We start from the raw sequence: 112,892 nt of genomic DNA on the forward strand, positions 1-112,892 counted from the left end.
CGGAGCAGCCCGGCGAGGTGTTTTTCCAGAAGAACCTCGAGGATTCGGCGCCGGGCTGGCTGCCGCGCGCCGCCATCACGCACAAGGAGCGGACGATTTTCTACCCGCTGGTCAACGATCCCGCCACCCTCACGTGGTTCGGCCAGATCAACTCGCTGGAAATCCATGTGCCCCAGTGGCAGGTGGACTCGCACGGCCGCCAGCTGAATCCGGACCGCCTGGTGCTGGACCTGGACCCCGGCGTGGGCGCAGGCCTGGCCGAATGTGTGGAGGTGGCGTTCCTGGCCCGCAGCATCCTGCAGGACATCGGCCTGGAACCTGTGCCGGTGACCAGCGGCAGCAAAGGCATCCACCTCTACGCAGGCCTGGACGGGTCCCAGACCTCCGACCAGATCTCGGCGTTCGCCCACGAGCTGGCCCGCGCCCTGGAAGCTGACCACCCGGACCTCGCCGTCAGCGACATGAAGAAGACCCTGCGCAAGGGCAAGGTGCTGGTGGACTGGAGCCAGAACAGCGCTGCCAAGACAACCATCGTGCCGTATTCGCTCCGCGGCAGGCACGCCCCCACGGTGGCCGCGCCGCGGACCTGGCGGGAGCTCAGCTCCCCCAACCTCAAGCACCTCGACTACAAAGCTGTAATGCGCCGGGTGAAGGACGGCAAGGACCCTTTCGCCACCGTCGAGCACGGTGGCGGGCATCCCGGGAGCCCTGAACAGGTAACGCACGACGGCGGTGCGCACCAGCGGCTGGAGCGGTACCGCTCGATGCGCGATCCTAATGCGACGCCCGAACCGTTCTCCGGCGTCTCCGGAAGCGGGGACACGTTTGTGATCCAGGAGCACCACGCCAGCAGGCTGCACTTCGATTTCCGGCTGGAGCACGAGGGGGTGCTTGTGTCGTGGGCGCTGCCGAAAGGTGTCCCGGAATCCGGCGGCAAGAACCACCTGGCGGTCCAGACCGAGGACCATCCCCTGGACTACGCCAGGTTTGAGGGCACCATCCCCAAAGGGCAGTACGGTGCCGGCGAAGTCACCATCTGGGATCACGGCACCTACGAATTGGAAAAGTGGATCAACGGGCGCGAGGTCATCGCGACGCTGACGGGTTCCGAGGGCGGCGGCCTGGGCGGCACGAAGAAGTTCGCTCTGATCCACACCGGCCGCGGCCAGGGGAAGGATGCTGAAGGTCAGTGGCTCATCCACCTGATGGACAAGGACCACCATACTTTTCATCCACGGAGAGCTGTGCCTGAGGACGAGCCGGACGCCGACGATGCGGCAGAGGAAGAGTCAGCGCAGGATGGTGCGCCTGAGGATGGGCCAGTACAGAAAGAACAGCAAGAACCGACCATCACGAAACCGGCTGCACCCCTCCGTGCCGAGGATTTCCGCCCCATGATGGCGACCGCGGGCACCGCGGCCGACCTGCAAGGCAGCGACTGGCAGTTCGAGCTCAAGTGGGACGGGGTCCGGGCGCTCATCGTCGCCGACGGGACGAAGGTCCGCCTCATCAGCCGGAATGGGAACGATGTCACCGCGACCTACCCGGAGCTGACGGACCGCGCCTGCTGGCCGGACGGGGCGTTCATCGCAGACGGCGAGATCTTCGCCGTCGGGCCTTCCGGGAAACCCGACTTCGGCGTGCTCCAGGGACGCATGAAGCTGACCCGGGCCGGCGACGTCGCGAAGGCCCGCACTGTCATCCCGGTCCGGCTGATGCTTTTTGACCTGCTGGCCGACGCCGGCGAGGACCTTCGCCGGCTGCCATTTGGCAAGCGGCGGCAGCGTCTTGAAGAGTTCTACCGGCCCTCGGACTGCCCCGTGGAGTTGTCGCCCGTCCTGGACGAAAAGATCGAGCACATCCTGGAGAGCACGCAGGAACTGGGGCTTGAAGGCGTGATGGCCAAGCGGACGGACAGCCGGTATGTCAGCGGGCAGCGGACGCGGACCTGGATCAAGATCAAGCTGGAGCAGACCCAGGAGGTTGTGGTGGGCGGCTGGCGGCCCGGCAAGGGCGGGCGGCAGGGCTCGGTGGGTTCGCTGCTGGTGGGCATCCCCGACGGCACCAGGCTCCGGTACGTCGGCAGGGTGGGCAGCGGATTCAGCACGCGCGAGCTGGAGGAACTCCGGCAGAAAGTGGACGACCTGGCCCGCAAGACCTCACCGTTCGACGACGTGCCACGGGAGGATGCCTCGGACGCCCACTGGGTCACACCGCGGCTGGTGGGCGAAGTGACCTTCGGCGAGTGGACAGGTGCCGGGAAGCTCAGGCATCCCGTGTGGCGGGGCTGGCGGCTGGACAAGAACGCGGACGAAGTAGTGCCGGAGGCATAGCCGGGGGGTAGCACGGCCTGGCCTGGCGACGCGTCTAATCCCCTACGACACAGAAAATACCTGGCGACCCCCATACGTATACGGGTGTCGCCAGGTATTTATTGTGTCGTGGGTTCAGATGCGTCTCGTCACGATGAGTGCGGCATCTGCGGGCGGCCGGTGCGGTGCACCGCGGTGACGGCTGCCCCGTTGCCCACCTGGCTGTGGCCGGAATCCCGTTCTTTGGGGTGCCGGCGTTTGCCGTTTCCGTCCGGCCAGTGCTGTTCGCCTGCCATGGCCGTGGTCACGGCGATGGTGGCTGGCCCTGGCATGGACTGCGTATCCATAGCGGCCGCGAGATGGTCCGCTACCTCCGGTTTGATCTTTGCTCCAGCATTTTGCTTAGCCATTTTTCTTCCTTTCCGCAATGAAATGAAGTCACCAATAGATCGGTCTGGAATATCTATCCGGATGCTTGAGCCACCCGGTCGCTGGGTCCGGCGCTGTGTCTATCCGACGCTGGTATCCGACGGTTGCTGTTGTCAGCGTGCTGCGGCTACCAGCGGACCTTCTTCTCGGCCGGCCCCTGCTTGCCGCTGACATGCGTGGGCTTGTGGTTCTTGCCGACACTCTGCAGCCCGGAATCGCCGCCCCGGGACTTGCTGGCAAGCATCGCCCGCTGCGCTTCGGTCAGCCCGGCCCTGATGCCTTTGGCTTCGGAGGCTTCGGACGAAGAATCGGGTTGGTCGGAGGTGTTCTTGTCAGTCATGAGGTGGAACCTTTCTGAGGAGGGTCAGCATGTCTGAGGAGCTCGGGAAGGACGGGGCCGGATGTATCACGCAGATACCGGGCCGCAGGCGTCCCCCTACTCAAAAATCAGTGTTCCCATGGCACAACAATAGGCAGTGTGAGCCGCCGTTGTGAACCCCCTGCCGGAGGCCCGCCGCACCGCCGGACACTCGCCGGCATCCCGTAACGGCCGTCACTTTCAGGGCAGTACGGGGCGCTCAAAGACATGAGACTGGGGTCCGGAAGAAAAAGATTACGTAACGATGACCCCACGTGGCCGGGATCCCTGTGATGGCGCGGCGAAACCGGCAAAAAGAAATTATCGGGAAGCGGTCAAAAACGACCCCAAAAGCGTGATCCTACGGCATCAGGCTCTCGATTGCCACGGAATTCGCGTAAAATTGAAGGCCTGCCCAGAGCGGGGCAGCTACAAGTCGCAAGCAAATGACCTCCACAGGAGTTGCCCAAATGCCCACAGACCGAAGCACGACCGACTCTTCAGCAGGCGTGAACAACGCCAGCGGAACCAACAATGCAGTACCAACAAACGCACCATCAGCGGGTCCTTCAGCGACACGCAAACCGAAAATTCTTGCACGTCGCCGGCTCAAGGAGTCCGACGTGAATGTCGTCAACCAACCCATGCTGAAGAAAGCACTCGGCGGGACCATCGTGGGTAACACCATGGAATGGTTCGATGTCGGCGTGTTCGGCTACCTGATCACCACCATGGGGCCGGTCTTCCTTCCAGAGGCCGACAAGTCCGTCCAGACGCTGTTCCTGCTGGGGACGTTCGCCGCCACCTTCATTGCCCGTCCCTTGGGCGGCGTTGTGTTCGGCTGGCTCGGCGACAAGATCGGCCGCCAGAAGGTACTCGCCGCAACACTGATGATTATGGCTGCGAGCACGTTCGCCGTCGGGCTGCTGCCCGGCTACGCACAGATCGGCATCTGGGCCGCTGCGCTCCTGGTAGTCCTGAAGCTCGTGCAGGGCTTCTCCACCGGCGGTGAATACGCCGGCGCCACCACCTTCGTGAGCGAATACGCCCCGGATAAGCGCCGTGGATTCTTCGCAAGCTTCCTGGACATGGGCAGCTATCTTGGCTTCGCCTTGGGCGCGGCCCTGGTTTCTGTCCTGCAGTTGACCCTTGGCCAGACGGCCATGGAGGAATGGGGCTGGCGGATACCGTTCCTGATCGCTGGTCCGTTGGGCCTGGTTGCCATCTACTTCCGGAACAAGATCGAGGAATCCCCCCAGTTCCAGGCCACCCTGGATGCCCAGGAATCCATCGGGCAGGCCAACGCAGCAGCCGACGTGGACGCTGCCAAGAGTCCGGTGGGAATCGTGAAGGCCTATTGGCGCTCGCTCATCGTGGCCATGATCCTGGTGGCCGCTGCCAACACCGCGGGCTACGCACTGACGTCTTACATGCCGACGTACCTCACGGAGTCCAAGGGCTACGATCCCGTCCACGGAACGCTCCTGACCATCCCCGTGCTGGTGGTTATGGCCTTGTGCATCCCGCTGACCGGCAAGCTTTCTGACCGCATCGGCCGCCGGCCGGTCCTGTGGATCGGCGCCATCAGCACCGTGGTGCTGGCAACGCCGGCGTTCCTGCTGATCGGCATCGGATCCGTCTGGTCCACGCTGGCAGGCCTCTCGCTGATCGCCTTCCCCGTGACGTTCTACGTTGCGAACCTCGCCTCGGCGTTGCCCGCGCAGTTCCCGACGGCCAACAGGTACAGCGCCATGGGTATCGCCTACAACTTTGCCGTTGCCATCTTCGGCGGCACCACCCCGTTCATCGTTGCCGCGCTGATCACGGCGACCGGCGATGACATGATGCCGGCCTACTACCTCATGGCGACCTCAGCCATCGGAGCCGTGGCCATCTACTTCCTGAAGGAATCAGCCCAGCGTCCGCTGCCCGGCTCCATGCCCAGCGTGGACACCCAGGCTGAGGCCAAGGAACTGGTGGCCACCCAGGACGAGAATCCGCTGATCGACCTGGACGATATGCCGTTCGAAACCCAGGACATCACGGATGCTTCGGCCGCCAAGGATTCGGCCGAGAAGGTTCCGGCCGGAGTCTAAGCAACACCCCGAACAACAAACCGGCCTGTCCGGGCCGTCTTGTAGCCCGCGCTCAAAGGCCCGTCCCGCGCGTTTCCCTCTGAGGGAAGCACACGGGGCGGGCCTTAGCCGTGCCCGGCCGCACTGACGCCGGGAGATAATCTCTGAAGGCCCCGGCTCCGGGGCACCAACTAATGACAGGTGGTGTAGCCGCGTGAAGTCCGTCCTGCGCCAGGTCCGCGCCCTCCATCGGTTGGAACCCGCCAACAACGACCATCTGGCAGCCCTCCGCGTAGCCACCAGCGTGGCCGTCCCGTCGCTCATTCTCTTGCTCCTGGGCCGGGAAGACCTGATCATCTATGCGGTTTTCGGCGCGCTGACCGGGATGTACGGCCGGTCAGAACCGCACCAGCTCAGGCTCCGGCACCAGTCCCAGGCAGCCCTGGTGCTCGTGGGCGGAGTGGCCGTGGGCATCTTCCTGTCCGTGAACCACCTTCACTCCTGGTGGCTCGTTGCCGTTGAAGCGGTGTTGGCCGGAATTGGCTCCGTTTACTCGGACCGGGTAAATCTCAAACCCAACGGCCCGTTCTTTGGCATCCTGGCCCTGGGTGCCTGCGCCTCCGCGCCTGTCCCCGTCTCCTGGTACGTTGCACTTTCGATCGCAGCAGGCGCCGCAGCATTCTCCATCGCGGTGGGCTTCGGCGGCTGGGTCCGAGGCAGGTCGTGGCAGCGCGGCGCGGAACGCGATGTTGTGACGCTCAGCGGCACCGCCAGGCGCGCCGCAGCGGTTCATGCGGCCAGATACGCGCTTGCTGTGGGCCTCGCCGGCTCCATAGGGGTGCTCAGCGGCAGCGGCCATCCGCACTGGGCCATGGCAGCCGCGGCAGTCCCCCTGGCCGGGGCGGACCTCCCCAGCCGGGTGCGGCGGGGGATCCACCGGATCGTGGGGACCTTCCTCGGATTGGCGGTCACCGCCGTCGTTCTTGTTCCGGCGCCGTGGTCGCTGGCACCGTTCTTTGCCGCCCACCAGGTGGTGGTCCTGGCCATTCTGGTCATCGTTTTCCAGTTCACCACGGAGCTGTTCATGACCCGGCATTACGGGCTGGCGATGGTCTCCTTCACGCCCGTCATCCTGCTGATGACGCAGCTCGCGGCGCCGATCGACCCCTCCGTGCTGATCCTGGAACGCGGCGTGGAAACCTTCGTGGGCGCTGTGGTGGGGATCCTGGTGGTAGTGGCCGTGCGGCAACGGGTAGTCCAGCAGCGCGCGATCCGGCACTAGTCGGTTCGCGCTACTTCGGTCTGCGCGCCGGTCCGGTGAGCAGCCGGTCCGGCAGCACCCGCGCGGCAACCGCTACCGCCTTGTAGCGCTTCGAGGGGATGGAGGTGGCCCTGCCACGGAGGTTGTCCGCCAGGCATTCACGCACCACGCGCTCGGCACTCAGCCACGCCCAGGGCGGGGCCACGGCCTTGTCCATGCCCATCCTGTCGTGGAACTCGGTATGTGTCAGGCCTGGGCACACCGCCGTGACCGTCACTCCGCGCGCCGCGTAGGCCAAGTGGGCCCAACGGCTGAAGCTCAGCAGCCAGGCCTTCGCGGCAGCGTACGAGCCGCGCGGAAGGAACGCCGCAATACTCGACACGTTGATGATCCGGCCTGCACCGCGCTCCAGCATTCCGGGCACCACGGCATGGATCAGTTCCAGTGGCGCCGAGCAGTGCAGCCGAAGCTGCTCCTTCTCGTCCTCGACGCTGTTCTGTTCGAAGTCACGCAGGAGGCTGCTGCCCGCATTGTTCACCAGGATGCCTACCGGCCGCGTGGCGTCGGTGAGACGTCCGACGACGGCGGCCACTCCGGCGTCGTCCGTCAGGTCTGCGGGCAGCACCTCGGCCGTGGTTCCGTACCGCTGTTCCAGGTCCGCCGCCGTCTGTTCGAGACGGGCCCGATCACGGGCCACCAGCACCAGATGGTGGCCCCGGGCAGCCAGCTGCCGGGCGAACTCGGCACCCAGCCCTGCGCTGGCACCGGTAATGAGGGCGGTGGTGGGTGTGTTCATGCGCCCAGACTAGCCGGGTTGGCCGCGAGGTTCAGAAGCCTGGAGAAATTACGGCACAGGGGGTTGGTACAGGCCGACGGGCCAGGGCTGCGTCCAGGTCGTCCACCCGAAAGAACAGGTAAGGTACGGCCCCCTGGTCACCGCCGTGCAACCCGCCGGGGACGCCCTCTGTGCCGATCATGGATCCCCGCCTCCCATCGCGGTCCAGAGGGACGGTCTGCGCAGAAAGGGGAAGAAATTCTTCGGTTCCTGTCGATCCGGCCTCGCGCCGTTCGACCTGTGGATGAGAAGGTCGAAGGGCGACCTTCCACCACCAAGGAGATGATTGTGATGGCCAAGTACATGCTGATCATGCGGGCAACCGACGAGTCCCTCGCGAAGTTCAATGACGTCGACTTCGCCGAGGCCATGAACGCGATGGGCAAGTTCAACGACGAACTGATCCACGCAGGTGTCCTGCTGGCAGCCGAAGGCCTGGACGACCCTCAGGAGGGCGTCGTGGTGGACTTCACCGGTGAGCAGCCCGTGGTCACCGATGGCCCGTATGGGGAAACGAAGGAGCTGTTCAACGGCTTCTACCTGCTGGACGTTGCTTCGAAGGAGGAAGCCATCGAGTGGGCCAAGCGGGCACCGATGACGGCCGGCACCAAGACCGAGATCCGCCGGGTGCCCACCATCGATGAGTTCCCGCAGGACAACGAATGGATCCAGAAAGAGCGTGCCTGGCGCGAGCAAACCGGCCAGCTCTGACCGGGCAGCCCTGACCGGCTGTGGGTTCCACCGCGGCGAGGGGCGCCGTCGAGGCTGTGTGGCGGATGGAGTCTGCCCGCATCGTCGGCGCCCTGGCCCGCTACACGGGTGACTTCCCGCTGGCCGAGGATCTCGCGCAGGAGGCGCTCGCAGAGGCACTGGTCTCCTGGTCCGTCAACGGGGTCCCCGCCGAACCGGCCGGATGGCTGCTCACCACGGGCCGCCGTCGGGCAATTGACACGTTCCGGCGGCGGGCCGCCAGGGATGAAAAGTACGCCCTCCTGGCGCGCGACCTCTCGGCGGAGGAACCCGGAGCGGACTCACTGTTCAACCCCGCTGCGATCGACGACGACGTCCTGTCCCTGATGTTCATCTCCTGCCACCCGGTCTTGTCCAGGGAAGCCAGGCTCGCGTTGACGCTGCGGGTGGTCGCCGGACTGGGCAGCAACGAAATCGCCAGGGCCTTCCTGGTTCCGGTGGCCACCATCCAAGCCCGCATCACGCGCGCCAAGAAGACGCTGGCCGCCGCACAGGTGCCATTCGCGGTGCCCGAACCGGACCAGCTGGCCGAACGGCTCGGCTCGGTGCTTCAGGTCATCTACCTGATCTTCACGGAGGGCTCGTTCGCATCCGGTGGTGAGGACTGGATCCGCACGGACCTGGCCGGCGAAGCCCGCCGCCTGGCCCGGGTACTGGTCCGGATCTCGCCGGAACCTGAGGTATTCGGGCTGGTGGCACTGTTGGAACTGACCGCCGCGCGGTTCCCTGCCCGGCTCGACGCGTCCGGCCAGCCGGTGCTGCTCGAGGACCAGGACCGACGGCGGTGGGACCGGTCGGCGATCAGGCGCGGACGTGCGGCCCTCGCCCGGGCGGCGGGGTCCGGACGCGGGCTGGGGGCTTACGGGCTCCAGGCGTCCATCGCCGAGTGCCACGCGGTGGCGCCGTCCGTCGCCGGGACGGACTGGCAGCGGATTGTCATCCTGTACGAAGCCCTCGGCCGGCTGGCACCGTCCCCCATCGTCGAGCTGAACCGTGCCGTCGCGGTGGCGATGGCGTCCGGTCCGGCGCAGGGCCTGAAAGTGGTGGACGCGATCGCGGCGCGCGGTGAGCTGGCAGGCTCGCACCTGCTCCCCTCCGTCCGCGGCGAGCTGCTCGCCCGGCTGGGCCGGCGTGAAGACGCGCGGTCTGCGCTTCTTGCGGCCGTGACGCTGTGCGGAAACGCCGCCGAACGGGCTGCGCTGGAGCGGAAGGTGGACGGGCTCAGCTGACCTTGACTGAACCAGCCGCCGGAGCCCGCACGGCCCCGCCGCCGGTTTCCGACGCTAGGCGAACCTGGCGAGCGGGTTGGCCAGCCGGCCGGCCATCTGCAGCCCGCCCGACGGGTCCGTGAGGTCCAGCATCTGCTGGTTGTTCCGCAGCTGGAGCCGGTTCAGGCACGACAGCTCAAAGTCCGGCGCGAACAGGTCATGGCGGGCGAACTGCTCGGCCAGCCCGGGGTGCTCCGCCTGGTAGTCCCGGATGGCCGCGGCCGCTGTACCCCAGAACTCGTCTTCGCTGAGCTTCCCGTCCTCCACCAGCAGTGCGCCAAGGAACCGGAAGATGCAGTCGAACACGTCGGTGAAGATGGCCAGGACCTTCTCGCCATCGGGGATGTCGGCCTTGATCCGGGCAACGTCCTCGGGCAGGTCCAGCCGGTCCCCCATCACCACGATTTCCTCGGCGATGTCCTTCATGATGGCCTGGACTGGCACGCCGTCCTCCAGCACCAGGATCACGTTCTCGCCGTGCGGCATAAACGCCAGTTCGTACTGGTACAGGCAGTGGACCAGCGGGACGAGGTAGGCCTCGAAGTAGCGGTTGAGCCACTCGACAGGTTCCAGCCCGGAGCGCTCGATCAGGGCGGACACCATCGGTTTGCCTGTCGAATCGACGTGCAGCAGCGAGGCCATGGTGGCCAGCTGCTGGCCATCCCTCAGCAACGGGAGCGGACTTTCCCGCCACAGGGCGGACAGCATCTTCCGATACGGCGAACCCTTGGCGGAGGCGGCCTCGTAGTAGCCGTTGTGGTAGCCAATGGCCGCGATCTCGCTGATCATGGCCAGGCCGCGTTTCTGCAGGGCTTCGTCGCACAGGATCAGCCCCTGGAGCCAGTCATTGATGGCAGGCGTAGCCTTCATGTATTGCGGCGATAGCCCCCGCATAAAGCCCATATTGAGGACGGACATGGCGGTTTTGACATAGCTCCTGTCCGGGTCGCTTGTATTGAAGAACGTGCGGATGGACTGCTGTGCCTGGTAGCTGTCCTCGCCCGTCCCCAGGTGGACGATGTGCTGCTGCGCGATTTCAGCTGCGAAGGTCACGGTCAGCTTGTTTTCCCACTGCCAGGGATGGACGGGCATGAGAAAGTACTCATCGGGGTCCACGCCCTGGGCACTGAACTCCGCGTCGAAGGACAGCAATGCAGCGGCGCCGAGCTCGGACTCAAGGTGCGTGCGGTAGTCCAAGCCGGCGCTGGCGGTGAAGACCGCCTTGCTGCGGTGCACTCCGATCCATTCCAAGCGGACGGGTGCACCGGTCTCCGGGGCAAATGCCCGGTAGTCACTGATGCCGAAGCCCAGCCTGCCGTTGTTGGCCACAAAACACGGATGGCCCTCCGTCATGCTGCGCTCAATGGCCTGGAAATCGGCGGCAGCATCCGCGCCGCCGGTCACTCCTGCTGCGAGCTCCTGGGAGGACGGCTGCCCCAGCCACTGCTTGTAGGAGTGCCCGGCCAGGGTGCTGCTGATCTCTTCGAGATAGACGGGAAGCATCTCCTCGCGGATCCCCAGGGTGTCGCGGAATTCCGTGATGAAGAGCAGGGCGTCGGGCGCACCATCCTCGCCGTTCCGGGTGCAGCGGATGGAGGCAGCGTCCACGGACCAGTGCTCCAACTCCAGGACGCGGGCGGTGAACGAGTATGCGGTGGAGCCGTCGTCGCTGCGGACCACATAGGCTGCGGGCTCGGCTGGGTCCTCCGGGGCATGGCCTGCGCCGGAGCCCAGCCGCTGCGGGGTCAGGATGCGTTCGTGCAGGAACTCCGCGAGCGCCTTGCGGACCAGGTGGCGGTTGGCCACGGCCCAGCGTTCCGGCGCGAGGTGCGGGACGGAGTTAGTCGTGCCGGCGGTGTTGGCGGCGCCGGAGTCCAGCTCAGCGCTGGTGAGAGTCTCAACGGTGGTCACAGTGTGGCTCCCTGGTGGATCGGGTGGGAAATGTGGTGAGTCGGGAAGGAAAGGTGCTGGTGCAGCGCCGCGCGGGCTGCGTGATAGTCCGAGCGCGTGCAGAAACTGAGCAGCGCTTCCTTGTCCCGCAGGGTGATGATCCCTGCCGGCTGGAAGCCCAGCCGCTCATTGAGGACATGGATCTTGGAGTTCCTGGCGTCCGGTTCCACCACGACGCGCTCCACGCCCGGGTCCAGGAACAGCCGTTCCAGGACCGCGTCCATCACCGCGGCGGTGTACCCCGGTTTGGGGGCGCCCGGCGGCGGCGCCACCAGCAGGTGCATGCCGATATCGCCGGGATGCACCGCGTAGGCCGCGGCCAGCGGGGAGGCGGACGGCAGGTATTCCTCCATCAGGAAGGCGGGGACGCCGCCGTCGAGCCCGAAGACGGCATGGTGGTGACCCGTCGCCTGGATTTTCGAGTACTCCTCCACAACCGCCTCAACTGTGGCGGACTGCATGCCCCAGAAAGCGGCATAGGGCTGGGTCACCCAGCTGTGGAGGAGCGGTGCATCGGCCACGGCGTCAACACAGCGGAAGGTGAAGCTCACGCCGGCACCTCCGCTTTCCGCGTGGGGACAGTATCCGCCGCCGCCGGGAAAGCAGCAGGGCTACTTTCCGGCGCACCAAACTGCTGGAACGCGATGCTGCGCTCCACCGGGTAGACCTCGCGGCCGGTGATTTCGCGCAGGATGCACGAGTTGCGGTACGCCGCCATGCCCAGGTCCGGGGTGACAAAGCCATGGGTGTGCAGTTCGGCGTTCTGGACGAAGATCTCGCCGGGTTCGACGCCGGTGCTGTAGTTGCGTGCCACGGCGAACCGGCCCGCGGAGTCCCGGGCGATCCTGCCCTGGATCCCGGCCAGGAGGCCAGGCTCCCGGTACGTGTAGCCGGTGGCCAGCACCACGGCCTCGGAGTCGAGCGTGTAGTCGGCGCCCTGTTCCTCATGCCGGAGCTGCAGGGTGTGGGAGCCGGCGGCCTGATCCCAGGAAGCACCCGTCAGCGATGAGTGCGTGAGGAGCTGGGTGTCCACCATGCCGGAGAGGCTCTTGGTGTAGAGCAGATCGTAGATGGTATCGATGAGCTCGGAGTTGATGCCCTTGTAGAGGTTCTTCTGGCCCTTGATGAGTCCGTCGCGCTGGTCCTGCGGCAGTCCGTGAAAGTAGTCCACATATTCAGGCGAAGTCATTTCCAGCGTGAGCTTGGTGTACTCCAGCGGGAAGAACCGGCCGGACCGCGTGACCCAGTTCAGCTGGTACCCGTACGTGTCAATGTCCTGCAGGAGTTCGTAGTAGATTTCGGCCGCGCTCTGGCCGCTGCCCACGATGGTGATGCTGCGCCTGGACTGCAGCTCACTCTTCCTCGACAGGTAGTCGGCGTTGTGGAGGACGAGTCCCCCACGGCCGCCGGCCGCGGCCCCGACTATGCCGTCACAGGCAGCCGGGACATAGGGCGCAGTTCCGGTGCCCAGCACCAGGCGCCGCGCCAACAGTACCTCCGGCCCCTCAGGACCTTCCACCGAAAGCCGGTACACGCCGGCGTCGTACGTTACATCCTGCACGGCCGTGCTAAAACGGACGGACCGCAGTTGCCCGGCCACCCATTGGCAGTACTGGTTGTACTCGGCGCGCAGCGGATAGAAGTTTTCGCGGATATAGAAGCGGTAGAGCCGCCCGGTCTGCTTGAGGAAGTTAAGGAACGAGTACGGCGAGGTGGGATCGGCCAGTGTCACCAGGTCGGCCATAAACGGCACCTGCAAGTGGGCCGGTTCCAGCATCATGCCGGGGTGCCAGTCGAATGAATCCCGCTGTTCCAGGAAGACGCCGTCCAGCCCGTCCACCGGTTCGCTGAGCGCGGCGAGACCCAGGTTGAAGGGCCCGACGCCGATCCCGGCGAAGTCGTAGATGCGCGGTTCTGTGGGGGTGCCCAAGTCAGGGGTGCTCATGCGGACACCTCGCTGGCACTGTCGCTGGCCAGCAGCTGCGCACCGGTACGGCGCAGCAGTTCGATGATCTCGCTGATGTCTTCAAGGGTTGCCTCGGCGTTGAGGAGGGTGAACTTCAGGTAGTGCCTGCCGGCCACCTTGGTGCCCGCCACCACTGCCTTGCCGGAGGCGAAGACGGCGGCGCGGATGGCCGGGTTGAGCGTGTCGGCCGCGTCCTCGGAAAGCCGGCCGAGGGCGTCGGCGGGACCGGCATCAGCGCCGGCCACCACGCCGGAGATAACCGGCCGGTACCGGAAGACCAACGTGCTGAGCTGCGGTTCGGCGGCAAGCTCAAAGTCGCCGTCGGCCGCCAGCACGGATCCCACGCGGGCGGTGAGGTCGATCGCCTCGTCAAACAGGGCGCCGATGGCGTCCGCGCCCATGATGCGCAGGGTCAGCCAGAGCTTGAGCGCGTCGAAGCGGCGCGTGGTCTGGATGCTCTTGTCCACCTGGTTGGGGATCTCGGCCAGGGCGGCGCTTTCCGGGTTGAGGTAGTCCGCGTAGTAGGTGACGTGCTGCAGCATGGCTCGGTCCCGGACCAGCAGGGCGCTGGAGCTGACGGGCTGGAAGAAGGTCTTATGGAAGTCCACGGTGACGGAATCGGCCAGCCGCGTCCCGTCCAGCAGGTGGCGGTAGCGGTTCGACACCATGAGCCCGCCGCCGTAGGCTGCGTCGATGTGGAACCAGGCGCCATAGGCGCGGGCGAGTGCGGCGAGCTCTGCGAGGGGGTCCACCGCGCCGAAGTCGGTGGTGCCGGCGGTGGCCACCACGGCCATCGGCACCAGTCCGGCGTCGTGCGCTTCCGCCATGGCTTCCGCGAGCGCGGCAGGGTCCATCCTGTGGTCTGCCGCGCAGGGGACGGAGATGACGGCGTCGAAGCCCATCCCCAGCATGGACGCCGACTTCTGGATGCTGAAGTGGCTGTCCGCGGAGGTGAAGATGCGCAGCCGGTCCAGCAGGGCGGGCAGCCGGAGCCCGCCATTGGCCGGCTCCTGCCGCAGGCCGGCAACAGCGTGGTTGCGGGCGATCAGCAGTGCCTGCAGGTTGGACTGGCTGCCACCGGAGGTGAATACGCCGTCGGCTGCAGCCCCCAGCTGCAGCCGCCCGGCGGTCCAGTCGATGAGCCGGCGCTCGATCATGGTGGCACCCGCGCTCTGGTCCCAGGTGTCCATCGAGGAGTTCACGGCGGAGAGGATGGCCTCGCCCACCAGCGCGGGAATCACCACCGGGCAGTTCAGGTGCGCCGCATACTTGGCGTCGTGGAAGTAGATGGCATCGCGGAGGTAGACGGACTCGAGTTCTTCCAGGGCGGCAGCCGTATCCGGCAGCGGCCGGTCAAGGTCCACAGCGCCGATGCGTGCCTTCATTTCAGCAGGCCCGACGCCGGTGAACGGCTGGGTGGTCCGGTCCAGTTTGGTGGCGACGACGTTGACGCCCTGCAGCACCTGCGCCACGTAGCGGGTGGAGTTTCTGGAATTGAACAGATGGTTGGAGGCCGCGAGGGCAAGCTCCACCCGGGAACCGAAGTCCTGCCCGGGCAGGCCTTCGGTTAACCGATTTCCATCTACTTCTATCTCATCAACACGGGGCAGCAGGGGCACGTTGGTCATCCTTAGTTCGACACGGGGGATTGTCTAAAGCAAGGTAAGCCTTACTTAGGGAAGCCTTTTCGTCAAACTTTAGTGACCTATTTATCCTGAACTGCGTAAATACCCGTATTTTTGGGCTTGTCAGCGCGTCATTGACTGGCCTGCAACGGGAAACAGGTGCAGAATACCCCCTCGCCGCTGGCCAGAACTAAGCAACGCGGGGTCACTTCCGGCCCAATCCACCACGAATATTGGGCCGGAAGTGACCCCGCGTTGCGGTTAGTTGGAGGTCTACGGCGCTGCCCTAGTCTTCAGGCCAGTCGATGTGCTGCTCGTAGCCTTCGTGCTGGCGGAGGTACCCGGCAATGAACGGGCAATGCGGGATGATCCGCTTCCCCGACGCCACAACGTCGTCCAGGGCGAAGTGGGCGAGGACCTTCCCCAGCCCCTGGCCCTTGAATTCCTCGGCGGTCTCGGTGTGGCTGAAGTCCACGTGTCCGGGCCGGTCATCGAAAAAGGACTGGACGGCGATCTTGCCGCCCACCCTAAGTTCGTAGCAGTGATGCACATCATCCCGGGCCAGTGAAACGTCGGGGCTGAACTTATCCTCGGTGGAAACCATGTTCTCAGTCATGGTTCGACATTGGCACTACTCGGCCCCGCTGGCAATGGCCCGTCCGCCCCGCGCCGGCGTTCAGACGGCGCGTCGGACTGCGCATCGGACTGCGCATCGCCGGTGGCACGTTCCGGCATTCTGCCCAGCAGCAGGATGGCCAGCACAAAGCATGCCGCGCCCCCTCCGAGCAGTCCCAGCGTCAGGCCGTTGAACGCGGCGTCCGCCACCGGGATAAAGACGACGACGGCGGCCGTCACCACCGCGGCGGCGGGCCGGCCGCGCATGTGGCCAGACGCCGTCGGACGTTCCTCCAGGCGCCCGAAGGCGGCCAGCACGGGCAGCAGCAGGGTAACCACGCCGAGGAGGACCAGCGGGCGCGCCCACCACCATGCGGCGGTGCCGGCGGCGGGTTTGGGGAAGTCGGTGAGGAGCAGCAACCCGGACATGGCCGCCAGCAACGGCAGGTGCCACAAGTACACGGTCATAGAACGGCGTCCGGCCATCATTACCATCGCCCGGACCCAGCGCACCCCCGATACCCAGCCGAGCCCCGGCCGCAAAAGCTGGAGCGCGGCGGCTTGGGAGACGCCAAGGAGGAGCAGGCAGAGGTTGGGCGGGTTGAGGTTGACCAGCATGTTTCCCGAGTAGAGGCCCAGGCCTGTGACCACGCCCAGCAGCAGGTTGGCTGCCACAATCAGTCCAACCAGGCCGGAGCGGGTGAGCCTGGCGGCATGGCCGTCCGCCATCAGGAAGCCCAATTGCTGCACAGCGCACCACAGGAACACCAAATTCGCGTAGGCGAGCAGCGGCAGGGCTCCGCGGAAGCAGTCGACAGCAACCACCAAAGCAGCCAACCCGGTGACCGTCAGCCAGGGCGCGCGGGCATGGAACCGGGCAAGCAGCGGAATGTTCAACTGGGTTGCCAGGTACGCCGCGAGGAACCAGAGCGGCATGCCTGCGCCGGTGGCCAACAGCTGGATTACTTGCGGATCCACACCCACCAGGAGCGCGGCCCACAGCCCCAGGAACATCACCGCCAGGAGCGCTGCTGCCGGCCGGACAAGCCTCAGCAGCCGGGCCTGGGCGAACTCGAAACCGGTGCCGCCGTTCGCCTTGAGCCGCCGCCAGGATTGCAGGCCCGTGGTCCCGCCTGTCACGAAAAACAGCGGCATCACCATAAAGATCCAGATGACCGGCTCAAACCAGGGTTGGTCCCCCAGCGTGTTTTCCGAGGTCACGGTGCCGTCGGCGTGCAGGACAGGGCTGACCATCATGCAATGGCTCACCACCACCAGGACCAGGCAAACGAACCGGACCAGGTCGATGACCAGGTCACGGTCCTTGGCCGGCCCTTGCGGGGCAGGCACAAGCCCCGTCCCCGGACCCGGCTGCGGGTCCGGCCCGACCTCCCTCACACCACTCATATGCAGTCCCTACAACGGCGGATGCTGTTGGTTCCTACTTTTACTGCTTCCCGCCTGCCCTGTCACCTATATTGTCCGCCCGCACGGTGGCGTCGGCGAGAAAGCCGGGGGCGGCAGCCTCAGCCCGCCGTCACCGCCAGAGCGCCCAGTACGACGGCGAGCAGCGGCGTCGAGCCCTGCAGAACCGCGGCGCGGAGGTACTTCCGCCCGCTCAGCGCGAGCACGGCGGCGGCCAGCAGCATGGAGCCGCAACAGCTGAAGATCAAGGTCCAGCCCACCACGTCCTGGGCCGAACCGCTGGCCCCTGGCGCCACGCAGCCCACCCCGATGAAGGCACCAATGGCCAGGAACAGGTTGTAGAAGCCCTGGTTGTAGGCGAGAGGTTTGGTGGTTTCGGCGTCGGCCTGGGAGGCGAGGCCGAAGCGCTTCCAGGTGGCCGGCCGGGTCCAGGTGACAGACTCCATGGTGAAGATGTAGACGTGCAGGACAGCAGCCAGGAAGGCAAAAAGGAGGGAGGCCAGGATCATGTGCTGATCCTAGCCTCCCCTCTCCCCTGACCCCCGGAGTCTTGCTCAGCGGGTGAGCATCCCCAGTGCCGCGTCTGCGAATTCCCTGGCCGAGGTGTTCCAGTGGCCCAGCAGGCCCTGGAGGTTTTCGCCGTCGGCCCGGTGCGCCGGCAGCTGGTCCTGGAGGGTAGCCAGCACGCCGGTACGGAGCTCGGTATTGAAATTCACCTTGCCCACGTTCATGGCGGCGGCCTTCACCAGTTCGTCGGCGGGAATGCCGGACGCGCCGTGGAGCACCAGCGGGATGTGGGTCCGCACGGCGATGTCCTGCAAGACGTCCCAGCGCAGCTGCGGCTCACCCTTGTACTTGCCGTGCACGTTGCCCACGGCCACGGCCAGCAGTTCCGCACCGGCCCGGGCAACGAAGTCCTCCACCTGGGCGGAATCGGTCAGGCCCGCAACCGCCACACCGGCCTCATCAGCTCCGAAGGCCCGGTCCTCGTCGCCGGCCAGGCCGCCGAGTTCCGCTTCAAGCACGACGTCGGCGCCCAGCACAGCGCGCGCGTCACGGACCAGCGCAATGTTGTCCTCATACGGGAGGGAGGAGCCGTCCGCGAGGACCGAATCCGCCCCCGCGGCGACGGCGTCGATCATCACTTTCAGGTCCGCGGCGTGGTCCAGCTGGACGGCCACCGGAACGGACGCGGCGTCTGCCAGGCCGCGGAGCGCGGCGACCAGCCGGAGCCCGTTGGACGTGGCGGCCGTCTTGGGGGCCACCAGCAGGATGACGCCCCGGCCAGCGTCCTCGGCGGCACCCACCACGGCCAGGGCGGTGGTGAAGTCGTAGCAGGTGAACGCCGGCACGGCCGATCCCTGCTGCAGGGCTGTGGTGACCAGGTGGTCGAGTCGGGTCCGCATCAGACGCTCAGGCCTCCCACCAGGATCCAGGCCACGAAGGTCAGCAGGAAGCCGGCAACGCCCAGGACGGTGGTGAGGACGGTCCAGGTCTTGAGGCCATCCGAGACGGTAAGGCCGTAGTAGCGCACCACTGTCCAGAAGCCGGCGTCGGTCACGTGGGACAGGCCGAGTGAGCCGAAGCCGATGGCGATCACGATGACGGCGATCTGTGCAGGCGAGTAGCCGCCTTCCATCACGGCGGAGGTCAGCAGTCCGGTGGTGGTCACGATGGCCACGGTGGCCGAGCCCTGGGCGGCACGCAGTGCCAGGGAGATGACGAAGCCGAGCACAATGACGGGCAGGCCCAGGTGGTCGAGGGTCTGGGACAGCGCGGCGCCGATGCCGGAGGTCCGCAGGACCTCACCGAACACGCCGCCGGCGGCGACAACCATGAGGATGGACGCGATCGGAGGCAGCGCGCCTTCGAAGATCTCGCCGGTTTCCTTCAGGGACCAGTTGCGGCGGACGGCCAGCAGGAAGAAGGACAGGGCCACGGCCACCAGGAGCGCGAAGAACGGGTTGCCGATGAACGCGGCGAGGCCGTACCAGGAGTTGTCCTTGGGGATGGTCAGCGTGCCCAGGGTGCCGATCAGGATCTGGACGATCGGGGCGGCGATGAGGAAGATGATCAGGGCCGGACGCGGCGGGGCGATGCCGGCGGCGCCGGGGCCAGCGTGGCCAACCTTGACCAAGGAATCGGAACCGTATTCGTCCACCTGGGCTTTGACGCCGGGGAGCAGTTCGTATTCCTTGCGGTTCATGATGCTGGCAACCCAGTAGGACAGGAAACCGAGCGGGACGCAGATCAGCAGGGAGATCAGGGTAATGAGGCCGATGTCGGCGCCGAACACACCCGCCCCGGCTACGATGCCCGGGTGGGGCGGGACGGCGACGTGGATGGAGAGCATGATGCCGGCCATGGGCAGGCCGAACTTGACCGGGTGCACGTTGGCGATCTTCGCGAATGCGTAGACGATCGGGACGAGCACAATGATGCCCACCTCGAAGAACACCGGAATGGCTACCAGGAAGCCGACGGCGGTCAGGGCCACCGCCACGCGCTTGGCGCCAAGCTTCTCCGTGAAGTGCGCCGCCAGCGACTGCACGCCGCCGGAAACTTCGATCATCCGGCCCAGGACGGCGCCGAGCGCGATCAGCAGCGCAACCTTGCCCATGGTTCCGCCCACGCCGGTGGCGACGACGGTGAAGACGTCCTTCAGCGGGATCTGGGACGCCACGGCCACGGCGATGCTCACCGTCAGCAGGGCCACGAAGGCCTGGATCTTGAAGCGGATAATCATCACCAGCAGGACGGCAATGCCGAGGGCCGCGATGGTGAGCAGCAGCGGAGTACCCAGCTCCACTGCGGGTTTGATGGCTGGGGCGTCGGCGGCCCGCACCATCAGCGAGTTAGTCAGGGGGTTCATTGCGGGTGTCTCCTTTGACAAGCCAGTCTTCCAGAAGACGGGCAGACGGTCGCTAAATATTTCTGCTTGGGACTACTGCTTTGGGACTACGGGAGTACGACGACGGCGGAACGGGGGAACGCCGTCGTCGTACGTTTCGGGGGGCGCTTAGGCGGTGCGGCTCAGGCGGTGCGCTTGGTGGGGGCGACAACCTTGATGACCGCGGAGTCGTCGGCCGCGGCGAGGCCCTGGGCCTGGCCCAACAGGTAAAGCTGCTCGGCGGCGGCAGCAACGGGGGCCGCCAGGCCGGCGGCGCGGGTGGCTTTGCCGACGATGCCCATGTCCTTGACGAAGATGTCCAGGCGGGAGAGGACCTCGGCGCCGTCCTCGGTGTAGGCCTCGAGGATGCGCGGGCCACGGTTGGAGAGCATAAACGAACCTGCCGCGCCGGCTTCGAGGGCGGCAAGGGTCTTGGCCTGGTCCAGGCCGAGGGCGTCGGCGAGGGCCATGGCCTCGGCCGCGGCGGCGATGTGGACGCCGCAGAGGAGCTGGTTGACGGTCTTGAGGGCCTGGCCGTCACCGGGCTTGTCGCCCACGATGCTCAGGGTGGAGGCGAGCAGGTCCAGGGCCGGGCGGGCCTTTTCCCGGGCTTCGGGGGAAGCGCCCACCACGATCAGCAAGTCGCCTTCGCCGGCGCGTTTGGGACCGCCGGAGAGCGGCGCGTCCACGAGCTCAACGCCGTATTCGGCCAGTTTGGCGACAGTGTCCGGGATGGCTTCGGTGCCCACGGTGCTGCCCAGGATGACTACGGCGCCCGGCTCCAGCACGGAGGCCACGCCATTTTCACCGAAGAGGACGTCGTTGAGCTGTTCGCCGTTGCGGACTGCGAGGAGGAGGGCGTCAGCGCCCTTTGAGGCTTCGCGGGCTGTAGCGAAGGTGCGGATGCCGGCCTCTTCGGCCAGTTTCAGGCGCGGCTCGGCGATGTCGAACCCGTGGACGGTCAGCTCGCTGGCGAGGCGGGTGGCCATGGGCAGTCCCATGGCACCAAGGCCCAGGACGGTGATGGTGTAGTTGCTGGTCATGAGGTTCTCCTTTGAATTCTGGCTAGAAGGTGTTGCTGAGTTTGCGGGTGACGTCCGCGAGGGACTGGTCATCGCCCACGTTTCCGGCGAACACGATGTACGGGATGCCCTTGGCGGGGCCGTCCACCGGCTCCCAGAGCGAGACGATGCCCGGCAGCATGGGGCCGCGGACAATGGCGTGGCGGATTTCCAGGCCGTGCGCGGCGACGTCTGAGGACGTGATGCCGCCCTTGGCGATGACGAACCGCGGCGGGAAGGTTTTGAGGGTCCGGTTCACCACGGCGACGACGGCGGCGGACACCGTGCGGGCGATCCGCAGGCTTTCTGCGGCGTCGTCTGTCTTGATGAGCAGGCGGCTGGTGTGGACGATGACGTCTCCGCCACGGAGGGCCTCCACAACGGTGTCCACTGTCTGGTTCAGGTAGACGTCCGCAGCCGTTTCGGTTTCGGCGGCTAGGAGCTTCTCGACGTCGATCTCCACAATCCGAGCCGCGCTGTGCTGCTCGGTGAGGGCCTTGAGCTGGCGGGTGGTGACGCCAACATGGGAGCCCACCACAATCAGGCCGCCTGCCTCGGAGGGAGTGTTTCCGGCGTAGGCCTCGGCACCGCTGAGCTCGGTACGGATTTCCTGGCCGATGCGGGCACGTCCAAACGGCGGGCCCACGCGGTACAGCAGCTTCTTGCCGCGCCGTTCGGCCTCTTCCAGGCCCAGGGACAGGGCGCGGAGGTCATTTTCAGTGACGATGTCAGCCACGATCGGGGTGGAGTTCGTGGCAGGTTCGATGGCGTCGGCGATGGCATGGGCGCTGATGACCGCACTCACGGCAGGATCGCCGTCGGGGTTTTCAGCAGTGCCTGCGCTGGCAGCCCCGGCGCGGATGATGTTCAGGTCCAGGACGATGACGGACCCGGCGGCGAAGCGGCCCTTGGACTTCTCTTCAACGTACTTGGCCAACTCGGAGTTGGCGTAACCAAAGCTGGCGTCCTTGGCGAATTCGGTCTCCGCGGCGGGCGTGAGCTTGCCTGCGTCGTTGCCGGTTCCACGGGTGTAGTGCACGCCGCTAATGGTCACCCGGCCTGCGTCAGGGAACGCGGGAACCATCACCACGCCGTCGGTCGCTTCACCGCTGACCTCGGCCACGGTGGCGGCAATGACGTCAGGCTCGAGCGGGTAGTGGCCGCGGAGGGTGGAGTCGCTGCGGCTGACGAAGCCGAGGCGCAGGCCGGAATCGGTGCCGCTGGCGGCGGCAAGCGCGTTGCGGACCACTTCCTCGTTGCGGGCAGCAGCTTCTGCGGGGTCCAGGCTTCGGGTGTTGGTCAGCACGTAAACGGCGGGCTTGGCCTGGCCAAAAGCCCAGATGAAATCCTCCACGTCCCAGCGGGTGAGGACGGGCAGATCCGCAACGGACTGCGTGCCGGTGGGGTCGTCGTCGAGCACTACCAGCATGCGAGGGGTCTCGGCGCTGGAGGCGGCGACGGCGTCAGCCACAAGGCGGGCGGGAATCCGGACTTCGGCCGGGAAGGCGGCCAGGAGGTCTGCTTCAAGCGTCACTGTGCACTCCGTTGTGTGGGTATTTATGGTCTCGATGTAAATCTGTAAGATGTCTGACATCTAACATTTGAAATAGTGTGGCACAGGACATAGGAACGCGCAAGTAGACTTGTCAGACATCTGGCGACGGCGGCAAGGGGGAAACATGGCACGAAAGTCACTGGTGGGGGTTGTGGCAGACGATCTCCTGGACCGGATCATTGCCGGGGATTTCCCGCCCGGTTCCAGCGTTCCCGGCGAACTTGAGCTCAGTGCGGAGCACGAGGTGAGCCGCATGACCGTCCGCGAGGCCATGAAAACCCTTGAGGCGCAGCGGATCCTCAGCGTTGAACGCGGCCGCGGAACCTTCGTGAATCCGCTCAACCGCTGGGCCTCACTCGAAGCTGTGCTGCGCGCCGCATCGGAGGGACAGAACGAGGCCGCGGCCTCCGTCCAGCTCATTGAACTCCGCAGAATGCTGGAAACCGGAGCCTGCGAACTCGCTGCCACCCGGATCAGCGACGCGGACATCCAGGCGCTGTTCGGCCATGTCTCAGCGATGCGGGAAGCCCACGAGGTCAACAACGTGGCCGCATTTGTGGAAGCCGACCTCGCCTTCCACGACCTGATCCTGCGGGCGTCGGAGAATGTTTTTGTGGCCGTCCTCTTTGAGCCGCTCCACCGCGTCCTGGAAAAGCGCCGCGCGGAAACATCGGCCGTGCCCACCATTCAGGAGCACGCCATCGGCCACCATCAGAACATCGCCGAGGCGTTGGAGTCACGCAATCCCGCGATGGCCCGCGAAGCCATGGACTCACACATGCAGCAGACTTTGGACGACCTTAAGACACTGGTCCTCCAGTCGCCCTAGCTCCCCGCTTGCCCCGGAGTTTTTGTCCAGATAATGGCAAATTGGGGCCTGGAAAGCCGCGATATCTGGACAAAAACTCCAAGAGCCGGGCTCTGGCCACGTCGGCGAAGTGCTACTAGTGTTCAAGGACGGCCCGCAACCGGGAATCGAAGGCGATCACGAGGAGCGAAGTTGTCCAATCACACGTACAGCATTACTGAAATCGTCGGCACGTCCGAAGAGGGCGTCGACGCGGCAGTCCGCAACGGCATCGCCGAAGCCAGCAAGACCCTGCGCAACCTTGACTGGTTCGAAGTGAAGGAAATCCGCGGCCATCTTGAGGATGGCAAGATCGCCGACTGGCAGGTGCGGGTCAAGCTGGGTTTCCGGCACGAAAGCTCAGGCTCGTAGCCTCAACTGATGGCATCACCGATGGCCGCGCCCCAGGGCGCGGCCATCCGTGCTTGTTCAGCGGCGTTTGCTCAGTGGCGCCGGCAAAGTGGCTGACGGGAACCGGGAAAATGCATAGGCTCGTACCAAAAGCTTTTCCGAAAGCGGTTTCCGCCGCGGTGGAAACCGCCAGGAACCACCCCCTTGCAGCAACAAAGGAGTTCCCTATGACTGACATCTCGCTGAACAACGGCGTCACCATCCCCCAGCTCGGCTTTGGCGTTTTCCAGGTGCCGCCGGAAGATACGCAGCGAATCGTTGAGGACGCCCTCGAGGCCGGCTACCGCCACATCGACACCGCGGCCGCGTACCGCAATGAGGCGGGGGTGGGTGCAGCCCTTGCTGCCGCCGGCATCCCGCGCGAGGAACTCTTCATCACCACCAAGCTCCGCAACGGCGATCAGGGCCGCGCCCAGGATGCGTTCCAGGACAGCCTCAAGGCGCTGGGCCTTGATTTTCTGGACCTCTACCTCATCCATTGGCCGGTTCCGTCGCAAGGGCTCTTTGTCCAGGCGTGGAAGGAAATGGAACATCTTTATGCCGGTGAGCAGCTCCGCGCCATCGGCGTATCCAACTTCCTTTCCGACCATTTGGATACGCTGCTCGCCGCCAGCGATGTTGTTCCCGCGGTGAACCAGATTGAGTTGCACCCCAGCTACCAGCAGGCCGACCTGTCGGCGAAGAGCCGTGCGCTTGGCATCGCCGTGGAGGCGTACAGCCCGCTGGGCCAGGGTGGCGACCTGAACGGAAACGCCGTCACCGCCGTCGCACAGGCTCACCACGCCACTACCGCCCAGGTTGTCCTCGCCTGGCACTTGGCCGCCGGAACCATCGTCATCCCCAAATCGGCCGACTCGGCACGCATGCGCGAGAACTTCGCGGCGACGTCGCTGGGACTTTCGGAAGAGGAGCTCGCCTCGATCACCGCCCTCGAGCGGGGCGCGCGCATCGGCTCCGATCCCGCCGTCGCAGCCTTCTCGCAGCTCTAACATGCAGTACTCCCACCTTGGCCGCTCCGGCCTGAAGGTGTCCCGGCTGTGCCTGGGCACCATGAACTTCGGCCCGCATACAGCCGAAGCTGACGCGCACGCCATCATGGATTCCGCGCTGGACGCCGGCATTAACTTCTTCGACACGGCCAACGTCTACGGCGGAAGCGGACGCCGCGGCTGGACCGAGGAGATCATCGGCCGCTGGTTTGCCCAAGGCGGTGAACGCAGGGAACGGACCGTCCTGGCCACCAAGCTGTACGGCACCATGACGGACCGCCCCAACGAGTCCAGGCTCTCCGCCCTCAATATCCGGCGGGCCCTGGATGCGAGCCTGAAGCGCCTGCAGACGGACTACATCGACATTTACCAGTTCCACCACATCGACAGGGACACGCCTTGGGATGAGATCTGGCAGGCCATCGAAGTTGCAGTGCAGCAGGGCAAGATCCTCTATTCGGGCAGCAGCAACTTTGCAGGCTGGCACATCGCGCAGGCGCAGGAAGCTGCCCGGCGCCGGAACTACACCGGGCTGGTCAGTGAGCAGTCCATCTACAACCTGTTCCGCCGCGAAGTGGAACTTGAGGTTATCCCCGCCGCACAGCAGTACGGCCTGGGCCTGATCCCCTGGTCCCCGCTGCAGGGTGGGCTCCTGGGCGGGGTGCTGAAGAAGGAACGTGCCGGCGTCCGGCGCACTCAAAGCCGGGCGGCGGAGACTCTCAAGGAGCACCGGGACCAGATCCAGCAGTTCGAGGACTTTGCGGGCGAACTGGGCCACGAGCCCGGCGACACCGCACTCGCCTGGCTGCTGCACCAGCCTGCGGTCACCGCACCGATCGTGGGACCGCGCACGCAGGAACAGCTCGACGCCGCCATCAGGGCCCTGGACGTCAGCCTCGACGCCGCGGCACTCAAGCGACTCGACGACATCTTCCCTGGCCACCGTCCGGCACCGGAGGACTACGCGTGGTGAATCTGTTGGGTCTTGAAGCAGACACTGTGGCACCACGGAACATCCTCTTCCTTGGCGGCACCGGGGTCATCAGCGCAGCAGCGGCAGAACGCGCCGTCGCCCTCGGTCACCGTGTGGCCATCCTCAACCGCGGGCAGTCCGGCAAGCCGGTGCCGGACGGCACAGAGGTGCTGCATGCGGACATCCGTGATCCGGCGGCTGTGCGGAACGTGCTCGCGGGACGGGAGTTCGACGCCGTCGCGGACTTCATTACCTTCACACCGGATCAGGCGCGGGCCAACATAGGGCTATTCCGCGGCCGGACCGGCCAGTACGTGTTCATCAGTACCGCGTCGGCCTACCAGAAGCCGCCCGCCCGGCTGCCGATCCTCGAATCCACGCCGCTGAAGAACCCCTTCTGGCAGTATTCGCGGGACAAAATCGCCTGCGAGGACGTGCTCTTCGAGGCGTACCGGCGGGATGATTTTCCCGTCACGGTGGTGCGTCCGTCGCATACCTATGACCGCACCAGGGTGGGCCTGGTAGGCGGCTGGACAGACATTCACCGGATGCGCACGGGGCAGCCAGTCATGGTGCACGGTGATGGCACGTCGCTCTGGACCGTGACGCACGCCCGGGACTTCGCCAAGGCGTTTGTGGGCCTGCTCGGCAGGCCGCAGGCAGTGGGCGAAAGCTACACCATCACCTCGGACGAGTACCTGCCGTGGAACCACATCTACCGCCTGTTTGCCCGGGCAGCCGGGGTTTCCGAGCCCGAACTGGTCCACGTGGCCTCGGAAACCATTGCCGCTCACGGGGCCGGCTACAGCCCCCACCTCGGGCCCAGCCTCCTCGGCGACCGGGCGCACTCCGTGGTTTTCGACAACTCCAAGATCAAGTCCCTGGTGCCCGGCTATACGGCCACCATTCCGTTCGCAGAGGGAACCCGGGAGATCATCAACTGGTACGAGAGCCATCCCGAACTGCAGGTGGTGGACCAGGAGTTCATGGATCTGAGCGATCGGCTGATCAGCTGGGCACGCCGGGCGGGCTAGGCCTGTTCAACCCTGCCTCCTCAAAGCACTGCGTCCGTTTCAACCCACGGAGTCTTTTTCAACCCAGTTTGCCCGCCAATCGGGTGCCTCGAAGGCTTCGCTCCAGTAGGCGGTTTCCTTGGCGATTTTGCCGTCCCGGAATTCGAAGATGAAAACTGTCTCGTACCGCGGGCCGTTGTAGTCCAGCAGGGCTTCAGCCACCACCAGGTTCCCGCCGCTCGTCAGCCGGCGTGGCGTAATGGTGGGCAGCTGCGGGAAGGCGTTGTAGATGCCCCGCCGGTTTTCCGCGCCGTGCACCACTTCGCCGGATTGTGGCCAGTGCATCACCGCGTCGTCGTGAAACAGGTCATCCATGACCTCGATGTGACGGTCGTTGATGCACGCGATCAGCCGGTGGACCACGTCCTCATTAGCGCTGGATTCAACCACGATATTGACCTGATTCCTCGATGATTCCTACGGACTCCTAACGCTTGCATTGTCCTCCGGAAGTCGGTCCTGCACCACGGCGGACTCGCGCGCGCCCGGGGGGCTGTGCCTTCATGCCCAGTTGCACTTTGCCAACCCGCCGACACGCCGTGGCGCGGCACGGTTGACCGGAGGTTTACCTCGCCCGGAGCGAAGCAACTGGGCGGGAGCGCACGCGGCACCGCATCCCCACCGTGCAAATTGCATGACCTGTCGAATATCGATAGTCTTTCATTGTTATTCGATATCCTAGGAGACCCAATGGGAAAGCTGCTCACCCTCGCCTTGCGCGCCGTACTGGCAGTGGCGCTCGCCGGCTCGCTTTTTGTCCAGGTATGGATGGTGCCGCTGCTGTCCATCGACCTGGAGGAATCCGGCACTGATGCGGGCACTCGGATTCTTGCCCTGGTGATTGTGGTCCTGGGCATCGCCACCGTCCAGGTGACGCTGGTCTGCGTATGGCGCCTTCTGACGATGGTGCGGCGCGGAACCGTGTTCTCCCCCGCCGCGTTCCGGTACGTGGACATCATCTTCGGCGCGGTCGCAGCCGCGTCAGTGCTGGTCTTTGCCCTCGCCGTGATGCTTGCCCCGGGCGACGCCTCTCCTGGCATTGTGCTGCTCATCTGCGGGGCGTCCCTCCTGATCGCCGGCGTGGCCCTGATTGTCCTTGTGCTCAGAACACTGCTGGCCCAGGCCGTGGCCCGCGACGCTGAAGCGAATCATCTGCGCGCTGAGCTGGGCGAGGTGATCTGATGCCGATTGTTGTGGACATTGACGTCATGCTGGCCCGGCGCAAAATGCCGGTGGGCGAACTGGCGGACAGGATCGGGATCACGCCGGCCAACCTGGCGGTACTCAAAAACGGCCGCGCGAAGGCAGTGCGCTTCACTACGCTTGAGGCGCTGTGCGACGTCCTCGACTGCCAGCCGGGAGACTTGTTGCGGTGGGAACCGGGCGAATCGGAAGACGCGACGGCGTGAGTCGGGGCAGACTGGTGAAATGACACTCTCACCGCTCATCAAACTCAATGACGGCAACACCATCCCGCAGCTGGGGCTCGGCACGTGGCCACTGGACGACGATCAGGCGGCTGCCGCCGTCGTCAGCGCTGTAGACGCCGGGTACCGGCACATCGACACGGCCGTGAAATACGGCAATGAGGAAGGTGTGGGCAACGGCGTGCGGGCCAGTGGGGTGGATCGCGCCGAGCTGTTTATCACCACCAAACTGGACGGTCAGTTCCAAGGTCAAGACCGCGCAGCGGCGGGGCTGGAGGGGTCGCTGACCCGGATGGGGCTGGACTACGTGGACCTCCTGCTGATCCACTGGCCACTCCCCCAACGCGACGATTTCATCGCAACGTGGAAGACATTCGAGCGGCTCCAGGCAGAGGGAAAAGCCCGGTCCATCGGTGTTTCAAACTTCAAGCCGGCCCATCTGGAGCGGCTACTGGCTGAGACTGATGTAGTGCCGGCGGTGAACCAGATCCAGTTGAGTCCGGCCGTCACGCGTATGGTCGACCGGGAGTTCAATGCCAGGCATGGAATCGTCACGGAGTCGTACAGTCCGCTGGGCGGCTCCGGTGCCAGCCTGCTGGGCGCTCCACTCCTTGCCCAGCTGGGCGAAAAGTACGACAAATCGCCGGCTCAACTGGTGTTGCGGTGGCACATTGAGCAGGGACTCGTGGTCATTCCAAAATCGGGTGACCCCGAGCGGATGCGGGAAAACCTGGACATCTTTGACTTCGCTCTGGACCGGCAGGATCTGGCGGAACTTGCCATCCTGGACGAAGGTCCCGGCGCCGGGATCGACTCGGACACGACAGGCCACTAAAGGCCCCTGAAGTCGCCTTTCACCAGGAAGCAGACTGGCTTAAAGAAAGTAAGCATGATTAGTATTGAGGCAGAAGGATGAAGCGTCCCGGGATCCGGGTACCTCCTTTTATGTAGGAAGTAGGACAAAATGGGCTTCTTTGCTTTTCTGATTCTTGGCCTTATTGCCGGCGCGATCGCTAAGGCGATCCTTCCGGGCAGGCAGGGTGGCGGATGGATCATGACCCTCATCCTGGGCGTTGTCGGGGCATTCCTCGGCGGCTGGCTCGGCGGACTGCTGTTCAACGCACCACTGCAGGAGTTCTTCTCGCTGCAGACCTGGCTGCTCGCGATCGCAGGTTCGATCATCGTACTGCTGGTATACGGCATGGTTACGAAGCGCAGCGTCCGCGGTTAATTTCTCCACCGGCGTGAAGACCGGCCCTGGGACAACATCCCCGGGCCGGTTTTCTTTTCTCCAGCCAAGCAGCCGGGGACTGGCACCCTTTCTCTACGAGCAGGAGTTCATCATGAAATCTAAACTTCTTCTGGGCATCGGAATCGCAGCAGGCTACGTCCTGGGATCGCGGTCCGGCCGGGCAGCATACGACAAACTCAAGGCAAGGGCGGCCGACATTTGGGACAGCAAGCCTGTCCAGGACAAGGTCAGCGCCGCCACCGAGGCCATCAAGGAAAAGGCTCCTGAGGTGGCGGACCAGCTGGGCGAGGCCGCACGCCGCGCGGGCACCGTGATCGGCTCAGCTATGCACCACGACGCCGTAGGCAGTAACGGCAAGGCAAAAACGTCCGACGCCGACACGTCCGTTAGTGCTACCGGAACCACCGGGGACCACGTCCCTGCCCACAGCACCCATCCGGAAACGGTGAACCTGGGGACCTCGGATGTTGAATCCGATCCTGCGCTGAACGATGGCCAGGGCCAGGACTGGTCCGATGAGGGCGGCGCCACTCCCGCTGGCGCAGCCACGAACGTTGACCCCAGGCGGGAATGATTAATAGTTTCCCTGCGGAGACGTGACGGCCCTGCCGCTGCGTGACAAGTAGCCGCGCCTGAACTGTGCTAAAACTGATTGACATTGCCGGCCGTCGCGATCCTTGGGGGACGCGGCGGCTGGCGGCGTCTTAAGTGGTGGCAACCAACCGCGGCTTGCATGGCCAGCGGGCTAATCGGGAGAACAGATGAGCACTGCAGGCAGCATCCCCGCCGCGCCTCCGGGCTGGTATCCCGATCCGGCCGGCACTAGCCGGCTCCGCTGGTGGGACGGCTCCGGGTGGACCGACCAGTTCAGCACCCCGCACCAGCAAGGTCCGCATGCCGGGCAGTATGCGGCGAGCCTGTATGCGGCAGGCCCATATGCGAACGTCCCGGCAGCAGTTCAGCGTCCCTTCATCAGCCGGGATGCTCCGGTCTACAATCCGCTGATCTGGGCCATCACGTTGCTCCCGCTTCTGTCCACAATCCTTTTGCTGCTCTGGAATCCGGAGCTTCGGTTTATTACCGTCGGACGGCAGCAGACGCCCACCCTGGACCCGTTTTCCATCTTTAGTCCCGCGTACTTCATGCTCGTTTTCTCGGGCTTCCTGGCGTATGCGGTTTCCGTGCTGCTTGCCTACTTCGACTCCGAGCGGCTCAAACGCGTCGGCGTCGTCAGGCCGTTCCATTGGGCCTGGAGCTTCCTCAGCAGCGCGGTGTACGTCATTGGCCGCTCGGTGATCACGTCGAAGGTCGCCCGGGGTCGAGGGCTCGTGCCCATTTGGGTGCTGATCGGCGTCTTTGTCCTCAATATTGTGGTGACAAACATCAAAATGTCGGCGCTGATGTCATCGATGATCGAGACCATTCCGGCCTGACCAGGCTCGTTTGGGTGCCTTTATTTGAGCGGGCTCTGGGATCCAGGAGTTTGCTTCAGTAAAATTTGAATGGCCTCGGAGCGGACACGCCCGACGTCCTGCACGGGGTTCCGGAATGGAGCGCCATGCTCGATAGCCTGCTCTGCAAAATGAATCTGGGGCACCACTGGCTCGCGGAATCCAACCCTGACGGTACTCTCCGGAGGCACTGCACGAAGTGTGGAAAACACGACCGCCACAGTGATCGGTGGTCCGGGCGCCTCGCCCGCGGAGACCGTCCTCACGACCCGGGCGGCAGCCAGTTCTACGAGTAAACCGCCGCACGTCTTAGAATGTCAGACCCCTTTGGCAGAGTATTCCTATGGAGGTTTCTGACGGCGCAGCTTGCGGGGAACAGCAGTAGTTCGGCCGTGCCGCCGCAAATTGACTCGCCTGTTGAGGGCGCTTCCAACCGCGGAATTCCCGATGCCCGTCGAAATGTCACACCCTCACGGCAGAGTAATCCTATGGAGGCTCTGAGGGAGCGGCTTGCGGGGGACAGTGGCGATTCCACCGTGCCTGCGCCGGTGAGCCTCACGGCGGCGATCGCGGTGGTCCGAGCCGTAGTTGCTGCCGCTCCGGACCAACTGGCCAGGGCTGGCTACGTGGACGCAGCAGATTTCGCCGGCCAAACAGAAGAGCTCTCCCGGGACGTGGAATACCTCCAGATCCTGTCTGCAGGCGCCGTGGACCGCACCCGAACCCAGGCCATCACCACCGCCGCTGCCACCCGGGCCACCCGGTCCTGGACCACCGGCTGGGACAACGGAGTCGAAACCGTCAACGAAACCGACGCGGCCTGGCCCGCCACCGCGGGGGACGATACATTCGCGGCAGCAACCCCGGAGGCCGGCCCCGCCGTGCCGCGGACCGTGCCACGGTCACCGGCGGACGACGGCTGCAAGAGCACCGCCGAATTCCTGCGCCTGAGGCTCAGGATCGGGCTCGGCGAAGCCAAACGCCGCCTCCACCTGGCCCACGCCATACTGCCCGAAACCACCCTCACCGGCGACTCCATACCTCCGGCACGGGAACATCTCGCCGCAGCTTTCTCCCCCGCCACCACGACAAAACCCGGCACTGACGCCGTCGCCTCGCTCGAGTTCCCGGCAGGTGCCGGGCCAGTAGTATCGTCCCGGACCGGGACCATCATCAGCGCCACCCTGGACCGGCTCAAACACCACACCACCCCCGAGACCCTGGACCAGATCGAACACGACCTGACCCGCACCGCCGCCACCGCGGACCCGGACTTCGTCGCCCGCGTCGCCCGCCGCTGGGCCGACACCCTCGACGCCGACGGCACCGAACCCACCGAAGAAGCCCTCCGCCACACCCAAGGCGCGTTCATCCGCAAACCCCGCCACGGCCTGCACCACCTCGAAATCTTCGCCACCACCGACGAATACGAACACTTCGCCACCATCATGAACGCCGCCACCAACCCCCGCACCCACCAACCCGGCCAGACCACCGGCACCGGCAGCGGCGAACATGACAGCATCCGGGGCCCGGGCCGGGACACCGACGTGTGGCAGGGCACCGACATGGACCTGGACCGGCGCACCCGGCCCCAGAAACAACTCGACGGTATCGTCACCGCCTTCAAAGCAGCCCTCACCACCAACAAACTCCCCACCGCCGGCGGCAACCGCCCCCAAATCCTCGCAACCATCAACTACCAAGACCTCCTCCCCCACCACGGCCCCAGCATGAACGCAGCCACCGGAACGGACACCGGAGCCTGGGCACACACGCGGACCCACGCCGGCACTGGCAACTACACCTTCACAGGCCCCGTCGCCGCCGCCACCCTCCGCAAACTCGCCTGCGACGCCGACATCATCCCCGCCCTCCTCGGCACCCACGGCGAAATCCTCGACCTCGGCCGCAAAACCCGCCTCTTCACCCCCGCCCAACGCCTCGCCCTCACCGCCCGCGACCAAGGCTGCACCTTCCCCAACTGCACCATCCCCGCACCGTGGTGCGAAGCCCACCACATCACCTACTGGTCCCACAACGGCCCCACCAACACCGGGAACGGCGCCCTCCTCTGCTCCCATCACCACCACCTCATCCACAAAGAACAATGGACCATCCACACTCGCCATGGGGTCCCCTGGTTCACACCCCCGCGCCACATCGACCCCACCCAAAAACCCCAACAAAACCACTACTTCAAACCACCCCCACCACCCCAACGCGAATAAAACCGCCATGCAAAAGCTTGGGGTCCGAACAAAGGTACTTTCCGGGATTGGCCTCAATTCCGGGTCATTGGTGCAACAACTCACTAAGGTGCCCAGGGCCAGGGGTCCAAAACTCACCGGGCCGCACCATGCCGCGTCCAAGAAATAGCCGGAACCTGCCAGCGTTCCTTCGCGGCTAACTGAAAACGTGGGCGCCGCGGATTCCCGACGCTAGCGAGCCCTTCCGACGACTACAGTGCCGTCCAGCTCGTCCGACCGGACGGTCCGGACCTTGAACCCCGCAGACGCCATGATCGACGCCGTGTGCCCAGCCTGGCGCTCGCTCGTTTCGATGAGGAGATATCCGCCAGGATGAAGCCATTCGCCAGCCCCGGCGGCCACCCGGCGATGGAGATCGAGGCCATCCGCACCGCCGTCGAGCGACAACGTTGGCTCATAGTCCCGTGCCTCACGCGGCATGGTGGCAATTTCGGCCGTCGGGACATAGGGGGCGTTCGCGGTCAGTACCGAGACCTGCCCCTTGATGGCGGACGGCAGCGCATCGAACAAATCGCCTTGGAGAACCTCCCCTCCCACCCTTGCAACATTCCGGCGGGCACATGCCACGGCGGCTGGATCAATGTCCGCGGCATACAGCTCGAGCCCGGCGACCCGGGACGCGATGGCGGTGCCTGCTGCGCCGGATCCGCAGCAAAGATCAACTACGACGGCGGCGCTCACGGAACGCACAGGCTCCGGCACCGGGTCTTCGTGGACCCGGGCGCCGTCGTCGGCCTTGGTGCCTTCGTGGAGCCGGGCGCGGAGAAGCGGGGACTCTTTGGGCTGAACCTTCGCCAGCGCTGCCACGGCCTCGTTGACCAGGAGCTCGGTGCGGCGGCGCGGAACAAAGACACCGGGATCGAGCTCAATCCGCAGACCAGCAAACTCTGCCCAGCCGAGAATTTGCTCAAGCGGATAGCCGGCAATGCGCCGCTCCACAGCCGCCGCCACGTTGGCCGGACATGACGCGGCCTCCACCAGCAGCCGGGCTTCCTCCTCCGCAAAGACACACCCAGCGGAACGAAGGCGGTCGGCGATCCCGGCAATGGAATCGGCAAGGGAATCGGCAATGGAGTCAGAACCCAGTGCGGAGCGTGACAACAAAAACCCTTTCTGCTCGGCCGGTGGGAACAACAGCGGGCACTTCCGGGAACGTCGCCAGGTCCCGCAAGACACCCGCCACGAACCTTATGGTAAGCGCACAATAGCCTCTCTGCATGGCAATCAAAAGACTGGATTTATTCGGTGCAAGCGCTTACCGTTTGGCGTGGTTCACTCGGCGATCGCTGGGATCGTCCTGGACCTACCGCTGAAACTGACCGCCAATGACGCATCTAACTTCATCCACTCAGCACCCTGCACAGCACCGCCGCTACCAGGAAGGTCTCCTGACGTGAACTCACGCACCCCTAGAGGCACCACCCCACGCCTCGGCAGCCCGTTCAAAACCCGAAAGACGCCGGATCCTCACCCGCTGCTCAGAACCGCACGGCTCCGCACCGCACTGTCCCGGACCGCACTCCGATGCGTGGCATCCGTGATGTTGGCGGCAGCCTTGGCCGTCTCGGCATCGGGTTTTCCGGCACAGGCCACGCCCGGCACTAAGGACCCCGAGCCGAAGAAGCCCGCGTCGTCGTCGGCCCTTCACTCACTCCGCGCTCCGGTGGCGGACGAGAATTTTTACTTTGTGATGGCCGACCGGTTCAGTAACGGGGACACCGCCAACGACGATGGCGGGCTGGGAGGGGACCCCATGGTCTCCGGGTTCGATCCCACCAACAAGGGGTTTTACAACGGCGGAGACCTCGCCGGGCTCCTGGGCAAGATCGACTACATCCAGGGCCTGGGCACCACGTCCATCTGGCTGACCCCCAGCTTCAAGAACAAGGCGGTCCAGACCGAGGACAAGTCGGCCGGTTACCACGGCTACTGGGTTACGGACTTCACGCAGATCGACCCCCATCTTGGAACCAACAACGAGCTGAAGACCCTCATCAAAGAGGCCCATTCGCGGGGCATGAAGGTCTACTTCGACATCATCACCAACCACACCGCAGACGTGATCAGCTACAAGGAGAAAGCCCGCCAGCCCTACATTTCCAAAGACGTGGTCCCGTACCGGACGGCATCGGGCGAGGTGTTCGACGACCGGGACTTCGCCGGAACGAAGGCGTTCCCCAAGCTCGACGTCGAAAAGTCCTTCCCCTATGTCCCAGTCCTGGAAAAGGCCGAAGAAAACCTCAAAGTCCCCAAGTGGCTGAACGATCCTACGCTCTACCACAACCGCGGAGACACCACCTTTGTGGGCGAAGACTCCTACTACGGCGACTTCTTTGGCCTGGACGATCTCTTCACGGAACACCCCAAGGTCGTGGACGGAATGGAGAAGATCTACAAGACCTGGATCCGCGAGTTCGGCGTGGACGGCTTCCGGATCGACACCATGAAGCACGTGAACAACGAGTTCTGGCAGGAATTCGGCCCGGAAGTCCTCAGCTACGCCAAGGCACAGGGCAAGGACGAGTTCTTTATGTTCGGCGAGGTCTTCGACACCACCAAGAGCTTCACCTCGCAGTTCACCACGCGCAACCAGATGCAGGCGGTGCTGGACTTCCCGTTCCAGGACGCCGCCCGCAGCTTTGCTTCCAAGAGCAAGGACGCCCGCAGCCTGGAGACCTTCTTCGCAGGGGACGACTGGTACACCGACGCCGATTCCAACGTGTACCAGCTGCCCACCTTCCTGGGCAACCACGACATGGGCCGCATCGGCAGCTTCATCGCGACCGACAACCCCGGCGCCACCGACACGGAGAAGGTGGCCCGAGACCAGCTGGCCCACGAGCTGATGTACTTCTCCCGCGGCAACCCGGTGATCTATTACGGTGACGAGCAGGGCTTCACCGGGCCCGGCGGCGACCAGGACGCCCGGCAGACGCTCTTCGCCAGCCAGGTTCCGGAATACCTCGACGACGATCTGCTGGGCACAGACGCCACGCACGCGGCCGACAACTTCAACGCCGGCCATCCGCTGTACACCAAAATCAGCCAGCTCGCAGCCCTGACCAAGGAGCACCCGGCCCTTCGCGACGGCGCCCATCAGCACCGCTACGCATCCGAAGGTCCCGGGATCTACGCGTTCTCCCGCACAGCCGCGGCGGACCAGCGCGAATACGTCGTGGCCTTGAACAACAGCGAACAGCCGCAGACCGCCGAAGTCCCCACGTACATTGGCAAGCGCAACTACACGAGGATCTATGGCGACGCCGCAAACCAAGCTAAGACCTCCGCGGAGGGCAAACTGACGGTTACGGTTCCGCCGTTGTCCGCCGTGGTCTACAAGTCGTCGGGCCGAATTCCACACTCAAAGTCGGCCCCCGCCATCGAACTTCAGGAACCTGCCGCGGCACCCGCGGACAACGGCCGGATCAAGGTAACGGCCGACGTCGGCGGTACTTCGTTCTACGAGGTCACCTTCGAGGCGAAGACGGCGGGCGGTGGCTGGACCCCCATCGGCACCGATGACACAGCGCCGTACCAGGTGTTCCACGACGTGGCGGACCTGAACGCCGGCACGCCACTGGAATACCGCGCCACCGTGCTGGACAACGGCGGGCACACGGCCACCAGCGCGTCCCGGGCAGCAGCGGTACCCGCACCCGCCCTGACCATACAGAAGCCTGTAGAGGGCAGCTATGTGAAGGGGTCTGTGGAGCTCAGCGCCACCGCGGATCCTGAAAAGCCCACTCACGTGGTCTCCTTCGAGCGCAGCATCGCAGGCGGCGATTGGACTGCCATGGGCTCTGACGACACATCGCCGGCGTACTCGGTGACCGATGACCTGGCAGACCTGGAACTCCCCGGCGGCACCGTGGTCCAATACCGCGCGGCCATGACCGGCCCCGGTTTCAGTGTGGTCAGCGAACCGCGGACGGTGACAGTGGGCGACGCACCGCAGCCGGACTCAGTGACTGTCGAGGGGTCGTTCAAAACCGAGCTGGGCTGCCCGAATGATGTGGACGAAGCCTGCCCGGCGGCGTCCATGACGCTGGACCCGGAGGACAACATCTGGCGTCTGACCGTTGACCTGCCCAAAGGGCTGTACGAATATAAGGCCGCGCTCAACGGCACGGACGTCAGCTACGGCGTGGACGGGGTCCTGAACGGGAGCAACATCGTCCTTGACCACCCCGGCGGAGCGGTCACCTTCCGGTACGACAACCGGACGCACGTCACGAGTGCCGTCTACGCTTCACAGCAGCCGCAGGCCGTAGCCGTCGCCGGCAGCCTGAACGCCGCCCTCGGCTGTAGTGGCGACTGGCTGCCCGCCTGCGACCAGGCCCAGTTGACGCTGGACCAGGCAACTCTGGTGTGGAAGCTGTCCGCGAACCTCGACGCCGGAACGTACGAGTTCAAAGCCGCGCTGAACCGCACATGGGACGAGAACTACGGCGCTGACGGCGTACGCAACGGCGGCAACATCGTTTACAAGCACGACGGCGGCCCGGTCACCTTCCGGTACGACCACGTCACCCACCTGCTCACGGCGGGTTAGTCCGCTTCTGTTCTGAAGAGGAGCCCGGCCCAAGGGAACCAGATCAACTCCCCGAGGCTGGGCTCCTTGTCTGTGGCAACACAGACGGCCCTACGTCTGCAGCGACTCCGACACGGCCGCCAGCAGCGAGTTGAACCTGGCATTGCCGGGAAGATCGTCGATGTACACCGGCTTCCCGGCCGGATCCCCCAGCGGAACCTGCCAGTTCGGATACAGCGCCTCTGTGGTGCCCGGCTGGTTCTGCACGCGCCGCTCCCCCACCGCGTCAACCAGTGCGACGCCGAGCAACACCGACGGCGTCTGGGCAAGCAGGCGGTGCAGCGCCTCGATGGTGCGGCCCTCGCTCTCTTGGCTGCCGCCGGCATCGGGCAGCAGCCCGCGTTCGCGCAACAGTCCCATCATCTTCTCCAGCGTGGCCTCGTGTTCCGCGCGCTCTTCAGCTTCGGAGCGCTCCAGCAGGCCCAGCCTGCTGCGAAGTGACACGTGGTCACCCGCAAGGTAGCCGGCCGTCGGCGGCAGGTCGTGGGTGTTGACGCTGGCGAGCGCCTGCGTGCGGTACAGTTCGGGCGGCAGCGGGGAGTCGCCGTCGTTCTCGAACCACAGGATGGACGTTCCCAGGATGCCGCGGGCGGCGAGGTAGTCACGCACCCACGGCTCGAACGTTCCCAGGTCCTCGCCGATCACCACGGCGCCGGCCCGCTGGGCCTCCAGCGCCAGGATGCCGATCAGCGCATCGTGGTCGTACGTGACGTAGGCGCCGTCCCGCGGTGAGTTGCCGGCCGGTACCCACCACAGGCGGAACAGGCCCAGCACATGGTCCACCCGGATACCGCCGGCATGCCGGAGCACGGTGGACAGCATGTTCCGGAACGGCGCGAACCCGGCCTCGGCCAGGCGGGACGGATGCCACGGGGGCTGGTTCCAGTCCTGGCCCTGCTGGTTGTACATGTCCGGCGGCGCCCCCACGCTGATCCCGGGCGCCAGCACATCGCGGAGCGTCCAGGCGTCGGCGCTGCTCAGGTCAACTCCGACGGCGAGGTCGTGCACCACGCCCAGCCGCATTCCGCCGCTGCGCGCGGCCTTCTGTGCGTTCTCGAGCTGCTCGTCGCAGATCCACTGCAGCCAGCGGTGGAATCCAATCCGGTCGGCAAGCTTCCCGCGCAGGGCTTCGGCCGCGATGGATCCGAGCGCGCAGTCCGGGTCGGTCCACAACGGGTCCCCCGGCGCGAGGTCTTCCCTGATGGCGGACCACAGTGCAAAGTCATCCAGGCCGGGACCGGAGATCCGGCAGAATTCATCGAATGCCGCCTGCCGCGCCGGCGAGCGCCGCGCGTGGTAGAGCAGTTCCAGGGCCTGGAGCTTGGCCGCGAAAACAGCGTTTCGGTCCAGCCGTTCCCCATCCTTGTTCAGGCCCTGGACCTGTTCCTGCAGCCTGTCGACCGTGGCGCGCCTGCGCGGCTTCAGATAGGCGAGTTCCGGAATGGCTTCCACCCGGATGTAGAGCGGGTTGAAGAAACGGCGCGTGGACGGCGAGTACGGCGATGGCTGGACCGGCGGGACGGGCTCCGCGGCGTGCAGGGGGTTGACCAGGACATAGTCCGCACCCCGTTCACCGCTGAGCGTTGCCAGGTCCGCTAGGTCAGCAAAATCGCCGATTCCCCAGGAACGCTTTGAGCGCACTGAGTACAGCTGCGTGGCCAACCCCCACCCGCGGCGCTCCATCAAGGAGTCGGCGGTGGTGAGCCGCGCCGGGACCACCACCAGGGCACACTCCGCTGTGACGCCGTCGGAAACGGCATGCAGTGTGTGCCAGCCGAGGGGCAGCCCCTCCGGTACGGCGAACGTGGCCCGCCCTGTGGGCACTCCGTCCACGTCCTGGGGCAGAACCCAGACGTCCTGCTGGACCGCCTCCACGGGCTCGCCCGCGCCCGCTTCCAGTGCAACGGTCACACGGGCTGTGGCACCATCCCGGACGTGGACCGGAACCAGCGCGGTCTCGCCATGTTGAACCACGACGGCGGGCGGCAGCATGCGCCGCCACGGCGCCAGTTCCGACTCGGCCAGGGCGGCTTCGATCAGTTCGTTTGTGTGGGCCTGGACACCGAGTGCCGCCAGGACCTTGATCAGGGTTTGGGGGGCGACACTGTAGGGCAGCCCGTCCCAGCCGTGGAATGACGTGCCCACACCGTGGGCGTCGGCCAGGCGATGGAGGAGGTGTTGGTCCACGGACCCATGACCTGCTGTTTCACCGACGCCTGGCGGAGCCGGCGTTCCGGGGAGTTGAGCGTACTGCTGGTCTGGAGCCTTCATGGATGTCCGCCTCGTCTGGTGTGATGGGTCCGAACTTACATTGCGTCCTGTTCGACCGGGGGCTTCCTCGCTCCCGGACAACTGTCGGTTCCGATTATTGCAGGAGGACACTGATTGCCTGGCCAGCGCCGTTGCCGGGTACGTAACCTAACGGGGCACGCCGGAACTGGCGCCCACGGCGGTTCTGCCGTTGGAACAGAAACGTGTCAGCGCGAAGCCAGCGAGTTCAGTGTGTCCCGGATGCCGTTCAGCGCAGGATCACGTAGCGACATAAAGGCAGGTTTCAGGAAGGGCTGGAGGATCTTGGCCGGCCCCTTGATGCTGAACTCAGCCGTGTACTTGACCAGCGAGCCCTGGTCGGAGGGACTGACATCCACTGAATCGAATGCAGTCACCGTCTTGTTCTCGCCGCGGAGCTTGATGTGGCGGTCGGTCAGCTCAATGACCTCGTATTCCAGGGACTGGCGCTTCCCGCGGAATTCGGACTCGGCGTGATAGCGGTGGCCGACCGCAACGGGACCCGGTGTGAGCTTGTCCATCACCGGCGTGCTGGGGTCCCATTCACTCGTATTCTCGAACTCGGAGAGGAAGGCAAAGGCTTTCTCGGGAGAGAGTTTGGTTTCCACGGTGCCGCTGACTGTGATCATCCATCCAGTGTAGGAACCGGAGGCGGGCAGCACACCCCCTCCCGAGTGATGGGACCTTGTTACGTGTTGGAGAACTCTGTTGCCACGTGGCCGGCCGGCAGCTCAGTCCAAGGCTCAGCCAAACTTGCCCGCAACACCTGTGCCACGCGGCGGGCTTCGTCGTAGGCGCCGTGCGATCCTGCCGTTTCCGAGGTGTAGTCGCCCGCGAAGTGGATGTTTCCCACGCTGCGTTGCAGTGCCGGCAAGGCGTCGTTGCGCTTCGGGGACAGCACGGAGAAGCAGTGCTCCCACGTTGCTGCGGCCGCTCCCACGATCCGCCCGCGCAGTTCCGGGGCGACCGTGAGGAAATCGTCCACCCAGGCCTGGATCTGCTGTTCGTCGCCTTCGATGCCCGGGATGAAGCCTGCCGAATTCCCGTAACAGGTAAAGCGGACGATCCCGTCGGCGGCCCGGACCCCCGGCTGCGGATTGATGATGCAATCAAACTTCTTGCCAACCGTTGAGACGAAGGACCAGTCCGCGAATTCCGGCAGGCCTTCGATGTTGGCCGCGATGGTGACCGTGGTGCTGCCCGGCGTTTCCGCGTCCTTAAGCGCCTCGTGCTTCCAGCCCGGCAGCTGACGGCAAATGCCTGCCACTTGGGGAGCCGGCACGGCCATCACCACATGGCGGGCCAGCAAGACCCGCCGGCTTTCCCCATCACCGGCAGTCACCTCCAAAACGTCTTCCGACTCCCGGATGCTGTGGACGCGCAGGCCGGTGGTGATGGTGGTCCGGGAACCAACGTTGGCGGCGAGCGCACGCGGCAGGTCCTGCATGCCATTTACCGGGTAGAGGCGGTTCTCCCATTCATGAGCGATGTAGCTGGCGAGATAGCGGAGGGCATACTTGGCCGACAGTTGGGCGGCGTCGCCCACGGAGCCGCCCCGGACCGCCGCTTCGATGACGCTGCGGGCAGGTCCCGGGAGTCCTTCGAGCCGGGAGGCAACGGTTTCGTTTCCGAGTCCTGCAGCCTTGCCGGTAATGGCCCCATCCGACACATTTTCCCTGTATTCACGCTCCAGCCCGTCCATGAACGCGACCAGCGCATCCTTGGACGCCTGCGGCAACGGAAGCTTCTCCACGACGTCCGGCGTTGACCCCGCGACGGATGTCACGCCGTCGATGTGCACGCCGTACGTGGCAGGGTGGAAGGGCACGGTGTCCTGGCGCAACTCCTTGGCGAGCGTCTCGGCGCGCGTTCCGCGATAGATAAACATGGCTCCGGTGTTCACCGCGGCGCCGGCAAGTTGAACACTCCGCGTCCGTCCGCCGATGTCCGTACCGGCCTCCAGCACCTGAATGTCCAGGTCCAGGTCGCGGAGATCGTACGCGAGCGCCAATCCCGCCGGTCCGGCTCCAACCACCACAACGTCGTGAATATCAGTCATGCCTGTCCCAACTTTCTGCTTATGTTTTCCCGCGCAGCGACCTGAAGCCTGGCGAACAAATCCTCGTCAATCTCCACAACACCCTCCTCAGAAGAGGCCCGCGGCCGACGTCCCGGGATACGTACGTTGTAGTCCTCGGCGAGGCGGTCCAGATGCGTGCCCAGCCTCTCCGGGAAGCCCGCAGCGGCGAAGCTTGGATCCACCACAAAGAGCGTCATCCCGATCCCCGGGTTTGCCTCTCCTGCCGTGAAGGACGGCGCATCCACGGACCAGAGACCACCCGCCAGACCGGCGAGGACCTCGGCGACCAGCGCCATATTGGCGCCCTTGTGCCCTCCATAAGGCAGCAGGGAACCGTCGACGGCGGCCCGGGCGTCCGTGGTGGGCTCACCGCGGCAGTCAATCGCCCACCCTGCCGGTATGTCGTTTCCAGCGGCGGCCGCCTCGCGGACAGCGACGAAGGCTGTTTGACTTGATGCCTGGTCGATCAGGAACGGCTGGTGAGCGCCAGTGGGCGCGGCGAAAGACAGGGGATTTGTGCCCAGGACCGGCCGCCCGCTGGAACCCGCTGCCATCAGGGCCGGAGAGTTCGCCGCTGCGAAGCAGACCAGCCCGGCCTCGGCGAGGCGGTCGGTGAAGAAGCCAAGCTCGCCGCAGGTGTAGGAATTGTGCTGCATAAAGACGGCGCAGCCCAGGTTGCCTGCCACCCTGTGGATCGTGGGTAAGGCCTGGCGGAAGCCGGTGTGCGGGATGCCGCCATCGGCGTCGCAACTGATGACTGCTCCACGCAGCGACAGGCGCGGAGTTGCCGTGCGGTTGATGGCACCGGCCTCCAGCGCCGCGAGGTAGTCAAAGAGGTGGGAGACTCCGACGGAACCTTTCCCGCGCAGCTCTGCCTGCACAATCGCATCCGCCAAGGCCTCCGCGGCGGCTTCATCGCCGCCGGCGGCCAGCACCGCCTGCAGGCATAAGCGTTCGACGACGGCGGCTGGCTGGATCATTGACGTCCTCATTGGTTCGGGAAGCGTCCGCCGCCCCGGCGAGGGAACGGACGTGGAAGTCCACTCAGGCTACCTGTGAGATATGTGATCACACAATAGTCTGATCCAAACTCTCGCCTTTGAGGCAGAGAATGAACTCATCGACGGCAGGCGACTCGCCAAAAGGCCGGGCAACATGGAGTTCCGTCTGCGGCCTGCCTGTAAAGCGGCGTGTGGTGACTCCCGGCATCTGGAACCGCTGCACGGACTCCGGGAGCACGGAGATTCCCAACCCCGCGGCCACGAGTCCAAGGACGGTCTCCTGGTGAATGGCCTGCTGCACCACCACTGGCGGGGTTGGCAGCGGATCGAAGAGCCGGAGGACGCGCGCCACGAACCCCGGCATCAGGCGGTAGGGAAAGAGGATCATGGGTTCGCCTTCGAGGTCCCGGGGACGGACGACTGCCCCGGCCGCCAGGTGGTGGGATTCGGGCAGGACCGCCACCAGGTCTTCGGTACTGAGCAGCTCAAGGTTCAGCCCGGGGACGTCTCCCGGATCCCGGATCAGGCCGAGATCCAGGTTCCCATCCAGCAGCTGCTCAATCTGCTCCGCGCTGGTCAGCGGGTTCAGCACCAGGTCTATGCGCGGGCGCTGCTGCCGGAAAGAGCGGATTGCTTCGGGAACGGCGGTGTAGCTCGCCGAACTGACGAAACCCACCCTGATCTTGCCGCTCCTGCCGGCGGCTACATCGGCAACGTCCCCTGCAGCGTCGTCGAGGTCCGCTACGGCAGCCTGGACCCGGTCCTTGAACGCGTGGCCGGCAGCAGTCAGTGCCACCCGGCGGGTGGTGCGGTCGAACAGCTGGACTCCCAGCTCACGCTCCAGCCTTCTGACGGCAACGGTCAGCGGCGGCTGGGTGATGTGCAGGCGTTCCGCCGCCCGGCCGAAGTGAAGCTCGTCGGCGACAACGAGGAAGTATCGAAGCTGCCGGAGTTCCATCGCGATTCTTTCGATTGACGCTAATAATTACAAGCTAAATGATATTGGACGGACGGCATTTGTGGATGAGTTACTGGATGTAGACCCCGGGCAGCACCGCGATGCCCGTCCCGCACCAAGGAGCCACTCATGGAATCGACCGAATACGCCGTCGTCGGCGCCGGGCTGTCCGGAGCCGCCGCTGCCTGGCATCTCGCCGCCCGCGGCCACGACGTTGCCCTGCTCGAGCGCTCAACACCCGCAAACGATGCGGGCAGCTCCCATGGCTCCGCCCGGATTTTCCGCTACGCCTACCCGGAGGACTTCTACACCGGCCTCGTCCAGGAAGCGAAAGCCGGATGGGACGAGCTGACTCGCCTCAGCGGCAAACAACTCATCACCGCCACCGGCGCAGTGGACTACGGTGCCATCCGTGGGCCGGAACGCCTGGCCGCTGTACTGGCGGCGCGCGGCATCGACCACGAACTCCTCAGCCCCGAAGAGGCCAACCGCCGATGGCCCCAGATTTCCTTCGACACCCAGGTGCTCTGGCACCCGGACGCCGGCGTCATCGACGCCCACGAATCCGTTGCTGCCATGGTGGACCAGGCGGTGGCACACGGCACCGCCCTCCACACCAACTGGGCGGTTGCCTCAATAAAAGCGTCCGACGGCGGCTACGTCCTGACGGCCGCGGATGGCCGTTCGTTGCGGGCCGCTAACGTCATTGTTGCCGCGGGCGGCTGGCTTCCGCAGCTGCTCGGATCGCTGTCCCTACCCTCCGCCTTCCTGGCCGGAATGCCTTCGCTGGAAGTGCGCCAGGAACAGGCCTACCACTTCCCCTATGCCGACGGCACGGACCATGCCACTTCGCCGTGGCCCACGTTCATTCACAAACGTGCGGGCTGGCAGGCTTATGGCCTGCCCGGCGGCCGCGACGCAGGCTTCCGCGGGCAGAAGGTCGCCGAATACAACGGCGGCAAGATCCTGCCCTCCGCCGCGGAACAGGACGGACAGATCGACCCCGCAAACCGCCGTCGGGTCATCGAGTACGTCGAGCAGTACCTGCCCGGACTCGTTCCGGAACCGTATGCCGAAACCACCTGCCTGTTCACCAACACCCCTACCGAGGACTTCATCCTGGACCGCATCGAAGGCATCACCATCCTCTCCCCCTGTTCCGGGCACGGCGCCAAGTTCGCCCCGCTGATCGGCCAGCTCGCCGCAGACCTGGCCACCGGCGCAGGGCCAGTCCCGGATCAGTTTCGGCTCACCGCGCGTGCCAGCCTTGCAGAGTCCCGCCTTGCAGAGTCCAGCCACGCAGAGCTGGGGGCACGCTGATGGCATACGGCACCGAAACCACTCCCCTGGCCCCGGCTCCCGCTGCGACGGTGACGGGGCTGCTCTCCGACATCGCCAGCACTGGCACCGACGCGCTCCGTGGCGGCTACACGCGGCCCGTTTACTCCACCGCCGAACTGGACCTGCGCACTTGGTTCATTGAGCAGGCCTCGAAGCGCGGCCTGTCCGTGGAGACCGACCGCAACGGCGCCATCTGGGCCTGGTGGGACGTGCCGGGAGGCGACCGCAGCAACAGCCTGGTCACCGGAAGCCACCTCGACTCCGTGCCTGGCGGCGGTCCCTTCGACGGCCCACTGGGCGTTGCCTCGGCACTGGTGGCGGTGGACATCCTCAAGTCACGGATGGCCGCCCCTCCGCGCCCGCTCGCAGTTGTGGTGTTCCCGGAAGAGGAAGGGTCCAGGTTCGGCGTCGCCTGCCTCGGCTCGCGGCTCATGACCGGCGCCATCGATCCGGACAAGGCCCGGAACCTCCGGGATTCCGACGGTTCCACCTTCGCAGACGTCGCGCAGGCCAACGGCCTGGATCCCCGCTTTATTGGCCGGGATGACCAGCTTCTCGGCCAAATCGGCGCCTTTGTGGAACTGCATGTCGAACAGGGCCGCGGCCTGATCGACCTGCAGCAGCCCGTAGCGATCGCCTCATCCATCCTCGGCCACGGCCGCTGGCGCCTGAGCGTCCACGGACAGGGAAACCACGCCGGCACAACGCTGATGGCTGACCGGCACGATCCCATGGTGTCGGCCTCCCGCATGGTGGTGGCCGTCCGCGACATCGCCCGGAAGCAGCCGCATGCCCGCGCCACGGTGGGACGGCTCCAGCCGGTACCGGGCGGGACCAACGTCATCGCCTCCCGTGTCGATTTCTGGCTGGATGTCCGGCACCCGGACGATGCCGTGACGGCTGCCGTGGTGCAAAGCATCCATTTGCAGGCACAGGTCATCGCGGCCGAGGAAGGCTGCCGGGTTGAGCTCCGGGAAGAGTCGCTGAGCCGCACCGTCCACTTCGATCAAGGCCTGCAGAAGGAACTCCAGCAGGCCCTGCCTCACGCACCCATCCTGGACACCGGCGCCGGCCATGACGCAGGCGTTTTGGCGCCCTTCCTCCCCACAGCCATGATCTTTGTCCGGAACCCGAGCGGCGTTTCCCACTCCGCCGAGGAACATGTGGTGGACGAGGACGCCGAGATCGGGGCGCGCACCCTGGCCGATGCACTGCAAGGACTGATGATCAGTTGATGGCCCAGTAACGGGCAAAATCAGGGCTGGCTTCGCAGCTTGGGGCTGATGATCCGGCTGACGGAGCCGACGGCGGCCATGGCGGCGTTGCGCGGCGCTGCCCCGGCTTCGAGCATGGCGAAGCGGCCCATGAGGCGCGAGGACAGCACCAGCCGTTGCGTTCGCTTCCTGCGTGCTCTGTCGTAGGCGGTAAGGCCCGATTCGACAGAGGCTGCCTGCGCCACGCACCTTCCCAGCGTTGCCCCGTCCACGATGGCTTCGCAGGCACCGCGGCCAAGGAAGGGTGCCATGGCGTGGGCGGCGTCCCCGACCAGCGCTGTTCTTCCCCTGACGAAAGAGGGCAGCTTCGGAGTCTCGAAAAGTCCGTGATGCAAGATCGCGTCCTCGTCGATCCCGGCCAACACATCCTGCACACTGCGGTGCCAGGAACCGAAATACCTCTGCAGGTGTGGAAGGTGGGGTCCGGCAAACGTCCGGTCCGAGCGGAGGCTGGCATACCAGTTCGTTGCGTCAGGGCCTGCCGGTGTAATGCCAAACAGCGCACCGGAAGCCCAGGTTTCGCCGTGTTCGGCTACCGCTCCCTGCACCGTTCCCCGCCAGGCAACGGCTCCGAGCGACCGGGCAGAAAACCGGTCGCCGAGAATTAGCTGCCTGGTGCGGCTGAACGTGCCATCCGCGCCCACTACCAGGTCGGCGTCGCTGATTTGTTCCGGTTCAAAAACCTGGGTGTTGAACGTGATGTCCACGCCTTCGGCGAGGGCGGCGAGCAATGCCGGCCGGGAGACCAGATGCAGGTCCGCTCCGCCGGGCGCTGTGAGCAGCGTGCGTCCGGCCGGCGTCCACAGCCGGGTTGAGGCATCAGCAGCAATGTGTGCCCAGCCGTCGGTCCGGCGGGATGCTTCGACGACGCCGATATCACCCAGGGCCTCCAGCGCGGCCGGCCACATCCCCAGCATGGTGCCTGACGCGGGCAATGCTGCGCTCTGTTCTAGCACTGTTACCGACCAGCCATGGCGTTTGAGGGCCTGCGCAGTGCTCAGGCCACCGATACCCGCACCGATGATGACGGCTGCTCGTTTCACGCCCTCAGGATACAGAACCGGTACCGCAGCAACTCACGGAAGGCGGTTGGCTCCCCCTGGAGGAGACCAACCGCCTTCCATGGCAGCGTTCTTAGAGCAGCGCTCTGCGGGTCAGCTGCCGGCGGCCGCCTTGATGTCGGCGGCAGTGCCGGGCAGGCCGTTATCCTCAAGCGCCTTCTGGAGCGAGCCGTCCTGGCGCATATTCTCCACAATCTGGTTGACGGCGTCCCTCAACGTGGTTTTGCCTTTGTTCACCAGGACCGCGGTCTTCGCAGCACCCACGGAAGCCTGGATCCTGTCATCGGGCTTGAGTTCGGTGACCTTCAGCTTGGAGTCGTTGTTGGACTTGACCAGCTGCAGGGCAGCTCCATAGGTCATCACCCCGGCGCCGGCACGGCCGGACTTCACATCCTGGTAGACCGCATCCTCCGTGGCGTAGAGCTTCACCTTGTCAGTGCCCACGGCCTCCTGGAGGTCTCCCACCCAGAGGTATCCCTGCGGGGTGCCCACGGTTCCACCGGCGACATCATCGATGGTCTCGGCACCGCTGGAGGTCAGCAGGGCCATTTTGTCCAGGTAGACAGGCTCGCTGACGGCGAACTGCTGCCCGCGTTCTTCATTGATGTACCAGTTTCCGGCCGAGAGATCCACGCTGCCGTTTTTCACAGACTCGATGATGGCCGTGAAGCTGGAGGTCTTGGCATCCGGCTCAAGGCAAAGATCCTTGGCGACCCTTTTCAGGACTTCGCCGTCCACGCCGGAGAGCGATCCGCCTTTCATGGAAACGTAGGGCGGGTACTCCGCGACGGCCATGGTCAGTTTGCCCTCGCTGGCGGTTTCGACGCCGGACACCACAGGCTTGCAGTCGGCGGCCACAGTGGCGGCGGTACCGGCAGTGCCGCAGGCTGCCAGAGGCAATGCAGCCGCAAACATAACGGCAGTGAGCTTGGTCTTGTTCATGGGGTACTCCTGGGGATGGGGTTAGTGGGCGGTTTTGCTGTGGATGGCATCAACGAAGCGGGATACAACTATGGACATCGCGGCGTAGATCAGTCCGGCGAGGATAAAGACGCTCAGGAATTCGAACGTCACCGAACCGATCTGGTAGGCGCTGTTCAGCAACTCCGAAAGGGCGATCGCGTAGCCAAGGCTGGTGGCCTGGAAAACGATGACGCTGTAGGACACCAGGGGCGGCACGATCGCGCGGAGCGCCTGGGGCAGAACGATGTAGCGGGCTTCGTCGGTCCAGTTCAGTCCCAGGCTCTGGGCCGCCTCGATGTGGCCGCGGGGAACACTGAGGAGCCCGGCCCGGAAGATCTCGCTGGTGTAGGCGCCGGTGTTGAAGGCGATTGCCACCACAGCCGCGGCAAACGACTCAAGTACAAGGCCGGCGTCGGGAAGCCCGAAGTACACAACGTATAGCACCACCAGGAGCGGAACACCGCGGCCAAGCTCCACGATGAGGATGGTCACCTGGCGCAGTAGGCGGGTTCGGGAGATCATGCCGAAGGCGAGGAGGAGGCCCAGCGGAAGGCCTAGCAGGAGACTGAGGCCGGTGACTGCGAGGCTCGTCTGAAGGCCGGAAAGGAGGCCCGGCAGCCATTGGATCCATTGCTCAAACATGATCACACCGCGCTTCTGGTTCGAATAAAGGTGTCAGCTTTGCGGGCAAGCACGGCCATGGGGACGCTGACGATGAGGTAGACGACGCCGGCGGCGAGGAAAATGGGGAGGCCAGGATTGCCCTGCTGATTGAGGGTCAGTGCCTGGAAGGCAATGTCGCTGACCCCGATCACCGAGGCCACGGCTGAATCCTTGAGCAGTCCCACCGCGTAGGAGGCCGACGGCGGCAGCGCCACACCGATGCCCTGTGGCGCGATGACGCGCCAGAACGTATCGCCATTGGAGAGACCGAGCGCGCCGGCTCCTTCCCACTGTCCGCCGGCGACGGCCTGGATGCCGGCACGGTAGTTTTCAGCAAGGTAGGCAGTGGAAACAGCTCCCAGTGCCAGGCAGGCCGCAAGGAGAGGCGGCAGCGTGACATAACGCCCCAGGCCATAGAACAGGACCAGCATCCATGCAATCGGAGGAATGCCCCGGACAATTTCGATGAACGCGGTGGCCAGCCAACGCACCGGTACGACCGTTGAGAGTCTCGCCAGTGCGACAGGCACGGCGCAGACAGCACCAATGAGGAATGACCCGAAGGTGATGATCACCGTGGTGCCCAGGCCTTGAAGCAGGAAGGGGATTGCTTCGATCACCGTTCCAGCACCGCCTCGAGGAACTTCCTGGTGCGGGCTTCGCGCGGCGCACCGAAGACCTGCTCGGGGGCGCCCTGTTCCACGATGCGTCCGTCGGCCATAAAAACCGTACGGTCCGAGACCCTGCGTGCAAAGGACATCTCGTGCGTCACCACGAGCATGGTCATGCCTGTGGCCGCGAGTTCCTGCATGACCGCCAGCACTTCCCCGCCCAGCTCGGGGTCAAGGGCTGAGGTCGGCTCATCAAAAAGCATGATCTCCGGATCCAGCGCGAGTGCCCGGGCGATCGCTATGCGCTGCTGTTGCCCGCCGCTGCACTTGCTGGGCCGTGCATCCGCTTTGTTGCCGAGCCCTACACGGGTCAGCAGTTCCATGGCCCGTTCCTCGGCCTCTTTCCGGGACCTGCCCAGGACACGCTCCTGTGGAAGGGCAACGTTGCGCAGGACGCTGATGTGCGGAAAGAGGTTGAAGGACTGGAACACCATGCCAACCTGGCGGCGGAGGTTCATCAGCTCGTTCCGCGTCGGTTTGGAGGCGATATTCACCGTGGGCTTGCCATCGATTAGCAGCTCGCCGCTCGATGGTGTCTCAAGGTAATTTACGCATCGAAGCAGTGTGCTTTTGCCGGCGCCGCTGGGGCCAATGAACGCTACGACTTCGCCGGCGTTGACGTCCAGGGAGACCTCGGACAGCACGGTGTTTCCGTTGAATTCCTTGTGGATGTTCTTCAGCTGAAGCTGCGGGACACTGCGCGTGGCACTTGTGCCGGCAACGGCCTGCGTCCGGTCTTGTTGATTGTCGATCACTGGGTGCTCATCCTCCAGATGGGCGCCGGGAGGCGCTGGTGCCTGCATGCTTGCGCGCCGCCGGCTGTTGTCTTAGCCCTGGCGTTCAGCGCCAGGGAGCCCGGACTCCAGGGGATCAGTTGAGTGTGGTTGGAGTCACAAGCTAAATGTAATCTGTGATCACATATCGCGTCAATTGTCTGTCGTAACGGCCGGGTAAATTCCTTCCAACCAGAGCGGGGGGCTTCAGCTGCGGCCCCACCCTGAGGGCCAACGCCTGCAAAATTGCCTATTGTGTGATTTGTGATCACAAGCTAGCGTGGTTTCCACCACACTCCGAAGAGAGTGGGCCACCAGAACTGCACGAGCCCCCGCACCAGGGAATGGCAGGCAGACGGGACCGCCGCCGCGGCGACTATTAGGAAGTGCACCTATGCCGAACAAACTGCTTCTGCACGTCGCAGAGAACAAGAAACTTGAAGCCATTGCCACCCGGAACCGGCTGACCCGCCCCATCGTGGACCGGTACGTGGCAGGCCGCGGGTTGAATGAAGCGTGGGCTGCCACGAAGGCTTTGAACAGGGCGGGCATCGATGTCAGCCTCGACCTCCTGGGCGAGTCTGTTCACCACCTGGCTCAATCCAAGGCAGCAACCAGCGAATACCAGGGAGCCATCGAAAACATCCGGGACCGGGCACCGGGTTCCACCGTCTCGGTGAAGCTTTCCCAGCTGGGGATCATGGTCGATCCCCAGGAATGCGCCAACAACCTCAAGACACTGCTGGACACCGCCGCCACCCACGGAGCAATTGTGGAAGTGGACATGGAGCACAGCTCCGTGGGCCGGGAGACCCTGGCCATCTACAAGAGCATCCTGCCCGACCACCCGAACACCCGCGTGGCTATCCAGGCGAACATGCGCCAAACGCCGGAAGACCTGCTGTCCTTCGTGGACATCAAGCCGCGGATCCGGCTCGTCAAAGGCGCCTTCGATGAATCGTCATCCGCCGCCCTGTGTGATGCGGACGAGGTGACCGAGCAATACAAGTACCTTTCCCGCTGGGCACTCCAGCACCTGCCCGACCCCGCCTTCGGCACACACGACGACACCTGCATCGACGTCGTCAAGGAAACCGCAGCGGAGCTGGGACTGGACAAGCGCTCCTTCGAGTTCCAGATGCTTTACGGCGTCCGGCGGAAGCTGCAGGATGAGTTGGTCCGCGAGGGCTACCGTGTCCGCGTCTACCTGCCATTCGGCACGCAGTGGTACCCCTACCTCATGCGCCGAATGGCAGAAAAGCCCGCGAACCTGCTGCTTTTCCTTCGCTCCCTGATCGGAGGCTGAAAGGACCATGCCGTAGTCTGATATGTGATCAAATATCACTATTGGCCCAGGACCGCGAGGAACGGAGAACTCCATGAGCCTTAACATGACCAGTCCGGTCACCCCTACGTTGGTGGCTGACCAGGTCTACGAGGTGCTGGAGAATGCCATTCTGACCGGCTCCCTGGAATCCGGGAAGCCACTTCGGGTCAGGGACCTGGCTGCCATGGTGGGTACGAGCGTCATGCCTGTCCGTGAGGCGATCCGCCGGCTCGAAGAGGCAGGGCTGGCGACTCGGATTCCCCACAAGGGTGCGGTGGTCAGGACATTCACTGCCACCGAGTTGATCCACATCTACGATGTCCGGACCATCCTCGAGGTGGAAGCGGCAACGCTAGGGGCGCCCCGGGTCAGCCGCAAGGACCTGCACCTGATGGAGGCCTCCTGCCGAAAGATGCAGGATGCCGTGGATGAAGGGCGGATCGTTGACGCCTTGGACCTGGACGAGGACGTACTCAGGACCCTCTACCGGGCCTCCGGCAACCCCGTGCTTGTCAGCACCATCGAACAGCTTTGGCTCCAATGCCGGCCCTACAAGGTCATCGGGGCCACGGAAGCCCTCGCCAAGAACGACAACACTTTATGGACGCCACAACCGGCCCTGGTCCAGGCATTGACCTCCGGCGACACCGCCGCAGCTACAACCATTACCGCGGACTCCCTGGCCAGCGCACTGCGCCGGCTGGAGCTCCGACTCGAACCCACTCACCAGCCCGGGGCCGCTCGTCCCGGGAACATCCACGAGGAGATAACCAGATAATGTCACCCCAAACAGTCAGCGTTACTGGCAACTTCAAGGTCCCCACGCCCCACAATGAGCCTTCACGCGAATTCCGCCCCGGCTCCCCCGAAGCGGCCTCGGTCAAGAAGACAATCGCCGAGGTCACATCCAGCGTCCGCGATCTGCCGCACGTCATCAACGGCGAGCGCTCCATGACCGGGAAACTGCGCAATGTCACAGCTCCGCACCGCCACTCCCTCATATTGGGACGCATCCCCACCGCCGATGAGTCAGTGGTTCAGTCGGCAATCGACGCGGCGCTCGCCGCGCAGCATGACTGGTCCCGTACGCCGTGGTGGGAGCGCGCCGCAATTTTCCTGCGCGCCGGAAACCTTGCAGCTGGCAAATACCGGGACGAACTGGTCGCCACCACCATGCTCGGGCAGTCCAAGACCTTCCACCAGGCAGAAATTGACGCCGCCAGCGAAGTAGCCGACTTCTTCCGCTACAACGCCCATCTCGCCCAGCAGATCTTCGCTGACCAGCCCGAGTCCCTCCAGGGCGAAGGGAACTCCCTGGACCAGCGCGGCCTGGAAGGGTTCGTCCTGGCGATTACTCCGTTCAACTTCACTGCCATCGCCAGCAACCTCCCCACAACGGCCGCACTCATGGGAAACACTGTGGTGTGGAAGCCCTCCGAGAAATCGGCCCTCAGCAATGACGTCCTCATGCGAATGTTTGAGGAAGCAGGCCTACCGCCGGGCGTCATCAACCTCGTGCATGGATCCGGCCGTGCGATCTCGGACCAAGCGATGAGTCACCCCGACTTTGCCGGCCTGAGCTTCACGGGTTCCACGGACGTGTTCCGGAGCCTCTGGAAGAAGGCTGGGGACAACATCTACCAGTACCGTTCCTTCCCCCGCCTTGTGGGCGAAACGGGCGGCAAGAACGCCGTCGTGGCGCACCCGAGCGCGGACGCCGATGCCCTGCGCGCTGCCCTGATCCGGAGTGGCTTCGAGTACTCGGGCCAAAAATGCTCCGCGGCATCACGCACCTACATCCCGCGCAGCATCTGGACCCAAATCAAGGACGAACTCGTCGAGACCGTCAAGTCGCTCCGTGTGGGCGACGTCGCCGAGCACGAGACATTCCTCGGAGCGGTCATCGACGAGACGTCGCTGCGCAAGATCGAGGCTGCCCTTGAGAGGGCCAAGGCCCTCCCGAGCCACACCCTCCTCGCTGGCGGGAGCGTCCACGCTGAAGAGGGCTGGTTCGTTGAGCCTACGATCTTCGAGACCACCGATCCCCACGCCTTCACCATGAGCGAAGAGTTCTTCGGCCCCCTCCTGACGGTCTACGTCTACGAGGACAGCGAGTGGGAGTCGGTTCTGGACCTGGTGGACCAGACCAGCAACTATGCGCTGACCCTGTCAATCTTTGCCAACGACCGCCGCGCCGTCTCGGTTGCGCTGGACAAGCTCCGCAACGCCTCCGGCATGACTTACATCAACGACAAGCCCACCGGCGCCCTCATGGGACAGGTTGCCTTTGGCGGCGGTCGCGGCTCCGGCACAAACGACAAGGCCGGTTCCCGCTTGGCCCTGCAGCGCTGGCTCAGCGGCCGGTTCATCCACGAGAACTTCTCGCCGTCCAGCGAATGGCGGCAGCCTTACCTGGCCCAGTAAAAGCCCAGCAAATCAGGCCCGCAACTCGGGCCCTAGTGACAGGCTGGGTGCGCAGAGGCGCACCCAGCCTTCCAACCGCCGTCGACTCCCCCGCAACGGTCCGAACGGCTACCGGCAGCCGCCGCCTGATCTGCCCAGGCGGCGGCTGCTGCCCTCTCCGGCCTTCCACACACCCTTCGGAAGCTCTCCCATGAAAAAACGAAACCTCGCCCGAATCATGAACGCCGCAACCCCGGCTGTGCCGGCAACCTCACGGAAGAAGCGGGACGAACGCGGGACGGCCATGTCCATCCTGCTTCTGTTCGCCCGCCACAGCAGCCTCAGCAGCGCGCAAATATCCGGCCTGCTTCGGCTTCCCACCACCATCGTGTACCGGCACCTCCAGACGTTGCTGCAGGCCGGGTTTGTGGTTGAAAGCCAGGTTATCGGCCGCTATTCCGCCGGTCCTGAGGTGGTACGGCTCGCGGACAACTACCGCCAGGAAGCCTTGGCTCAGGGTGCGGTGGCCCGGCGGCTCGAACGGCTCTCGGGCGACACCGGCGAGCTGGCCGCCTACCTGGTGCAGAGCAGCAACGAAGTCCTCTGCGTCGAGTCGGTGGAAAGCGCGCACATCCTCAGCTGCAGCTACGCTGCCGGACGCTCCCGCCCGCTGCTGCACGGGGCCAGCGCACGGGCCATCCTTGCCCACCTGCCCGAGGAGGAAACCAACGAGATCCTCGCCAACCATTCCGTGGGCCGCGACGTTGAACACACCATCCGCGCCGAGCTGGCCGAAATCCGGAGGCGCGGCTATGCGACCAGTTCGGGCGCCCTCGCGCCAGGCGTGTGGGGTGTCAGCGCCCCGGTTTTCGGCGACGCGGGCAGCCTCGCCGGCGTGGTCACCACCATGGTTCCGCTCGAGCGCCCCGCGGCAGAGTCTGAGCGGACCCGGTTAGTGAAATCCACCTGCCAGGCTGCCCTGGACCTCAGCCAGCTTGCCGCGGAGCGGAACGAGGTGGGGGCGGAGGCCTGACCCCTCAGCTTTGTTCGAGGCGCTTTTCCAGGCGCTGCCGGGCACTTGCCAAGGACTGCTTGGTCAACCTGGCAGCGGCTTTGGCATCCCTCGCCCGTGCTGCGTCCAGGATGGCAGGCTGCGGGCTCCACAGGCTTTCATCGTTGCGCTCGAATGCCTCTGTGGCTCCGATGACTTTGTAGGGCCGGCACTGCACCCAAAGCGTCTCAATAACATCCACCAGAACAGGGTTGCCGCCCGCTGAGTACAGGGTGCGGAGCAGGTCTTCGTCGTCATCCAGGGCGTCCCACACCCGGCCTTCGGCAACCGCTTTTTGCATTCGGGTGCACGCGGCTTCCATGCGGGCAATATCGGAATCAGTGACGCTGGCAGCTCCCCGGCGCGCAGCTTCGATCTCCAGGGTGGCCCTGACCTCGTAGATATGGATCAGTTCTCCGAGTGTAAATTCGCGGACCACGGCGCCCCGGTGGGCAGCAACCCGGGTGGCGAGCCCGGTCTCTTCGAGACGGCGGATGGCCTCCCTGACCGGCATCACACTGGTGCCCACCATCGCGGCAACGTCCCGGACGCGAAGCGGGGACCCGCCGGCAAGTTCGCCGGTGAGGATGGCATTGCGCAGCGCCTCATAAACCTGGTCTGCCACAAGGGTTGGTGTAATCGACAGTGCTGGGGAAGAGGATGAGCTGCTCAGTCCAGCCTTCGCAGTCGCCGATTGGTGGGGAGCATCAACTTTCTTTCCTGGCATGGGAACGATCCTATGGCCAGCGGCCACGTTTTCCGTCCATTATTGGTGCTGCCGCCGCAGTCTGGCCAGGATCTCCGTGTTCGGCTGGACCTGCTGACGGTATTCAGCCGCGAGAATATTCAGCATGGCGTCGGCCGCCTGCGGGTCCTCCGACGCCACCGCGTCTGCTGCGTAGGTGACGCGGATATTCCGGGCGAAGGCGTCGGCGCCGGTCTGGGCAACGCAGTTGTGCGTGGAGACGCCTGCCAGAACCACTTCGTCCACAGCCCAGTTGCGGAGGCGGGATAAGAGGTCCGTTCCCACAAAGGCGCTGTCCCGGGTCTTCACGAGCTGAGGCAGGCCGTCGGTCTTCAGCCCTGGAACGAATTGGGCCTGCGTGCTGCCCCGGAAGAGAAACCCTTGGTCGTCGTCCAACATGTTCAGCGACCACGTCGATTTGTCCCGCTCGTGCTCGGTGCCGACCAGGAGGGCTTTGCGGCCTGCAGCGGCGAACCCGTCCAGCAGTTCATTGCTTGCGTGCACCAACGGCTCGCGCTTCACGGCCAGCGCCGGATCCTCGAAGTAGGCGTTCTGCATGTCGATCACTAACAGCGCAATCATTGCCGCACCCTTTCAGTGTGATGAAGAGGTGATGCCAAGGATAGCCCGGCGGTGGTCCTCAGGGCGCCGATTCCCGGATATTCCGGACATAACCCGCCTCCACATGGACGCCGCCGTCGCCCGCCTCCAGCCCGTCAATCCGGTCTAGCAGCAGTCCAATGGACCGCTCCGCAATCTCCTCCATGCCGGGCGAGACGGTAGTGAGCGACGGCGACGCGAACCGCGATTCCTCGATGTCATCAAAACCGGCCACCGCAACGTCCCGTGGGACCTTCACCCCGCGGAGAACCAGTTCGTGCATGGCGCCCAAGGTGAGCGCATCGTTCAGTCCGAACACGGCGTCGAACGGCACGTTGCGCGATGGCGTCCTGGACGCGCTGCCTGGTGGCCGGGCGGATGAACCCGTAGTCGTTGAGTACGTTCGATACGGTCTTGAGCGAAACCCCCGCGGCGCGGGCCACATCGTGGTCACTGCCATGGGCGGTCAGCCTTTGGCAGCCTTCGCCGCCGCCTTGGCTGCCTGTTTGCTGGCCCGCACCTTGACGAGCGATTCAGGGCTGACGATGTCGGCAACCGAGAGGAAGGCATCCTCCTGGCCGTAGTGGCCGGCGGCCTCGCGCCAGCCGGGCGCTTGCAGCCCGCACTGCTTGCCGAGGAGGGCAAGGAAGATCTTTGCCTTCTGCTCCCCAAATCCTGGCAGTGCCTGCAGCCGGCGCAGCACTTCCTTGCCGTCCGGCTCGCCCTTGGTCCAGATCAGGGTCGCGTCGCCGTCCCAGTGGTGCTGCACCGTCTCGGCAAGTGCCTGCACGCGCGCTGCCATCGAGCCCGGAAAGCGGTGGACCGCGGGCCGTTCCTTGAACACCTCGACGAACGCCTCCGGCTCGTAGGCAGCCACGGCCGCCGGGGCGATCGAGCCGATGCGTGCCCGGATTTTTTCGGGCCCGGCAAAGGCGGATTCCATGGTCACCTGCTGATCCAGCAACATGCCGGTCAGCAGTGCAAACGCATCATCAGTGAGCAGTTGGTCGGCAGCCGGATCACCGGTGATATGCAGTTCCATGGCCCTCATCTTTCCACCTCCGGCTGCGTGCGTCATGACCCGGAGTTCTGGAGGGTCATGACGCCACAGCCAGCCGGATCATCGACCAGGACACAGCGGGGAGTTCCGCGGTGAGCCGGCCGCCGTCGGCCTTGACACTCACATTCCCGGCCGGCAGGACCGACGTCGAATCCTCCACCGTGGCCTGCCAGTACGGATCCTTATTGCGCTCATGGATTGGTCCTCCTTGCTCGAAATTTACAACGTTATAGAAGACGCTAATCCGGCCAAGATCATGAGTAATGATCGGCAAAACCAAGTACTACCTAATTTCAAAGACGAGTACCGATTACGCGTACGCCCGGCACTCCGCCCCAACTACCTTCGACTTAGAGCCAAGACTCGCTATCTCACTGGGTTGGATGTCTCACTAGGGGGCGTGAGAAGGAATGAATACTGGACTTAGCAGCCACGTTTTCCCGGACCTACGGATCCGGGAAGTGAGCGGGGCCGGCGACGAGGAGGTCTTCGAGACCAAGGCCTCTCCCCCAGCCGTCGCCGGCCCTCTGACCGCCGGGTTTCTGCTCCCCGCTTCCTTCGTCCCGGCTCGTCATGTGATGCGACAACCGGGCACGCGACATTGCGGAAACCGGCCATGAAGTATTCCCCTTCACAGGTTTCATCGACCCACGCGTCTGCAGGCAGGCGGTCAGTGGCGTCACACCAAACCCAGCATGCGGCCGGACATTCACCGACTCCGTCTGGCCAGACTCCCGGCCAATCGCAAGCACCGGCCGGCACTGAAATCGGCACCGGAAGCGCCGCAGGGTACATCCCCGATCTGGCCACCGGCGCGAAAAGCCTCGCCGACTCCCTCGACATCCTGACCCGGACGGCGTCGGTAACCCTGAGCAGGCTCACTGACTCACCGGTGGAATGCGGCATGATGCTGAAAAGGGTTAAGAGCCTCCCTGCCACCGCCGGTACAACCATGCAAACTGCCCGGCTGGCCCGGCTGGAGCAGGAAGTGGCCGAAGGCCCCCTGACCGAAGCCCTGACCGGCAACGGCACCGTGGCCATGAACCATGTGCCTTCGGACTTCCGCTGGGCACGTTACCGGCCGCACCTGCAGCAGGCCGGATTCGACAGCGTCCTTGGCCTGCGGCTCCGCCTCGATGATGGCGCCGAGGCCGCCCTCGCGTTCTTCGCACCGGGCGTCCAGGCGTTCCCGCTTCAGGTCATCGCCGGCGCCCGCAATTTCGCCGAGCTCGCGGCACGCGGCCTCAGGCTGGTCCTGGAGCTGCAGACCACCATTATCCGGGCGTCGGACCTGCAGTCGGCCCTCGAAAGCCGGACCTCCATCGACATCGCCTGTGGAGTGATCATGGCGCAGAACAGGTGCTCCTACAACGAAGCTATTGCCATCATCGCCAAGGCGTCGAGCCACCGGAACCTCAAGCTGCGAAAAGTGGCCGAGGGCATCCTGGAGAAACTTCCCGGCGGCGCACCCCACACGCATTTCGAACACTAAGACAGCAGTACGGGCGGCGCCGTCGCTGGTCAATGCTGTTGGTGTTGCCCCGGCGTTGGTCCAGACATCAACCTACGTTTGCCTACAGGCCAGAACCACTGAGCTAGATTAGCCATAACTCTGCGCCGGGATGGCGGTGCCAGGGAAACGATTGGGTGATAAATGGTTCAGATTTGTGCGCTCATTGCTACTGCGATCCTTGGCTCGCTTGCCATCTTCCAGGTAGCGCTGATAGCCGGTGCGCCTCTTGGCCATCTGGCCTGGGGCGGACAGCACAGGGTCCTGCCACGGAACCTGCGGATCGGCAGCGCGGTATCCCTTGCCCTGTACGGGGTATTCGCCTACGTCGCCCTGGCGAGGACAGGGCTGGCGGGACCGCTCATCAGCGGGCCGTTCACAGACGTATCCGCCTGGGTGCTCACCGCCTACTTTGCCGTGGGCGGTGTGATGAACGGGATATCGCGCAGCAAGCCGGAGCGCCTCACCATGACGCCCGTGGCGCTCGTACTGGCGCTGCTCTACCTTGTGCTGTCGCTGAGCTGAGCTTGCCGGAGCTCAGGCCGCAGGGCGGACGTGACGGGCTAAAGGGTTAAAGCAAAAAGACCAAAGACGATATGTCTCTGGTCTTTCCGCGTGGGTGGGCCCTGTGGGGATCGAACCCACGACCCACGGATTAAAAGTCCGATGCTCTACCAACTGAGCTAAAGGCCCCAGCCGACGGTCAAACGACCGATCAGCCCAGTCCATTTCTGGACGATAGATACTCTACCCCACGCAGGGGACCGCTTTGCACGCATGTTGTCGCGCAAGGTGCGCGCCGCCGTCGTGCGTTCCTGCTTCTGCACAATTTCACCGCGCCCGGCAGCCTTCATCCTGCTTACCGGCAGTACTCGATTTCCCGCACGGCACAGGAGTAGCGTGGGGGGCATGAGCGAGCAAGCAGGACCCAGTCACTACGGCGGCGCCAACCGGCATCACAAGCCCAAGCCGTTCGCCCCCATCGACTTTGAGCCGTTCGCCGGCGGCCCGGATCCTGCGCGCGTTTCCGAGGCGGCACATCTTGCTGCCCAGGCGCTGGTGCGCCACGGCCGCGACAGCGACGACCCCGTCATCACTGAACGGCTGGTCAAACTGACGGATGAACAGGGCCTGGAAGCCATCGCCGAGATGTGGGCCGAAAGCCCCGCACGGTCCCTGCCGGGCGCCCTCTGGCGGCTGTATGCACTCCGCGCGGCCACGGTCCAGGATCCGGAACGGATCTCGGTCTACTTCCGCGCGGGCAAAGACACCGCGCAGGTCTCCCATGTGGTGGCCGGCGCTGCTGAACCACCGGGAGCCGAGGAAATGCGGGCCATGGCTGACGCCATTCTTTCGGGCGCGTTCGACGGCGAGTTCGACGTCGCGCTGGAACGTTCCGCCGCTTTCTGCCGCGTGGTGGCGCTCGGCCAGGCGACCCTCGCCGATGGTGCCGAACACGGCAATGAGGCCCACGCGAGCAAGCTCACGCGCAACTCACACCAGCTCGTAAAGACCGCTGAAGACCTTGAACATGCGGCGAATGCCTGGCGCCTGGGCGAGCTCGACTGACCCAGCAGGCCCGATCTGTCAATGTTGACTTGAGCCAGCCGACGTAGAACACTGAAACTGGTGTCGAACCGCGAAACCCCCGGGCTTCAACATTTAGCCGCCTAGAGCGGCCTACCGCCGAGAGGCGTATCCGGTTCGGCACCATTTTTATGCCTGCTTACAGGCCACGGGCAGGGGCCGGGTAGAATCAAAACCAGTTGCCGGCCTGCGTCAAGTCACAGTGGGCGGCCCCCGACCCAGTCCATACCCGGAGACCGGTAACCCAACGTGAAGCTGCGCCTTTTTCCCCAGGAGCCTGCAGGGCTGACCCTGTTATCCCAGATGGCCCAGCAAATTGTGCACGCCAGCGCCACCCTGGCCGAGCTCCTGGGTGTCCCCGCCACTGAGCACGCCAAGCTCGTGGACGACATGCACAACCACGAGGCAAAATCTGCCGAGCTGCACTTCGCCCTGCTCACCCACATGCGCACCAGCTTCGTGAACCCGCTCCCCCGCGAAGACATGTACTCCCTGTCGCGCTATCTCAATGAGGCCCTCGAAAAGCTGGACGGCGCCGCGGAACTCGTGTCCCTCTACAAGCTGGACCGGCTGCCCAAGCGCGCCGCGGACCAGCTGGAGATCATCAGCCGGCAGGCCGAACTCACCGTGGACGCCATGCGACGGCTCGACAACCTCGATGACCTCGAGGACTACTGGATCGAGATCCTCAGGCTGGCCAAACGCGCGGAACGGACGCACCGGGTCTGGGTGGCAGACATGATCCGGGACATGAAATGGGCGCAGTACTCCCGAAACCGCGACGTCGCCAACCAGCTCGTGGAAGTCACCAAGGACATGCGCCGCATCGCCACCCAGGTAGGCAGCATCATCGTCAAGGAATCCTGACGTGACAGCAGTGATTTTCGGCGCCGTGGTCCTGCTGACTGCGGCGTTCGCCTTCCTCAACGGCTTCCGGGACGTCTCCAACGCCGTCGCGCTTGCAGTCCGCACCAGGGCTCTCACGCCCAGTGTGGCCGTCCTGCTGGCCGCCCTCTTCAACCTGCTGGGCGCCCTGCTCAGCGCCAGCCTTGTGGTGGCTGTCAGCCGCACCTGGATCCACGTTCCTGACGGGACCAGCGGCCTGAGCATCCTGATTGCGGCTGTGGCCAGTGCCTGCGTCTGGGGCCTGCTGATGTGGTGGCGCGGCATGCCTTCCTCCTCCACTCACGCACTGGTGGGCGGCCTGGCCGGCGCGGGCATGGCCAGCCTTACGGTGGGAGGCCTGGGCGTGGGCGGAGTTGACCGGTCACTGCTGGTCCAGGTGATCCTGCCGCTGCTCCTGTCCCCCATCGTGGCCTACGTCGGCGCGTACCTGCTGGTTTTTCCGGCAACGTGGGCGGCGCGCCATACCCAGCCCAACGTGGTCAACCAGCGCTTCCGCCGCAGCCAGGCCATCGCGGCCGGGGCCGTGGCATTCGGCCACGGCCTGCAGGACGGCCAGCGGGTAGGCGCCGTGCTGCTGCTCGCCCTGGTCGCGGCCGGTTATGCCGACGGCGGGAGCTATCCTGTCTGGGTGGCACTGGTGGCCGCCATCATGATCACCGCCGGGACGCTGTTTGGCGGCTGGCGGATTGGACACACCATCGGCTACAAGATCACCAGGGTTGATCCGTTACGCGGCTCGGTGGCGCAGACGTTCAGCGCCATCATGCTGTTTGTGGGCGCCATTGCGATGCATGCACCCCTCTCATCGACTCACACCGTGACGTCCTCCGTGCTGGGCGCCGGCGGGAACCAGCACTTTGCGGTGACCAACCGGAAACTGGTTATGGAGATCCTGGGGCTATGGGTTCTCACGCCAGCGGCGGCCGCGGTCATGGCCTTTGTGTTCGCGCTGGCTCTGTCACCCCTGTCAAGCGTCTAAGGGCAGCCCGGGATGCTCCTCAAACGAAGGCCCCTTAAAACACAGAATCGACTGCTCCGTAAAGGCCCTTTTGAGCTGTCAAAAGGGCCCTGGGCCCACGCCGGCAGGGTTCCCTGGCCGAGCTTGCGAGCGGCTGGTGGGCCCACGCCGCCAGGGTTCCCTGGCCGAGCTTGCGAGGTTAGGGCGGCGGTGGGGACTATCCGAAGCGGCCGGACACGTAGTCTTCGGTGGCCTTCACCGTGGGGTTGCTGAAGATGTTCTGGGTGTTCCCATATTCGATCAGCTTGCCCGGCTTGCCGGTCCCGGCGATGTTGAAGAACGCCGTCTTGTCGGAGACGCGTGCGGCCTGCTGCATGTTATGCGTCACGATCACCACGGTGTACTGGTCCTTGAGCTCATTGATGAGGTCTTCGATGGCCAGCGTGGAGATGGGGTCCAGCGCCGAGCACGGCTCGTCCATGAGGATCACCTGCGGTTCCACGGCGATGGCGCGGGCAATGCAGAGACGCTGCTGCTGGCCGCCGGACAAGCCCGAGCCCGGCTTCTCCAGGCGGTCCTTGACCTCGTTCCACAGGTTGGCGCCCCGAAGCGAGCTTTCCACCAGGGCGTCAGCCTCGCCCTTGGAGATCTTCTTGTTGTTGAGCTTCACACCGGCCAGCACGTTGTCCCGGATGGACATGGTGGGGAACGGGTTGGGCCGCTGGAAGACCATGCCGATCTGCGAACGCACGGCCACGGGGTCAACGCCCGGTCCGTACAGGTTGTCGCCGTCCAGCAGGACTTCACCTTCAACACGGGCGCCGGGGAGCACCTCGTGCATGCGGTTCAGGGTGCGCAGGAACGTGGACTTGCCACAGCCTGAGGGACCAATGAAGGCCGTCACGGACTTGGCCTCGATGTTGATGCTGACATCCTCCACGGCCAGAAAATCGCCGTAGTACACGTTCAGGTCTTTGACGTCGATGCGCTTAGACATGATGTTCCTTCACTTGCTGGGGGTACGGATTGAAGTCTAGGGTTTGGTCGCGAGGACCGGAACGGCCTGCCGAAAACTTTTTCAGCGGCCCGTCTTGGGGGCAAAAATCCTGGCGATCAGGCGGGCACCGAGGTTCAGGACCATCACCAGGATGATCAGCACCAAGGCCGCGCCCCAGGCCCGCTGCGAGGACGGGTCGGGGTTGGCCGGCGACGTGGGGTTCAGGATCTGGGTGTAGATAAACGTGGGCAGCGAGGCCATCCAGCCGCTGAAGACGTTGTTGTTGATGCTGGTGGCGAACCCGGCGGTGACCAGGATGGGCGCGGTCTCACCGATGACACGGGCGATCGCGAGGGTGACGCCGGAAGCGATGCCGGAGATCGCCGTCGGGATGACCACCTTGATGATGGTGCGCCACTTCCGCACGCCCAGCGCGTAGGCTGCTTCGCGCAGCTCGTTGGGGACGATCTTCAGCATTTCTTCACTCGACCGCACCACCACGGGGATCATCAGCACGGAAAGCGCCACGGCGGCGACTGCACCGGTTTTGGTGCCCGGCCCAACCACTGCGAAGAAGAAAGCTGCCGCGAAGAGGCCGGCGACGATGGACGGGATACCGGTCATAACGTCCACGAAGAACGTGATGGCACGGGCCAGCCGGCCATCGTTGCCGTACTCCACAAGGTAAATGGCTGTCAGCAGGCCGACGGGCACGGAAATGAAGGTGGCAACCAGCGTCATCTGGATGGTGCCGATCAATGCGTGGTAGATGCCGCCGATGACCGGGGCGCCCTCTTCGACTGCCCGGTTGTCGTAGACGCCCGTGACGCCGTTCATGGAGCTGGTGAGGAACCCGGGGGCGATGAGGCCGGGGATGCCGTTGACCAGCACCGTCCAGATCACGGAGATCAAGGGGAGCAGCGCGATCAGGAACGAGCCCACCACCAGGCAGGTGGCCAGCTTGTCCTTGGCTTTGCGGGAGCCTTCGACGACGCCGCTCCAGCTGACCAGGCCAATGGCGAAGAGCACGGCCGAGACGATTCCCCAGCCAAAGGCGTTAAAACCGATCAGTGCCAGGATCGCCGCACCAACGATGAGGGCGGCTGCCAGGACAACATACGGTGCGTAGGACGGCAGCTGGCCCTTGGTGAGGGCTGAACGCTTGCTGCGCACCGGTGTGAGAGTGGAGGACATTTAGTTTGCTCCCGAGAATTCTTTGTGCCGGCTGATGATCCAGCGGGCGATCATGTTCACAGCCAGCGTGATGACGAACAGGACCAGGCCGGCGGCGATCAGCGTGCTGACCTTGAGGCCGCTGGCTTCGGGGAAGTTCAGGGCGATTTCCGCAGCAATGGTCTGGTTGCCGGACGTAATCAGGCTGGCGGTCAGGGCTCCCGAGGAAAGGACCAGCGCCACGGCCATGGTCTCGCCCAGCGCGCGGCCCAAGCCCAGCATAACGGCGCTGATGATGCCCGGGCGGGCGAACGGAAGGACCGACATCTTGATCATTTCCCAGCGCGTTGCGCCGAGCGCCAGAGCCGCTTCCTCGTGCAGTTTGGGGGTCTGCAGGAAGATTTCACGGCTCAGGGACGTGATGATGGGCAGGACCATCACCGAAAGCACAATGCCCGCAGTCAGGATGGTCTTGCCGGTGGCCGATGCGGGCCCCTGGAAGATGGGCAGCCAGCCCATGTTCTCGGCGAGCCAGTTGTACGCCGGGGAGATCTCCTTGGCAAGGAACGCTGCGCCCCAGGCACCGTAGATCACCGACGGGATGGCGGCCAGGAGGTCAACAACGTAGCCAAGGCTGGTGGCAAGCCCGCGCGGCGCGAAGTGCGAGATGAACAGGGCTACGCCAATGGCGATGGGGGTGGCGATCACCAGGGCAATGGTTGCGGCGATGAGGGTGCCGATCACAATCGGCCAGATGTAGGCGAAGAAGCCTGCTCCGCCTTGGATTTCGGCGGCCGGTGCTGTCAGTGCCGGAATGGCCTGGACAACCAGGAAAAGCGCCACGCCGAAGAGGACGGCGAGGATGAGGCACCCGGCGGCCAGTGCGGCTCCGGAAAAGATCTTATCCCCGGCGCGGCCTGCGCCCTGGGAACTACTCAGGGGGGTGGCGGTCATTCCAGACCCTTCGGTTTGTGGTGGTGCCAATAGCTAGCTTACAAAAGCCAAGTTCCCCGCCCCGCCTTTCGGCGTGGCGGGGAACTCGGTTCAAGGCAGGTATTTAGGACTTGACCTTGATGGATTCGATGGCCTTGTTGGCCTTCTCGGCGAGAGCCGGGGAGAGCGGTGCAGACTTCGCGGACTCAGCAGCCGTCTTCTGGCCAGCGTCCGAGACTACGTAGCTTTCGAAGGCCTTGACCAGGTCAACGGTCTCCTGCTTGTCGTAGGTGGAGCAGACAACGTGGTAGGAAACCAGGACGATCGGGTAGGCGCCCGCAGCGGTGGTCTTGCGGTCCAGTTTGATGGCCACGTCGGTGGCGGAGCGGCCTTCGACCGGCTTGCCGGCTTCAACAGCCTTGGCAGCAGCTTCGGCGGAGATCTTGACGAACTCTTCACCCACCTTGATGGAGGCGGTGCCCAGCTTGCCGCCCACGGCGGAGTCATCCGCGTAGGTCACGGCGCCCGGGGTGTCGGTGACGGTCTTGACGACGCCGGACGTGCCCTTGGCATTTTCACCCTTCAGGCTCGCGGGCCATACGCCGTCGGCCTCGTCGGTCCAGACCTCGGGTGCAGCTGCGGCGAGGTAGTCGGTGAAGTTGGTGGTGGTGCCGGAGTCGTCAGAGCGGTTCACCGGCGTGACCTTCAGGTCCGGGAGCTTGACGCCTTCGTTCAGGGCGGCAATAGCCGGATCGTTCCATTTGGCGATCTCGCCGCGGAAGATCTTGGCGAGTGTGGGAGCGTCAAGCTTCAGCTCGGTGATGTCCGGGAGGTTGAATGCCACGGCGATCGGGGAGATGTACACCGGAATGTTGAGGGCGCCATCGGGACCGCACTGGGCCTTGGAGCTGGCCAGTTCTTCGTCCTTGAGGTACGCGTCTGAGCCGGCGAACTGGGCCGAGCCGTCGATGATGGCCTTGCGGCCTGCGCCGGAGCCGTCCGGGGAGTACTGCACAGTGGCACCGGAGTTGGCGGCGGCGAAGCCGGCCTTCCAGGCGTCCATGGCCGGACCGGTGGAGGAGGCGCCGATGCCGGTGAGCGTGCCGGTCACCTTCGTGCCGGAAGTCTGGGTGCCGGCAGGCGTGGTGCCCGTGGCGTTGTCTGAACCGCAGGCGGTGAGCGCGAGTGCGCCGGCTGCGATAACAGCGATAGCCGCGTGGCGGCCGAAACGGAGTGCCTTCACTAGATGTACCCCTTCCAGGGTTATTCAGTAGCGGGCAGGGCCGGAGACGCCCTGCAGCGCGATGCGTACGTTTTGTACCTTCATCGAATTTAGGGTCCACAGGTAACGGGATTGGCGGCCAAGAGTGAACGTAAGGTTAACGACGGTTGGACATTGGCCAACATGTGCGGCGTCACCATTGCGCAGGTCACACTTTTGGCCCTAGTGACCTGACCGGGAAATAGACTGGAACGCATGGCCGCAGCAGCAGGACTCTCAGCAAGCAGGCGTTTCCTGCGCGGTCGGATCCGCACGGGCCTGATCCGGAGCCGGAACTCGCTGCTCCCCGCCGTCCAGATGACCGCGTGCGCGGTGGGCGCCTACGCCTTCGCCGAGTATGTCCTGGGGCATTCCGGTCCCCTGTTCGCGGCAACTTCCTCCCTGATTGCCCTGGGCTTCTCACGTGACCCGCGCCTGCGCCGGGTGATGGAGGTGGGCCTGGGCTGCACCATCGGCATTGCCGTTGGTGATCTGCTGCTGCACTGGCTGGGCAGCGGAATCTGGCAGGCCGCCGTCGTCCTCCTGTTCTCCATCCTGCTGGCCCGCTTCCTGGACAGCGGCAACATCTTCACCACGCAGCTGGGTCTGCAGTCCTTGCTCGTTGTGCTGCTGCCGGCGCCCGATGGCGGGCCGTTCACGCGCAGCATTGACGCCATTATTGGCGGCGTGTTCGCGCTGCTGGTGACCATCCTTGTGCCCAAGGATCCGCGCCGGGAACCCCGCAAGGATGTCCGGAAGCTGCTCCACGAACTGGCCGAAGTGCTGCGGGAATGCGCCACGGCCCTGACTAACAGCGACTCCACGCAGGCGTGGCACGCGCTGATCCGCGGCCGGAACTGCCAGCCGCTCGTGGACGCGATGCGCCATTCACTGCGCGCTTCCGGCGAGGTGGCCACCCTCGCACCCGCCCAGCGCCGGCACCGCGACGAGTTGGAGCGGCTCACGCAATCGTTGGACTCCATCGATCTCGCCCTGCGCAACAGCCGGGTTTTTGCGCGCCGGCTCACCAGCGCCATCAACCATGCCGCACTGTCCGATGAGGCGACCGAGAACATCGCCGAGGTGCTGCAGGATACCGCGGCGGCGATCGATGAACTTTCGCTGGGACTCGCCGAAACGCACGACGGCGTCCGCCGCGCCCACCTGCGCACCGCCCGGCTGGACCTCAGTGAAATCGCGCTGCGGCTGCACCCCAGGCTGCTCAAGGTCCAACGCCTGGAGGGTGAGACCGTTGTGATGCTGTTCCGGCCATTGATGGTGGACCTGCTGGAGGCCACCGGGATGGATGCCCGCGAGGCGCGGGACGTGCTGCCGGGCCTGTAGCCGCCGGTGGTTGGGCTCGTCGAAACCTGGTGCCGTCCCCTCTATGTCGGTGGCCGCCAGTAGGGTGGAACCCATGGCAACTAAGACTTCCCGCGCCTCCAAAGCGCCCGCATACAAGTGCGCCGAATGTGGCTGGACCACGGTCAAGTGGGTGGGGCGCTGCGGCGAGTGCCAGGCGTGGGGCACCGTTGAGGAAACCGGCGCGGCCGTCGCGCGTACGACGGCGGCAACTACAGTCCTGGAACCGGCGCGGCGGATTGCCGAAATAGACGCCACCACTGCGGCGTTCCTGCCCACGGGCGTGGACGAACTGGACCGTGTCCTGGGTGGCGGACTCATTCCGGGGGCTGTGATTCTGCTGGCCGGCGAGCCGGGCGTGGGCAAGTCCACGCTCCTTCTCGATGTCGCTGCGAAGTTCGCCCGCACCGCGCAGGACGTCCTGTACGTGACCGGCGAGGAGTCCGCCGCGCAGGTGAAGCTGCGCGCGGAGCGGATCGACGCCGTCGCGGATTCCCTGTATCTCTCAGCCGAAACGGACCTCGGGCAGGCCCTGGGGCAGGTGGAAAAGATCGAGCCGCGCCTGCTGATTGTGGACTCTGTCCAGACCCTCAGCAGCGCGGACGTGGACGGCAGCGCCGGCGGGGTGTCGCAGGTGCGCGAGGTGGCGGCGTCCATCATCGCGGCAGCCAAGCGGCGCAACATGACCACGCTGCTTGTGGGCCATGTGACGAAGGACGGGTCCATCGCCGGGCCGCGCCTGCTGGAGCACCTTGTGGACGTGGTGTGCCAGTTCGAAGGCGAACGCCATTCCCGGCTCCGGATGCTGCGCGCGGTGAAAAACCGGTATGGACCTACTGACGACGTCGGCTGTTTTGACCTGAATGAGAACGGGATCGAGGGCCTCACGGACCCCAGCGGGCTGTTCGTCAGCCGAACCAAGGAGCCGGTTTCCGGCACGTGCATCACGGTAACCATGGAGGGGCGGCGGCCCCTGCTGGCTGAAGTGCAGTCGTTGCTGGCCGAGAGCCCCAATTCGCAGCCCCGCCGTGCCACCAGCGGCCTGGACAGTTCCCGTGTGTCCATGCTGCTGGCGGTCCTGCAGCAGCGGGCCGGCTGCCTGCTGCACAAGGACGATTCCTACGTGGCAACGGTGGGCGGCGTGAAGCTCAGCGAACCCGCCACGGACCTGGCAGTTGCCCTGGCCGTGGCTTCCGCCAAGGCCCGCAAGCCGCTTCCCATCAGGCTGATCGCCTTCGGCGAAGTGGGCCTGGCTGGCGAGGTGCGTCCCGTGCCAGGCATTAACCAGCGGATCCAGGAAGCCCACCGGCTGGGGTTCACCCACGCCGTGGTTCCGGCCAGCCATAACGGCCCCGGACCTGTCCCGGCGGGGTTCTCTGTCCGCGAGGTGGAGCACCTCACGGAGGCGCTGAGTTTGCTGATCGGCTAGGCGGAGCCCGCTGGCCTGGTAGGTGGCCGGTCGGCCCAGCCTAGGTGTTGAGGGGCTTGAAGCTTTCCGCGCCGGCAAACCACCCGGATTCCGGAGCGTCTCCAGAGTGGTCCCAGGGCGCCCCCTCCACCAGCGGCCCGACATGGCGGAACTTGCCGCCGAAGAACAGCAGAGGGGCGCGTTTGGTGATGTCCATGGAGATCACTTCGCCCACCACGATGATGTGGTCGCCGCCGTCGTAGATGTTCCAGGGCCGGCACTCCAACGTTGCTGCATTCTTGAGCAGCACTGGAACGTCGCCATCAAGCGCCCATTCGGGCTCATCCTCAAGGACTTTCCCGGCAAAGTGCAGGGCCACAAGCATCTGCTCGAGGGAGAGGATGTTGATGGCGAATGGGGCCCCTTCCAGGTAGCGCGCAGCCCGCGACGTGCGGGTCAGCGTCACCTGGGCGAGCGGCGGATCCAGTGACACCGCGGTGAAAGCGTTCACCGTGGCGCCGTGCGGCACACCTTCCTCGGACCGGCAGGTCACAACCGTGACTCCGGTGGCAAATCTCCCGAATGCATGCCGGAGTTCGCGGGTATCAATCGGGACCATGACAGCTTCCTGAGTCATCGTTGCCTCCTTGGATGGGGCCTGATTTTTGGCAATGCGGCATCAGGGCGGGCCGTAGGGGGAAGGCTGGTGGCGGAATGTCCGCCCCCGCCGGCATGGCGTGCGCCCGTGCTGGACGCTTGGATCACAATCCTGTGGATCAGTCCTTCAGGTCAGTCCTCGGGGTCGAGGACGAAGTCGTAGGTGACTTCACGGCCGTGTCCGTCAGCGCGATCGGCGGGAGCCAGGACGAGCTCGGGCTTGACCGCCGAGGCGATATCGTCAGCAACGTGCTCGTCGCCTTCAAAGTACAACTGGGTAGTAATGAGCTGGTGGCCGGGTGCCGATACCTTCAGGTGCAGGTGTGCGGGCCGCCAGGCGTGCCAGCCGGCAGCCGCGATGAGGGCGCCGCAGGCACCGTCCGTGGGGATCTGGTACGGCGCAGGCTGCATGGTGTTGATCTGGAAGTTGCCCTGGTCGTCGGCAATGATGCAGCCGCGCAGGTTCCATTCGGGCAGGCCCGGCGCGAACTGGGAGTAGAAGCCCAGGTCATCGGCATGCCAGAGCTCAATCAGGGCACCGGCGAGCGGTTCGCCTGCCACACTCCGGACCTGGCCTTGGAAAAGGAGCGGCGTGCCAGGCTCATCCTCGCGCATCGGCAACGTAGCCGGTGTGTCCTGGGAGGGAGCGTTGGGGATGTAGTACGGGCCCTCAATGGTGCCTTTGGAGCCGTGGCGGTTGGCGTTGGCCACTTCCTCAACGGAATGTTCCACCCAGACGTCCAGGAAGAGCGGCCATTCGCCGTCCTCGCCCACCCTGATCAGCCAGGCTTTGAGGGCGTTGTACTCCTCGTACGTGACTTTCTCGTCCAGAACGGTGTCGTTGACCGCTTTGATGATCCTGCCGGCCAGGGCACCGACCCGCTCGGTGCTGGTGCTGGCGGCAAACTTCTTGTTCTCCCGGAACCGGGCGGTTGCCCCTGCGCCAGAAGCTGCTGCTGTGGCTTCGGTTTCGGTGCTCATGCTGACTCCTTTGTCGATGAATCCTGTGGGTTTCCGGATGCCCGCCAAGTGCCGACCAACTGACTACTGTGCGCTGCATCACATCCAGTGTTGATTCAACCCTAGGACTGGAATTGAGCGAGGGGAAATACCTATTTCAGCCCTATTGAAATGGACTGCATATGAATCACGACGGCGGCAGGGCGGCCGCCGTCGCCTACTGCTGCCGGTACTTCTTGAGTTTGTCCGGGTCGATTTCCGCGCCCACGCCGGGCACTTCCCGCACCCTGATGGAGCCCGCCACGATCTCCAGCGGCTCGGCCAGCAGGTCATCGGTCATGTCCAGGAAATTGGAGAGTTCGCCGGCGCGCCGGGAGCTGGACTCGAAGGCGGCACCGAAAGTCACCGTGGCAAGACTGCCCACTTGAGTGTCGATCTGGTTGCCCATGGTGACATCCACCCCCAGCCCCTCGCACAGCCCAAGGATTTTCTGCGCCTCGGTGAACCCGCTGCGTGCGGTCTTGATGCAGACGCCGCTGCTGCCTCCGGAAAGCAGCTCACGGGACACGTCCCCGAGGGTGCTGAGGCTTTCGTCCCCAACAATCGGGATGCTCGAATGCTGTACCAGCCGCCGTCGTCCCATGGCCTCACCCGCGTCGCAGGGCTCCTCCAGCATGGACAGCCCAAGGCCTTCCGTGCGGCGGAGCACTTCCATGGCTTCGTTGGCGGTCCAGCCCCGGTTCGCGTCAAGGTAGATTTCGGTATCCGCTCCAAGGCCTTCGCGGAGCACATGGCATGCTTCGATGTCCAGTGACAGCGGCCGGCGCCCGGTTTTGAGCTTGAAGGTGTCGATGCCATAGGTCTCACGGAACCGGAGCGCTTCCGCCAGCAGCTCCGCGGCCGGCTTGAATCCGAGCATGTGGGACACCCTCATACTGTCCGTGAAGCCGCCCAGCAGCTTGTGGACGGGGGTGCTGAGCGCGACGCCGATGATGTCCCACAGCGCAATGTCCAGGGCGCCTTTGGCTGTGGGATTGTGGACGGTCCGGCGCAGGATCTGCTGGACTTTGGACCGGTCCAGCGGGTCCAGCCCCAGCAGCTGCGGAGCGAACACTTTGTTCACCACGGAGACAATCGAATCCTGCGTTTCGCCGTAGGTGTACGGCCGGGGAGGCGTATCAGCCACACCCATGATCCCGGTGTCCGTGTGCACGCGGATCAGGACATGGTCAGCGGTGGTCACCTCTCCGCTGGCGAACTTCAGCGGCCGCGCGTACGGGATGGCGTAGGGGATGGCTTCGATGCGCTCGATTCTCATGGAGTCGGGCCTTTCGTCCCTGACGGGGCATGGGAGCCAGGGAGGGCATCAAAAAGCTCCAGAAAACTACGCAGCAGCGGCGTTTCGGTGCCCGCTATCCATGCCACGGCCAGGTCCACCGGCGGCGGGTTGCGCAACGGCCGGAAGGCGACGCCCTGGAAGGAGAACATCCGCGACGTCATGGGAACCAGCGCGATGCCCATCCCGGCGGCCACGAGGGAGAGCAGGGTGGAGGTCTCCTTGGCTTCCTGGATTACCTTGGGCTGGAATCCAGCTCCCCGGCAGGCGTCTACAAAAATGTTGCTGACCGCTGAATAACCCGGGTAGCTGATGAAGCCCTCTGCCGAAAGGGCGGACAGGTCCAGGCTGCCTTTCTCTGCCCACGGAGAATCGGCAGGCAGGGCTGCCACCAGCTGGTCCTGCTCCAGCAGCTTCAGGCCGATGCGCGATGAATGCACCGGAGGTCGCAGGACGGCGGCGTCTAGCCTGCCTTCCTCCAGCGCGGTTTCCATCTGCGGCGTCAGCATTTCGCCCTGGACGGTGATGCGCAGTCCGGGAAGGGTGCGGCGCGCAGCCTGGACGATGACAGGCATCAGCCGGTAGGTGGCGGTGCCCGTGAATCCCACACGCAGCACCCCGGCTGCACCGTCGCCCACCTGCCGCACATCGGATTCGAGCACGGCAAGCTCCTGAAGCAGGACGCGTCCCCGGTCCAGCAGGACCTGGCCTGCCGGCGTCAGCTCCACTTTCCGGGTGGTCCGGATAAAAAGCGGAGTGCCCAGCTGTTCCTCCAACTGCCGGATCTGCTGGGAGAGCGGCGGCTGTGCCATGTGGAGCCTGGCAGCCGCCCTGCCGAAGTGCCGCTCTTCTGCAACGGCGATGAAGTACTTGAGATGACGCGTCTCCAATGATGCCCCTCCATGTTGAGCCGGCGTGCCGCCATGCTGAAATCAAGCCTAGGAGCGCGTATTAGTAAAAGGAAGTACGCATTTTCCGCCGACTGGAACCTTGTAGGTCCTAATACACCTCGCCGTATTGACCTCCGAGCGGCCGGCGGTCAGCTCCCAGTAATCACGAGCGCAACGCTGTGCCCGCCGAAGCCGAAGGCGTTCACCAGGCCGGCGGGGGCGGTGCCGGGAGCCAGCGTGTGGGCGTTTTCCGTGACGACGTTCAGGTTCACTTCGGGGTCCAGCTCATCGATGTTCACCGTGCCCGGGAGCTGTCCGGTCTGCAGGGCCTGGACCACCACAACTGCAGCGAGGGCACCGGCGCCACCCAGCAGGTGGCCGGTGTGGCCCTTGGTGGACGTAACCGGCACGTCAGCACCAAAAATGGCGTTGATGGCCTGGGCCTCAAGCCGGTCCCCCACCGGGGTGGATGTTGCATGGGCGTGGACGAAGCCGATCTCCGCGGCTTCCATGCCGGCCGAGGCAAGAGCCTTTTGCATGACCCGCCGCTGCATCTCCGGGTCGGCGGCCACGATGTCATTCGCGTCGGACGTGACCGCCCCGCCTGCCACGGCGCCGAGGACGGCGGCGCCGCGTGCCCGGGCATGCGCTTCACTCTCAAGCACCACAATCCCGGCACCTTCTGCGAGGACAAAGCCGTCGCGGCCGGCGTCGAACGGGCGCGACGCCCGCTGAGGCGCATCGTTGCGCGTAGACAGGGCGCGGATCTGGGAAAAACCGGTGATCACCAGATCGTTCACGGACGCGTCCACGCCGCCGGCAATCACGACGTCGGCCGCCCCGGACCTGATCATTTCGGCACCCTGGACAATTGCTTCGGCGCCGGACGCGCAGGCGCTGACGGGCGTGCGTGCCCCGCCTCGGGCGCCGAGGTCGATGGACACCCAGGCTGCGGGGCCATTAACCATCAGGCGGGTGAGGGTGTGCGGCGACACGCGGCGCGGGCCGCCGCTGGCCAGCGCGCGGTCCTGCTCCAAGGTGGAGCCAAGGCCGCCGTAGGCAGAGCCGATCACCACTGCAAACCGCTCGGGGTCCACGTCCGGCGCCCCGGCCTGCTGCCAGGCTTCGCGGGCAGCCACCAGCGCCAGCTGGCCGCACCGGTCCATCCGCTTCAGCTCGCGCGTGGTGAGATGCTCGGAGAGGTCGGCGGTGACCTGCCCGGCCATGCGCACGGGCAGCCGCTCCGCCCAGTCCGCATCCAGCGCGGCGATGCCTGAATCCCCTGCCACCAGACCGGACCAGGTCTCGGCCACGGTGGAGCCGAGGGGGTTGATAGTGCCGGCGCCGGTGATCACCGCGCGGGGTTGTTCTGCAAACATCTTTGTTCCTGGCTCTCGGGTTATTCAGGGGTGCTGGTGGGTCTGCCGGCGCAGCTTGGGGGAACGGCTACTTCGCCGGGTTGTGCGTGCCGATGGGCACGAGGGTCAGATCGGGGTGGTTCTTCTCGATCCGGCGGAGCGCCCAGACGTCGTTGAACAAGGCGAGGTATTCGCCGTCGGACCGCAGCAGTACCTCAGCGCCCGGCACGTTGGCCAGCGCGGGCATGGCGTCCGCCGTCGAAATCCTGGCGATGGAGTACGGCAGGCGTTCCAGCCGCATGGGCGCGCTGAAGTCGTGGGCCATCCGGTCCTCCACCACTTCGAACTGCATGGGTCCGACGGCGGCAAGCACCGGCGCCTGGTCGCCGCGGACGTCGGAGCGGAGCACCTGGATGACGCCCTCGTGCTCGAGCTGCTCGATGCCGCGGCGGAACTGCTTGAACTTACTGGGGTCCTTGGACCTTGCCACCTGGAAGTGCTCCGGGGCGAACAGCGGAATGGCCGGGTACTCCACGGCGTCCTCGAGGAAGAGGCTGTCGCCAACGCGCAGCGAGGAGGCGTTGACCAGGCCCACAACGTCGCCAGGGTAGGCCTCGTCGATGACCTCGCGTTCGCGGCCGAACACCTGCTGGGCGTACTTCGTGGCGAAGGACTTTCCGGTCCGGGTCTGGGTGACCACCATGCCGCGTTCGAAGACGCCCGAGCAGACGCGGATGAAGGCCACGTGGTCACGGTGGGCTTTGTTCATGCCGGCCTGGACCTTGAAGACGAACCCGGAGAACGGCGACTCGACGGCGCGGGGGCTGCCCTCGATATCCGGGCGGGGCGCTGCGGGCGGCGCGAAATCAACCAGGGCGTCCAGGATTTCCTTCACGCCGAAGTTCAGGGCGGCGGAGCTGAACAGGATGGGCGTGGCCGAGCCCGCATGGAAGGCATCGACGTCGAACTCAAGGTTGGATTCAATCACCAGGCCGGCTTCGTCCACGGCGTCGGACCAGTTGTTGCCCTGGCTTTCCGCGGCTTCCTCCGGCGTGAAGTACTCGGTCAGCGCGATGTTGGCGCCGGCATTGTTGCGCTGGAACCGGGCGAAGCGGTCGTTGCGGAGGTCCCAGACGCCGCGGAAGTCGCCGGAGATGCCCACGGCCCAGGTCAGCGGCATGGGCTGCAGGCCGGTCCGCTCGGTAATTTCGTCCATCAGGGCCAGTGCGTCAAGGCCGGGGCGGTCCCATTTGTTGATCACGGTGATGATGGGCAGGTTCCGAGCCTTGCAGACTTCAAAGAGCTTCATGGTCTGGGTTTCCAGGCCCTTGGCGGCGTCAACCAGCATCACGGCGCAGTCAACGGCGGCCAGGACGCGGTACGTGTCCTCGGAGAAGTCCGCGTGGCCGGGGGTGTCCAGCAGGTTGATGACCGTGTCCCGGTAGGAGAACTGCAGGGCGGCGGAGCTGATGGAGATGCCGCGGTCCTTCTCCATTTGCATCCAGTCCGAGACCGTTTCCTTGCGGTTGGCTTTGCCGCTGGAGGCGCCGGCGGTGCCGATCACCTTCGCGTGCAGCGCCAGGGCCTCGGTGAGCGTGGACTTGCCGGCGTCGGGGTGCGAAATAACAGCAAAGGTCCGACGCCGGGCCGCCTGTTTGTGAATCTCGTTGACCCGGGCGGGGCTAAGGACATCTTGGGACACGGTGCTACTTTCGCTGCGGTGGGGTACCCCAAGGCGCTCGGCAGGCCTTAAGGGGAAGCGTGGCTCTCTGACAGCCAAGATCCCAGTTTATCGCAGCGGCGGCGCGACCCTACAATGCCGGTACCCCAACAGCCGAAACGCGGGTGGGCCATCCGGACCAAAGTGGCCCACCCGGCAACCGCCGTCGAATGCATTCCGCGCCTTTCGACGGCAGCCCCTAACGAGGCACTTTAGGGCTAGCCCGTGCGGTTGTTCGGGTTTCTTACCCCTATCATTGACCTTGCGGGAAAATGAGTACTTTTGGTCCTGCCGGCTGAGTGTGAATTCCGGCATTCTGCGGGCGTCAGTCCGCACCTTTGAAGGGAACACCTATGGCGCGGAGCCCCGAAGAATCGCTCAAGGCGACTCTGGGCAGAGTGGCTCCGGGAACGCCGTTGCGCGATGGACTGGAACGCATCCTCCGGGGGCGCACCGGCGCCCTGATAGTCCTGGGCATCGACCGGACCATCGAATCCATCTGCTCGGGCGGTTTCGACATCGGCATCGACTTCTCCCCCACAAGGCTTCGCGAGCTGGCCAAGATGGACGGCGCCATCATCTGTGACAAGGACGCGGGAAACATCCTGCGGGCCGCCGTCCAGCTGGTCCCGGACTCCAGCATCGAAACCCAGGAATCCGGCACCAGGCACCGCACCGCCGAACGCGTGGCCATCCAGACCGGCGTCCCCGTGATCTCCGTCAGCCAGTCCATGCAGATCATCGCCCTGTACGTCAACGGTCTCCGGCACGTCCTGGAGGGATCCGAAAAGGTCCTGGCCCGCGCCAACCAGGCCCTTGCCACCCTGGAGCGGTACCGCTCGAGACTGGACCAGGTCACCAGTTCCCTGTCCGCCCTGGAGATCGAAGCCATGGTGACAGTCCGCGATGTCGCCGTCACCCTGCAGCGCCAGGAAATGGTCCGCCGCATCTCCGAAGAAATCTCGCAGTACGTCCTGGAACTCGGCGAGGACGGCCGCCTCCTGTCCCTCCAACTGGATGAGCTGACCGTTGGCCGTGGCCCGGGCAGCGACGTCATCATCCGCGACTACGCCTCCCCTGACGCTTCAGCCGACGACATCGAAAAGGCCGTAAGCGCCCTGGTGAACCTCGGCCCCACCGAGCTGATCGACCTCGGCAGGATCTCCGGAATCGTAGGTTTTGCAGGCGGCGAAGCCAACCTGGACGCCGTAGTTCAGCCCCGCGGATACCGGCTGCTTTCCGGCCTCAAAGCGGTTCCCAAAGCCGTTGCGGACCGCCTGGTGGACCACTTCGGCGGCCTGCAGTTCCTGATGGCGGCCACCATCGATGACCTGATGACCGTGGACGGTATCGGCGACCAGCGCGCCCGGACCGTCCGCGAGGGCCTGAGCCGGATGGCCGAAGCGAGCCTGCTGGACCGTTTCCTGTAATCCCCGCCGACTGGTCCCCACCGGCCAACCTCAATCGATTGCTCCCCACCGGCCGGGTTCCCTCGATGGGTGCGGGCGTCAGTTGAGCTGGAACACTGCCTTGGGGCTTGCCCTCGAGCCGAGCTTTGCAGTGAAAATGTAATAGGCCCCGCCGCCGCCGGGCTTCGCCTCAACGGGCTGGCAGCCTTCGATTGAGCGGTTCTGTGCCCACGGGAAGTTGGCCGTCTCGCTGGCACCCGGCGCGATGGTCTTCACGAGGTCTTCGCTTTTGGCCTGGCAGTCCTTGGACGAGAAAATCCTGTCCGGTCCGCTGGTCACCAGGAACTCCATCTGGGACGTCCCGATGTTCACTTCGCAGGGCATGGTGCCGCCGTTTGTCACCTTCAGGCTGAGGAGCGGTTTCTCATCAGGGCCATACGCAGGCTTATCCGTCGACCCCGAAACTGTGACCAGGTTCTGGTTGCACGTGGGCGTCGGAGTGGGCGTGGGCGTAGGGGCGCTGCTGGGCGCTGCCGACTGCGAATCGCTGGGAGCCGGTGCCGCTCCGGTGGTGCCCGGCGTCGCGCCGTCGGTGGAGGACGCCTGCTCGGTGCCATTGAAGGCACCGGCCACGGCAAAACCGCCAAACGTCAGCCCCAGCACCATCAGGAGGGCTATCCCCACAAACAGTCGACGGCGGCGGTAGACGGCGGGGCTCGGCTTTCGCGGCGAACCGGAACCGGTCCGGGAACCGGTAGCGGATGCCGTGTTGCGCTGTGATGAATTGCCCTGCCTGCCCATCCTTCTAGGCTAGAGAACCGGCCGGATTCCGCCCGCCCACCACGCCGTTGCCCAGCCAACGCGAAGGTCACACTTTGCCGACGGCGGCCTTGCAGGGCGTCTTGGCATGCGCCACGAAGCATCAACTACAGTGTGGGGATCGACGCTATAACCCTCTCCCCAGCTATGACCGCGGACAGTGCACCCCAGGGCGGCCCCATCGCGGCCCAGCCACTCGCGGCTGAACCCGGCGCCGGCCACCTCACCGGACTGCACCGACGGATCACGGGCTGGTTCGCGGAGACGGCGCGGGAGCTTCCCTGGCGCGAACCGGACTGCTCACCGTGGGGCGTGCTGGTCAGCGAAGTCATGCTGCAGCAGACACCCGTGGTGCGGGTGCTTCCGGTTTGGCGGGAATGGCTGGAACGCTGGCCCACCCCGGCCGGCCTTGCGGACGAACCCGCGGGCGAAGCAGTGCGTTCCTGGGGCCGGCTCGGCTACCCCCGGCGCGCACTCCGCCTGCACGCCGCCGCCGCCGCCATCGTCCGCGACCACGGCGGAAAAGTCCCCGGCACCTATCCCGAGCTGCTGGCACTGCCCGGCGTGGGCAGCTACACGGCCGCGGCCGTGGCCGCCTTTGCCTTCGGACGCCGGGAGACTGTGGTGGACACCAATATCCGGCGCGTGCACGCACGCCTCATTTCCGGCGTCGCACTCCCCTCCCCGTCCCTGACTGCAGGGGAGATGCGGCTCGCCGCGGAACTGATGCCGGACGACGACGGCACTTCCGTGCGCTGGAACGCGGCAGTCATGGAGCTGGGGGCGCTGGTGTGCACGGCGCGGGCGCCGAAGTGCGCCGCCTGCCCGGTGCGGGACTCCTGCGCCTGGCTGGCAGCCGGCGAGCCGCCGCCGTCGTACACGCCCAAAGGCCAGGCGTGGCACGGCACAGACCGCCAGGTCCGCGGTGCCGTGCTGGCTGTGCTGCGGCTCGCGGACGCCCCGGTGCCGGCGGAAATGTTCCAGCAGGAGCCCGCGGACCTGGGCTTCGCCGCTGCCGGCATCGGCGTGCCGTTGTCCGCGCTGCACCGGCTGAACTCCGCCCCCGAACAGCTGGAGCGCGCCCTGGCCGGGCTGCTGGCCGATGGGCTGGCCGAGCTGCACCAGGGCGGCTTCCGGCTCCCCGCGTGAGGCGGTTTTTAGGGCAGCCGCGGCCCGGATGGCATACTTTCTGGTGACTCGAACCGGGGGAAATTAATGAGAATCGTGCTGTACATCATCTGGGCGCTGTTCGTGACGGGGGCCGTTATCGCGCTGGTCCAAACGCTGCGTAAAACCAAGCGCCAGGAAAAGCTGATTGCCAGCTGGCCGAAGGTCCAGGCTACCGTCACCGGCAACGTGGGCGGCTGGACCGGTGGCACCGGCGGCTCATCGCAGAGCCGGCGCTTCTACCCCACATACCAGTTCGCCGACCCGAACGGCACCCTGTACGCCGGCGAATCGGAGGTTTCGTACCGTAACCAGCAGGTGCCTGGATCGCTGGTGGAGGTGGCGTACAACCCCGTGAATCCCAACCAGTCGTTCCAGGTGGCGTCCGAATCCAAAATGATACTGGGGTGCATGGTGCCGTTCTTCGCACTGTTTTCACTGCTGCTTTTCTGGGTTGCCGGCGCCTTCCCGCTGGGCTGACCATGGACTCCCTGAAGCTGGTTTTTGTGGTGCTTCCCGGGCTTTTCCTTGTTCTGGGCCTGATCCTGGCGGGCCTGTCCCTGTCCGCATCTTTCCGCCGCAAACGTTCCATGGCCGGGTGGGCGCGGGCCGACGCCACGGTGACGGGCAACCTGCATGGCAAGGACGGGCCCGGGAGCAACGGCCGGGACCGCTTTGCGGCGTCCTACGAATTCGAGGACGCCAACGGCAAATGCTGGCTGGGCCAGTCCGATGTCTACAGTCCGGACCAGTCGATCATCGGCGAGCGCATCGCCGTGCTGTACAACCCGGCCAACCCGGCAGAGTCCACGCTGCCGGTGTTCGTCATCGCCAAAGGCCGGATGGCCACAGGTCTCATTTTGGTGCTCTTTGGGGCAGGGGCGATAACAATGTTTGGGTCACTTCTCTGGTAGCTGGGACGCCCTGAAGGCCCCGGTTCTACGCTGAAGTATGCGCAAGTCTGGCCTTCTTCTGGCACTGATGACGACGACGGCACTCACGTCCTGCTACTACTTCTACCCGGTCCCGACGCCCTGTCCGGCGATCGCGCAGGCGTCAGCTGTCTCGGTGACCATTCCGGTTTCCTACGTGCCGCGCGTGGGGACCCTGCGTCTGAAGGCGTGCCAGGACGGTGCGTGCAAGGAAGACACTGTGGAACTCCGCCCTGGCATGGTGTCCGTGGACCAGGGCTGCAGTCCTGACGGTGTCTGCTCAGCCACGGCATCGCCCGATGGGACGTTGACGGGCACGCTGTTCCTGGATTCCCTCACCGAGGCTCCGATGTCGGTGACTGCCACCGGAACCGCACCCGGCGGACAAGCCCTGCCGGTGCGTACGCTGGACTTCCGGCCGCGCGGGGACTTCCCCTTTGGCGAACAGTGCGGACGGTTTGTCACCGCGTCCGTAGTGCTCGACGCCGAGGGCCTGCGGCAAAGCTCCTGACCAGCGGCTTCGTTCCGCCTCACGCGGAATTGCATGCCGTTGTGCCCGCTTGAAGCGGGAGTATTTGGCTGCATTTCGAAATCGCCTTTCGTTAATTACCCATTTTAGTTTTTACGCACCGCCGGTAAAGCGACTTTATTCAACATTTCGGCGCGGGATAATTTCACCGACCGTCAGCGGGCAGCAAACTGCGGGAAGCCGCTCATTAGTCCGGCGGGCATTGAAATGCGCTTGGCGGGCGGTCGCATGGGGCGAAAATCCGCGCCAGCGCCGGGCGGGAAGCCTGCTGGCCTCGCCCCTGAGCGATAATGGAGGAAGAAAGGCCCGCGCGCCAGCCGGCCTCTGTTGATCGCCGAAAATAGTCAAAGTCTGCCAATTCTGCTGGGCGCCCATCCTTTTTATCCAGGTGGTTGTGCAGTGGTCCCACCGCCCTCCAAGGCAGGCTCTTGACTTCCACCGGCAATACTCTTAGCGTCTGTTTTACTAACACTGTGAATGTTAGATTTAGAGAGTCAACTGGACGCCAGACGGGGGGTTCCGATGCCATTGTCAGATCGGGAGCGCAAGCAGCTTGAAGAGCTGGAGGCTGATCTGACGGCGGATGATCCGCAGCTCGCGCAAAGACTCTCGTCGGGTTCAATCCGGTTCAAGTTCAAGGCAGCCACGTACTTCGGGGCACTGATCTTCCTGATCGGGCTGGCTTTGCTGATCACCGGTGTCAGCACACAAATCATCGTGGTCGGCGTCGGCGGCTTCCTCTTTATGGGGGCGGGCACGTACCTGCTCATGGGCACTCACACGCTCCGGCCCGGCAGGCGCCGCAGGAAACCCTGATCCTGCCCCGCCTGCAGCCGCCTACGGTTCGCCGAAGCCTGCCTGCACCAACCCGCCGACGTAGTTCAGGGCGCGCTCCGCGTCAGGCCCCCATGCCTCGACATGAAGCATGGATCCCTTGCCTGCGGCCAAAGTCATGAGTGATGTCATGGAGGCGCCATCCACACCATTGACCGTTACTTCTGCGTTCAGGGCAGACAGCCCACCCGCGATCTTGGCCGCCGGACGCGCATGCATGCCGGCCTGGTTAATGAGCTCAAAGTCCCCGGTGAATTCCGGTCCGGCGCCCGTCACTGAGCCTTCCGCAACCGAACTGACCGGGGACGGGGCGGGCGCGCCGGAGCCGTACACGGCTTCAGCGGCCCGTTTGACGGCCTCCGCGTCAGCGCCACCCTGGGCGGCCACCGCGGCAGCCACCAGGCCTTCCACCAGGGGCGCGTCCGCGAGGAGCACACCGGAAGGGTCCGCCGTGAGCTCCAACGCCGATTCCGCCGTCAGAACGGCAGAGCCAAGATCGGTCAGAACCACCACGCCGTCGCCCCCAGTTGACTGGTCAATGGCCGACATGACCTTCTCCAGGCTGGTTCCGATCCTGCCGTCCGCGGTGCCCCCGGCGGCGACCATCAAGACGTCGGGCGCCATCTGGGCGGCAAGCTCCACGGCGCCGTCGGCGATTTTTTCGCTATGGGAAACCACTATCAGGCGTACTGTCACGCTGCGGCCCCGACTGCTGCACGGAGAATCAGCGCACTGGAGGCGGCGCCGGGATCGCGGTGGCCGGCGCTGCGCTCCCCCAGATAACTGGCGCGGCCCTTACGGGCCACCAGCGGTTCCGTTGCCACCGCTCCTGCTTCGGCCGCCTCTGCTGCGGCCACGAGCACGGCGAGGACATTGCCGGTCCCGTCCGCGGCAGCGGCCTGGGCTGCCTCCGCTGCGGGCGTCCAAGCGTCAACCATGGTCTTATCGCCGGATTCAGCCTTGCCCCTGGCTACGATCCCATCACGGGCAGCCACGAGCGCTGCGGCAAGGGCTGCCGGATCAACTTCAAGGGCGTCGCCCAGTGACGTGGAGGCGCGCAGGAAGGCTGTGCCATACAGGGGGCCAGCTGCGCCGCCCACCTTGGACATCAGGGTCATGGCCGTGAGCTTGAGCGCCCCACCGGGCGTCTCCGGGGGCGCTTCGGCCAGTTTCTCCAGTACGGCCTGGAAGCCGCGGTCCATGTTCTCGCCGTGGTCCGAGTCGCCGATGGCGCGGTCCAGCTCGATGAGCCACACCCGGTGTTCGGCCATCGCCTCGGCGCACATCGTCAGCCATCTCACGGCCCATTTGACGTCGAGCAGCATCGCTACACTCCCCAACGCAGCGCGGCCGTGTGAACCGGGGCGTCCCAAAGCTGCGTCAGCTCATCGTCGAGACGGAGCACCGAGATCGAGCAGCCCTGCATCTCCAGGGCGGTGATGTAGTTTCCCACCAGTGAGCGCTCCACGGTGGCTCCCCGGTCCGCGATCACTTTCGCGGCACGGCGGTACACAATGTACAGCTCACTCAACGGGGTGCCGCCCATTCCGTTGACGAACAGCAGGACCTTCTCGCCGCCGGAAATGCCCAGGTCGCTGAGCACAGGCTCCAGCAGCCGGTCGGTGATGCCGTCCGCATTTTCCATCGGGATCTTGTGCCGGCCGGGTTCGCCGTGGATCCCGATGCCGATCTCGATCTCGTCCTCCGCCAGGTCGAAGCTCGGCGAACCGGCGTGCGGCACCGTGCATGCAGACAACGCGACGCCCATGGTGCGGACATTGCTGTTGACGCGATCGCCGATTGCGGCCACCGCATCGAGGCTGTCACCGCGCTCAGCCGCGGCGCCCGCGATCTTCTCCACCAGAACGGTTCCGCCCACCCCTCGGCGTCCGGCGGTGTAGAGGGAATCCTCCACCGCGACGTCGTCGTTAACCAGAACGGTACGGACCTCCACCCCTTCGGCCTGGGCGAGTTCGGCGGCGGTTTCAAAGTTCAGGACGTCGCCGGTGTAATTCTTCACGATATGGACGACGCCGGCACCCGAGTTTACGGCGAGCGTCGCCGGAAGGATCTGGTCAGGCGTGGGTGAGGTGAACACCGCCCCCGGCACGGCGGCGTCGAGCATTCCCTTCCCGACAAAACCGGCATGCAGCGGCTCGTGGCCGCTTCCCCCGCCGGAAACGAGTCCGACCTTCCCTGCCACGGGCGCGTCTTTGCGCGTGACGTACTTGGGGTCCGCGCTGACGGTTACGAGGTGGGCATGGGCGAGGCCAAAGCCCTCTACAGACTCGTCAACTACGGAACGTGGGTCATTGATGAGCTTTTTCATGGCAGAACTCCTGGGGTCTGGGCTCGTCCGACACGATGCACTTTGACCCTACTACCGCGGCATTAACTCCGGTAGCCTCCGGCCTTGAAGGCAGAGGTAAGGGACAGCCCCCAATGACTGTCCCTTACCGGCAGGCCCCAAACTGCAGCCCACCTAGTTTATCTATCAATTCGACTAAAGCCAGCAAAAATGACTTGGATTTACGCCGGACGGCTCTTAGAGGGACTTGATCATGCGCGTATTGCCCAGCGTATTGGGCTTGACCCGCGCCAGGTCCAGGAATTCGGCCACGCCTTCATCATGGGAACGCAGCAGTTCGGAGTAAACCACGGGGTCCACCGCTGACTGGTCCGCCATCACCTCAAAGCCGTGGCGCTTGAAGAAGCCCACTTCGAACGTAAGGCAGAAAACTCGCGCCACACCGAGCGCGCGCGCCTCCTCAAGCAGGCTTTCCACGAGCACATGGCCCACTCCCTTGCCGCGCCACGCATCCGAGGCAGCCAGGGTGCGTACTTCGGCAAGGTCTTCCCACATCACGTGCAGGGCCCCGCAGCCAATGACTTCGCCGTCGGCCGACTCGGCGATTCGGAATTCCTGCAGGCTCTCGTAGTAGGCAACCGTCTCCTTGGCCATCAGGATCCGCTGCTCTGCCAGCGGCGCCACCAGCCTCTTGATCGCGGCAACATCGCCAGTGCGGGCAGGGCGGATATGGAAGGAGTCAGTCACCCCCCAATCCTACGAGGCCCGGCGAAAGTGGCGTTGATTCGCCGCAGCGGTTGGGGCGCTCCCGTACCGGCGCCATTTGCCGCTTGCTGCTCCTTCGTCGCTCTGACGCAAGCTACACAAATGTCCCCGGCACCCTCGCTTCGCTGTTCGCAGGCCAACGCACGAGGTGCCGGATGTCAGGCATTTGTGTAGGCGCCGTCAAAGCGAGGAACGAGCAGGCGCCGGCAAATGGCTGATGTCCGGCACCGGACTTAGCCACTCGACATTAAGCGGCGAAAGCCCCGCCTGCTCCTTTGGAGAGCTGGCGGGGCTTTGGCTGTTGCTGGTTAGACGCTCGGGGCGATCTCCGGGATACGCGGCTTGGTGTTGCCTTCGAAGGTGAACTTGGCGTCGTCGCCTTCGCCGTCCACACCCACCACCACGATGTCGCCGGCGTGGATCTCGCCGAACAGGATCTTCTCGGAGAGCTGGTCCTCGATCTCGCGCTGGATGGTGCGGCGCAGCGGCCGGGCACCCATGGCGGGGTCGTAGCCGCGGGTTGCCAGGAGCACCTTGGCCGCGGGCGTGAGCTCGATGCCCATGTCCTTGTCCTTGAGGCGCTTCTCCAGCCGGCCAACGAACATGTCCACGATCTCGATGATCTCGTCCTGGGTGAGCTGCGGGAACACCACAACGTCATCCACACGGTTCAGGAACTCGGGACGGAAGTGCTGCTTGAGTTCCTCCGTGACACGGGCACGCATGCGGTTGTAGCCGGTCTGCGTGTCGGTCCCGGACTGGAAGCCGGTGGCCACGCTCTTGGAGATGTCCCGGGTACCGAGGTTGGTGGTCATGATGATCACGGTGTTCTTGAAGTCCACCACCCGGCCCTGGGAGTCGGTCAGGCGGCCGTCTTCCAGGATCTGCAGGAGGGAGTTGAAGAGGTCAGCGTGCGCCTTCTCCACTTCGTCGAACAGGACCACGGAGAACGGACGACGACGGACCTTCTCGGTAAGCTGGCCGCCTTCTTCGTAGCCGACGTAGCCCGGAGGGGCACCGAAGAGCCGCGAAACGGTGTGCTTCTCGGAGTACTCGGACATGTCCAGCGTGATGAGGGCGTCCTCTTCACCGAACAGGAACTCGGCCAGGGCCTTGGCCAGTTCGGTCTTGCCGACGCCAGTGGGGCCGGCGAAGATGAACGAGCCGCCCGGACGCTTGGGGTCCTTCAGGCCTGCACGGGTGCGGCGGATGGCCTGGGAGAGTGCCTTGATGGCCTCGTTCTGGCCGACCACACGCTTGTGCAGTTCGTCTTCCATCTTCAGCAGGCGCGAGGACTCTTCCTCGGTCAGCTTGAAGACCGGGATGCCCGTGGAGTTGGCCAGCACCTCGGCGATGAGATCCTCATCCACCTCGGAGATGTCGTCCATGCCGCCGGACTTCCAGTGGCGTTCCTTCTCGGAACGCTCGGTGATGAGCTTCTGCTCCTTGTCCCGGAGTGCCGCTGCGCCTTCGAAGTCCTGCGCGTCAATGGCGGATTCCTTCTCCATCTTCAGCTTGGCGATCCGCTCGTCCATGGCCTTCAGCTCCGGCGGGGCGGTCATCCGGCGGATGCGCAGGCGGGCACCGGCCTCGTCGATCAGGTCGATGGCCTTGTCCGGCAGGAAGCGGTCCGAGATGTAGCGTTCGGCGAGGCTCGCAGCCGAGGCGAGGGCGCCGTCGGTGATGGTGACACGGTGGTGTGCCTCGTAGCGGTCACGCAGGCCCTTGAGGATCTCGATCGCGTGTGCGACGGAGGGCTCCTTGACCTGGATCGGCTGGAAGCGGCGCTCCAGCGCAGCGTCCTTCTCGATGTGCTTGCGGTACTCATCCAGCGTGGTGGCGCCGATGGTCTGCAGTTCACCGCGGGCCAGCATGGGCTTGAGGATGGACGCAGCATCGATGGCACCTTCGGCGGCACCCGCACCAACGAGGGTGTGGATCTCGTCAATGAAGAGGATGATGTCGCCGCGGGTGCGGATTTCCTTGAGGACCTTCTTCAAGCGCTCTTCGAAGTCACCGCGGTACCGGGAGCCAGCCACCAGGGACCCGAGGTCCAGGGTGTAGAGCTGCTTGTCCTTGATGGTCTCGGGGACGTCGCCGCGGACAATCGCCTGGGCGAGGCCTTCGACGACGGCGGTCTTGCCGACGCCGGGCTCGCCGATCAGGACGGGGTTGTTCTTGGTACGGCGCGAGAGGACCTGCATCACGCGTTCCATCTCGGACTCGCGGCCGATCACCGGGTCCAGCTTGTTCTCGCGCGCAGCCTGGGTCAGGTTGCGGCCGAACTGGTCCAGGACCACGGAACCGGCAGGAGTGCCTTCGGGCTGGCCCGGGCCGACGCCAGCGCCGGTGGTTTCCTTGCCCTGGTAGCCGGAGAGCAGCTGGATGACCTGCTGGCGGACCCTGTTGAGGTCAGCGCCGAGCTTCACGAGCACCTGGGCAGCTACGCCCTCACCTTCGCGGATGAGTCCCAGCAGGATGTGCTCCGTGCCGATGTAGTTGTGGCCCAGCTGCAGCGCTTCGCGCAGGGAAAGTTCCAGCACCTTCTTGGCGCGGGGCGTGAAGGGAATGTGACCGGACGGGGCCTGCTGGCCCTGGCCGATGATCTCCTGCACCTGTTCCCGGACACCGTCGAGCGAAATGCTCAAGGACTCGAGAGCCTTGGCGGCCACGCCTTCACCCTCATGGATCAGACCCAAGAGGATGTGTTCGGTACCAATGTAATTGTGGTTAAGCATGCGTGCCTCTTCTTGGGCAAGCACAACGACGCGACGGGCACGGTCCGTAAATCGCTCAAACATTTCGCCACACTCCTAGCTACAACGTACTTTGATGCTACGTGGCCGATCCCGACTTGTGGAGCGTGTTCGCCACAGGGGAAACCGTGGTGATTCTCAGGTGACGGGAATCGAGGCTGCCGGCTGCCGCCGTCGGTATTCCTGGGGGCTCACGCCGTACCTCCGCTTGAACGCTGAGCTGAAGCTAAAGGGGCTCGCATAGCCAACCTGGCGGGAAATTGTGGTGAGCGTGAGCTCTGGATCGCTCATCAGGTCAGCCGCCTTTGCCAGACGCCACTGATTCAGGTAGGTCATGGGCGGCTTTCCGACGCGTTCATGGAAGCGGCGGGCCAACGAGGCGCGTGAGACTCCGACGCTCCCGGCGAGCGATTCCACCGTCCAGGGCTTATCCGGCGAGCCATGAATGAGTCGGATGGCCTGCTGGACAGCCGGGTCCCGGTCCGCCGTCAGCCAATTGCGCTCCGCGTCCGGAAGCCCGCCAGTCCAGGACCGGACGGCGCTGATGAGCAGCAGGTCCAAAAGCCGGTCGAGAACGCTTGCCTGGGCTATCCCGTCACGATCGATTTCCTGCCGCAGCACGGTGACGATGGGATTATCGGCCGCCTGGACCACCACAAACGGCGGCAGGGATGACAGCAGGATGTCCCCTACTTCGCCGCTGCTGCGGTAGGTGCCAACCAGCATGGCATCCCGGCCCTCGGGATCGTTGCCCCAACTCCGCAGTCCGGTGCGCAGGTCCTGGACAAGGTCCTCGCCGTGGGGGCCCGAACAGGTCTGGTCTATTCCGATGAAGTATGCGGGCTCCCGGCCCGGGTTGTCCGCCAGGACGTACGCCGCCGGATCGCGGATCAAAAGCAGAGAGCCGGGCGCCAGCTGCACGGGCTTGCCGTTTCGCTGCCGGAAGTACGCGGAGCCTTGCAGCAGGGCCACGACGGTCAGCGGGGCGTCATCCTTCACCTTGATGGACCACGGCGGTGACATCTTGACCTGCAAAAGGAAGGCGTTGCGGGCCCTCGGCCCATCGAGGAAATCAGCCAGCGGATCCACAGAATGATCCTAGACGATTGCACATGAATATGGCGTTCTAAATAATGGAGGCTCTCCTCGAGGCAGTCGACTCTCCAGCCACGTCCCAAATACCTGACGCTGCCGCTTCTCGGGCGAACTCGCTGAAGTCCTTCGGCTCGCGGCCGAGGGCACGCTGGATACCGTCAGCCAGGGACGCATTGCGCCCGTCAAGAATCAGAGTGAAGAGGTCTACAAAATCCCGGGGCAGGCCTTCCTTGGCCAGAATGGCTTCGTACTCCGCCGCCGACACCGGGCTGTACACCACGTTCCGGCCGGTTGCCGCACTGATCTCCCTGGCCACTTCATGGAAGCCCAGGAGTCGTGGTCCGGACAATTCATACACTTGGCCGTCGTGGCCTGGTTCGGTCAGGGCTGCCACGGCGACGTCCGCAATGTCGCCGGCATCAACGAAGGGCTCCACCGCGTCCCCGGCCGGGATGGAGATAGCACCATCCAGCACTGGGCCCAGGAAGAAGCTCTCATTGAAGTTCTGGTTGAACCAGTTGCACCGCACGATGGTCCAAGCGATTCCTGATTGGCGGACTGACTCCTCACTCGCCAAGGCGCCGTCCTCCCCGCGGCCTGACAGGAGGACGATCTTCTTCACACCATGGACCACGGCTGCCCTGGCAAACCCGGCAATCAGTTCGGACACCCCGGGAAAGGCAAGGTCCGGGTAGTAGGTTACGTAGGCCTTCTCGATTCCTTCGAGCGCAGCATCCCAGGTGCTGGCGTCGTCCCAGTCAAAGACCGGGTAACCGGAGCGTGAACCGATGCGGACAGGAACGCCGCGTTCGACGAGTCGCTCCGCGACGCGGCGGCCGGTTTTGCCGGTGCCGCCGATGACGAGGATCGTGCCGTTGTCCGTCAGATGAGTCGCCACTCGGGGCTGTTTGTTTTCCATAGTTCAATCGAACCAAGCGCTCCGGACGATCGGCATATGCCAGTCACTCAACTTCATTCGCCGGCGTATCAGTGTGTGCATTTGCCGACCGATTGACCGGCACGGCATTCCCAAACGGAGGTAGCGTCAGGCCAGGGTTTCATCCTCGATGCTGCCCAGATTTCCAAGCAACTACCGCCGGGACGGACCGCCCCGGGCAAAAAGGACTGGAGCCATGCTACCCATCACCCTGCTCATGTCCGCCGCCACCGTGGCCCTGGCCGGGATCGGGGGGCTGTACTACTCCTACGCCTGTTCCGTGATGCCTGGGTTGCGTGCCGTGGACGACGCGACTTTTGTCAGTGCCATGTCCCGGATCAACACGGCCATCCAGAACCCAGTGTTTGCGCTGAGCTTCGTCGGGGCCTTCCTGGCCTTGATGGGCGCGACCGCCTATTCGTGGGCCATGGGGCTGGACAGCGCCCTGCCCGCCTCCGTTGCCCTGGCTTGCTATACAGCTACCCTGGCCATCACCTTCGGGGTGAGCATCCCACTGAATAACAGGCTCGGACACGCGGCCGCGGCCGGCGAGACGGCAATCGGCAGGAAATCCTTCGAACGCCCGTGGACGCGCTGGAACATCCACCGCACGTGGCTGTCGCTGGCGGCACTCGTGGCTCTCTGTGTCGCCTGGGCCTCGCTGGGACAACCCTGAGGCGCGCCGCCCCCGCCCCTCGCCTTCACATCATTGGAGCTAAGAGTGAAGTCCGTGCCGTAGATACCGCCCATTTTCCGGGGAATAGCGAATGACGCCCACATTGGCCCGGCAAAGGCCAGCAAACCGGGGGTTCAAGAGGTGCGCAAGATAAGGAACAAGGCCGCGGAGCTGCCAATAATCGCCAACAGCAATGGGTCTCAATGTCCGTGCGGGGGCACGTTATTCATTTGGCAGCAAAAAACCCTGTCCCGCCGGATGGCAGAACAGGGCTCCAGGCGTCCCGAAGAGAGCATCCTAGGAATTGGCCTTTTGGTAGGCTTCCTGGATTTCGGCCTGAATTCGGCCGCGGCTGTTGACCGTGTAGCCGTTATCGCGTGCCCACTGACGGATCTGTGCCGAATCGTTGCCGCGGCCGGTCAGTGCGGCCTTGGTACGGGTAGCCCGCCCCGCCGACGTTTTGCGTGCCGACGCGACAAAGCGCTCCAGGCTTGAACGAAGCTCGGCCGCATTTGCCGCCGACAGATCGATTTCGTAGCTGACCCCGTCAAGGCCAAACCGGACATTCTCGTCCGCGGATCCCCCATCCAGATCATCTACGAGGATGATGTTTACTTTCTGTGCCATTTATAAGACTTCCTCTTGGAATGGGTTCGGGTCTGCAGAAAAGCAGGATGTTTCCCATAAAAAGTATCCCTCTTTACGGCAACGCGTCAAAGCACCGAATCGTTCCATGTGGATATCCACATAAAGTTCTTTCGATTTATTTACGGGGGTCCGTGTCCGGGCCGTTCAATTGCTTGGCAGCACGCTCTTCGGCCTCGGCCTGTGCGCGCGCTTCCGCCTGCCGCTCGGACTTATCGGCATTAAAAATCGATTTCATGGCAAACCAGAAGATCAGGCCAACCACCAATGACGGCAGCAGTACGGCAACATATTCCATTGTCAGTGCCCTTCGGGCTTCAGGAGGGGGAACAGGATGGTTTCGCGGATGCCTGCGCCGGTGAACAGCATCACCAGGCGATCGATGCCCAGGCCAATTCCGCCCATGGGCGGGGCACCGTATTCGAGGGCGCGGAGGAAGTCCTCGTCCAGCTGCATGGCCTCGACGTCGCCGGCGGCTGCGTGCCGGGACTGTTCGGTGAGCCGCTCACGCTGGATGACCGGGTCAATGAGTTCGGAGAACGCCGTGCCGCGTTCCATGCCGCCGATGATCAGGTCCCAGGCTTCGATCAGCCGCCCGTCTTCGCGGTGCGGGCGGGCCAGCGGCTGGGCGGACGGCGGGTAATCGTAAACAAACGTCGGGTTCAGGAGCGTGGGCTCCACGATTTCGCCGAACAGTTCCACGGCCAGTTTCTCGGCGTCCCATTTCGGGTCCGCCTTGACCTCGTGCTTGGCGGCAATTTCGCGCAGCACCTCGAGCGACGTGTCCGGCGTGACCTCCTGGCCAACGGCGTCGGAAAGGCCCGGGTAGACCGAAACCCACGCCCAGTCGCCGTCGAGGTTGATTTCCCCGGCTTCGGTCTGGAGGGTGCGGCCGGCACCCACGGCGTCCGCGGCGTCGAGAATGATTTCCTTGATGCGCTCGGCCATCACGAACTGGTCCGCCCAGGCCTCATAGCACTCAAGCGTGGTGAATTCGGGGCTGTGGGTGGAGTCCACGCCCTCGTTCCGGAACACGCGGCCCATGTCGTAGACGCGGTCGATTCCGCCCACCACGGCGCGCTTGAGGTACAGCTCGGTGGCAATGCGCAGGGTCATCTTCTGGTCGAACGCGTTCATGTGCGTCTCGAACGGACGCGCCAGGGCGCCGCCGTGGACCAGTTGCAGAATGGGGGTTTCCACCTCCACATAGTTGTGGCGGTGCAGGCTCTCGCGGATGGAGCGTGTAATGGAGGCGCGGGTGTACACCATTTCACGGGCCTCGTCGCGCACCATCAGGTCCACGTAGCGCTGGCGGACGCGGGTTTCCTCGTTCAGTTCCGCGTGCAGCACAGGCAGCGGGCGCAGCGCCTTGGAAGCCATGGACCAGGACTCGGCCATCACGGACAGCTCGCCGCGGCGGGAGGAAATCACCTCGCCCTTGATGAATACGTGGTCGCCCAGGTCCACCAAAGCCTTCCAGTCCGCGAGTGCTTCCTCGCCCACGTTAGCGAGGCTGAGCATGGCCTGGAGTCGGGTGCCCTTGCCGTCAACGCCGCCTTCCTGCAGGGTGGCGAAGCACAGTTTGCCCGTGTTGCGGACGAACACGATGCGGCCGGTGACGCCCACAACATCGCCGGTGGTGTCGTCCGCTTCAAGGTGCGCGTACTTTTCGCGGATCTCGGTGAGGGAGTGTGTGCGTTCCACACCCACCGGATACGCCTCGGTGCCGCGCTCGATCAGCTTGGCGCGCTTCTCCATGCGGATGCGCATCTGCTCGCTGGCGTCGAGGGGCTCGGGGGCATTTTTGGGGGCGGGGGTGTTTTGGGAAGTCACAATCCCCAAGTTTACCGGGAGTTCAGCTGACCGGCTTCCGGCCGGCGGCCGGGCATAGACTCAGCCTGTGGAGTCCTGGAAAGTTGAAACGGAGGACGGCGGCCACCTTGAGGGGCATTCCTTCCTCACCCCTGCGGAACTGGACCCGACGACGGCGGGGCCTCCCGGCGTCGTACTCGTCCACGGAACATTGGTGACCGACGCCCTCTACCGTCCTTTCGCGCGGAAGCTCAGCGTCCTGCTGGGCCGTCCGGTGCACTGCTACAACCGGCGCGGCCGGGCGGGGTCCTCAACGCAGCCGGACGACTACTCGGCGGAAACCGAAGTCAGCGACCTCGCGGCGGTCATGAACAAAACGGGGTCCACGGATGTAGTGGCACACAGCTACGGCGGCTTCGTGGCGCTGCAGGCTGCACGGACCCTGCCGATCGGCCGGCTGGTGACCTACGACGCCGCAGTGTCCCTGTCCGGAAACCTCAACCACCGCTGGCGGCCCGAGCTTGAGGACGCCGTCACGGCGGGCCAGCTCAACCATGCCTGGGCACACCTGGTCCAGGGCCTGGGCACCGCCGGGCCGCTGTCCTACCTGCCGCTTGGCGCGCTGCGGATGCTGAGCATCCTCTCCGCCAGGACAAACCTCGGCACGGAAATGCGCGAGCTGCTGCCCACCGCCGTCAAGGAAATGCGCGCCGTGCTCGATGCCGACGCCGAACTGGACGACTTCACGTCCCTCACCACACCCATCCTGATGCTCAGCGGCGGCTGGAGCCCGGCGTACTTCGCCGAGACCGGCCGGCAGCTCGCGGCCGCAGTGCCGTCCATCGACTTCCGCGTGGTCCCTGGACAGCTGCATGAGGGACCCATCCGCCCCGGCAAGGGGCTGGCTGTGCGGATTGCCCGTTTCATCAACGCCAGCGACGGCCAGGTCCGGCAGCTTGGGCGGCGGCGGTAGCTTCGCCCGCCGTGTCGCCCAGTGGGGGCATGGCGGTTTCGCCCCGGGGGGGTTAACGCCGCGCACCTAGGATGGGAACCGTGAAAGAACAGGAAGTCCCCACGCACGACGGCGGCAGGCTGGCCCTGTACAGCTACGGCACCGAGGATGCGCCCGGGGAACGCCGGGTGGTGGTGATCGGCGGAGCGTTCCTCACCGCGCTGATCTACCGGCCGTTCTCGAAGGCCCTGGCCGACGGCCTAGGCGACGGGTGGGCCGTTGACGTCTATGACCGGCGCGGCCGCGGCAAGTCCACGGAGCAGCCGGCCGGCTACTCCATGGCCACGGAGATCGCCGACGTCCGCACCATTATGGAGGTCACCGGCGCCCGCAACCTGCTCGGCCACAGCCTTGGCGGTTCCGTGGCCCTCAACGCCGTCCAGGAGTTCGTGGGAACGCCGCACGAGCCGGACAAGCTGGCTGTCTACGACGCCGCCGTGAACATCGACGGCAGCATCGACACGTCATGGCTGGACGACTTTGAGGCCGCGGTCAATGCCGGCAACCTGGGCCACGCCATGGCTCGGCTGAAGAAGGGTATGCAGCCGGCCACAACGTTGTCGAAAATCCCCGAGCCGGTCCTGGCAGGGCTCATGGCCTTGGTTTCCCGCACCAAAGTCAACAAAATGGCGCGGGAGCTGATGCCGACGGGCGTGGGTGAACTGCGGGCCGCTTACGACGAGGTTGAGAATGCCCGGGACTTCGCCGTGCTGCCCGCCAACACGCACTTCATGGCGGGCGGCAAAAGCCCGAGCTATTACAAGGTCACGGCCCAGCGCCTGCACGCCGCCGTTCCCGGCAGTACCTTCGAGCTCTCCCCCAAGGGGTTCCACAGCTCCATCCCGGCTGCAGTGAAGGAACTCGTCAGCGACATCGCGCAGTACTTCAAGGGCTGAGACATTCCGCAGGTTGCTCGGCTAGGCTCGGATCATGACGCGCGAGAACATCACGACCCCCGACGGCGGCACACTGGAGCTCTTCACCACGGGCACGGAACTGGCCTCCGCCGGCTCAGGCGTGGTGGTGGTGCCGGCCTCCATGGTGACCGCGGCGGACTACACCCGGTTCGCGCAGAAACTCAGCGCCGAACTGGGCCGTCCCGTGCACACCTTCAACCGCCGCGGCCGGGGTTCATCGTCGCCGCAGGCTGACGACTACACGCTGGATGCGGACATCCGGGACCTGGACGCCGTCATGAAACACACGTCCAGCACGGACGTTTTTGGCCACAGTTTCGGCGGCGCCGTCGCCCTGCACGCGGCACGCACCCTTCCCGTGGAGCGGCTGGCCGTTTATGACCCTGCCGTGTCCGTGAACCACAGCGTTAAGGCCGACTGGACCGCGGAGTATGAGCGCGCCACGGCAACCGGCGACGACGACCGCGCGCTGGCTGTCCTGACCAAGGGCCTGGAAGCCAGCGCCTTCTCCCGGATGCCGTTGTCGATGCTGACCATCGCCAACAAGCTCACCGCCGGCACCCATCTCGGCAAGCAGATGCGCGAAATGATGCGCACCGGCGTCCGGGAAATCAAGGCGATCATCGCCGCGGACATGCCAGCCGAGCCGTTCCTGGAGCTGCCGCTGGAAACCCTGATTGTGGTGGGCGAGAAGAGCCCGGCCTACTTCGGTGTTGCCTGCGGCCAGATCCACGACGTGCTGTCCGGCTCCAGCTACACCATCCTCCCGGGGTCCGGCCACGACGGCGTCCTCCGCGCCCCGGACAAGCTCATCACCGAACTCAGCGACTTCTTCGCCGGCTGACGCTGCGGTGGCTGAGCCTGCGGTGGCTAAAACCCTTGAAAAGCCGGGGCCCCTCTAACGTGTCGGTTCTGCACGTCCGGATCCTCCTCGGCGGCGCAACAGCAATCGCGGCAGCCTCCCTTGCTGGGTGGGCAACGGTTCGCATCGCCAAGGCCCTGGTCACGCCGGCAGGCCGGCATCGCGAACGAATCAGGGTTGTGGCCACCGGCGACGGCACGGTCACCCTCCTCGCCGACAAGGACACGCTGACCCCCGGCGTCTTCAGCCTCTACTGGGGCAACCGGAGTGGCCACGCCCGCATCGGGCAGGTGTTGGGCAAGGACGCGAAGGACGGCACAGTCACCCGCCGTGTGGAGGCGGTCTACGCAGGCCGGCTTGAGCCGGGCACCTCGGGGTACTGGTCCGGGTACGTCTACCCGAGCCCCGGAGCGGCCGGCCTCCCTTCCGAGGACATCACCCTGCCGGGGCCTGCCCCGGCCTGGCTCATTCCCGGCGCCGACCAAAGTTCCTGGGTTATCCACATCCACGGCCTCGGCGGACGCCGGGCAACGGGGCTTCGCACGGCGCCGTTCTTCCACCGGCACGGGCTCACCCAGCTGCTGATCTCTTACCGCGGAGACGGCGATGCTCCCCCGACGGCTGACGGCAAACACCACCTTGGCGTCAGCGAGCTGGCCGATGTTGACGCGGCCCTCGCCTACGCGGCGGGGAAGGGAGCTTCGTCGATCGTCCTGTCGGGCTGGTCGATGGGTGCAATCATGGGGCTGGCCGCAGCCCACACGTCCGAACACCGGCATCTGATCAGAGGCCTGGTACTGACCGCGCCGGTCCTGGACTGGCACCAAACGGTGCTTTCCAACATGGCAGCAGTGCGCCTGCCCGCCGCTTTGGCAGTCGGAGCGTCGCGCGTGCTCGGCGGCCCCCTCTATCGGTTCGCCGGGCTGCATCAGCCGCTGGACCTCCGGGCATTGGGATTCACTGAGGTTGCGCCGCCGGTTCCCGTAATCATCCTCCACGGCGGCGGCGATGCCAGTACGCCGATCCGTGTCAGTGAGGAGTTCGCCGCCCGCTTCCCCGATCTTGTGCGCTTGGTCAGATTCCCGGCCTGCCGCCATACGCAGGAATGGAACAGCTGGCCCGAGCTCTGGGAAGGTTCGGTGGCCGGCTGGCTCCACAACAACGCGGGGTCACTTAACGCCTGATCCGGTCGCTTTATTGGGTGTTAAGTGACCCCGCGTTGGTCTAAGAGCGCGTTGGTCTAATAGTGGGTTAGTGGGCGCCGTGGCCCGGGGCCGCACCTTCTGTTTTGCGCATCATCGCAGAAAGCACGACGGCGGCGAGGGCTATGACGGTTGCCGTCAGGAAGGCGGCACTCATGCCCGCCACCAGGCCGGACGCTGCGGAGACCACCGCGAAGATGGACACCAGCAGCGCCGTGCCGGCCGCGCCGGCCACTTGCTGCGTGGTGCTCATGATGGCCGAACCGTGCGAGTACAGGTGCGGCGGCAGCGGGTTCAGGCCGGTGGTAAACGCCGGAGTGAACAGCAGCGCCAGGCCGAAACTCAGCCCCACGTGCAGGGTGACGATCCACCACACCGGAGTGCCGGCGTCGAGCATGGAGAACTGCCACAGGGACAGCACCATCAGAATGGACCCTGTGACGGTGAGCGGCAGCGGGCCGACCTTGTCGAAGAGCCGGCCAATAAACGGGCCCAGCAGGCCCATCGCCAGACCGCCCGGCAGCAACGCCAGGCCCGTCTCCAGCGAACCCAGGCCGCGGATTTCCTGCAGGTAGAGCGGCAGCAGGATCACGCCGCCGAACAGCGCCATCATGGCCACCACCATCAGCAGCACGGAGACGGTGAACATGCGGAAGTTGAAGGCTCGGAGGTCCAGCAGCGGAGCTTCCGCCTTTTGCAACCGGAGCTGGCGGAGCACAAAGACCGCCAGGCTGGCCACACCGATGACCAGCGCAGCGATGGCCATAGTGCCGGGACCGCTCTGGCCGCCGTGTCCGCCGCCGATCTGGCTGAGGCCGTACACCAGGCCGCCGAAGGCAGGCACGGTCAGAAATACCGAGAGGAAATCGAGCTTAGTCTTTCCCGTCTCGCCGACGTTGGTCAGGTACTTGGCGCCGATGGCCAGGGCTGCCAGTGCCACCGGCAGGACGAAGACAAACATAAATCGCCAGGTGAAGTGCTCCAGGATCAGCCCGGAGACGGTGGGCCCCATGGCCGGTGCCACGGAGATGGCGATGCTGACGTTACCCATCACGGCGCCGCGCTTCGCCAGCGGCACCAAGGTGAGGATGGTGGTCATCAGCAGCGGCAGCATGATCGCCGTACCACCGGCCTGTACGATGCGGGCAAGAAGCAGGACTTCAAAACCCGGAGCCACGGCAGCCAGGGCGGTGCCTCCGGCGAACAGGCCCATGGCCAGCATAAAGACGGCACGGGTGGAAAGGCTCTGCAGGATGAACCCGGTGGTGGGGATGACCACGGCCATGGTGAGCATAAAGCCAGTGGAGAGCCACTGCACGGTTGGCGCATCCACGCCCAGGTCAACCATCAGCCGCTGCAGGGCAACGTTCATGATGGTCTCGTTGAGGATCACCACAAAAGTCGCCACCAGCAGGGTGGCAATGATCGTCACCGACTCGCGGGACATTTTCTCCGGCACGGAGGACTTCGGCGCCGCCACCTTGCCGGTTTGGCCCGGCTGGCCGGAGGCGTTCGAAGAGACTTCTGTAGACATGGATATTCCCTCAGGGAGTATGGATGAAGTGGCGCGCGAGCATCGTCGCTGCAGGTTCAAACACTTTACCGGCTGCAGTCATTCCTGCGCACCGGATTTTTAAATGGGGAAGCCGGCCGCCTCAGGCGGCCAGCTTCTTCTGCGGCTTCCGCACCCTCTGGCGCTTATCCGTCACCACGCCTGCCCGGCGCCGTGGCTGGGCGGCGACGCGCCCGCCGTCGGGCACCCTGCTGTCGGTGGCCAGCCGGGCACCGTGCCCAATGACAGCGCCGGCGCCGATCCGCGAATGGCTGCCGATGTGCACGCGGTTACCGATGATTGCTCCGTGGCCCACGCGCACGGCGTCGCCGATAATGGTCCGCTCCCCCACCTGCGCCCTGCGGTCGATCCAGCTGCCGTGTCCCACCCGGGTGAAGGCCCCGACCCGCGCGTGCGGCTCGACATAGGTCATAGGCCCCAGGCGGGCCGACTCAGCAACAACCGCCCCGCGGCCCACAAAGCCTCCGCCATTCTCGTGCCGGTAGTAGTACACCACTCCGCCGGCGTCGTCCTCAATCGATTCAACCTGCCTGGTCATGCCGATCCCTGTCCATAATTGCTCTAGACGGGTGGTTCCCCCGCTCATCAGTATTAACAGCGGGGGAACCAGGCAGATTCCCTAGGCTGTCTGGCCGGCGTGCTGGCCTTCCGAGATTTCTTCCACGAGTTTGCCGTTGAAGGCGTCAAGGTCACCCGGGTGACGGCTTGTCACCAGGCCCTGGTCCACCACCACTTTTTCGTCGATCCAGTTTGCGCCGGCGTTCTTGAGATCGGTCTGGAGCGTGTGGTACGAGGTGACGTTACGGCCCCGGATCACGCCGGCGTCGATCAGGAGCCACGGTCCGTGGCAGATGGAAGCGACCGGTTTGTGCTGCTCAAAGAAGCTGCGCGTGAAGTCCTGGGCGGCCTTGTCTACGCGGAGGTGGTCGGCGTTCACCACGCCGCCGGGGAGCACCAGGGCGTCGAAATCGGAAGCGTTGGCTTCGGCCAGCGTGAGGTCAACGTTGAAGGTATCGCCTTTGTCCGTCCCCTTAAACCCCTGCAACCGTCCGCTGTTGGGTGCTACCAGGGTGGGCTCGCCGCCGGCGTCCTTGACTGCCTGCCACGGGCTGGTGAGCTCAATCTGCTCCACGCCGTCCGTCAGCAGAAAAGCTACCTTCTTGCCTGCGATGGTGTGTTCTGACATTTTTCCTCCTTCAGCGAGGCGGACCGGGCGTATTCCAGCGCAAGGGTGACCGCTTCGAGAGTTGTGTGTCTGACGCCATCCAGCCTAGGAAAGCCCCGGGTGATAAGCAACCTGACTATTTAGTGTGGTGCTCGATCAGCCAACCGGCCATCTGCTGGGCGCGCTTGGCCGCCTGGGTGTCCCCTTCGGAGGCCGAGACGATTGACCCCTTCATGAGGATGTGCCAGGACCGGGCGAAGTCCTCAGGGCGGTCCAGCCCGGCCTGCTCCGCGAGGGCCTGCACGTGCCCCCTGATCCTGGACAGGTAATCGATGCTGGCCTTGCCGAGCGGATGCGCCGGACCCATTTCCAGCAGGATGTTGATGAAGGAGCAGGCTTCAAAGTCGTCCCGGAGGAACCATTCGCCAAAGACGTCGAAAATTGCCAGCAGCTGTTCCGTGGGCCTGGTGGCGCGAACCTTCGCCTGGCCAACGATGGCGTCCACAGTCCAGAGCTGGTCCCGCAGTTCCAGGAATGCCAGGACCAATGAATCCTTGGACGGGAAGTGCCGGTAGAACGTTGCCTTCGCCACGCCGGAGCGTTCGATCAGCTCATTGACCCCAACATCCCGCACTCCGCGGCGGGCAAAAAGTTCATAGGCCACGGCGAGGATCCGCTCACGCGAATCGGCAGGACGAATGGCCACCGCTGCATCGTTCTCCGCAGGCGACAGTGTGGCTTCTCCGTCGGAAATCATCGTGATACTACTTTACTCCCAAGTGCAGACAGACCGGTCTTACTCATTGTAATGTTTTCCCAGACGCAAGTTGCTTTGACTCCGGCGGGATCCTTTCCAGGCCCCGTCGGCCTGGTGCAAGGAGGCCCCAATGTCAGCAGAGCGAACGTTCGAGTTTATCCCATGCAACGAACCGGACCCGTGGATTGAAACAACCGCAGCCTCGGCTGAGGTTCGGCAGTTCGCCCGCGAGTCCCTCCGGTGGCAGGCACAGGAAATCATCGACGAAGTGCTCAACGGGACGGACCCGGGCGAGGAACTCGCCAGGGCGAGGCTGCGCCGCTGTGTGGCCCAGAATCCCGGCCGGCCAGAACGTGCACTCCTCCAGCAGCTGATGCTCAACCGAGACCGCCAGGGTGAATCAATACTGTAGGTCGGCGCGCGTCCGCCCATCCCACACAACGTTCTCTCACTGCGTGCGGATCACAAAGTCAGGCTACGGTCCACAATGCTCCCGGCGGTTACCTGAAGGCTCTGGCTGTTGGCTCTTGCGTGGTTACGCAGCCGGTTGAACGCTTCATCCATATTCACGCCCGCCGTGTGGGCAATGACGCCCTTGGCCTGCTCAATCAGCACCCGGGTGTTCAAAGCCCGCTGAAGCTGCTCATTGACGAGCGCCGCCTCCCTGATGGTGCGCTCCTGCATAAGGCTGATGGTGGCGACGTCGGCAAGCGCCTGTCCGATCGCGGCATCTTCTGCCGTCAACGGGCGCGCGCTGGCGCCGAAAAGACCCATGGCGCCGATGGTCCGGCCCTGGACGCGCATGGGCACCGCATGAACCGAGCGGAAGCCCTGCGAGAGTGCGGCCTCACGGAAGCCCAGCCACGTAGTCAGGCCGTTGATGTCAGCCACCTCCACTGCCTTGCCGGTCAGGTAGCACTCGACACACGGGCCGGCCCCTGCCTGAAGCTGCAGGACCTCCACGAGCCGGCTCTCCTCGCTTGTGGACGCCAGCACCTGCAGTTCTCCGCTGGGATCGGCGAGCAGCAGGCCCGCGGCCGCGACGTCGAGAAGCCCCACGGACTCCTCCACCAGGGTGTGCAGAAGGTCCAGGACGTCATAGTCCGCCACCAGTGTGTCCGTGAGCTTCACGAAAGCCACACTGACGCGCTCCGCGCGCGTATTCGTTACCATGGCGCCATTTTACTGCAGTGTATGCCCGCCGGGCCCGCCATTCCCCGGGTCGAAACTGAGCCGCCTGTCAAGGACGGCAACTGCTGCCGCCTGCAGTGTCAGGTCATTGGCGAAGGCGTAAGCACGCAGCAGGAGCAGGGACTCCGCCGCCGTTGCTCCCGACTGAGCCAGCACCATACCGGTGGCCTGGTGGATCTCCCGGCGCGACATCAGCGCGGGCTCCACCGCGGGATCGGTATCAGGCGAATTGACGTTGAGGACTTTACGCAGGAGATACCACGAGGTCTGCCCGGACAGCACCGTCGCCGTTGACTGGTCGGAACGGCTCAGGGCCCCGGGCAGGTCGTGATACAACTCAACAACGCCGAGATCCACTGCCCCAACTGCCAGTGGGAAGATAAACAACGCCGCTGCCGCCGTGCCCTCGATGGCTTTGTGGAACATGGGCCACTCACCGTTTACGGTCTTCTGAGCATCGCCAAGCAGTACGGGCAGCCGGGTCTTCAGAGCCCGCCACCGCGGGCCCTCCCCCAAGCTGAACTGCAACTCATCAAGGCGCGCGGCGAGATCGTCACTGGCGGCCACCAACGTCTCAGCCGCTGTTCCGCCGAAGAGTGATACGGCCACACCAGTGATGGGCAGATGGGATAGATAGGGAGCACAGAGGTCTTCGTCACCCGCGACCACGCCGGGGGCAATGTCCATGGTCTGCCTCTGATCCCTGATTCGTCCCGCTGTGTATGGTCCGGCTGCGGGCTGAACCGGAACGGCGGAGTCGTCACTTCAAGAATACATTTGCTGCCAAGCAGCTCATGCCACGGGGCCCTCAGGCTGGAACGTCGTCGTTTTCCGCATTAACAAGTTGTGAGGTTTCCATCAGGTGGGCAAGCAACGCCAATTCCGGGGCGTGCGGGTGCGCGGCCAGGCATCTGTACAGGCGTCGCTTCACGTCGTCCAGTTCCGGCGGCGGATCATCAAGGATGGAGTCGATGATCTCACACGCCTGCCCCTGGAGCGGTGTGCTTCCCCGACCCAGGAATTGTCGTGTCACGAGCCTGGACATGCGGGAAACCTCACGCGCACTGCTTCTCAGAAATCCAGCCGTTCACGCGTCTCACCGAAGGGCACAGCCTCGCTGACAGCCACGGTGTAGGTGTCGTGCGCGTGCCGGGTCACCAGAATCCCGCATAGTCCAGTGGTGGACGCATACTGGCGGGCCAGGTCCACGGCTGAATTCAAATAGTCGTCCACCACGGACGCGTGACTGACTTTGACGAGGTACGACAGACCGTCGTCTACGATGCGGATCATGGGATTTGCTCCTCCTGGGGAACGCCAAAAATAGCGCGATGCCAGGGTCCGGGGCAGTACATTCAGCTTAGTCGATCCGCACGAAACCCAACAGATTTCCTGGCCTGCGCGCCGGATGTCACCGGCAGGAATCAGGAACTCAGCGGCGCATTGTCGATCAGCCGGACCGGCCCAACTTTGGCCGCGATAAGCGCCAGTCCCTCACCACGGAACGGCACTTTCCGGCAGTTTTCTGCGAGCGGCTCAAGCGTGCCCGGGTCCACCACATCGAAGTAGTCCAGCGCCACCAGCGGCTGGGACGCAACCAACGCCTGGGCAGAGTCGAGGTCCAGGGGTTCGTGGGCGTTTGCCCGCGCTTCCAGGAGGCGCAACGCCCGCGAAAGAACGAGGGCCGCTTCCAGCTCTTCGTCGGAGAGGAATCGGTTGCGGCTGGACAGCGCGAGCCCCTCCGCGGACCGCACCGTGGGCACGGCAACGATGTCCACCGGAAAGTTCAGGTCCGCCACCATCCGACGCACCAGCGCCAACTGCTGGGCATCCTTCTGACCAAAGTACGCGCGGTAGGCGGGCAAACCGGCACCACCGCCTGAGACGAAGGCACCGGCCGGCGGAAGGCCGGCACCCGGGATGCCGTAGTGCAGCAGCTTGGCGACCACCGTGAGGGCGCCGTCGAAATGCCCAGGCCGCGAGGCGCCTTCCCACTTCTCCCCCAACGAGCCGGCCGTCACCCTCACCAGCGGCTCGCCGCCGGGGTAGACCTCGTCCACCGAGGGTGCGAACACCAGGTCCACGCCTTGCTCTTCGAGCAGGGCAACATCGGCTTCGAGCGTCCGCGGGTAGCGGTCCAGGTCCACAGCGTCGCCGAACTGCAGCGGGTTCACAAAGATGGACGCCACCACTACGTCGTTCTGTTCGACAGCGGTCTTCGCCAGCCGGGCGTGCCCCTCGTGGAGAGCGCCCATGGTGGGAACCAGGCCCTGGGCCCTGCCCCCTCTTTCGGCCAGCAGCAGGGCACTCGCCGCCCGCAGTTCCGCCGCTGTTCGCACCACTTGGGCAACCATGTCAGGCTCCTTCTTCCAGGGCCGCGCGTATGGCGCCCAGTTGATCAGTTTTAAGCAGCCCGCGGTTTTCTGCCCGCCGGGCGGTGGCACGGGCCATGGCCAGGTACGCCTCGAGCACATCGCCGTGCGTCCCGGCGTCGTATTCCCGCAACGCCTCGGCGTGGGCTGCCACGGTTCCCGCGTCACCGCGGGCCACCGGGCCAGTCAGCGCCGATTCGCCGGAAGCCAGCGCGTTTTCCAACGTGGCGCGCAGCAGCGGCCCCAGCATCCGGGCAGGCTCGTCCACGCCCACGTCCCGCAGCAGCTGCGAGGCCTGGGCCACAAGCGTGACCAGATGGTTCGAACCATGGGCGAGGGCCGTGTGATACAAGGTCCGGTCACCCTCGGCGATGGCAACAGGCTCGGCACCCATCTCCACCACCAGGGCCTGCGCGATGGGCAGCATCGCGGCATCCGCCGTCACCCCGAAGGTGCAGTCGAGCAGGCGGGTCAGGTCCAGGCTCATGCCCGTGAAGGTCATGGCGGGGTGCAGGGCCAGGGGGATGGCTCCGGCAGCACGCACGGGGCGCAGGACGCCCACGCCGAACCGGCCCGACGTGTGCGCCACTAATTGTCCGGGCTGCCAGGCGCCGAGTTTCGCCAGGCCGTCCACCAGGCCTGCCAGCGCATCGTCGGGAACAGCAAGGAGGACCAGTTCGGAACGCTCCACGATGTCCTGGATCTCGAGGACCGGAACGCCGGGCAGCAACGCTTCCGCGCGTTCGCGGCTGGCCTCGGACACAGCGGAAACCCCGACGACGGCGTGTTCCGCCCCGCGAAGGGCGGCACCGAGCACGGCGCCTACTTTTCCGGCACTGATGATTCCGACGCCAAGGCGCCCGGGCTTAGCCACGGTGCGGGCCTTCCTGTTGGGGACTCGGGGTTTCCACCGGCTCAACCACCGGGGCGGGCTCAACCACCGGGGCGGGAGCGACTTGCGCCAGCCATTGTTCGCTGGTCTGCCGTTTGCGGGCCAGCCGTGCCCGGGCGGACTGTTCGTCGAAAAGCGCCCAGGCCTCGTCAACGCCAGCCTGGGTCAGCCGCGGTGAAACCGGCCCCGCTGTGGTGTGGAGAACCAGGTCCGCCAGCCCTAACCGCCGCGCGAGCGGGCCCTGGTGCAGGGCCATGGACTGGGTGCGCTGGTGCGGGACCATCACCAGCTGGCGCCACCAGCGGCCCGAGCGGATCAGCAGGGCCGTGTCCGTGGTGGCGAAGCCGTTGCGGCGCCAGCCCAGCGGCGCCAGGAGCCGCCCGCGGGGCGGTGTTGTGACGAATCCGCCGTCGGAATCCAGCCCGCTCAGCCCTGCTGCGAAGACGCGCCCCGGCTCCGGCGTTCCGGGATCAGGAAGCACCAGCGAAAGCATACTCATCACGTCGGGGAGCCTGCCGACGGGCAGCAGGGTGGTCCGCGGCGCCGCCTCGCCGTTGCTGCCCACAGCACCGTACCCTGCCACGTTGACGTGGATCCGGTACCAGCCGAAGATCCGCCAGAGCGGGGATTGGGTGATTCTCAGGGCCTGGATCCTGCCCGGCGGGAGCGTCTGTGCCTGCGTATCCAGGAGGCCGTAGCGCAGCCGGATCCCGTCCTGGGAGATCGCCGCGGTGAAGTTGTAGCCCTTGTTGAAGTATCCCCAGTAGCTCGCGGCCAGGCCGAGCGCAGCGGGAATGAGGTAGAAGTAGAACCCCCGGTTTTCGGTCACTGCGGACAGGATCACGGAGGCAATGCCGCCCAGAACCACACCCGCACTCTGCTCGCTGAGGAGCAGGGAACCAACAAGGCGCGACGGCGGCACCGACAGTACCGGATGTTCGGGCGCCTCGGGCGGGGCCTCCTGCGGCCGCGCCGGGTCCGGAACCAAGCCGGCGGCCCGCGCCAGGATGGTGGCCCGGAGCTGCCGGGCATCGTCCATCCGCAGGTACGCGAGCTTGACCGCCGACTCACCGGCGTCTGCCACCTCGAACTTGAGTTCTGCCAGCCCGAAGATCCTGGCCAGGAGGGGCTGGACGATGTCGATGGCCTGGACGCGGTCCAGCCGGGCCTGCCGCTGCTGGCGGAAGAGCAGGCCGGAGTTGACCCGGACGTACCCTTCGGAGACCTGGTACTTGGTGAAGTACCAGGTCAGGATGAAGCCCGCCACGGTAATCACCAGCACGATGCCGCCGCCGGCCACCAGCCAGGGTGCGCGGCCGGCGAAGCCCTCCTCGATGAGGGGACGGCCCTGCAGCATCCGTTCGAAGATGTCCCGCCCAAAGAAGAAACCAATGGCGGCCAGCGCTACCCAGCCGCGCACAAAAGGCGACGCCGGGTGCACACGCAGCCACTCGCCGTCGGGCGCTGGACCGGGCGCTGCAGTTGGCGCATCCGGCGCGCCGTGGCCCGGAACGTCAGCGGTCACAGTCCTGCCAGCCTGGCTTCGCCCCGGGCGGTGAGCTGCTCGCGCAGGCGTGCCCCTTCTTCGGCGGGCAGGCCCGGGATGGTGGCGTTTGTGCCGGGTGCGGCGGTGTGAAGTTTGAGCGTGCACAGGTTCAGCCCGCGTTCCACGGGTCCCACTCCGATGTCCACATACTGCATGCGGCCATAGGGCACCGCCATGGTCCGCTGGAAGAAAATGCCGCCGCGGATCAGCAGGTCGTCATCCCGTTCGGCGTAGCCGATGGCGCGCACCTGGCGCGGGATCAGCACCAGCCGCCAGATGGCAAGCACAAACGCCACGGCCGGCACCAGGATGGCCAGCCACAGCGGTGGCCACCGCCACCAGCCCAGGAGTAGGAAAACCAGCGGCAGCGTCAGGACAAGCAACGCGATCACATTTCCGATGGCCCACTGCACCAGCCGCACCGTGATGTATTTCGGTGACACCCGCTGCCATGAAATGCCCGATGGATCAATCGCCTCTGTACGCATATTCGCCTTCCCCTGCGGCTTCCCCTCGTACGCCGCGGCCGGGTTTCCCGTCGCCGGGCGATGCATCAGTGTCTTCGGGCGGGATCTTGCAGAACCGCTCCACCAGCAGCCCCACCACGATCATCACCAGCCCGCCGCCGGCTACGGCGATTGCCACCCAGGTGATGCCTTGGTCGCTGCGCAGGTTCCAGATGCGCAGCTGGTCCAGGAAGATCCCGGCGTGCCAGCCCAGCAGGACAGTGCCGGCGTAAGCGCAAGCCTGCGCGAGCACCAGGGTCCGGGCCGCGAGAATAGGGTCCAGTGCCTTCTTCCGCTTGGTGCTGTTGCGCCACCTGAGGACCCTGATCCCAAGAACCAGCGTGATGCCAACAATCACGGCCATGGTGGCCAGCGCGGTGGCCGGAAGAACCGGCGTGGCCATGCTGTAGCGGGTGGTCACCACCGTGGCTGACCAGCCGGCCACGGTCAGGACCAGGCCGATCAGCAGGAGACGGACGGAGTTGATGGGCTTCATTTCTATTCAACCGTCCCGGCTGTGGGGACGCCGTCGTAGTCGCCGAAGCCGTCAAACGGGACGATATCCGCAATGTCAGCGGCGCGGGCGGCCAGGACGCTGACCGGCTCGCCGCCCAGCGTTGCCGCCGGCTCGATGAGGGACCAGGGGTACAGGACAAAGGCGCGCTCGGCGGCACGGGGATGGGGCAAAGTCAGGTCCGGGTCATCGCTGGTGACGTCGCCGTACGTGATGATGTCGACGTCGAGCGTCCGGGGTCCCCAGTGCACTTCACGGACGCGGAGGTGCTTGTTCTCCACCGCGTGGCAGTGTGCCAGGAGCGCCTCCGGAGACAGCGTGGTTTCCACCGTCATCACCATGTTCAGGAAGTCGGCCTGCCCCGGAGGTCCGCCCACCGGTTTGGTCTGCACCACCGGGGAGACGGCCAGCAGCCGCACCTCCGGCGGGTCCACCAGGTCCGCTACCGCCCCGGAGAGGGTGTCGTTCCGTTCGCCCAGGTTGCTGCCGAGGGCCAGGACCGCTTTGGTGTAGCCGGTCATGGCCGCGCACCGTATGTCGGGACACTGCTCGGGGCACTGTGCTGCCGGGCCCGGTGCACGCTGACGGCAACATCGCCGAAGGGCACCTCGATGGGCGCCTGGGGCTTGTGGACGGTGATGTCCACGGCCCCGATGTTGAACTGGGCCAGCAGGTCCTCAGCGATCCGGACGGCCAGGGCCTCGATCAGGTTCAGGGGCTCCCCCGTGATCCAGTCCTTGATCCGTTCAGCCACTTCACCGTAGTGCGCGGTGTCCCGGACGTCGTCGGATTCCGCAGCTTTGGCGAAGTCCAGGTGCAGGACAGCATCCACTACGAAAGGCTGGCCCTCACGGCGCTCAAAATCGAACACGCCGTGATAGCCGACGGCCGTGACACCGCTCAGCGTAATCCTGTCCATGGGTCCCCCGGCCCTAGTGTGTGGTGCTGGCAGCCGCCACGCGTGCGGCGACCTTAACAGCGTCAAGGCTCGGTCCGACGTCGTGCACGCGGACGGCCCAGGCGCCGCGGAAGGCGCTGATGGCAGTAATGGCGGCGGTGGCGGCGTCGCGCTCCTCCGGAGCAGCGGACTTGCCGGCAACTGTCAGCAAGGTACCCAGGAAGCGTTTGCGCGATGCAGCCACCAGGACCTTGTGCCCCAGGCTTTCCAACTGGTCCAGGTTCTGCAGGAGCTCCCAGTTCTGGGCGTCGTTCTTCGCGAAGCCCAGGCCCGGGTCAATGATGATCTGCTCCGGACCCACACCGGCGGCATACAGCTTGTCCCGCACGCCGGCCAGCTCCGAAACTACTTCGCCGGCAACGTCCTTGTACTCGGCCAGGGAATTCATGGTGCGGGCATCTCCACGGCGGTGCGTGAGGATGTAGGGCGCCTTGGACGTGGCTACCAGTTCTGCCATTTCGGCTTCCATGGTCAGGCCAGAGACGTCGTTGATGATGGCGGCGCCGGCCTTCAGCGCAGCCGCAGCCGTGGATGCGTGGGTGGTGTCGATGGAAACCAGGGCACCGGCCTTGACCAGGGCCTCTATGACGGGGAGCACCCGGCGCTGTTCCTCCTCCGGGCCGACATCCTCAGCGCCAGGCCGGGTGGATTCGCCGCCGACGTCGATGATGTCCGCCCCTTCGTAGAACATCCGCAGGCCGGCCGCAATGGCGGTGTCCGCCGTCGCGTGCTTGCCGCCGTCGCTGAAGGAGTCCGGGGTGACGTTCAGGATGCCCATGACCAAGGTCCGGTCGGCGGGCAGGTCTGCGAACTTCGCTGCCGGGCGCGGTTTACGCAGGATGGGCAGCGGAGACGTTGCGGGCCCGGTGCCCGGGGCTGCAGCTAGTGAGTCCATGGTCTGATAATTACCTTCCGAGGATGAGGCTCATGGCCTCGGCACGGGTGGCCGGGTCATGGAGCTGCCCGCGTACCGCACTGGTGACGGTCTTCGCACCGGGCTTGCGGACACCGCGCATGGACATGCACATGTGTTCGCATTCAACAACAACAATCGCGCCACGCGGCTTGAGGTGGCTGACCATTGCTTCAACGATCTGAGTGGTGAGCCGCTCCTGCACCTGGGGGCGCCGGGCGTAGATGTCCACGAGCCGTGCCAGCTTGCTCAGCCCGGTCACCTTGCCGTCGTGCGAGGGGATGTAGCCCACGTGAGCCACCCCGTGGAACGGCACCAGGTGGTGCTCGCACGTGGAGTAGAACGGAATGTCCTTGACCAGGACCAGTTCTTCGTGGTCCAGGTCAAACTTGGTGGACAGGACGTCCGCGGGGTCGAGGTGCAGCCCGGCGAACACCTCGGCATAGGCTTTGGCCACCCGCTTGGGCGTGTCCTGCAGCCCGCCGCGGTCCGGGTCCTCACCGATAGCCAGCAGGATTTCGCGGACGGCAGCTTCAATCCGCGGCCGGTCCACTTTCTCGTGCTTTTTGTGGTGGGATCCGTCCTCCGCCGGGTGTCCAGCGGAGGCGTGGGCGTCGTCATCGTCGAAGTGGTTCACAGAAGAAAGCTTAGCCGCGCAGGGCGTCTGGCCCCGAGTCGGGGATTCCGCCCTGGAACGGAGCGTCCTCCGGAACACCCTGCGGGTGCGGGGGCTGGGCATCCAGCGGCTCGTCCAGGCGGGCCTGCTTGGCTTCCTCCTGGGCTTCGCGCTCGGCCTTCTCCTGGCGGGATTCCACCGGGCCGGCCTGCTGGACCGGACGGGTCTCCTTGGACAGCCACACCTCGCGGAAGTCGCGCTTGCGGATGTCAGTGAAGATCTCCGCGATCTCGGCCTGGTTCAGGGTTTCCCGTTCCAGGAGTTCCAGGGCCAGCTGGTCCAGGACGTCGCGGTTCTCGATGAGGATGGCGTAGGCCTCGTCATGTGCCTGGTCGATCAGGCGCCGCACTTCCTCATCCACTACGAAGGCGATCTGGTCGGAGAAGTTGCGCTCATGGCCGGCATCACGGCCCAGGAAGGGCTCGCCGCCGCCCTGGCCAAGGCGTACAGCACCGACACGCTCGCTCATGCCGTATTCCGTAACCATCTTGCGGGCCGTGGAGGTGGCCTTTTCGATGTCGTTGGAGGCACCGGTGGAGGGGTCATGGAAGACGATTTCCTCCGCCACGCGGCCGCCCATTGCGTACGCCATCTGGTCCAGCAGTTCGTTGCGGGTCACGGAGTACTTGTCGTTGTCCGGCACCACCATGGTGTAACCCAGCGCGCGGCCACGGGGCAGGATGGTGATCTTGGTGACCGGGGCAGAGTTCCGCAGGGCCGCCGCCACCAGGGCGTGGCCGCCTTCGTGGTACGCGGTGATCTTGCGTTCGTGTTCCTTCATGACGCGGCTGCGCTTCTGCGGGCCCGCCATGACGCGGTCGATGGCCTCGTCCAGCGCGCGGTCGTCAATGAGGTTGGCGTTGGAGCGCGCGGTCAGCAGTGCGGCTTCGTTGAGGACGTTGGCGAGGTCGGCACCCGTGTAGCCGGGGGTCTTCTTGGCCACGCTCTTGAGGTCAACGCCGGGCGCCATCGGCTTGCCCTTGGCGTGGACCTGCAGGATCTGGTCACGGCCGATCAGGTCCGGAGCCTCAACCGTGATCTGGCGGTCGAAGCGGCCCGGACGCAGCAGCGCCGGGTCCAGGACGTCCGGGCGGTTGGTGGCCGCGATCAGGATGACGTTGGTCTTGACGTCGAAGCCGTCCATTTCAACCAGCAGCTGGTTGAGGGTCTGCTCACGTTCGTCGTTGCCGCCACCGATGCCGGCGCCGCGGTGGCGGCCTACGGCGTCGATCTCGTCAACGAAGATGATGGCGGGCGAGTTGGCCTTGGCCTGCTCAAAGAGGTCGCGGACACGGGATGCGCCCACGCCGACGAACATTTCCACGAAGTCGGAGCCGGAGATGGAGAAGAACGGTACGCCGGCCTCGCCGGCGACGGCGCGGGCCAGGAGGGTCTTGCCGGTTCCGGGAGGGCCGTACAGCAGCACACCCTTGGGGATCTTGGCGCCCACGGCCTGGAATTTGGCCGGTTCCTGCAGGAACTCCTTGATCTCCTGGAGCTCCTCGACGGCCTCGTCAGCACCGGCAACGTCAACGAAGGTCACCTGCGGCATGTCCTTGTTGACCATCTTGGCCTTGGACTTGCCGAACTGCATGATCTTCGAGCCGCCGCCCTGCATACGGGTCATCAGGAACCAGAACAGCGCACCGAGCAGGATCACGGGAATCAGCAGCGAAAGCAGGCCGGAGAACCAGTTGCTTTCGATCGGCTGGTCCGTGTAGCCGTTGGCCGGTCTGGAGTCAGTGACTGCCTTGACGACGTCGGCGGCGCGGGCATCAACGAAGAAGAACTGGACGCTCTTGCCCTTGTCCTGCCCGTCCACTACCCAGGGATCCTTCAGGACCAGGTCCACACGGTTTTCGCCGTCGAAGATTTTTGCCTGCTCAACCTTGCCGCTGCCGGCGAGCAGCTCCAGGCCCTTGTCGGTGTCGATCCGTGCCGCGCCACCGGGAGCCAGCGTTGCAAAGGCCACAAGGAGCATGGCGATCACAACAACGATCCAGATGCCCGGGCCCTTGAAGAAACTCTTAGCTTTCATCTGATCGGGGGCTGGCCCCGTCCCTCCTGGTAGTGCTGCACGGCGAGTGGTCTACGCGCGTGTGGGTGCTGCATCAGCTACTAGCTATACACCGTTCCGAGTAAATCACGCACGATGTCACTCAAAAGTTCCCTGTGGGCGTAGCGGGACCGGGGAGGCAACGCGGAACTTCCCCCGGG

General features: G+C 65.2%; 112 protein-coding genes, 2 tRNA genes and 2 pseudogenes (1 of these 116 cut by a window edge). 44 read left to right on the forward strand and 72 right to left on the reverse strand.

Annotated features, from left to right (window positions below):
* A protein-coding gene (locus tag J2808_RS05765) for an ATP-dependent DNA ligase (protein WP_309813004.1) crosses the window boundary here: on the forward strand, positions 1-2,333 show its 3' portion. Its footprint begins 199 nt before the window's first position; 2,333 of the gene's 2,532 nt are visible here — the last part of the coding sequence; its start codon lies beyond the left edge, outside the window; it ends in the stop codon at positions 2,331-2,333.
* A gap of 128 nt (positions 2,334-2,461) precedes the next feature.
* Here J2808_RS05765 and J2808_RS05770 read toward each other — a convergent pair whose 3' ends face one another.
* Entirely contained in the window at positions 2,462-2,722 is a 261-nt protein-coding gene (locus J2808_RS05770; RefSeq protein WP_309813007.1) for a hypothetical protein, read from the reverse strand.
* A 146-nt stretch (positions 2,723-2,868) separates the two neighbouring features.
* Positions 2,869-3,081, reverse strand: a complete 213-nt coding sequence (locus J2808_RS05775; RefSeq protein WP_309813009.1) for a hypothetical protein — start codon at positions 3,079-3,081, stop codon at positions 2,869-2,871.
* A 488-nt stretch (positions 3,082-3,569) separates the two neighbouring features.
* Between J2808_RS05775 and J2808_RS05780 the strand changes: the two genes are divergently transcribed.
* Both J2808_RS05780 and J2808_RS05785 read left to right on the forward strand, forming a co-directional pair.
* Positions 3,570-5,195 (forward strand): MFS transporter, encoded by a 1,626-nt coding sequence (locus J2808_RS05780; protein ID WP_309813014.1) that lies wholly within the window; start codon positions 3,570-3,572, stop codon positions 5,193-5,195.
* 193 nt (positions 5,196-5,388) lie between these two features.
* Entirely contained in the window at positions 5,389-6,456 is a 1,068-nt protein-coding gene (locus J2808_RS05785; RefSeq protein ID WP_309813017.1) for an FUSC family protein, read from the forward strand.
* Between the two features lie 10 nt (positions 6,457-6,466).
* Here the strand turns inward: J2808_RS05785 and J2808_RS05790 are convergent, their stop codons facing one another.
* A complete protein-coding gene (locus J2808_RS05790; RefSeq protein ID WP_309813021.1) occupies positions 6,467-7,231 on the reverse strand; it encodes an SDR family NAD(P)-dependent oxidoreductase in 765 nt (254 codons plus the stop codon).
* 330 nt (positions 7,232-7,561) lie between these two features.
* Between J2808_RS05790 and J2808_RS05795 the strand changes: the two genes are divergently transcribed.
* Together J2808_RS05795 and J2808_RS05800 are read left to right on the forward strand one after the other, a co-directional pair.
* Entirely contained in the window at positions 7,562-7,981 is a 420-nt protein-coding gene (locus J2808_RS05795; protein ID WP_309814184.1) for a YciI family protein, read from the forward strand.
* A gap of 65 nt (positions 7,982-8,046) precedes the next feature.
* Entirely contained in the window at positions 8,047-9,249 is a 1,203-nt protein-coding gene (locus J2808_RS05800) for an RNA polymerase sigma factor (RefSeq protein WP_309813025.1), read from the forward strand.
* Between the two features lie 54 nt (positions 9,250-9,303).
* Here the strand turns inward: J2808_RS05800 and J2808_RS05805 are convergent, their stop codons facing one another.
* From J2808_RS05805 to J2808_RS05855, 11 genes are all read right to left on the reverse strand, one after another.
* Positions 9,304-11,166: an IucA/IucC family protein gene (locus J2808_RS05805; RefSeq protein ID WP_309814187.1), complete on the reverse strand. Its 1,863-nt coding sequence runs from the start codon at positions 11,164-11,166 to the stop codon at positions 9,304-9,306.
* Positions 11,167-11,195: 29 nt separating this feature from the next.
* On the reverse strand, positions 11,196-11,789 hold the full coding sequence (locus J2808_RS05810) for a GNAT family N-acetyltransferase (RefSeq protein ID WP_309813028.1): 594 nt from the start codon (positions 11,787-11,789) through the stop codon (positions 11,196-11,198).
* A complete protein-coding gene (locus tag J2808_RS05815; protein WP_309813031.1) occupies positions 11,786-13,183 on the reverse strand; it encodes a lysine N(6)-hydroxylase/L-ornithine N(5)-oxygenase family protein in 1,398 nt (465 codons plus the stop codon). Before J2808_RS05815 ends, J2808_RS05810 begins: the two co-directional genes overlap by 4 nt.
* Positions 13,180-14,823 (reverse strand): pyridoxal phosphate-dependent decarboxylase family protein, encoded by a 1,644-nt coding sequence (locus tag J2808_RS05820; RefSeq protein ID WP_397427990.1) that lies wholly within the window; start codon positions 14,821-14,823, stop codon positions 13,180-13,182. Before J2808_RS05820 ends, J2808_RS05815 begins: the two co-directional genes overlap by 4 nt.
* A gap of 292 nt (positions 14,824-15,115) precedes the next feature.
* Positions 15,116-15,445, reverse strand: a complete 330-nt coding sequence (locus J2808_RS05825; protein ID WP_309813034.1) for a GNAT family N-acetyltransferase — start codon at positions 15,443-15,445, stop codon at positions 15,116-15,118.
* Positions 15,442-16,851, reverse strand: coding sequence for an acyltransferase (locus J2808_RS05830; RefSeq protein ID WP_397427991.1), 1,410 nt, complete (start codon positions 16,849-16,851; stop codon positions 15,442-15,444). Before J2808_RS05830 ends, J2808_RS05825 begins: the two co-directional genes overlap by 4 nt.
* Before the next feature lie 119 nt (positions 16,852-16,970).
* On the reverse strand, positions 16,971-17,378 hold the full coding sequence (locus J2808_RS05835; RefSeq protein ID WP_309813040.1) for a DUF1304 domain-containing protein: 408 nt from the start codon (positions 17,376-17,378) through the stop codon (positions 16,971-16,973).
* 45 nt (positions 17,379-17,423) lie between these two features.
* Entirely contained in the window at positions 17,424-18,275 is an 852-nt protein-coding gene (locus J2808_RS05840; RefSeq protein WP_309813043.1) for a class II fructose-bisphosphate aldolase, read from the reverse strand.
* Positions 18,275-19,741, reverse strand: coding sequence for a GntP family transporter (locus J2808_RS05845; protein WP_309813046.1), 1,467 nt, complete (start codon positions 19,739-19,741; stop codon positions 18,275-18,277). Before J2808_RS05845 ends, J2808_RS05840 begins: the two co-directional genes overlap by 1 nt.
* 161 nt (positions 19,742-19,902) lie before the next feature.
* Positions 19,903-20,802, reverse strand: a complete 900-nt coding sequence (locus tag J2808_RS05850) for an NAD(P)-dependent oxidoreductase (protein WP_309813048.1) — start codon at positions 20,800-20,802, stop codon at positions 19,903-19,905.
* A gap of 22 nt (positions 20,803-20,824) precedes the next feature.
* Complete coding sequence (locus J2808_RS05855; RefSeq protein ID WP_309813052.1) at positions 20,825-22,354, reverse strand: four-carbon acid sugar kinase family protein; 1,530 nt, start codon at positions 22,352-22,354, stop codon at positions 20,825-20,827.
* Positions 22,355-22,499: 145 nt separating this feature from the next.
* On the opposite strand from J2808_RS05855, the gene J2808_RS05860 reads away from it, so the two are divergent.
* The 5 genes from J2808_RS05860 (at position 22,500) to J2808_RS05880 (ending at position 26,629) form a co-directional block, all read left to right on the forward strand.
* Positions 22,500-23,204 carry a FadR/GntR family transcriptional regulator gene (locus J2808_RS05860; RefSeq protein WP_309813056.1) on the forward strand — a complete coding sequence of 235 codons (705 nt, stop codon included), beginning with the start codon at positions 22,500-22,502 and terminating at the stop codon, positions 23,202-23,204.
* 171 nt (positions 23,205-23,375) lie between these two features.
* Entirely contained in the window at positions 23,376-23,594 is a 219-nt protein-coding gene (locus tag J2808_RS05865) for a dodecin (protein WP_164202873.1), read from the forward strand.
* 206 nt (positions 23,595-23,800) lie between these two features.
* A complete protein-coding gene (locus J2808_RS05870; protein WP_309813062.1) occupies positions 23,801-24,622 on the forward strand; it encodes an aldo/keto reductase in 822 nt (273 codons plus the stop codon).
* Between the two features lies 1 nt (position 24,623).
* Entirely contained in the window at positions 24,624-25,595 is a 972-nt protein-coding gene (locus tag J2808_RS05875; protein ID WP_309813065.1) for an aldo/keto reductase, read from the forward strand.
* The gene (locus tag J2808_RS05880; protein WP_309813070.1) at positions 25,589-26,629 is read left to right on the forward strand and encodes an NAD-dependent epimerase/dehydratase family protein; all 1,041 of its coding nucleotides are present in this window, start codon (positions 25,589-25,591) and stop codon (positions 26,627-26,629) included. Before J2808_RS05875 ends, J2808_RS05880 begins: the two co-directional genes overlap by 7 nt.
* Before the next feature lie 39 nt (positions 26,630-26,668).
* Here the strand turns inward: J2808_RS05880 and J2808_RS05885 are convergent, their stop codons facing one another.
* The gene (locus J2808_RS05885; protein ID WP_309813073.1) at positions 26,669-27,058 is read right to left on the reverse strand and encodes a nuclear transport factor 2 family protein; all 390 of its coding nucleotides are present in this window, start codon (positions 27,056-27,058) and stop codon (positions 26,669-26,671) included.
* Positions 27,059-27,358: 300 nt separating this feature from the next.
* Here J2808_RS05885 and J2808_RS05890 point away from each other — a divergent pair, with 300 nt between their 5' ends.
* The 7 genes from J2808_RS05890 to J2808_RS05920 all read left to right on the forward strand — a co-directional run bounded on the left by J2808_RS05890 (position 27,359) and on the right by J2808_RS05920 (position 33,029).
* Positions 27,359-27,850, forward strand: coding sequence for a DUF2975 domain-containing protein (locus J2808_RS05890; RefSeq protein ID WP_309813075.1), 492 nt, complete (start codon positions 27,359-27,361; stop codon positions 27,848-27,850).
* Positions 27,850-28,077 (forward strand): helix-turn-helix domain-containing protein, encoded by a 228-nt coding sequence (locus J2808_RS05895; RefSeq protein WP_309813077.1) that lies wholly within the window; start codon positions 27,850-27,852, stop codon positions 28,075-28,077. Before J2808_RS05890 ends, J2808_RS05895 begins: the two co-directional genes overlap by 1 nt.
* Before the next feature lie 19 nt (positions 28,078-28,096).
* Positions 28,097-28,930 carry an aldo/keto reductase gene (locus J2808_RS05900; RefSeq protein WP_309813080.1) on the forward strand — a complete coding sequence of 278 codons (834 nt, stop codon included), beginning with the start codon at positions 28,097-28,099 and terminating at the stop codon, positions 28,928-28,930.
* 129 nt (positions 28,931-29,059) lie between these two features.
* Positions 29,060-29,326: a GlsB/YeaQ/YmgE family stress response membrane protein gene (locus J2808_RS05905; RefSeq protein WP_309813083.1), complete on the forward strand. Its 267-nt coding sequence runs from the start codon at positions 29,060-29,062 to the stop codon at positions 29,324-29,326.
* A gap of 112 nt (positions 29,327-29,438) precedes the next feature.
* Positions 29,439-29,921 (forward strand): YtxH domain-containing protein, encoded by a 483-nt coding sequence (locus J2808_RS05910; RefSeq protein ID WP_309813085.1) that lies wholly within the window; start codon positions 29,439-29,441, stop codon positions 29,919-29,921.
* Between the two features lie 187 nt (positions 29,922-30,108).
* Complete coding sequence (locus J2808_RS05915; RefSeq protein ID WP_309813088.1) at positions 30,109-30,780, forward strand: DUF2510 domain-containing protein; 672 nt, start codon at positions 30,109-30,111, stop codon at positions 30,778-30,780.
* Positions 30,781-31,286: 506 nt separating this feature from the next.
* Positions 31,287-33,029, forward strand: a complete 1,743-nt coding sequence (locus J2808_RS05920; protein ID WP_309813091.1) for an HNH endonuclease signature motif containing protein — start codon at positions 31,287-31,289, stop codon at positions 33,027-33,029.
* Positions 33,030-33,239: 210 nt separating this feature from the next.
* Here the strand turns inward: J2808_RS05920 and J2808_RS05925 are convergent, their stop codons facing one another.
* Positions 33,240-34,106, reverse strand: a complete 867-nt coding sequence (locus J2808_RS05925) for a methyltransferase (protein WP_309814191.1) — start codon at positions 34,104-34,106, stop codon at positions 33,240-33,242.
* Positions 34,107-34,608: 502 nt separating this feature from the next.
* Here J2808_RS05925 and J2808_RS05930 point away from each other — a divergent pair.
* Complete coding sequence (locus J2808_RS05930) at positions 34,609-37,620, forward strand: alpha-amylase family glycosyl hydrolase (RefSeq protein ID WP_309814193.1); 3,012 nt, start codon at positions 34,609-34,611, stop codon at positions 37,618-37,620.
* Positions 37,621-37,710: 90 nt separating this feature from the next.
* On the opposite strand, the gene malQ is transcribed toward J2808_RS05930, so the two are convergent.
* From malQ to J2808_RS05950, 4 genes are all read right to left on the reverse strand, one after another.
* A complete protein-coding gene (gene malQ, locus J2808_RS05935; protein ID WP_309813094.1) occupies positions 37,711-39,930 on the reverse strand; it encodes a 4-alpha-glucanotransferase in 2,220 nt (739 codons plus the stop codon).
* Between the two features lie 206 nt (positions 39,931-40,136).
* Complete coding sequence (locus tag J2808_RS05940) at positions 40,137-40,577, reverse strand: SRPBCC family protein (protein WP_309813097.1); 441 nt, start codon at positions 40,575-40,577, stop codon at positions 40,137-40,139.
* Between the two features lie 59 nt (positions 40,578-40,636).
* Complete coding sequence (locus J2808_RS05945) at positions 40,637-42,007, reverse strand: flavin monoamine oxidase family protein (protein WP_309813101.1); 1,371 nt, start codon at positions 42,005-42,007, stop codon at positions 40,637-40,639.
* Positions 42,004-42,714: an Ldh family oxidoreductase gene (locus J2808_RS05950; protein ID WP_309813104.1), complete on the reverse strand. Its 711-nt coding sequence runs from the start codon at positions 42,712-42,714 to the stop codon at positions 42,004-42,006. Before J2808_RS05950 ends, J2808_RS05945 begins: the two co-directional genes overlap by 4 nt.
* A 90-nt stretch (positions 42,715-42,804) precedes the next feature.
* Between J2808_RS05950 and J2808_RS05955 the strand changes: the two genes are divergently transcribed.
* Positions 42,805-42,896, forward strand: a tRNA-Trp gene (locus J2808_RS05955).
* A 200-nt stretch (positions 42,897-43,096) separates the two neighbouring features.
* Here the strand turns inward: J2808_RS05955 and J2808_RS05960 are convergent.
* A complete protein-coding gene (locus J2808_RS05960) occupies positions 43,097-43,987 on the reverse strand; it encodes a LysR family transcriptional regulator (protein WP_309813109.1) in 891 nt (296 codons plus the stop codon).
* Positions 43,988-44,116: 129 nt separating this feature from the next.
* Between J2808_RS05960 and J2808_RS05965 the strand changes: the two genes are divergently transcribed.
* Together J2808_RS05965 and J2808_RS05970 are read left to right on the forward strand one after the other, a co-directional pair.
* Entirely contained in the window at positions 44,117-45,307 is a 1,191-nt protein-coding gene (locus tag J2808_RS05965) for an FAD-dependent oxidoreductase (protein ID WP_309813112.1), read from the forward strand.
* Positions 45,307-46,563, forward strand: coding sequence for an allantoate amidohydrolase (locus J2808_RS05970; RefSeq protein WP_309813115.1), 1,257 nt, complete (start codon positions 45,307-45,309; stop codon positions 46,561-46,563). Before J2808_RS05965 ends, J2808_RS05970 begins: the two co-directional genes overlap by 1 nt.
* A 20-nt stretch (positions 46,564-46,583) precedes the next feature.
* Here J2808_RS05970 and J2808_RS05975 read toward each other — a convergent pair whose 3' ends face one another.
* The 5 genes from J2808_RS05975 to J2808_RS05995 form a co-directional block, all read right to left on the reverse strand.
* Positions 46,584-47,645 (reverse strand): FAD-dependent oxidoreductase, encoded by a 1,062-nt coding sequence (locus J2808_RS05975; protein ID WP_309813118.1) that lies wholly within the window; start codon positions 47,643-47,645, stop codon positions 46,584-46,586.
* Positions 47,646-47,756: 111 nt separating this feature from the next.
* Positions 47,757-48,605 carry a substrate-binding periplasmic protein gene (locus J2808_RS05980; RefSeq protein WP_309813121.1) on the reverse strand — a complete coding sequence of 283 codons (849 nt, stop codon included), beginning with the start codon at positions 48,603-48,605 and terminating at the stop codon, positions 47,757-47,759.
* Between the two features lie 21 nt (positions 48,606-48,626).
* The gene (locus J2808_RS05985; protein WP_309813124.1) at positions 48,627-49,268 is read right to left on the reverse strand and encodes an amino acid ABC transporter permease; all 642 of its coding nucleotides are present in this window, start codon (positions 49,266-49,268) and stop codon (positions 48,627-48,629) included.
* Positions 49,269-49,270: 2 nt separating this feature from the next.
* Positions 49,271-49,909 carry an amino acid ABC transporter permease gene (locus J2808_RS05990; protein ID WP_309813126.1) on the reverse strand — a complete coding sequence of 213 codons (639 nt, stop codon included), beginning with the start codon at positions 49,907-49,909 and terminating at the stop codon, positions 49,271-49,273.
* Entirely contained in the window at positions 49,906-50,715 is an 810-nt protein-coding gene (locus tag J2808_RS05995) for an amino acid ABC transporter ATP-binding protein (RefSeq protein WP_397427993.1), read from the reverse strand. Before J2808_RS05995 ends, J2808_RS05990 begins: the two co-directional genes overlap by 4 nt.
* 412 nt (positions 50,716-51,127) lie before the next feature.
* Between J2808_RS05995 and J2808_RS06000 the strand changes: the two genes are divergently transcribed.
* The 4 genes from J2808_RS06000 (at position 51,128) to J2808_RS06015 (ending at position 55,496) form a co-directional block, all read left to right on the forward strand.
* Positions 51,128-52,039 carry a proline dehydrogenase family protein gene (locus tag J2808_RS06000; protein ID WP_309813130.1) on the forward strand — a complete coding sequence of 304 codons (912 nt, stop codon included), beginning with the start codon at positions 51,128-51,130 and terminating at the stop codon, positions 52,037-52,039.
* 73 nt (positions 52,040-52,112) lie between these two features.
* Positions 52,113-52,838 carry a GntR family transcriptional regulator gene (locus tag J2808_RS06005; protein ID WP_309813133.1) on the forward strand — a complete coding sequence of 242 codons (726 nt, stop codon included), beginning with the start codon at positions 52,113-52,115 and terminating at the stop codon, positions 52,836-52,838.
* Entirely contained in the window at positions 52,838-54,484 is a 1,647-nt protein-coding gene (gene pruA / locus J2808_RS06010; protein WP_309813136.1) for an L-glutamate gamma-semialdehyde dehydrogenase, read from the forward strand. The genes J2808_RS06005 and pruA overlap by 1 nt, the downstream gene beginning before the upstream one ends.
* A 190-nt stretch (positions 54,485-54,674) precedes the next feature.
* Positions 54,675-55,496: an IclR family transcriptional regulator gene (locus tag J2808_RS06015; protein ID WP_309813140.1), complete on the forward strand. Its 822-nt coding sequence runs from the start codon at positions 54,675-54,677 to the stop codon at positions 55,494-55,496.
* A gap of 4 nt (positions 55,497-55,500) precedes the next feature.
* Here J2808_RS06015 and J2808_RS06020 read toward each other — a convergent pair whose 3' ends face one another.
* The 6 genes and pseudogenes from J2808_RS06020 to J2808_RS06040 all read right to left on the reverse strand — a co-directional run bounded on the left by J2808_RS06020 (position 55,501) and on the right by J2808_RS06040 (position 58,193).
* Positions 55,501-56,139, reverse strand: coding sequence for a GntR family transcriptional regulator (locus J2808_RS06020; protein WP_309813144.1), 639 nt, complete (start codon positions 56,137-56,139; stop codon positions 55,501-55,503).
* A gap of 141 nt (positions 56,140-56,280) precedes the next feature.
* Positions 56,281-56,841, reverse strand: a complete 561-nt coding sequence (locus J2808_RS06025) for a cysteine hydrolase family protein (protein WP_309813148.1) — start codon at positions 56,839-56,841, stop codon at positions 56,281-56,283.
* 58 nt (positions 56,842-56,899) lie between these two features.
* Positions 56,900-57,193: pseudogene (locus J2808_RS06030) on the reverse strand (substrate-binding domain-containing protein); the annotation flags it as partial.
* A gap of 13 nt (positions 57,194-57,206) precedes the next feature.
* Positions 57,207-57,302 (reverse strand): annotated as a pseudogene (locus J2808_RS22245) (LacI family DNA-binding transcriptional regulator); the annotation flags it as partial.
* A 23-nt stretch (positions 57,303-57,325) separates the two neighbouring features.
* Positions 57,326-57,910, reverse strand: a complete 585-nt coding sequence (locus tag J2808_RS06035) for an HhH-GPD-type base excision DNA repair protein (protein WP_309813151.1) — start codon at positions 57,908-57,910, stop codon at positions 57,326-57,328.
* A 46-nt stretch (positions 57,911-57,956) separates the two neighbouring features.
* Positions 57,957-58,193, reverse strand: coding sequence for a hypothetical protein (locus J2808_RS06040; protein WP_309814260.1), 237 nt, complete (start codon positions 58,191-58,193; stop codon positions 57,957-57,959).
* A gap of 399 nt (positions 58,194-58,592) precedes the next feature.
* Between J2808_RS06040 and J2808_RS06045 the strand changes: the two genes are divergently transcribed.
* Both J2808_RS06045 and J2808_RS06050 read left to right on the forward strand, forming a co-directional pair.
* Entirely contained in the window at positions 58,593-59,411 is an 819-nt protein-coding gene (locus J2808_RS06045) for an ANTAR domain-containing protein (protein ID WP_309813154.1), read from the forward strand.
* 162 nt (positions 59,412-59,573) lie between these two features.
* Positions 59,574-59,954, forward strand: a complete 381-nt coding sequence (locus tag J2808_RS06050) for a hypothetical protein (RefSeq protein WP_309813158.1) — start codon at positions 59,574-59,576, stop codon at positions 59,952-59,954.
* A 95-nt stretch (positions 59,955-60,049) separates the two neighbouring features.
* On the opposite strand, the gene J2808_RS06055 is transcribed toward J2808_RS06050, so the two are convergent.
* A tRNA-Lys gene (locus J2808_RS06055) sits at positions 60,050-60,122 on the reverse strand.
* A 216-nt stretch (positions 60,123-60,338) separates the two neighbouring features.
* Here J2808_RS06055 and J2808_RS06060 point away from each other — a divergent pair.
* The 3 genes from J2808_RS06060 to J2808_RS06070 all read left to right on the forward strand — a co-directional run bounded on the left by J2808_RS06060 (position 60,339) and on the right by J2808_RS06070 (position 62,901).
* Complete coding sequence (locus tag J2808_RS06060) at positions 60,339-60,998, forward strand: hypothetical protein (protein WP_164202932.1); 660 nt, start codon at positions 60,339-60,341, stop codon at positions 60,996-60,998.
* A 267-nt stretch (positions 60,999-61,265) separates the two neighbouring features.
* Positions 61,266-61,883: a DUF47 domain-containing protein gene (locus J2808_RS06065; RefSeq protein ID WP_309813164.1), complete on the forward strand. Its 618-nt coding sequence runs from the start codon at positions 61,266-61,268 to the stop codon at positions 61,881-61,883.
* A 1-nt stretch (position 61,884) separates the two neighbouring features.
* A complete protein-coding gene (locus J2808_RS06070) occupies positions 61,885-62,901 on the forward strand; it encodes an inorganic phosphate transporter (protein WP_309813167.1) in 1,017 nt (338 codons plus the stop codon).
* A 196-nt stretch (positions 62,902-63,097) separates the two neighbouring features.
* On the opposite strand, the gene pstB is transcribed toward J2808_RS06070, so the two are convergent.
* From pstB to pstS, 4 genes are all read right to left on the reverse strand, one after another.
* Positions 63,098-63,877 carry a phosphate ABC transporter ATP-binding protein PstB gene (gene pstB, locus J2808_RS06075; protein WP_309813170.1) on the reverse strand — a complete coding sequence of 260 codons (780 nt, stop codon included), beginning with the start codon at positions 63,875-63,877 and terminating at the stop codon, positions 63,098-63,100.
* An 81-nt stretch (positions 63,878-63,958) separates the two neighbouring features.
* Complete coding sequence (gene pstA / locus J2808_RS06080) at positions 63,959-65,071, reverse strand: phosphate ABC transporter permease PstA (protein ID WP_309813173.1); 1,113 nt, start codon at positions 65,069-65,071, stop codon at positions 63,959-63,961.
* Positions 65,072-66,004 carry a phosphate ABC transporter permease subunit PstC gene (pstC, locus tag J2808_RS06085; protein WP_309813174.1) on the reverse strand — a complete coding sequence of 311 codons (933 nt, stop codon included), beginning with the start codon at positions 66,002-66,004 and terminating at the stop codon, positions 65,072-65,074.
* A gap of 103 nt (positions 66,005-66,107) precedes the next feature.
* On the reverse strand, positions 66,108-67,226 hold the full coding sequence (gene pstS / locus J2808_RS06090; protein ID WP_309813177.1) for a phosphate ABC transporter substrate-binding protein PstS: 1,119 nt from the start codon (positions 67,224-67,226) through the stop codon (positions 66,108-66,110).
* A 234-nt stretch (positions 67,227-67,460) separates the two neighbouring features.
* Here pstS and J2808_RS06095 point away from each other — a divergent pair, with 234 nt between their 5' ends.
* Positions 67,461-68,588: an FUSC family protein gene (locus J2808_RS06095; RefSeq protein WP_309813181.1), complete on the forward strand. Its 1,128-nt coding sequence runs from the start codon at positions 67,461-67,463 to the stop codon at positions 68,586-68,588.
* 73 nt (positions 68,589-68,661) lie between these two features.
* Positions 68,662-70,035 (forward strand): DNA repair protein RadA, encoded by a 1,374-nt coding sequence (radA, locus tag J2808_RS06100; RefSeq protein ID WP_309813184.1) that lies wholly within the window; start codon positions 68,662-68,664, stop codon positions 70,033-70,035.
* Between the two features lie 40 nt (positions 70,036-70,075).
* On the opposite strand, the gene J2808_RS06105 is transcribed toward radA, so the two are convergent.
* The 6 genes from J2808_RS06105 to J2808_RS06130 form a co-directional block, all read right to left on the reverse strand.
* Positions 70,076-70,651: a flavin reductase family protein gene (locus J2808_RS06105; protein ID WP_309813187.1), complete on the reverse strand. Its 576-nt coding sequence runs from the start codon at positions 70,649-70,651 to the stop codon at positions 70,076-70,078.
* A gap of 152 nt (positions 70,652-70,803) precedes the next feature.
* A complete protein-coding gene (catA, locus tag J2808_RS06110) occupies positions 70,804-71,652 on the reverse strand; it encodes a catechol 1,2-dioxygenase (RefSeq protein WP_309813190.1) in 849 nt (282 codons plus the stop codon).
* 196 nt (positions 71,653-71,848) lie between these two features.
* A complete protein-coding gene (locus J2808_RS06115; protein ID WP_309813195.1) occupies positions 71,849-72,949 on the reverse strand; it encodes a mandelate racemase/muconate lactonizing enzyme family protein in 1,101 nt (366 codons plus the stop codon).
* Entirely contained in the window at positions 72,946-73,857 is a 912-nt protein-coding gene (locus J2808_RS06120) for a LysR substrate-binding domain-containing protein (protein ID WP_309813199.1), read from the reverse strand. The genes J2808_RS06115 and J2808_RS06120 overlap by 4 nt, the downstream gene beginning before the upstream one ends.
* Positions 73,858-74,006: 149 nt before the next feature.
* Complete coding sequence (locus tag J2808_RS06125) at positions 74,007-75,236, reverse strand: beta-ketoacyl-[acyl-carrier-protein] synthase family protein (protein WP_309813203.1); 1,230 nt, start codon at positions 75,234-75,236, stop codon at positions 74,007-74,009.
* A 67-nt stretch (positions 75,237-75,303) separates the two neighbouring features.
* The gene (locus tag J2808_RS06130; protein WP_309813207.1) at positions 75,304-76,917 is read right to left on the reverse strand and encodes a peptide chain release factor 3; all 1,614 of its coding nucleotides are present in this window, start codon (positions 76,915-76,917) and stop codon (positions 75,304-75,306) included.
* Positions 76,918-77,288: 371 nt separating this feature from the next.
* On the opposite strand from J2808_RS06130, the gene disA reads away from it, so the two are divergent.
* Positions 77,289-78,365 carry a DNA integrity scanning diadenylate cyclase DisA gene (gene disA / locus J2808_RS06135; protein WP_309813210.1) on the forward strand — a complete coding sequence of 359 codons (1,077 nt, stop codon included), beginning with the start codon at positions 77,289-77,291 and terminating at the stop codon, positions 78,363-78,365.
* Between the two features lie 78 nt (positions 78,366-78,443).
* On the opposite strand, the gene J2808_RS06140 is transcribed toward disA, so the two are convergent.
* Positions 78,444-79,145, reverse strand: a complete 702-nt coding sequence (locus tag J2808_RS06140) for a hypothetical protein (protein WP_309813214.1) — start codon at positions 79,143-79,145, stop codon at positions 78,444-78,446.
* Positions 79,146-79,310: 165 nt separating this feature from the next.
* Here J2808_RS06140 and J2808_RS06145 point away from each other — a divergent pair, with 165 nt between their 5' ends.
* From J2808_RS06145 to J2808_RS06165, 5 genes are all read left to right on the forward strand, one after another.
* Positions 79,311-80,312 (forward strand): A/G-specific adenine glycosylase, encoded by a 1,002-nt coding sequence (locus tag J2808_RS06145; protein WP_397427994.1) that lies wholly within the window; start codon positions 79,311-79,313, stop codon positions 80,310-80,312.
* 66 nt (positions 80,313-80,378) lie between these two features.
* A complete protein-coding gene (locus J2808_RS06150) occupies positions 80,379-80,810 on the forward strand; it encodes a DUF3592 domain-containing protein (protein ID WP_309813216.1) in 432 nt (143 codons plus the stop codon).
* Between the two features lie 2 nt (positions 80,811-80,812).
* Positions 80,813-81,244 carry a DUF3592 domain-containing protein gene (locus J2808_RS06155; RefSeq protein WP_309813220.1) on the forward strand — a complete coding sequence of 144 codons (432 nt, stop codon included), beginning with the start codon at positions 80,813-80,815 and terminating at the stop codon, positions 81,242-81,244.
* A gap of 37 nt (positions 81,245-81,281) precedes the next feature.
* A complete protein-coding gene (locus J2808_RS06160) occupies positions 81,282-81,773 on the forward strand; it encodes a hypothetical protein (protein WP_397427995.1) in 492 nt (163 codons plus the stop codon).
* A 540-nt stretch (positions 81,774-82,313) separates the two neighbouring features.
* On the forward strand, positions 82,314-82,607 hold the full coding sequence (locus J2808_RS06165; protein ID WP_309813225.1) for a DUF3040 domain-containing protein: 294 nt from the start codon (positions 82,314-82,316) through the stop codon (positions 82,605-82,607).
* Between the two features lie 21 nt (positions 82,608-82,628).
* Here J2808_RS06165 and dhaM read toward each other — a convergent pair whose 3' ends face one another.
* The 7 genes from dhaM to J2808_RS06200 all read right to left on the reverse strand — a co-directional run bounded on the left by dhaM (position 82,629) and on the right by J2808_RS06200 (position 90,447).
* Positions 82,629-83,321, reverse strand: coding sequence for a dihydroxyacetone kinase phosphoryl donor subunit DhaM (gene dhaM / locus J2808_RS06170; protein ID WP_309813228.1), 693 nt, complete (start codon positions 83,319-83,321; stop codon positions 82,629-82,631).
* Positions 83,318-83,950 (reverse strand): dihydroxyacetone kinase subunit DhaL, encoded by a 633-nt coding sequence (gene dhaL, locus J2808_RS06175; RefSeq protein ID WP_309813230.1) that lies wholly within the window; start codon positions 83,948-83,950, stop codon positions 83,318-83,320. Before dhaL ends, dhaM begins: the two co-directional genes overlap by 4 nt.
* A gap of 2 nt (positions 83,951-83,952) precedes the next feature.
* Positions 83,953-84,954, reverse strand: coding sequence for a dihydroxyacetone kinase subunit DhaK (gene dhaK / locus J2808_RS06180; protein WP_309813234.1), 1,002 nt, complete (start codon positions 84,952-84,954; stop codon positions 83,953-83,955).
* A gap of 216 nt (positions 84,955-85,170) precedes the next feature.
* Positions 85,171-85,680, reverse strand: coding sequence for an amino-acid N-acetyltransferase (locus J2808_RS06185; protein ID WP_309813238.1), 510 nt, complete (start codon positions 85,678-85,680; stop codon positions 85,171-85,173).
* A 326-nt stretch (positions 85,681-86,006) separates the two neighbouring features.
* Entirely contained in the window at positions 86,007-88,499 is a 2,493-nt protein-coding gene (locus J2808_RS06190) for an ATP-dependent Clp protease ATP-binding subunit (RefSeq protein ID WP_309813240.1), read from the reverse strand.
* A 93-nt stretch (positions 88,500-88,592) separates the two neighbouring features.
* Positions 88,593-89,543 (reverse strand): AraC family transcriptional regulator, encoded by a 951-nt coding sequence (locus tag J2808_RS06195; RefSeq protein ID WP_309813243.1) that lies wholly within the window; start codon positions 89,541-89,543, stop codon positions 88,593-88,595.
* A gap of 37 nt (positions 89,544-89,580) precedes the next feature.
* Positions 89,581-90,447 (reverse strand): NAD(P)H-binding protein, encoded by an 867-nt coding sequence (locus J2808_RS06200; protein WP_309813246.1) that lies wholly within the window; start codon positions 90,445-90,447, stop codon positions 89,581-89,583.
* Between the two features lie 235 nt (positions 90,448-90,682).
* Between J2808_RS06200 and J2808_RS06205 the strand changes: the two genes are divergently transcribed.
* Entirely contained in the window at positions 90,683-91,162 is a 480-nt protein-coding gene (locus tag J2808_RS06205; RefSeq protein ID WP_309813249.1) for an anthrone oxygenase family protein, read from the forward strand.
* Between the two features lie 297 nt (positions 91,163-91,459).
* Here the strand turns inward: J2808_RS06205 and J2808_RS06210 are convergent, their stop codons facing one another.
* The 3 genes from J2808_RS06210 to lysS all read right to left on the reverse strand — a co-directional run bounded on the left by J2808_RS06210 (position 91,460) and on the right by lysS (position 93,640).
* The gene (locus J2808_RS06210) at positions 91,460-91,789 is read right to left on the reverse strand and encodes a histone-like nucleoid-structuring protein Lsr2 (RefSeq protein ID WP_309813252.1); all 330 of its coding nucleotides are present in this window, start codon (positions 91,787-91,789) and stop codon (positions 91,460-91,462) included.
* Between the two features lie 136 nt (positions 91,790-91,925).
* Positions 91,926-92,105, reverse strand: a complete 180-nt coding sequence (locus tag J2808_RS06215) for a hypothetical protein (protein ID WP_309813256.1) — start codon at positions 92,103-92,105, stop codon at positions 91,926-91,928.
* A 2-nt stretch (positions 92,106-92,107) separates the two neighbouring features.
* On the reverse strand, positions 92,108-93,640 hold the full coding sequence (lysS, locus tag J2808_RS06220; protein WP_309813260.1) for a lysine--tRNA ligase: 1,533 nt from the start codon (positions 93,638-93,640) through the stop codon (positions 92,108-92,110).
* Between the two features lie 67 nt (positions 93,641-93,707).
* On the opposite strand from lysS, the gene J2808_RS06225 reads away from it, so the two are divergent.
* From J2808_RS06225 to J2808_RS06240, 4 genes are all read left to right on the forward strand, one after another.
* Positions 93,708-94,592: an alpha/beta fold hydrolase gene (locus tag J2808_RS06225; protein ID WP_309813264.1), complete on the forward strand. Its 885-nt coding sequence runs from the start codon at positions 93,708-93,710 to the stop codon at positions 94,590-94,592.
* A gap of 71 nt (positions 94,593-94,663) precedes the next feature.
* Positions 94,664-95,527: an alpha/beta hydrolase gene (locus tag J2808_RS06230; protein ID WP_397427996.1), complete on the forward strand. Its 864-nt coding sequence runs from the start codon at positions 94,664-94,666 to the stop codon at positions 95,525-95,527.
* A 34-nt stretch (positions 95,528-95,561) separates the two neighbouring features.
* Positions 95,562-96,392, forward strand: coding sequence for an alpha/beta fold hydrolase (locus J2808_RS06235; RefSeq protein ID WP_309813270.1), 831 nt, complete (start codon positions 95,562-95,564; stop codon positions 96,390-96,392).
* A gap of 59 nt (positions 96,393-96,451) precedes the next feature.
* On the forward strand, positions 96,452-97,594 hold the full coding sequence (locus J2808_RS06240) for an alpha/beta hydrolase family protein (RefSeq protein WP_309813273.1): 1,143 nt from the start codon (positions 96,452-96,454) through the stop codon (positions 97,592-97,594).
* A gap of 67 nt (positions 97,595-97,661) precedes the next feature.
* On the opposite strand, the gene J2808_RS06245 is transcribed toward J2808_RS06240, so the two are convergent.
* The 4 genes from J2808_RS06245 to J2808_RS06260 form a co-directional block, all read right to left on the reverse strand.
* Positions 97,662-99,146: a DHA2 family efflux MFS transporter permease subunit gene (locus J2808_RS06245; RefSeq protein WP_309813276.1), complete on the reverse strand. Its 1,485-nt coding sequence runs from the start codon at positions 99,144-99,146 to the stop codon at positions 97,662-97,664.
* A gap of 121 nt (positions 99,147-99,267) precedes the next feature.
* Positions 99,268-99,723, reverse strand: a complete 456-nt coding sequence (locus J2808_RS06250; protein WP_309813278.1) for a transferase — start codon at positions 99,721-99,723, stop codon at positions 99,268-99,270.
* Positions 99,724-99,804: 81 nt separating this feature from the next.
* Positions 99,805-100,371 (reverse strand): type 1 glutamine amidotransferase domain-containing protein, encoded by a 567-nt coding sequence (locus J2808_RS06255; protein ID WP_309813281.1) that lies wholly within the window; start codon positions 100,369-100,371, stop codon positions 99,805-99,807.
* A 115-nt stretch (positions 100,372-100,486) separates the two neighbouring features.
* The gene (locus J2808_RS06260; RefSeq protein WP_309813284.1) at positions 100,487-101,107 is read right to left on the reverse strand and encodes a TetR/AcrR family transcriptional regulator; all 621 of its coding nucleotides are present in this window, start codon (positions 101,105-101,107) and stop codon (positions 100,487-100,489) included.
* A gap of 130 nt (positions 101,108-101,237) precedes the next feature.
* Here J2808_RS06260 and J2808_RS06265 point away from each other — a divergent pair, with 130 nt between their 5' ends.
* Complete coding sequence (locus J2808_RS06265) at positions 101,238-101,519, forward strand: hypothetical protein (protein WP_309813287.1); 282 nt, start codon at positions 101,238-101,240, stop codon at positions 101,517-101,519.
* Between the two features lie 50 nt (positions 101,520-101,569).
* Here J2808_RS06265 and J2808_RS06270 read toward each other — a convergent pair whose 3' ends face one another.
* The 14 genes from J2808_RS06270 to ftsH all read right to left on the reverse strand — a co-directional run bounded on the left by J2808_RS06270 (position 101,570) and on the right by ftsH (position 112,713).
* A complete protein-coding gene (locus J2808_RS06270; RefSeq protein ID WP_309813289.1) occupies positions 101,570-102,280 on the reverse strand; it encodes a GAF and ANTAR domain-containing protein in 711 nt (236 codons plus the stop codon).
* A 9-nt stretch (positions 102,281-102,289) separates the two neighbouring features.
* Entirely contained in the window at positions 102,290-102,985 is a 696-nt protein-coding gene (locus J2808_RS06275; RefSeq protein WP_309813292.1) for a GAF and ANTAR domain-containing protein, read from the reverse strand.
* 121 nt (positions 102,986-103,106) lie between these two features.
* On the reverse strand, positions 103,107-103,343 hold the full coding sequence (locus J2808_RS06280; RefSeq protein ID WP_309813294.1) for a hypothetical protein: 237 nt from the start codon (positions 103,341-103,343) through the stop codon (positions 103,107-103,109).
* Between the two features lie 26 nt (positions 103,344-103,369).
* On the reverse strand, positions 103,370-103,591 hold the full coding sequence (locus J2808_RS06285) for a hypothetical protein (protein WP_309813297.1): 222 nt from the start codon (positions 103,589-103,591) through the stop codon (positions 103,370-103,372).
* Between the two features lie 131 nt (positions 103,592-103,722).
* The gene (locus J2808_RS06290) at positions 103,723-104,652 is read right to left on the reverse strand and encodes a 4-phosphopantoate--beta-alanine ligase (RefSeq protein WP_309813299.1); all 930 of its coding nucleotides are present in this window, start codon (positions 104,650-104,652) and stop codon (positions 103,723-103,725) included.
* 1 nt (position 104,653) lies between these two features.
* Entirely contained in the window at positions 104,654-105,544 is an 891-nt protein-coding gene (locus J2808_RS06295) for a Rossmann-like and DUF2520 domain-containing protein (RefSeq protein ID WP_309813301.1), read from the reverse strand.
* The gene (locus tag J2808_RS06300) at positions 105,537-107,087 is read right to left on the reverse strand and encodes a PH domain-containing protein (protein ID WP_397427997.1); all 1,551 of its coding nucleotides are present in this window, start codon (positions 107,085-107,087) and stop codon (positions 105,537-105,539) included. The genes J2808_RS06295 and J2808_RS06300 overlap by 8 nt, the downstream gene beginning before the upstream one ends.
* Positions 107,084-107,596, reverse strand: a complete 513-nt coding sequence (locus tag J2808_RS06305; protein WP_309813302.1) for a PH domain-containing protein — start codon at positions 107,594-107,596, stop codon at positions 107,084-107,086. The genes J2808_RS06300 and J2808_RS06305 overlap by 4 nt, the downstream gene beginning before the upstream one ends.
* Positions 107,577-108,110, reverse strand: coding sequence for a DUF3180 domain-containing protein (locus J2808_RS06310; RefSeq protein WP_309813305.1), 534 nt, complete (start codon positions 108,108-108,110; stop codon positions 107,577-107,579). The genes J2808_RS06305 and J2808_RS06310 overlap by 20 nt, the downstream gene beginning before the upstream one ends.
* Positions 108,111-108,112: 2 nt before the next feature.
* A complete protein-coding gene (gene folK, locus J2808_RS06315; protein ID WP_309813308.1) occupies positions 108,113-108,649 on the reverse strand; it encodes a 2-amino-4-hydroxy-6-hydroxymethyldihydropteridine diphosphokinase in 537 nt (178 codons plus the stop codon).
* Positions 108,646-109,047 carry a dihydroneopterin aldolase gene (folB, locus tag J2808_RS06320; RefSeq protein ID WP_309813312.1) on the reverse strand — a complete coding sequence of 134 codons (402 nt, stop codon included), beginning with the start codon at positions 109,045-109,047 and terminating at the stop codon, positions 108,646-108,648. Before folB ends, folK begins: the two co-directional genes overlap by 4 nt.
* A 13-nt stretch (positions 109,048-109,060) precedes the next feature.
* Positions 109,061-109,981, reverse strand: coding sequence for a dihydropteroate synthase (folP, locus tag J2808_RS06325; RefSeq protein WP_309813316.1), 921 nt, complete (start codon positions 109,979-109,981; stop codon positions 109,061-109,063).
* Positions 109,982-109,991: 10 nt separating this feature from the next.
* Entirely contained in the window at positions 109,992-110,636 is a 645-nt protein-coding gene (gene folE, locus J2808_RS06330) for a GTP cyclohydrolase I FolE (protein WP_309813319.1), read from the reverse strand.
* A gap of 10 nt (positions 110,637-110,646) precedes the next feature.
* Positions 110,647-112,713, reverse strand: a complete 2,067-nt coding sequence (gene ftsH / locus J2808_RS06335; RefSeq protein WP_309813321.1) for an ATP-dependent zinc metalloprotease FtsH — start codon at positions 112,711-112,713, stop codon at positions 110,647-110,649.
* Positions 112,714-112,892: the final 179 nt, after the last annotated feature.

It is taken from the genome of Pseudarthrobacter sulfonivorans (assembly GCF_031454915.1).
Classification (GTDB): domain Bacteria; phylum Actinomycetota; class Actinomycetes; order Actinomycetales; family Micrococcaceae; genus Arthrobacter; species Arthrobacter sulfonivorans_C.

Bases quoted from the DNA above. Each gene is read 5' to 3' on its own strand.
- J2808_RS05770 (WP_309813007.1), bottom strand. From the start codon at position 2,722: ATGGCTAAGCAAAATGCTGGAGCAAAGATCAAACCGGAGGTAGCGGAC.
- J2808_RS05775 (WP_309813009.1), bottom strand. From the start codon at position 3,081: ATGACTGACAAGAACACCTCCGACCAACCCGATTCTTCGTCCGAAGCC.
- J2808_RS05780 (WP_309813014.1), top strand. From the start codon at position 3,570: ATGCCCACAGACCGAAGCACGACCGACTCTTCAGCAGGCGTGAACAAC.
- J2808_RS05790 (WP_309813021.1), bottom strand. From the start codon at position 7,231: ATGAACACACCCACCACCGCCCTCATTACCGGTGCCAGCGCAGGGCTG.
- J2808_RS05795 (WP_309814184.1), top strand. From the start codon at position 7,562: ATGGCCAAGTACATGCTGATCATGCGGGCAACCGACGAGTCCCTCGCG.
- J2808_RS05800 (WP_309813025.1), top strand. From the start codon at position 8,047: ATGGAGTCTGCCCGCATCGTCGGCGCCCTGGCCCGCTACACGGGTGAC.
- J2808_RS05815 (WP_309813031.1), bottom strand. From the start codon at position 13,183: ATGAGCACCCCTGACTTGGGCACCCCCACAGAACCGCGCATCTACGAC.
- J2808_RS05825 (WP_309813034.1), bottom strand. From the start codon at position 15,445: ATGACTGAGAACATGGTTTCCACCGAGGATAAGTTCAGCCCCGACGTT.
- J2808_RS05830 (WP_397427991.1), bottom strand. From the start codon at position 16,851: ATGAGTGGTGTGAGGGAGGTCGGGCCGGACCCGCAGCCGGGTCCGGGG.
- J2808_RS05835 (WP_309813040.1), bottom strand. From the start codon at position 17,378: ATGATCCTGGCCTCCCTCCTTTTTGCCTTCCTGGCTGCTGTCCTGCAC.
- J2808_RS05840 (WP_309813043.1), bottom strand. From the start codon at position 18,275: ATGCGGACCCGACTCGACCACCTGGTCACCACAGCCCTGCAGCAGGGA.
- J2808_RS05845 (WP_309813046.1), bottom strand. From the start codon at position 19,741: ATGAACCCCCTGACTAACTCGCTGATGGTGCGGGCCGCCGACGCCCCA.
- J2808_RS05850 (WP_309813048.1), bottom strand. From the start codon at position 20,802: ATGACCAGCAACTACACCATCACCGTCCTGGGCCTTGGTGCCATGGGA.
- J2808_RS05860 (WP_309813056.1), top strand. From the start codon at position 22,500: ATGGCACGAAAGTCACTGGTGGGGGTTGTGGCAGACGATCTCCTGGAC.
- J2808_RS05870 (WP_309813062.1), top strand. From the start codon at position 23,801: ATGACTGACATCTCGCTGAACAACGGCGTCACCATCCCCCAGCTCGGC.
- J2808_RS05875 (WP_309813065.1), top strand. From the start codon at position 24,624: ATGCAGTACTCCCACCTTGGCCGCTCCGGCCTGAAGGTGTCCCGGCTG.
- J2808_RS05890 (WP_309813075.1), top strand. From the start codon at position 27,359: ATGGGAAAGCTGCTCACCCTCGCCTTGCGCGCCGTACTGGCAGTGGCG.
- J2808_RS05895 (WP_309813077.1), top strand. From the start codon at position 27,850: ATGCCGATTGTTGTGGACATTGACGTCATGCTGGCCCGGCGCAAAATG.
- J2808_RS05900 (WP_309813080.1), top strand. From the start codon at position 28,097: ATGACACTCTCACCGCTCATCAAACTCAATGACGGCAACACCATCCCG.
- J2808_RS05905 (WP_309813083.1), top strand. From the start codon at position 29,060: ATGGGCTTCTTTGCTTTTCTGATTCTTGGCCTTATTGCCGGCGCGATC.
- J2808_RS05910 (WP_309813085.1), top strand. From the start codon at position 29,439: ATGAAATCTAAACTTCTTCTGGGCATCGGAATCGCAGCAGGCTACGTC.
- J2808_RS05915 (WP_309813088.1), top strand. From the start codon at position 30,109: ATGAGCACTGCAGGCAGCATCCCCGCCGCGCCTCCGGGCTGGTATCCC.
- J2808_RS05920 (WP_309813091.1), top strand. From the start codon at position 31,287: ATGGAGGCTCTGAGGGAGCGGCTTGCGGGGGACAGTGGCGATTCCACC.
- J2808_RS05930 (WP_309814193.1), top strand. From the start codon at position 34,609: ATGTTGGCGGCAGCCTTGGCCGTCTCGGCATCGGGTTTTCCGGCACAG.
- malQ (WP_309813094.1), bottom strand. From the start codon at position 39,930: ATGAAGGCTCCAGACCAGCAGTACGCTCAACTCCCCGGAACGCCGGCT.
- J2808_RS05940 (WP_309813097.1), bottom strand. From the start codon at position 40,577: ATGATCACAGTCAGCGGCACCGTGGAAACCAAACTCTCTCCCGAGAAA.
- J2808_RS05945 (WP_309813101.1), bottom strand. From the start codon at position 42,007: ATGACTGATATTCACGACGTTGTGGTGGTTGGAGCCGGACCGGCGGGA.
- J2808_RS05960 (WP_309813109.1), bottom strand. From the start codon at position 43,987: ATGGAACTCCGGCAGCTTCGATACTTCCTCGTTGTCGCCGACGAGCTT.
- J2808_RS05965 (WP_309813112.1), top strand. From the start codon at position 44,117: ATGGAATCGACCGAATACGCCGTCGTCGGCGCCGGGCTGTCCGGAGCC.
- J2808_RS05970 (WP_309813115.1), top strand. From the start codon at position 45,307: ATGGCATACGGCACCGAAACCACTCCCCTGGCCCCGGCTCCCGCTGCG.
- J2808_RS05980 (WP_309813121.1), bottom strand. From the start codon at position 48,605: ATGAACAAGACCAAGCTCACTGCCGTTATGTTTGCGGCTGCATTGCCT.
- J2808_RS05985 (WP_309813124.1), bottom strand. From the start codon at position 49,268: ATGTTTGAGCAATGGATCCAATGGCTGCCGGGCCTCCTTTCCGGCCTT.
- J2808_RS06000 (WP_309813130.1), top strand. From the start codon at position 51,128: ATGCCGAACAAACTGCTTCTGCACGTCGCAGAGAACAAGAAACTTGAA.
- J2808_RS06005 (WP_309813133.1), top strand. From the start codon at position 52,113: ATGAGCCTTAACATGACCAGTCCGGTCACCCCTACGTTGGTGGCTGAC.
- pruA (WP_309813136.1), top strand. From the start codon at position 52,838: ATGTCACCCCAAACAGTCAGCGTTACTGGCAACTTCAAGGTCCCCACG.
- J2808_RS06015 (WP_309813140.1), top strand. From the start codon at position 54,675: ATGAAAAAACGAAACCTCGCCCGAATCATGAACGCCGCAACCCCGGCT.
- J2808_RS06025 (WP_309813148.1), bottom strand. From the start codon at position 56,841: ATGATTGCGCTGTTAGTGATCGACATGCAGAACGCCTACTTCGAGGAT.
- J2808_RS06035 (WP_309813151.1), bottom strand. From the start codon at position 57,910: ATGAGGGCCATGGAACTGCATATCACCGGTGATCCGGCTGCCGACCAA.
- J2808_RS06050 (WP_309813158.1), top strand. From the start codon at position 59,574: ATGGTTCAGATTTGTGCGCTCATTGCTACTGCGATCCTTGGCTCGCTT.
- J2808_RS06060 (WP_164202932.1), top strand. From the start codon at position 60,339: ATGAGCGAGCAAGCAGGACCCAGTCACTACGGCGGCGCCAACCGGCAT.
- pstB (WP_309813170.1), bottom strand. From the start codon at position 63,877: ATGTCTAAGCGCATCGACGTCAAAGACCTGAACGTGTACTACGGCGAT.
- pstA (WP_309813173.1), bottom strand. From the start codon at position 65,071: ATGTCCTCCACTCTCACACCGGTGCGCAGCAAGCGTTCAGCCCTCACC.
- pstC (WP_309813174.1), bottom strand. From the start codon at position 66,004: ATGACCGCCACCCCCCTGAGTAGTTCCCAGGGCGCAGGCCGCGCCGGG.
- J2808_RS06095 (WP_309813181.1), top strand. From the start codon at position 67,461: ATGGCCGCAGCAGCAGGACTCTCAGCAAGCAGGCGTTTCCTGCGCGGT.
- radA (WP_309813184.1), top strand. From the start codon at position 68,662: ATGGCAACTAAGACTTCCCGCGCCTCCAAAGCGCCCGCATACAAGTGC.
- J2808_RS06105 (WP_309813187.1), bottom strand. From the start codon at position 70,651: ATGACTCAGGAAGCTGTCATGGTCCCGATTGATACCCGCGAACTCCGG.
- catA (WP_309813190.1), bottom strand. From the start codon at position 71,652: ATGAGCACCGAAACCGAAGCCACAGCAGCAGCTTCTGGCGCAGGGGCA.
- J2808_RS06115 (WP_309813195.1), bottom strand. From the start codon at position 72,949: ATGAGAATCGAGCGCATCGAAGCCATCCCCTACGCCATCCCGTACGCG.
- J2808_RS06125 (WP_309813203.1), bottom strand. From the start codon at position 75,236: ATGTTTGCAGAACAACCCCGCGCGGTGATCACCGGCGCCGGCACTATC.
- disA (WP_309813210.1), top strand. From the start codon at position 77,289: ATGGCGCGGAGCCCCGAAGAATCGCTCAAGGCGACTCTGGGCAGAGTG.
- J2808_RS06140 (WP_309813214.1), bottom strand. From the start codon at position 79,145: ATGGGCAGGCAGGGCAATTCATCACAGCGCAACACGGCATCCGCTACC.
- J2808_RS06145 (WP_397427994.1), top strand. From the start codon at position 79,311: ATGACCGCGGACAGTGCACCCCAGGGCGGCCCCATCGCGGCCCAGCCA.
- J2808_RS06150 (WP_309813216.1), top strand. From the start codon at position 80,379: ATGAGAATCGTGCTGTACATCATCTGGGCGCTGTTCGTGACGGGGGCC.
- J2808_RS06155 (WP_309813220.1), top strand. From the start codon at position 80,813: ATGGACTCCCTGAAGCTGGTTTTTGTGGTGCTTCCCGGGCTTTTCCTT.
- J2808_RS06160 (WP_397427995.1), top strand. From the start codon at position 81,282: ATGCGCAAGTCTGGCCTTCTTCTGGCACTGATGACGACGACGGCACTC.
- J2808_RS06165 (WP_309813225.1), top strand. From the start codon at position 82,314: ATGCCATTGTCAGATCGGGAGCGCAAGCAGCTTGAAGAGCTGGAGGCT.
- dhaL (WP_309813230.1), bottom strand. From the start codon at position 83,950: ATGCTGCTCGACGTCAAATGGGCCGTGAGATGGCTGACGATGTGCGCC.
- dhaK (WP_309813234.1), bottom strand. From the start codon at position 84,954: ATGAAAAAGCTCATCAATGACCCACGTTCCGTAGTTGACGAGTCTGTA.
- J2808_RS06190 (WP_309813240.1), bottom strand. From the start codon at position 88,499: ATGTTTGAGCGATTTACGGACCGTGCCCGTCGCGTCGTTGTGCTTGCC.
- J2808_RS06205 (WP_309813249.1), top strand. From the start codon at position 90,683: ATGCTACCCATCACCCTGCTCATGTCCGCCGCCACCGTGGCCCTGGCC.
- J2808_RS06210 (WP_309813252.1), bottom strand. From the start codon at position 91,789: ATGGCACAGAAAGTAAACATCATCCTCGTAGATGATCTGGATGGGGGA.
- J2808_RS06215 (WP_309813256.1), bottom strand. From the start codon at position 92,105: ATGGAATATGTTGCCGTACTGCTGCCGTCATTGGTGGTTGGCCTGATC.
- J2808_RS06230 (WP_397427996.1), top strand. From the start codon at position 94,664: ATGGGAACCGTGAAAGAACAGGAAGTCCCCACGCACGACGGCGGCAGG.
- J2808_RS06235 (WP_309813270.1), top strand. From the start codon at position 95,562: ATGACGCGCGAGAACATCACGACCCCCGACGGCGGCACACTGGAGCTC.
- J2808_RS06245 (WP_309813276.1), bottom strand. From the start codon at position 99,146: ATGTCTACAGAAGTCTCTTCGAACGCCTCCGGCCAGCCGGGCCAAACC.
- J2808_RS06250 (WP_309813278.1), bottom strand. From the start codon at position 99,723: ATGACCAGGCAGGTTGAATCGATTGAGGACGACGCCGGCGGAGTGGTG.
- J2808_RS06255 (WP_309813281.1), bottom strand. From the start codon at position 100,371: ATGTCAGAACACACCATCGCAGGCAAGAAGGTAGCTTTTCTGCTGACG.
- J2808_RS06260 (WP_309813284.1), bottom strand. From the start codon at position 101,107: ATGATTTCCGACGGAGAAGCCACACTGTCGCCTGCGGAGAACGATGCA.
- J2808_RS06265 (WP_309813287.1), top strand. From the start codon at position 101,238: ATGTCAGCAGAGCGAACGTTCGAGTTTATCCCATGCAACGAACCGGAC.
- J2808_RS06270 (WP_309813289.1), bottom strand. From the start codon at position 102,280: ATGGTAACGAATACGCGCGCGGAGCGCGTCAGTGTGGCTTTCGTGAAG.
- J2808_RS06275 (WP_309813292.1), bottom strand. From the start codon at position 102,985: ATGGACATTGCCCCCGGCGTGGTCGCGGGTGACGAAGACCTCTGTGCT.
- J2808_RS06280 (WP_309813294.1), bottom strand. From the start codon at position 103,343: ATGTCCAGGCTCGTGACACGACAATTCCTGGGTCGGGGAAGCACACCG.
- J2808_RS06285 (WP_309813297.1), bottom strand. From the start codon at position 103,591: ATGATCCGCATCGTAGACGACGGTCTGTCGTACCTCGTCAAAGTCAGT.
- J2808_RS06290 (WP_309813299.1), bottom strand. From the start codon at position 104,652: ATGGTTGCCCAAGTGGTGCGAACAGCGGCGGAACTGCGGGCGGCGAGT.
- J2808_RS06305 (WP_309813302.1), bottom strand. From the start codon at position 107,596: ATGCGTACAGAGGCGATTGATCCATCGGGCATTTCATGGCAGCGGGTG.
- J2808_RS06310 (WP_309813305.1), bottom strand. From the start codon at position 108,110: ATGAAGCCCATCAACTCCGTCCGTCTCCTGCTGATCGGCCTGGTCCTG.
- folK (WP_309813308.1), bottom strand. From the start codon at position 108,649: ATGACCGGCTACACCAAAGCGGTCCTGGCCCTCGGCAGCAACCTGGGC.
- folB (WP_309813312.1), bottom strand. From the start codon at position 109,047: ATGGACAGGATTACGCTGAGCGGTGTCACGGCCGTCGGCTATCACGGC.
- folP (WP_309813316.1), bottom strand. From the start codon at position 109,981: ATGGACTCACTAGCTGCAGCCCCGGGCACCGGGCCCGCAACGTCTCCG.
- ftsH (WP_309813321.1), bottom strand. From the start codon at position 112,713: ATGAAAGCTAAGAGTTTCTTCAAGGGCCCGGGCATCTGGATCGTTGTT.